This is a genomic window from Paenibacillus sp. JL3B1040 (genome assembly GCF_057063165.1).
Map to the genome: position 1 here is coordinate 5102501 of NZ_CM169317.1, position 115343 is coordinate 5217843.

Sequence of the window (115343 nt, forward strand, 5' to 3'; positions counted from 1 at the left end):
AGGCCATGCAAGAATCGTACAACCAAAAGTTGCTCCGGTTGCCGCACGACAACGTAAAGCAGAATCATCCCCGCCGTCAACATCAACCCGAGGATGAGACTTCGCCTGCCGCCAAACCGGTCAATCCAGATGCCGGCAAGCAGATTGCCTATCATATTGGTTAGTGAATACAGGCCCACCGCAAGCCCGATCTGGAAGGCATCGGCGCCAAGACTTTGGGCGAACGGGCCCATCACCGGCAATTGGACGAACAGATCGAAAAAGCAGATGATGACGATACCATTCAGAAACCCCTTTTTTCCCGACATTTGCCCAGCTCCCAACCCGTTTTTGTCTAGTCTACCTGGGCTCTGCCCGAAAATCCTTTGAAGATTATACGGCAAAACCTTGGGATCAAACCTTCCGTTTTTTCATCAAATAAGGCGAAATCGCGAATTTTTAAGGATTCGAAATTCGAAAAAAGGAGGACTCACGCCGTAGGCGTAAATCCCCCTTCTTACTCGGATCCGCATTATTCTCCCGAGGCGTCGTCCGTAGTGTTCACAACGGCATCCGTAGAGCCGGCTTCCGTTGCGGCCCCATCGGTTGAGGACCCGGTATCCGTCTGATCGTCCGAGCCCTTCTTGGCGGCTTCATCCGCTACCGCTTTGTCCAAAATGGCTTGGGCTTCATCCTGAATGGTTTGCAGCGCCTCGTCGATGGATTTCTTCTTCTCTTGAGCCAATTTCATCTCCCGTTCCATCACCGGCTGGTATTGCATATAGAAATCATTCGGGATTTTCTCGTAACTTCGATTGTCGTTGTTCATTTTCGGCTTCAGCTTGTAGAACGACTCCAGGCTTACGCCGTTATATTCCCTGGAAATCCCCATGCGAGACGGCAGCCCATTGTTCAGGGTTCTCGATTTCACCTTGGCGAACTCCTCGCTGTTGATGAATTTGATAAACTCCCAGGCCGCTTCCGCATTCGGCGAGTTCGCCCGGATCCCGAAGATGTCATTGAAGTAAATATTTCTGGACGTTTCCGGATCGCCCGGATCCACCGGTCCCGCAGCTATGCCGATTTGAAACGGTTTGTAATCTTTGATTGAATCCTGGGCTTGCTTCAGGTTGGACAACAGATAAACCCCATCGATGGTCATCGCCATCCGCCCCATCAAAAAGACCTGGCTTTTATAGTATTCTTCCATCGTCCCGCCTTGAAAGCCGTCGCCTTCGGGATTGTATACCGCTCCGGAGTCAAGAGCATCCATAGCCAGCTTGTACGCTTGCTTCCAGGAATCCGTATTGATCGTCACCTTCATCGTGTCCGGATTCAAAAACTGCAGGCCTTGGGTCGAAGCGATCGACGACGCCAGATTATCCATCGACATGCCGTACTGTCTGCCAAAACCATAAACCCGACTATCCTTATCCCCTTCCACCGGGAAACGCCGGGCGAGATCCAGAAGCTCCTTCCAGGTCATCCCGTCATGCGGAACCTCGATCCCGTATTTGGCGAACAGATCGGCATTGTAAAAAATCGCGTTTCCGTAAAATGTCGGTGACAGCCCATACAGCTTGCCGCCGCCATTCTCCTTCAGCATTTGAATCAACGCCGGATAGATGGTTTCGGTATCGTACTTGTCCCGCTCAATCAGCGTATCCAGCTCCATCAATTTCCCATCCGTCACGTACTTCTCGTATTGGGACGAATCCAGCACCACCACATCCGGCTGTTCTTGCTCGATAAATTCGTCGAAAGCCTTTTCCGGATCAAAGTCCTTATCGTCTCGATTATTGTAGATTTTGTTCGTGCTGACCACTTCTATGGCCACATTCGGGTGCTGAATGGCAAACAAATCCCCATATTCCTGATAAAAATAGCTTTCGTCCATAAACATCACTTTCAGGCTGGAACTTTCCTCGTTGTTCTGTGTCGGGCGGCTTGCGCAGCCCGCGAATAACAGACCGCAGAGCATCATCAGCAGCCCCTTGCGTAACCAACTTCCCCTCATCATAACCTCCAAATGAATATGTTTTTAGGTCCTCTCTCTATATATAACGATGAAGGGGAGGTAATAGTTTCCTGTCTGTCGATTATTTGGTGATCATGATCACTTCCTCACCCTCGCCGCCGGCGGCCGTGTCCGCTTCGTTCTCCGAACCGTTATCCTCTGTCCCGTCCTTTTTCTTGGCGGCTTCCTCTTTCACCGCTTTATCCAGGACGACCTGCCCTTCCTCTTCAATCGTCTTAAGCGTCTCATCGATCGATTTTTTCTTCTCTTGCATCAGCTTCATCTCCCGGTCGATGATCGTCCGGTATTGACTGTGGAAGGCATCCGGAATTTTATTGTAATCGATGCTATCGCCTTCCGGCTTCGGACTTAACTTATAAAACACATCCAGGCTGATGCCATCATACTCCTTGGAGACCCCCATGCGAGACATCAGGCCGCTGTTCAACGTTCTGGATTTGACCTTCGCGTATTCCTCGCCGTTTACGAATTTGATGAACTTCCAGGCCGCTTCCGCATTCGGCGAATTCGCCCGGATCGCAAAAATTTCGCTCAGTCCGAAATCCCGGGACTTGTCCGGCTCGGCCGGATCCACGGGCCCCGCCGCCACTCCGACTTGGAACGGTTTATAGTCTTTGATCGCGTTTTTGGCTTCCTTCAGATATTGCAGCGAATAGGAGCCGTCGATGATCATCGCCATCCGGCCCATCAGAAACGGCTGGCTTTGATAATAGTCCTCCATCGTTCCGCTCCGGAACTCTTCCTCCGGCGAGGGATTGTACACCGCGCCCGAGTCGAGAGCGTCCAACGCCAGCTTGTAAGCCTGTTTCCAGGAATCCGTATTCAACGTAATTTTCATCGAATTGGTATTGAGATACTGCAGCCCCTGGGTACGAGCGATCGAAGAGGCAAGATTATCCAACGTCATCCCATAGTTTGTGCCGAAGCCGTAGACCCGCGTGTCCTTGTCCCCTTCCGTCGGAAACCGGCGGGCCGTGTCGAGAATTTCCTGCCAGGTCATCCCGTCGTGCGGAACCTCGACCCCGTATTTGGCGAACAGATCGGCATTGTAAAAAATCGCGTTTCCGTAAAAAGCGGGGGCCATTCCGTACAGTTTGCCGCCGCCTTGTTCCTTAAGCAGATCGATGAGCCCGGGAAAAATCGATTCGGTGTCGTATTTGTCCCGCTCGATCAGCGGATCCAGTTCCATCAATTTGCCTTGGGTGGCGAATTCCTCATAGTTATCCGTGCCCAGCATAATCACATCCGGTTGTTCTTTCTCCACGAAATCCTCAAACGCCTTGTTGTAATCCGTTACATCCTGATTATAGATCTGATTCGTGCTGACCACTTCAATATCGATATTGGGGTGTTTCATCGCGAACAAATTACCGAGTTCCCGGAAAAAGAAACCTTCGTCATGATACATCACTTTAAAGCTCGAACGCTCTTCCGCTTCCTTCACCGGGCCGCTCGCACACCCCGCGAACAGTAGCCCGCATAATGCCACTAACATCACATTGCGTAATCGTAAACTTTTCATCCTGGCCTCCAAAATGAACAATTTTTAATAATAGTTAAAATACGACCTATGGGCTGGTAACCAACTCGCCGCCGCCTTCATCAATGATGGTGATCGTTGGCTCGTCCCCGGAAGCGGGGGCCCCTGTGCTATCCTTCTTGCCCGCTTCTTTGACCGCCTTGTCCAAAACGGCCTGGCCTTCCTGTTCAATCGTCTGCAGCGCTTCCTCAACGGATTTCTTATTCTCCTCGACCAACTTGATCTCCCGGTCGACGATCTGTTGGTACGGGTCATAAAAATCATCGGGGATCTTCTCCTCATCCTGCGCGCGGTCGCCATCCAATTTAGGCTTTAATTTGTAGAAGGCGTCCAGACTTACGCCGTCATATTCCTTATTCCCCACCATACGGGATAAAAGCCCGGTGTCGATCGTTCGCGAGTTCACCTTGGCGTATTCTTCGCCGTTCACGAACTTCAGAAATTCCCATGCGGCATCCGCATTCGGCGAATTCGCCCGAATCGCATAAATCTCGTCAAAGTAAATACTCCGGGATTTGTCGGGCTCGGCCGGATCGACCGGCCCGGCCGCGATACCGATTTGAAAGGGTTTGTAATCCTTAACCTGCCCCTTGGCGTCTTTGATGTCGGTCAGCAGATAAGAGCTGCTGAGCGTCATGGCCATCCGTCCCATTACAAACGGCTGGCTCATGTAAAAATCCTCCATCGACCCGCTGCTAAAGCCGCCGTCCTTCGGGTTGTGGACCGCGCCGGAATCCACCGCTTCCTTGGCCAATTTATAGGCTTGTTTCCAGGATTCCGTGTTCAGCGTCATTTTCATCGTTTTCGGATCAAGCGCTTTTAAGCCATGGGTATCTGCGATGAAGGAAGCCAGATCCGCCATCGACAGGCCGTAGTCGCCGCTGCCAAACCCGTAAACGCGGGTATCTTCGCCGCCGTCCGTCGGAAAGCGCCGGGCCGTGTCGATGATTTCCTGCCAGGTCATCCCGTCATGCGGGGGATCAATTCCGTATTTGGCGAACAAATCCGCATTATAAAAAAGAGCTCTTCCGTGAAAATAGGGGGATAACCCGTACAGCTTGCCGCCGCCTTGTTCCCGAAGCGTTTCGAGCAGCGTCGGGTAGATGCTCCCGGTATCGTACTTATCGCGTTCGATCAAAGCATCGAGCTCCATTAGCTTGCCTTCCGCCGCGTAATCCGCGTATTGTTCCATGGTTAACCGCAGCACGTCCGGCTGTTCCTGTTCAATCAGCGCGGCAATCGCTTCGTCGCGGCTCATGCCCGTTGTTGCGCGGTTGCGGTAAGCGCGCTGCATGTCGACGACTTCAATATCGATATTCGGATACCTCATCGCAAACAAATCCCCGTATTTCCAATAGAACGAGTTTTCGTGCGAATACATTACCTTCAGGCTGGAGCGTTGCTCCGTTTCCTGCACCGGGCGAGCGGCGCAACCCGCAAACAGGGTACACGCCAACAACGCCAGGCATCCCTTATGTAGCCATTTCCCTTTCATCTGGACCTCCAAAATCAATCAAAAATAAGAGCGCTCATTATTAAAACGGAAGGAAGCAGGAAATAGTTACTTCGCATGGAAAAAGCCGGTCCCTTCAATAGTTGAAGAGACCGGCTTGGGGAGTTACGCCCGCCGGGGCGGTTAACTTAAATTGCCCGGTACCGATTTGGAAACCCGGCCGGTTTTTACGAGCGCAGCCTGAGCCGCGGAACGAATGACTTTCATGCCTATCACCTCCTTGCCTGGGGGGGATATGGTTAAGGATGGAAAAGCCATCAAGACAAAGTTTCCGAAGCCGCCGCATCCCTCTGTTCTTGCAGCCAAATCGTGCGTAAAGTCTTCTTGATCTGGCGTTTCTCATAAGAGCAAGGGCGATTCCCCGTCCGCATCCGATACAGCGGGCAATGATTCCCTTGGCAGGCCGGCCGGAAGAAGCAAGCCTGACATTTCTCGTCCGTCTCTTCGCCGGAAGTCGTCCACAGCGCCAGCTTGTCGTAATCCAGATCCATCGTGCCGTCCTCATGAATCCGCCCCAAGCGGTTATTGTCCTGCTCCAGCGCAACCGAGCATTTGTACAGCATTCCGTCCGAACCAACGATTAAGGAATTCGGCTTTGCCGCATAACAAACCGCACCGGTCGGCAGCAAAATATCCGAAATGAAAGAGCTGACCGTGAGCCCCTCCGCGATCGCCCGCTCATTGAAAGCCCAAATGCTGCGGTCTTTCGTCCGCTCATCGCATACCGGCAGGTTCAGGTCGTTCTCGCCGCCCATGCATCCCACGGGACGGAAATACACCTTAAACCGCGGATCATCGCCGAACAAATCGCGCAAAACCGGGATAAACCGGGATACGTCCTCCAGATTGCTGTTATCGAAGTTCACGCGCAAATTGATTTCAAACGGTCGATCCACCTGTTTTAAAGACAGCAAATGGTCCACGATCGTCCGATAAGTCGCGCCGCCGCCGTTAAGCCCGCGCCGGGCGTCGTGCACAGCGCCTTCCCCGTCCAGCGTGACCATAAAACGCTCCACGCGCAGATCCAGCATCTGCTCGAATCTGTCCCGAGTCAAGTAGTACCCGTTGGTCGACATTTCCGCGCCGTATACGGCGCCGTTAGCCTCGCAGGACGCCATGAAGGAACGGGATAACCGTTCGATCACGTGCGGAACCAATAACGGTTCGCCGCCATGCCAGCTGATCGTGAGCTGTTTCAGCGTGCGGGCCCGCTCGGCCATGTAGGTCTCCAATCCCCGAAGCACCTCCTCGCGCATCGTTGCCCGAGGGAACGACTCGTAACAATAAGTACAGCGGAAATTGCAGGCTTCCGTCACCAGCAACACCAGATGCATCGCATCTTGCGCGTGCATGGATTGATGCAGAAACAGGGCACGCCGCATTTCGTCCGTATCGCCGGGGACGAGAAACCCTTGTTCAATCAGCGATTCGTACAGCGGAGGCGCGGGTTCCGGGACAGGCGCGGCCGGGGCCAGCCACTCCAGCACCTGATTCCGTTCGGCCGGCGAACAGGCGGCAATGGCCCCAGTGTAGCTGTTATACAGCATCAGGCCGCCGTCATCCGTTTCGCTTTGCGCATTAAAACGCGAAGGCTTCCACTGTAACGCGTCGTGATTCATGTTTTCTCCACCTTTATGTTGATGTTTGATCCCAAACGGACGTTTCGTCCATTGACCTATGATGAGGAATACCATCCCTTTTTTCCATGATCCGCGTCACTTTTTTTCGTATTTTTCCGTACCTTGGCTTGGTATCTCTCATGCTACCTTTGCACGATTATCCCTTTCATTCAGGGGGGAGGGACCCGGAGTGAGGCTAACTTTTGCCCATTTCTCTGCTACCTGATCAAAGGGGATAATCGTGCAAAGCGACCGGGCAGCGTGTATTGAACTTCGGTTACACCCCTATAATCTCGCCCGTCTTGCCGGAGCGGTAGATGGCTTCCGTTACCGCCACCAGACTTCGCGAATACTCGGGACCGCATTCCGGCGGCCGGCCGCTTTCGACGGAAGCGATCAGGTCCTCCAATTGCAGGATAAAAGGGTCCTTTTGCGGATTCAGCTCCACCTGCCGATAATCGCCCCCTTCGCTAACCCACAGTCCTCCGCCGCTTAGCCGCAGCATCCCGCCGGTAAATATCATTTCCGTCTCGTTTCGCGGCGCCCCCATGTACCCGGATAAACAAAGGGAGGCGGCAACGCCGCCCTTCGTCCGCAGCATCACCAGCCCGGCTCCCTCCACATCGCCCGCGGTCCCCGGACGCATCACCTCCGCCAGTACCCGCGAAACGCGTTGGCCCGTAAACCACTGCAGCTTATCCACGCTGTGGGAACCCAAATTGGCGAGAATGCCGCCCCCGGACTCCCGCCGATTGAAAAACCAGCTTGGCCGGGATTCGGTAAAATAGTGAATATGACGGGTATCCTGCAGCATGAGCAGCCTTCCCAGCCTGCCGGAGTCCACCCATTCCTTGGCGGTCCGGTTCTCGGGCAGATAATGCTGGGTATGGCCGATCATCAACACCGCCCGCCCCGCGGCGGCGGCGATCATGTCGTCGCATTCCGCAACGGATAACGCCATCGGTTTCTCCAGCAGCATATGAATATGAAGCGATGCGCATGCCATAACCGCTTCATGGTGGAGATGATGCGGCAGCGTGATGATGGCGATATCCGGTTCCTCCCGCTCCAGCATCTCCCGATAGCTCCGGTAGGCGCGGACCCGGAACTCCTCCGCACAGGATGCCGCCCGTGGCTCCTGCACATCGGCAACCGCCACGCATTTTGCCCGTTCCAGGCTTCCCAGCGCCTGCAAATGGCGGCGCGCAATGCCTCCCGCCCCCAAAACAACGACCCGATAGTCCGATTTCATGTTCCCCGACCTTCCTGTCCTTTTTCTTCAGAAAACCGAAAAGGTGTATACGATTAAAGAAAAGTGCTTATTGTTCCAAAAATAAGAATAGCATTATGATTAAAAAAGCAACGTCAGATAAAGGGGGGCCTTTACCGTATGAAGCTATTGCACCGCTTCCGTTCCGCGAGCCGCTCTCTCTTCGGCAGGCTGATGCGGAGTTTTCTGGCTGTCATTATCCTGCTGGCGGCCTTTAACTTCTTTACTTTCTTTTATCTGAAGGAAAAAATATTCAACGAGATCGTTCACTACAATGCACTGAATATGAAGCATGCCATCGAGAGCTACGAGAATAACTTCCGCCAGATCAAAACGGCACTGGTCGGACTTAACCAGAATGAGCAGTGGATGGTCAATCTGAATATCCTGCGCAATATCAAAGCCAAAAACGGCTATGACAGGATCGTGGAAGTGGAATCGGCAACCAAGCTGCTTTACACCAACCCGTTTTTGCATTTGGAGAATGTCATTTTTCACTTTCGCAATGATGCTTATGTGCTGGAAAAAGAGGGAACTCTCAGCGCGGACGACATGTTCACCAAGTACTATGTCAGCCCGGCTTACCCTTTGTCGTTTTGGAACCGCCAGTTTGATGAGGATGAATTCTTTCGCGTTTTCCCTGCCGCCGAGTTTCGGGAAAAAACGGTGCTGACCGACAAATCCAAAGGTCTCCTGCTTCCGGTGATCCTAAAGACAACCTCTTATCGCGACGTATACTTCATCGCCATGCTTGATGCCCAGAAGCTGTTTCAAGCGAGTTATTCCAACACCGGTCATCCTTTCTTTATCCTGGACGCCGACGGGGAAGCCCTTTATTCCACTTCCTCCGCTCCGTTGTTGGAAGCGCTGCCAACGCTATCGCAGCCATCATCCTATTTTGAGAAAAACGGATACTATTTCTTCTACGGAAAAGGGGCGGAAACCGGGTTCACCTACATCAGCGCCGTGCCGATCAAGAGCATTTCCTCGCAGTTGTTGAAGCTGAACCTAGTGCTGCTGACCCTTCTGCTGGTCACTATCCTGATTAGCATCAGCACCTCGGTGTTGTTTAGCCTGAAGCTGAATCATCCGGTACGCAAAATGCTGGAGCTGATGCAGCAGCGAAGACTGGAGCCGGACGGCTTGCCGCCAAGCCAAATCAGGGAGTTTGACCTGATCGGCGACGAAATGTCCCACATGCTGAAGGTGAACCGGGATATCGCCCAAGATCTCGCCAAAAAAACGCAATTGGTTCGCAATTACATCTATACCAACAAGCTGAGGAATATTCCTATGAACTTATCGGAGTTGACCGAGCTGGTCCAGACCGAGAAACCTGTCCGGTTCGTGCTGACCCGAATCACGTTCAAAAGTGAAGGATCCAGCTTTGACCGCAGCCAGGCCGCCCGTTTTATCAAAGAATGCATTGACTGCGTCTGGCTGGAATCCGGACGGGAGTCCGTGACTTTTCAGATCGAGAAGGATTTGGTGCTTTCCCTTCTGTTTATCGAGGAAAGCCAAACGGATATTAGGGCGACGCTGGAACAGCTAAAGCAGATGCTCGATGTGGACCGGGAGTTGTTTTTCCCGACCATCGCCGTCAGCGATGTTTTTCCACCCTCGGCGGATTTTACCCAGGCCTACGATTCGGTATGCGACCTGCTTAAAGAACGGAAATTGAACGATGAAGCGCAGATTATTGTATCCAAGCGTACTTCTCATGCCGCAATCAAAAGCGCTCGGCTTACGGCCCTGCAGGAAGAAGAGTTTCATACCCGCTTAATGACCGGCAGCGAAGAGGCCATGCTTGCCTGGATTTCCCGTATTCTCGCGGACCTGAACAAGAAGGGGGCTTACATCGAACAGTACCTGCTGTTTGCCGCCGAGGTCTCCGATTTGCTGGAAAAGTCTCTGGCCCGCTTTCATCCGGCTTCTCCGGGCGAAGCGCAGCGGCCTTCCTTGGATAGGTTGAACGATTTTTACAGCGTCGAACAATATGAAGAGTGGTTCCGTCAACTGCTTGGGCCCGCTCTTCGGCAGATCCGGCTTAAATCCGGGGATCAGGACCCGGTGATCCAGTTTGTCATGGAGCATCTGGAAGCAAATCTGCACGATGACATCACCCTGGATTTACTGGCCGACAAACTGAACCTTACTCCCGGATACTTATCCACCTTGTTCAAAAGCAAGACCGGACAAAATTTCAGCGACACTCTGAATAACCTGCGGGTCCAACACGCCAAACGCATGCTGCGGCAGCCGGAATACAAAATCAAGGATGTGGCGGCCCAGGTGGGCTATCAAAACGTCAACTCATTCATCCGCATGTTCAAGCGCTACTCCGGCATTACCCCCGGCGAATACAGACGGATTAACATGCAGCAGCCGGAAGAGGGCACTACGGGAAACTTGGGAGTCTTCAGATAAGCCGGACCCGCTTTCCCGTTGCGCGGCTTTGATTCGCGGCTTCAATAAAGCGGATCATCTCCGCCATTTCGGCGGGTTCCACATCGGATTCGCCGGTTGCAAAAAAATGAATGATCCGCTCCAATTGAGCGGAAAAACAGTTCCCGGCGCCGCTTCGTACCTCCAGGCTAAAGCTGTCCTTTTCATGATGGATCACTCCGCCGTAAGGACTGTTGCCTCCTCCTTTGTTGCCGCGAATCGAGCCGATACGGCCGTCTTCCCATACGGCGCCGACCATCTCGCAGCCTTCCGTCACGACGGCCTGCACATAGCGGCAGCCCGTGCCCATGGCCCGGTACAGCATCTCCGCCAGATGGATGCCATACCAGAATAGCCCGGGCTGCGTGGCCTCCAGCGCTAGCGGCCCGTAAAAGTCCGCGCCGATCACGGCCCCCGCTTCCCTTCGCCGTTCAGGGGACAGCGCGGCGGATAAGGCTCCGGCATAGCGGAGGGCGGAGGAGCTCATGACGGGGACGTTCCACCGCCGCGCCTCCTCCAGCATTTGTTCGGCATCCTTGCCGCCGAGGGCCAAGGGTTTGTCGATAAAAATCGGTTTGCCCAAAGGCAAGAGCCGCCGGAGCATCGACAATCGGCTTCGTCCATCCACCATCTCCAGCATCAAAGCGTCGCACCCGTCCGCCGCCGCTTCCGGCGTTGCGGCGATGCGCACGCCCCAATCCTCCCGGAGCCGGCGCGTAAAATCGTCCAGGCGGTCATAGCTCATCGCGAAATCCGCGACTTTTTCGCCGGGATAGGCCGCGGCGATGATCCCGCCGGGGACATGGCCGGGCTGCTGCGGATCGTGAAGCAATCGGGTAAAGGCGACCGCCCGTGAGTTGTCCGTGCCAATCATGGCGATGCGCAGGGGGTTCGGCATATCCTTCACCCTTTCGTCGTTTCCGTTGATGAGGCAGGAGGCATGGACAAGCCTATATCCCGATAAATGGTTCGTTCCAGATAATCGTGGAGGTAAAACCGGGACAGGACATAATGCTCCGCCATATCTTCGGGCTGGAACTTGTTCAGGATCGCCGTCATCTCCGGCCGAACCCGATTCAGTCCGGCGGTATTTCGGCGGTAGTTGTTTTCCAAAGAGCGCCATTCCGCCTCGTCGCCGGGAAACAGCTCCCAGCGATACACATATTTATGAATGGCCCGAGATTTGTCGGTGGCTACTTCAAAGTCGTGCATCACCGCGATCAGACGGGCGTAATCCTTGTTCAGCCTTACCTCGTCCTCCAGCCTCCAGATGATCTCGTAGTAATCCTCCGTGGTATAGTTCCCCAGCCTGCTGCGGGAGGCGGCGGCTTCGATCCCGTGAAACAGGGAGAGGAAACGGTCAATATAACCGGCTATATCGGCATCGCGGTTCCAGCACAAATCCGCATGCAGCCCCATCAGGTACCAGGTCGTTTCAAAAATGCCGTAAGGCACCCCGAGGCTGAAGGCCCCGGTCCAGTTCGTGGCGACCAGACAGTCCAGCTCGAGCTTATCCGCAGTCCGGGACCACTGCGCCAGATTATCCACCCTGTTGTGAATCACCGGGTAATTTTGCTGCTCTCTCCAATCGAAGCAGCGGACGGCCGGCGCCCCCATGACCCGGATGCCATGGCGGCGAAAGCGCTCGGTCAGCGCGGACACCTCGGCCTCGATATTGCGTCCGTTGTAAATCCAGATCATGGCGACGCCCCGCTTATCCAACCGCTGCAGCTCCTCCTCCGGGCATTTGTCCAGCATGTCGTGCCAGAAGATCGGCGTTTTGCCCCGGCTCGCGGCATAATCGATCAGCTTGTTCAGGAAGGCGATGAACGCCCGTTCCCGCGAGCCCTCATGCCGCTCGCGGCATAATTCGCACTCGCAGAGGCTGTACACCTCGTCGCAGCCCAGATGAATGTAGCGGGAGTCGGGGTGGCGATCCATCATCTCCTGCAGCAGCTCCGTAACGAGCGTGAGCGACTCCGGCCGGGAAGGGCACAGCTCGCCCGTGGATTCCGCCGTCTCCCGCAGCCCCTTGTACCGGTCATGGCGCAGGACGTACTCCAGATGCCCGAAGCTCTGCTGCAGGGGGATGATCTCGATAAAATAGTCCCTCGCGGTTCGCCGCAACGCCTCAAATTGGTCGGCGGTTAACGCGTGGCGGGGGTGGCGGAGCTCCGGATGCAGGTCAAAGGGGAATTTGTCCTCGTATTCAATCAGCACGGCGTTGATTTTCCAGCAGGCAAATTCCTTGAGGTATTCCACCAGCCGTTCCGGCCTTGAGTAAGTCTGGCGCAGGTCGAAGTTCATACACCGGCAGGCCGTATCCGGCCAATCCACAACCGTGACCGCCGGGATGGCCGGATAACGGCCGGCCCATTGCCGCAAGGTTTGCAGACCGTAAAACAGCCCGGCCGCATCCAACGCCTGGATCTCGACTCCCGCCGCTTCCACCGTCAACACATACCCCTCCGGACGGCCTTCCAGCGAAGACAGGGTGTCCGGCTTCAATACCGGCTCCCGCCGCCCGGACTTTCCCAACCATAACAGATAACCCTTAGGGGTATGGGCGCTTTCGAGCCTGCAGTCCGGAAAAGCGTTTTGGGCATGGGCTTCAAGACGGCCCTCGGGCCGTTCCAGCCTGAGCAGCAATTGAAGCCCCGCTCCCTGCCCCGGCGAAAAAGCACCTCCGTCCTGCGTACGCATGCGGAGCTCTTTGACTTGCGGTATGGTTTGCAACATTTTATCTCCTCCCGACCTCGTGTGTTTATTCGCGATTATCATCCTCTAACTGCATGCCGCCTGTTGATGACGGGAAATTCTCCCTTCCCGCTAGTTGGAAATCCTACACTTATTTATCCCGCCATATATCCCAAGTCAGAGTCTAAGTGGAAAACCTCCACTTATTTTGGAGTTTTTTTGCTCAAGCTGCCGATTTGAATAAAAAAAAGATGGATGATTTCCACTTAATTCTCCGAAAACCCGGTATATTAGCCAAAATAGATGCATTTTTTCCACTTAGTTGTATTTAGCTTAGCGTGGGTTAAGCTTCCCGGAAGCTTAACCGTGTCCGACCGATGATTTAGTCGAAGTTTAATCCGACCTATTCCCGTGCGGTCATGCAGGGTTTGCCCAGCTTGTAGGTCTGGAGCATGCGGATGCCGCCGCCGTCTCCTTCGATACGGAACGCCGCCAAATCCGCGGGCGCGCCGACGCTCAGCCCCGCCGCTGCGGGTAACCCCAGCAGCTTCGCGGGCGTTGTGGAGGCGCAATCCCAGGCCTCGGGCAAAGTCGCCAAGCCGTGCTGCAGCAGATGGGCAATCTGCTGCGCGGGAAGCTTGACGGAACCGGCCAGCAATCCGGGCGCTCCTTCCAGATGCAGCCTGCCCTCGGGGGTGAGCACGACCCGGCCCCCAATATGGAGTTCATAGCTGCCGGGAGGCATCCCGCTCAAGGACACGGCATCGCTGACCAGAAGGGTTCGTTTCCCTTTGACTTTCAGAATCACCTTCAGCACCGACGGCGGCAGATGGAAGCCGTCCGCGATCATGCAGGCGTACAGCTCCTCCTGGGCCAACTGCTCCCAGATATAGTTGGGATGACGGGGCAACGTCAGATGAGCCCCGTTCCCCAAGTGGGTGGACATCCGCGCCCCGGCGGCAACCGCAGCCCGAATCTGCTCCGGCGTGGCGGCCGTATGCCCGATGGAGACCAGGACGCCGCTCTCGGCGCAGCGGGAGATAAAAGAACAGGCGCCGGGCCATTCCGGAGACAAGGTCACGACTCTAATCCTTCCCTCCGCAGCCTCCTGCCAGCGGCAAAACCGTTCCCAATCCGGCGGGCATACATGCTGCCGGGGATGAGCCCCCCGCGGTCCATCTTCAGGGGAGATAAAAGGCCCCTCCAGATGAATGCCGGCCAGCCCCCGACTGACGGAAGGGTACCGGCGGGCGGCTTCGGCAATGGCGGCGGCCGCCGCCGTTATCGCCTCGTAGCTATTGGTGATGAGAGTCGGGCAATAGGCGGTCACGCCCGCGGAAAGCAAAAGTTCCGTTATCCGCAGCACGGTTTCGGGCTCCAACGGCAAGGTATTGAAATCCAGGCCCCCGCAGCCGTTAACCTGCAGATCCACCAATCCCGGCGCGAGCCACGGCAGCGCTTCTCTTTCCCGTTCGCTGGCCGCCAAAGGTTCGATCCCGGCAATCCTTCCTTGGATGGTCCGGACGGCAATCGCTTCTCCCGTAGCATAATGGATCCCCTTAATCTCCATAGGAGTCCCGATCCACAAATAAGGTGCAGTTTCCGTGAGTGCGGAGAATCGAGGCCGGACATTCCACGGACACGGGGCCTTCCAGCGTTTGCCTGACGGCCTTCCGCTTGCTCGTGCCCGGCACCATGCAGAACAGATGGGACGCGGCCATGAGGGCCGGGATCGTCAGGGTTAGGGCATGGGTCGGGACCTCGTCCAGACGGGAGAAGCACCCGTCATGGACCTGCTGTCTCCGGCAGGCAAGCTCCAGCTCAACCGGCTTCATCATAGCCGGATCGGCGAAATCGGCCACCGGCGGATCGTTAAAGGCGATATGTCCGTTCTCGCCGATGCCCAGGCATACGATATCGACAGGCACTTCTTGCAGAAGGCCGGAATAACGCAAGCACTCCTCCCGGGCTCCTCGACCGCCGTCGATCAGGAATACCCGCCCCGGTTTTACCTTGCTGAACAGACGCTCGCTTAAATAGGTGCCGAACTTTTGCGGTGCATCATCCGCAAGGCCGAGATACTCATCCATATGAAAAGCGGATACCCGGGACCAATCCACGCCCTGCTCTTGAATGAGTCCTTCATAAAATTCGTTCTGGGAGGGAGCGGCGGCAAAAATCATCCTTACCCGCGGCTGATCCGCCAGCAGCTCCCGCATCTTGGCGCCGACCGCCATCGCGGCCGCGGCTCCCAGGTGTTGGCGGCTGCCATAAATTCGAACTCTCAGGCGATCCGCCATCCGTACTTCTAAAGGCCGAATCATGCTTTCCATAGCTGGCTTCCTTTCTTCCGGATTTACTTTAGATTGATGCTTTCCACCCGTTTATGGGCTGTCTTATACGTATCCAACAGAGTGTCAACGCCCAATTTGTTCATTTCCTCGACGTATTTATCCCACTCGCTCAGGCTTCGGGTACCGGTGACGAATTTGGCAAAGCTTTCGTCCCGGTGTTTATTTATGGCCTGGCCGGTGATAGAGATTACTTCGTTCTCTTCTTCCGTAAAAGCCGGACGGGGCTGCATGGCCGGAGGGTCATACTTGACGGCTTCCTTATAGGCATTTTGCAGATCCGGGGAGAACAGGGACAAATGAGCGTCAAAATCAATCCAGGTATACGTACCGCTGGTTTGCAGCCCGGTTTGTTTGCGCATTTCCGTCACATCGGTGAATTCCGGTTTGAATTTTTTCGCGCCGCCCTCCGTAATGTAGGTCTCTCCTTCCACTCCCCAGCTCGTCAAGTCCCGGCCTTCTTCCGAGTAGAAAAAGTCCATGTACTTCAAGACGTCTTTGATATTTTTGGAGGTGGAGGCCAAGGTCAAGCCGCCCTCAAGATAATGGAAGTACGGATTTAGCTGCTTGCCCCCGGGCGCTCCGGCCGGCGGAGCCATAAACTGCATGTTGAACTCGGGATTCTCCTTGCGCATGGCATTATTGAAGAAATCCACCCGGCTGATATAGTCGATGGTAATAAACGCCTTGCCGGTGGAAACGACATCCTGCCATTGCTTCGTTTGCATGGACAGGAAGTCGGCCGGAATGAGTCCTTCCTTGTAGAACTTGTTCCACATCGCAACCATGGCCTTGTAATGGTCCTCGGTAGGGCCGTAGCGCCATTCTTTTTTATCGAAATCATAGTAGGGTCCTTCGCCCGTCTCGAAGTTGGCGGTCAGGTTGGTGTTCATTTCGCCGGGGATCTGACCGTAACGGATGGCAAGCGGCGTGCTGTCGGGGTATTTGGCCTTCAACTGCTTGAGTACGTCGTACAGCTCGTCATAGGTTTGGGGCGCCTGCAGTCCCTCTTTCTTAAACACGTCCTCCCGGTACATCCAGATCATCCGGTTCGTCTCGCCGAAGCCTTGGTTCGGGAACATGTACATTTTGCCGTCGGCGGAAAGAGCCGCTTCGACCTCCTCCGGGTACTTCTCCATCCATTTCTGCAGGTTGGGCATATCTTCCGTATAATCCAGAAGATTCACGAGCGCGCCCTGATCGCCGAATCTATTGGACTCCCTGCGGTTCGGCATGTACATCAGATCCGGCATATCCTTGGAGGCCACCACCAGGTTCAGCGTATCGTCCAGTTTGCCGGAGGGCGTCTGCACCTCGAGCGTCACGCCGGTTTTTTCTTTGATCCATGTCCAGACCGGCCAATCCTTGGAGTACGGGAAAGTCGCGTTGCTGTCCAGTAAAGCCGTCAGCGTCTTGCCCTCCGTCCCCGCAGGACCTGCAGAGTTCGCCGTTGCAGGATCCGTCGTCCCATCCTTGCCGCCGCACCCTGCGGCTGTGAGTCCGGCCAAAGTCAGAGTCAGGAGTAATACAACTGTTTTTTTCATGAAAACATCCTCCTTTAATCAAATTAAAGCGCATTCATACCATAAAAATTAGGGTTGGAGCGCCGAGACGTCTGCCACGCCGAACGTAACGGAACGTTATGACCTTATTTGCCTATTTCCCGACTATTTCCCGCTGTAACGGATTCCAGTGACCTTATCGGGCTCCCACGGCGGCTGTTTGGTCGTTTTTTGCCGAAATAAGGTCTCCTCGTTCCGTTATAAAGCGGAAGCTGCCCTAAAGCGTAATAATAGCGTCTCTGGTTTCCGTTAGCTTGCTAGAGCGGCTGAATTCAAGCTTCGACGTCGACTTCGCTTCCTGATCTGCATCGTGATCCGAAGATGACTTTTTGAACTACCCCTTGACCGCGCCGATCATGACCCCTTTGACGAAGTACTTCTGAATAAACGGGTACACCAGCATAATCGGTAACGACGAAACCATGATGGTCGCAAATTTCAGCGATTCCTCAACGACCTGGTTATCACCCCCTATCTGGGTCACATCCCCGGAGCTGGCGCTGCCGGCCAGGACCAGGTTGCGGAGAAGTACCTGCAGCGGAAACAACTCCGACGAGCGAAGGTACAGAAGCGGAAAGGTGAAGTTGTTCCACAGGCCCACGGCATAGAACAGGGCGATGGTAGCCAAGGACGCCTGGGACAGCGGCAAAATAATCCGCAGAAAGATGCCGATATCATTCAATCCGTCCATCCGTCCCGATTCCTCCAGTTCTTTCGGGATGCCGGAGAAGAAGGTCCGCATCAGGATCAGGTTCCAGGTGCTCACCGCCCCCGGCAGCACCATGCCCCAAAGGGTATCCACAAATCCAAGGGAACGGACGACCAGGAAGGTCGGGATCATCCCGCCGCTGAAAAACATGGTGAACACCACCAGCATGGTGAAAAAAGAGTGGAATTTCATGTCCTTCCGGGACAAGGCGTAAGCGCCGGTCGACGTGACGGCCAAGGCGATCACCGTGCCCAGAACGGTGTAGACAATCGTATTTTTATAGGCGATCCAAATTTTGGGGTCTTTGAAAACAAGCTCATACATATCCAAGTTAAACCCCTTGGGCCAGAACGACACCTCCCCTTTCATGACATACACATCCCCGCTCAAAGAGACGGCCAGCATATAAATGAACGGATACGCGGTGACCACAACCAGTAGCAGCATCAAGAATACATTGATGACCGTAAATAAGCTGAATTTCTTCCTCATGCGATACATCCCCTCCTACCACAAGCTGGTTTCGCCAACCCGGCGGCTGATAAAGTTGGCGCTGTAGATGAAGATCAGGCTGATCACGCCCATGAACAGATCGATGGCCGCGCCGTAGCTGAAATTGCCCTGATTCATGCCGACCCGGTACACATAGGTGCTGATAATGTCGGCGGTATCATAGATGGCCGGATTCTGCATGAGAAATACTTTTTCAAAACCGATCTCCAGCACTTTGCCGATATTCAGAATCAGCGTAATGACAATGGCGGGAGCGATTCCCGGAATCGTCACATGCCATAGCTTCCTTAACCGGCTGGCCCCGTCGATGCTGGCCGCTTCATGCAACATCGGATCAATGGCCGTAAGCGCTGCCAGATAAATGATGGTTTCCCAACCGATGTTCTGCCAGATCTCCGAGATGACATAGATCCCCCGGAACATGCCCGGCTCGACCATGAAATTGATGGGTTCAAAGCCCAGCCCCTGAATGATCTTGTTGATCAGCCCGCCGGACGGGGACAGGAACATGATGACCATGCTGGCCACAACCACATTGGAAATGAAGTGGGGCAGATAGCTGACGGTCTGCACGAACCGCTTGAACACTACATTCTTAAGTTCATTGAGCAATAACGCCAGCAGGATGGGAGCCGGGAAACCAAAAAACAGCTTGTAAAAGCCCAGCAAAAATGTGTTTTTCAGCAGCAGAAAAAAATCCGGGTTCTCCAAGAACATCCGGTAATACTTGAGCCCGACCCATTCGCTGTCCCAGATCCCCTTGAACAGATTGTAATCTTTGAAGGTAATCACCAACCCGAACATGGGGGCGTAGCGAAAAATCAGATAATACACCAGACAAGGCAGAAACAACAGCCACAAATACTTGTTCTTATGCCAGGTCCGCCTCCATCCGACGCTTCGCAACGTTCGGCCCCTGCCAACCGCCGGCCCCGCTTGATTTGCGCCTCGATGCGCGCCTGCTTCAATCATATGCATTACTCCTTCTTCGTTTTGGAAGCCTTGCGGAATCATCATATCCAAACGAAGGGAACGGGAAAATCTCCACTTTTGCCGACTTCTCTGCCGAATCCCGAAAAACGGAAGAAAGGTAGACGAATGCGAGAAAATGGAGATAAACTGCCGCCAAATCAAAACCCCCGAAAGCGCGCGGCCTGGACCGGTTTGCTTTCGGGGGTTGGCGAAATGCTATTTTATTGGATAGAAGCGGTCAGCCGTTCTCGTTCAACAACCGAATCAATTCGTTCTCGTCTTCGATGACCGGGATCCCCAGCTCCTGGGCTTTGGCCAGTTTGCTGCCGGCCTTCTCGCCGGCGATGACGAGGTCGGTCTTCTTCGATACGCTGCCGGTCACTTTGGCGCCGAGCGCTTCAAGCCGTTCGGTCGCCTCGTCCCGGCTCAACTGATGCAATGTGCCGGTGAGTACGACCGTTTTGCCGGAGAAGAAGGAGTCGGTCACCGGCGCGGTCGGCTTGGCCGGAGCCTTCGGCGAAACGCCGAGCTCCAGCATCTTGCGGATGCCCGCCTGGTAGAACGGATCGGCGAAGAAGGTCACGATGCTCTCGGCCACAATGCCGCCGATGTCCGGCAAGGTCGTCAGTTCTTCGGCCGTCGCGGCCATCACGGCGTCCAGGCTGCCGAAATGATCGGCCAGCACCTTGGTCGTCGATTTGCCGGTGTTCGGAATGCCCAGCGCAAACAGGAAGGAAGCGAGGTCGCGTCCTTTGCTCTGCTTGATTGCCTGCAGCAGATTGTTGGCTTTCTTCTCGCCGAAGCGCTCCAGCTTGATTAAATCCTCGAACGTTAACGTATACAAGTCGGCCGGTTCGCGAAGGTTCAATTCATCATGGAGCTGCTCGGCCGTTTTTTCGCTGAACGTCTCGATGTCCATGGCGTCCCGGGAAGCAAAATGCGTAATCCGGGCGACGATTTGCGGTTTGCATCCGAGCCGGTTGTTGCAGAACAAATGGGCGCCGCGCTGCTCCAGCGGCGTGCCGCAAGCCGGGCAAACCTCGGGGTAAACGATCTCTTCGCCGTACGGTTCGTCAGGTACCTTGCCGAGGATTTCCGGTATCACGTCGTTGGAGCGGCGGATGAAGACGCGGGTGCCCAAAGCGAACTTCAGGTTTTTGCGTTCGATGTCGCCGATGTTGTTGAGCGTGCAGTTCTGGACGGTCACACCGGCCAGTTCGACCGCTTCGACCTTGGCCAGCGGCGTGATTTTGCCGGTCCGCCCAACGTTCCAGGAAACGGATTCGAGAATCGTCGTCGTCTCCTCCGCTTCGAACTTGAAGGCGACCGCCCAGCGCGGAAACTTGTCGGTGTAACCGAGCACTTCGCGCGTGCGCATATCGGTAATTTTGATCACGGCTCCGTCGATCAGGTAATCGAAGGTGGAGCGCTTTTCCACGATATCGTGAAGGGTCTCGATCACCTGGTCAAAGCGGTCATGGTAGGTTACATAAGGATTCACCTTGAAACGGTTGTCCTTGAGAAACGCCATCATTTCCCGATGATCCTGAAATTTCAGGTTGTCCGAATATCCCACATTGTAGAAAAATGCGCTCAGCTTCCGCTCCGCCGTCGTACGCGGATTCAGGTTGCGCAGGGCGCCGGCGGCGGCGTTGCGGGCGTTCTTCAGCGGCTCGGCCGCCGTCTCGTTGTATTTGGCCAGCACCGACAAATTCATGATGCCCTCGCCTTGCACCTCGATGGTCCCGTCGCGGTAAGGAATGGTCAGCGGCACGGATTGGATCGTTTTCACCTGGGGCAAAATCCCCTCGCCCACAACGCCATTGCCGCGGGTTGAGGCCTGTACGAGCTGGCCGCCGGTGTAGGTGAGATTCAGCGTCAACCCGTCGAATTTGAGCTCAACCACATAGGTCGGGTCCGGCAGGGGCGTATTCGGGTTCTTGCCGTTATAATCCGCGATGAGTTTGAGAACCCGGTTGTTCCAGTTCAGCAGTTGCTCCTCGTTTTGCGCTTTGTCGAGGCTCCACAGCGGGGCAAGATGACGGTGCGGCTTGAATCCCTCCAGCAGCTCGCCGCCCACGCGCACCGTCGGCGAATCCGGGAGGGTGATCCCCGTCTGCGCCTCAAGCGCAGTCAATTCATCGTACAGCCGATCGTACTCCTTGTCGCTGATGAGCGGCTCATCCAAAGTGTAATAATGATAGTTGTACCGGTTCAGCTGCTCGACGAGCCGCTCCATTTGCTGCATCGCATCCATGCAGGGACAACCCTCCTTCATTAGATTAGGATTATGTATGGAACGAAGGAACCCGGCAGGGTTCGCTCCGTAGAGTAGATAACTTAAGTTTAGGGATAAGTACGGTAATGCTCAACAGAGTTCGCGAGCCGTACTACGTAGGCGGAATTGTGCTACGTAAGGCGGATTCGCACTACGTAAGACGGATTCGCACTACGTAGGCGGATTCGCACCACGTAAGGCGGATTTACACTACGTAGGGCCGATTTGCACTACGCAGGCCCGATGGCATCCGTCGCCCACGAGAATAAGGGGATTTTTTAACGCTATTGGCCGGGAATGCGGCATTTTACGGGGAATAAGGGTAAAAAACGGCGCTATTTCACACAACACCCCCCCGATTACCGCCAAACGCGCAAAATAAGATTATAAATTATCCTTATTTCCTTGAAAACCTCCGCTCCAACGAAAATAAGGATATAAATTCACCTTATTTGTTGTTGGAGCGACCCTCAGCCCAGCTACCCTCAACCTTCCCCCAATTGAAGCAAATATACCCGTACCACCCGTACGGGGGTTGGCTATTCGCCGTCGGTCACCTTCGTGATCGGGGCGAAGGCAGACAGCAGCCGCTTGACGCCCACCGGCGCCGGAAAAGCGATCTGCAGCTCCATGTCGTTGCCGGAGCCTTTGATGGCAACGACCGTGCCCACGCCCCACTTGGCGTGGGCGACCTTGTCCCCGGCGCTGAAGTCGCCGGGGGCCGTCTTGGCGGCCGCCGCGGCTCCCGGCGCGCCGCCGCCGGTCACGGTCACGCCGCTCCGCATCGGAGCAGCGGTGCCGCGCCCGGCCGGTCCGCCAGGCAAAGCCGCGGACCGCTGCCCGCCCAGGCCGCCGTCCGTGATCGGGCGGCCGAAGTTCCCGCCGCCGGCGCTGCCGAAGCCGCGGCCACTGTAGGCGCCGCCCGCGCCGGCGCCCCGGCCGTAGCGGTCGCGCGGCACGCGGCCGCCGCCGTCCTCCTTCAGTTCCTCGGGGATTTCGTCGAGGAACCGGGACGGCGGGTTCGCCGTCGTGCGGCCGAACAGCGTGCGCATCTGCGCGCACGAGAGGAACAGCTTCTCCTCGGCGCGGGTGATGCCCACGTACGCCAGGCGGCGCTCCTCCTCCAGTTCCTCGTTGTCGAGGAACGCCCGGCTGTGCGGGAACACGCCTTCCTCCATGCCGATGATGAACACGACCGGGAACTCCAGGCCCTTCGCGCTGTGCATCGTCATCAGCACGACCGCATCATCGTTTGGCTTCTCGGCATCGCCGTTGTCGTTCATGCTGTCGATGTCGGCGATGAGCGCCAGGTCGGTCAGGAAGGAGACGAGCGACTTGTCTTCATTATTGTTCTCGAATTCCAGCGTGACGGACAGGAACTCGTCGATGTTCTCCAGCCGCGAGCGGGATTCGAGCGTATTTTCGTTCTGCAGCTCCAGCCGGTATTGGGTCGTTTCCAGCAGCTTCTCGGTCAGCTCCGTAACGGACAAGTAAGGGACCATCTGATGCAGCCCGCTGATCATATCAAAAAACTCGACCAGCGCGTTGCGCGTCCGCCCGGCAAACCCCAAGTCGTCCACGACCTCTAGCACGCGGTAAATCGACGTTCCCCGCTGCGCCGCGGCATCCGCCAGTTTGGCCACCGTCGTGTCGCCGATGCCCCGCTTCGGCACGTTGATCACCCGCGTCAAGCTGATGTCGTCGTCCGGATTGGACAGCAGGCGCAAGTACGCGAGCAGGTCCTTGATCTCTTTGCGGTCATAGAACTTGATGCCGCCAACGATCTGGTACGGGATATCCGATTTGATCAGGATTTCCTCGATGACCCGCGACTGCGCGTTCGTCCGGTACAGGATGGCGTGATCGCGGTAGTTGCGCCCGCTTTTTACACTATTATGAATTTCCGTCGTCACAAAATACCCCTCGTCATGCTCCGAATCCGCGCGGTACACCTTGATCTTGTCGCCGTCGCCCTTGTCGGTCCACAGCTTCTTCGGCTTGCGCCCGGTGTTCTGCCCGATCACTTCGTTGGCCGCGTTCAGAATCGTCGACGTCGAACGGTAATTTTGCTCCAGCAGAATCGTCTTCGCTTCAGGATAATCCTTCTCGAAGTTCAGAATATTGCTGATGTCCGCCCCGCGCCAGCGGTAGATCGACTGGTCGCTGTCGCCGACGACGCAGATGCGGTGGTGCTTGTCCGCCAGCATCCGGCATAGCATGTACTGGGCACGGTTCGTGTCCTGGTATTCGTCGACGTGGATGTATTGGAATTTCTTCTGATAAAAATCGAGCACATCCGGCGCTTCCTTAAACAGCTCGATCGTCTTCATGATCAGATCGTCGAAGTCCAGGGAGTTGTTTTGGCGCAGCCGGTTCTGATACATGCTGTAAATTTTGGCTACGATCCCTTCAAAATAATCGCCGACCTTCTGCTCATATCGCTGTGGACTGATCAGTTCATTCTTCGCCGTGCTGATCGCCGCCTGAACCGCCTTCGGCTCGAACTTCTTCGTATCGAGGTTCTGATCCTTCATGCAGTTGCGAATGACCGACAGCTGGTCCGTGGAATCCAGGATGGAGAAGTTGGAGCTGAACCCGATCCGCTCGATATCCCGCCGCAAAATCCGCACGCACATCGAGTGGAACGTGGACACCCAAATGTCCCGTCCTTCCGAACCGCCCACCAGCCGGGACACCCGGTCCTGCATTTCGCGCGCGGCCTTGTTCGTAAAGGTGATCGCCAGGATCGCCCAAGGCGGCGCTTTGCGGGTCGCGATCAGGTAAGCGATGCGGTGCGTCAGCACGCGCGTCTTGCCGCTGCCTGCGCCGGCCATGATCAGAAGCGGCCCTTCGGTCGCCTCTACGGCTTGTTTTTGCTGCGGATTCAGGCGGCTGACCGCCTCGTGTATGTTCACAGGTTGCATCAAACTTGCTCCTTCCTTTTAAAAAAACATCTCATTACCGTAACGGACACCAACGCCGTTATCTGCCCATTTCCCGAGGATTTCCCGATATAACGGACTCAGGTGACGCTATTTCGCTCTAAGTGAAGTCATGGAGGCCGGATTCACGCCAATAGGGTCATCTCAGTCCGTTAGGCTGCGACAAACCCCATGTAGTTGGGAATAAGACCTCTGGAGCCCGTTAGAGACTAGAGTCAGGGGAATGCGCCATAGAGCTAAGCCGCTCCTAGGGCTTGACCGCTGCCTTCACCGCCGCCACCGTTTCCAGCGCATGCGCCAGGTTCTCGTATACCGCATTTCCTACGACCACCGTATCGCTAACGGCCGCGGCGCGGCGCGCGCTTTCGGCATCCGCGATCCCGCCGCCATAAAACAAACGCGCTTGCTCCAAGCTTCGCCGCACGTCCGAGACCAGCTCGAAGTCTCCGGCTTGGCCGCTATATTCCAGGTACACAATCGGTAGTTGCAGCAAACGGTCGGCCGCTTGGGCGTACGACCGGACCGCCGCCGCCTCCAGCGGGGCTTGCGCCGCCGTCACCTTGGCCACGGTCGCTTCCGGATTGAGCACGAGGTACCCCTCCGGCACCAGCAGCTCCCAAGGAATCAGATTGCCGTATTGCTCGATCGCCCGGGCATGCTGGCCGATAATCCAATCGGGGTGTCCGGCGTTCAGCACGATCGGAATCATATAGAGGTCAAACCCCGGCACGACGGCCTCCAATTCGGAGACTTCCTGCACGCAGGGTACCTCAAAACGGCGTATCCGGGACAACAAATCTACCGTGTTCTCATAAGTTACGCCGCTCGATCCGCCGATCATGACGGCATCCGTCCCCGACAGACACACCGCTTCCAGCGCACCATCGTCCAGACTGCGGTCCGGGTCCAGCTTAAACACATGCCGCCAGGCTGATAACATCCGCTTCAAATTCCATTCCTCCAACGGCGATTTCGGCAGAAGGACCGCGAAAAACGGGGCCTCCCGCTCCGCCCCGCTCTCTCTCGTCCATCCGATATAAGAGTCATGAAGATGACTCGTTTTCCAGTTCTGTTTCTAGTCTATGTTACCCGGGAGAGCCTGTCAATGTTCGCGTCAGATGCGAACACAAAAAAAGATACGTTTTTTTAGCGTGCAAAAAACGTACCCTCTCCGAATACCGCATCATCAGTTCCAGCACATCGATCCAATCCAGCGGCTCATAAGTGGAGAAACGCGCGGGCAGGCGCAGATCGAGGGGTTGCGGGATGAAAATGTGCATAATAAAACGGTCTTTCTGCTAAGGAAGACCGTTTTTTGCTGTCAGGGACTGTCTCCCCGTCAGTACGCATTTTTATTGATGAAGCCATTTACGACGGTTCTCAACACAATCTTGATATCCAATAAGATCGACCAGTTCTCAATATAGAAAATATCGTATTTAATGCGTTCCTCGATCGACGTATCTCCACGAAGCCCATGGGTCTGCGCCCAACCGGTGATCCCCGGCCGAACATGGTGCTTCACCATGTATTTCGGGACTTCTTCCTTAAACTGATCCACATAATAAGGCCGCTCGGGGCGGGGACCAACCACGCTCATATGCCCGGCCAGCACATTGAAAAACTGCGGCAGCTCGTCAAGGCTCGTCTTGCGGATAAAGGCCCCGAACTTGGTACGCCGGGGGTCGTTTTCCGTCGTCCACCCCGTGTCCTCGACTCCCTCGGGCAGTACCCGCATCGAACGGAACTTGTACATTTGAAACGTCCGCCGGTTTAACCCTACCCGCTCCTGCTTAAAGATCATCGGACCTTTCGAGGTTAACTTGACGCCAATGGCCACAAACAGCATCACCGGCGAAGTAAGGAGGATCGCCAGCAGGGAGAACACAATATCGAAAATTCGCTTGGCCACCCGATTCCCGGTCAAGTCCAGCGGAATATCCCTGACGTTAATCATCGGCATCCCGGCAAAATTGTCAAAATACGGACGGGCCGGCAGGTAATCAAAGAAATCCGGGATGATGAGCGTTCGTACTCCTATTTTTTCACAGATGGAAATAATCCGGGCATAACGGTGATGCGCCTCCAGGGGAAGCGCCAGAACGACCTCGTCAATCAACTTGTTCTGCAATACGCTCTCCAGTTGATCGATCCTCCCGAGGATCGGTTTATAGCGTGCCGCCTCGATCCCGTCCCAGACTTTATGATCATCCAGAAATCCAACGATCTCATAGCCAAGCTCCGGGTATTGTTTGAGATTGTTGTGAAAACGCTGGCCTAAGGACCCGGCTCCGAGAATCAGGACGAACTGTCGGTTGTATCCCTTCTTCCGAAGCTGCTTCAGACCGTTTTTCAGGAAGTACCGATAGAACAGAATCAAGAGCATGTTGAACATCATATAGATCGCCAAATAATGACGGGAGATATCCACTTGCTTGAAGAAGAACATCAGGCCGAGTAAGAGGAACAAGCTCGCAACATGAACCTGAAGGATCTTCCAGACTTCATCGGCGAAGCGTTTTTTGCGTTTAGGTGCATACAGCGAAATGAGGACCCCAACAAAAACCGCAATCGCCCCATAGACAACGCTCCAAAAAGCGTAAATCTCCATCGGCAGCGGCTGCTCGTAATCGATCAGGCCGCTTTCGAATTTCACCCACCAAGCAAGCAGGAAGGAAATTTGGATGAACACAAAATCCGTCAGAATATACAGTTGGGTTAAGAACCGTTGGTTCTTCCGGATCATGATCTCACCTCCATTTTAACTTCCGCCGACTCCGGCTTGACCGCTCCAGATGGTGTTCTCGCACCTACCGGGAGCAGTTTGTTTTTGGCTAGGGATAAGAGAAACTTCAATGAGATGCCGCTGTAAACGGCTGCGTTCGTGATCCAGGAATACTGGCGAAGATAATGTTTCCGGTGAAAGACCCACATCGCGCGGTGAAACTCATAGATGATCTTAAAGGGCTTGCGCCGGCTGCTAGCTCCCTTATAGTGAACAATGTATGTAGCCGGATGATAATGAATGCCCCAACCCGCTTGCTTGATGCGGTAGCACCAGTCGATATCTTCCCCGTACATAAAAAAAGTTTCGTCCAGACCTCCAACCTGACGGATCGTCTCCTGTCTCACCAGCATAAAGGCGCCAACCAAGCAATCGACAGGGTAAGTTTCGTTCGGATCCTTGTACCCCAGCTGATACTGGTTAAACCGCGGATTGTCCGGAAAGAGCTTCGAAAATCCGAAGGCATAGTAAAAGGACGCAGATGGAGTGGGAAATCCCCTTCTGCACGCTTTATCAAGCGAACCGTCCGGCAGGATAACTTTGCACCCCGCTGCCCCAAGTTCCGGGTGTTCATCCATATAAGAAACCATGATCTGAAACGTATCGGGCTGCACCACGGTATCCGAATTCAAGAGGAGGACGTAGCGTCCCTGAGCGATGGCCATCCCTTGATTGTTCGCTTTAGCAAACCCCGTGTTATTCGGATTCGCGATCACCACCACTTCCGGGTACTCGCTGCGAATCGCCTCCACCGAACCATCCGCCGAAGCATTGTCCACCACTATCACTTCATACGAATAGACCGTCTCGGAGTCGTATACCGACCGCAGACAGTCCAACGTCAGCTGACGCGTATTATAATTTACGATCAATATACTTAAATCCATGATTTATGCGCTCCGAATCTACAAATATAGTAGTCTATCGACATTATAGCACATCATGGCATACGGGAGGATGAGAGGGAAAAATCGGAAAGGATTTGAGTTATGCAACAGTTATGGTCTAGTTAAAATACTTCGAGTTAAGTACTTCGAGTACTACAGATAATTGTTGAATATTTTCCATTGTGTTAAGATTGCAAAGACGTAAATTTCAGACTCCGTTAATAAGTATCGAGAACATCTATCCCAATATCAGGAGGCCCGACCCTTGAGCTTACCCAAATGTCTCGTACTCCTTTCTACATATAATGGTGAAAAATATATCGAAGAACAACTCGACAGTTTAATTAAACAAGAAGGAGTACAACTTCATATTCTTATTAGAGATGACGGATCTAAAGACTCAACCATAAATATAATAAATCGTTTCACAGCAAAATTCCCAAAGAATATAGATCTGCTCAAGGCAACCAATATAGGAGCTAAAGCAAGTTTTTTCGAATTGATTAAAACAGCTGCGGCAGAATATCCCGACTATGAATTCTATGCTTTTTGTGATCAAGATGACGTTTGGTTGTCCGGGAAGTTGCTAAGGGCAGTAAGCACAATAAGTAATTTACATCAACAACTCCCCTTAATGTATTGTTCTGCAACCCAAATGGTAGACAAGAGTTTATCTAACCTAAAGATATGGCCACCACCGCCTAAAAAGAAGTTAAGCATATATAATGCCCTTGTTGAAAATGTGGCGGTTGGCTGCACCATAGTCCTTAATAAGGAAGCCTTTCAGTTGATCGCATCCTCCCCTTCAGCACAGGTGAATCAGATCATCATGCATGACTGGTGGGTTTACTTATGTGTAACTGCTTTTGGCAAGGTCATATTTGATTCTGAGCCATATATTCTGTACCGCCAGCATTCCAGCAACGTACTTGGGGGGCAGAATGACAGCTGGTTCAACAAGTGGAAAAAAAGATTTCGTCGCTACTTTCAAGGACAAAATCATTACATTATCAGCAATCAGGCTAAGGAGTTCTACAATTGCTTCCAGCACCGGCTTGATGATACTAAGCGCTTGGATCTCCACCATTTTATTCAAGTTGCTGACAGTGGCCCGCTATCAAGAATAGCCTATGCCATGAGTACCCCCTTCTACCGGCAATCAAATACCGATCATTATATCCTCAAGCTGATTATATGTATGGGAAAAGTGTAAATAGCACATTGAAAATGGGGCAATATCCACTAGCAGAGTAATCTGCAACTTGGAATGCCCCATTCTTTATTTTTTGAGATCTCTCAATAAATATTGCTGTAGAAATTCGCACAAACCTTCCCGCCACGGACGCAAATCCTTCAATCCATTTGTCCGAATGGAAATATGCTCCATAACCGAGTTTTTCGGACGGGGGGCAGGTACCGGATATTCCTCTGTTGTACATGGATAAACGATCACAGGGTAATAATTTCCGGAAATTGATTCCGCTTCAGTAAATATCGTTTTTGCAAACTCATACCATGTGCATGTTCCCGTATTAGAGGCATGATAAATACCGTATTTTTCGGTCTGAACCAGCTCGAGAAGAAATTTCGCCAGATCAGGGCAATACGTCGGAGAACCCTTTTGATCATGAACAACCTTGATCTCCGGCTTTTCCGCCCCCAGCCGGAGCATAGTTTTAACGAAGTTTTTACCATGGAGCCCATAGACCCAGGAAGTCCTTACGATAAAGAAGGTCGATGACAAGCTCTGTACGAGTAGTTCCCCTGCCCGCTTTGACTTGCCGTAAACCGTCTGGGGATTCGTATTGTCATACTCGTGATATGGCCCTTCCGACCAGCCGTCAAAAACATAATCTGTACTAATATAGCAAAATTTTGCCCCCACCCGCTCGCTTGCAATTACTATGTTGCGGGTGCCCGACGCATTCACGGTATAGGCTGTATCACTCTCTTGTTCAGCCTGGTCCACCGCCGTATATGCAGCGCAGTGAATAACCGCATCCGGCTTATGTTTCTGTAATGCTATGATACAAGCGGTTTGATCTGTAATATCAAGCACGTTCCGGTCACAAGGGACCACAGCATGCCCAGCCTCCTGAAAAATAGCTACGACATCCCTTCCCAATTGCCCGGAAGCCCCGGTTATCAATACCTTCATCCCTGCCGATCCCCAAGCCGATCACCATACTGCTTCGCATAATATTCCTTGTAAGCTCCCGATTGTATCCGGGTCCACCATTCTCGATGTTTCAGATACCAGCGAATCGTTTCCTTGATGCCGGTCTCAAAAGAATGCTGCGGCTTCCACCCCAGTTCCACCATCGTTTTCGTGGAATCGATCCCGTAGCGGCGGTCATGACCCGGTCGGTCTTTAACATGGGTTATTAGCGATTCCGGCCTGCCAAGCTCCCGCAAAATCGTCTTCACGATCTGCAGATTCGTATATTCATTATTTCCTCCGATATTATAGACCTCACCGCTGCGCCCCTGATGAATCACTAGATCAATTGCGTTGCAATGATCCTCGACGTATAGCCAGTCTCGGATATTCAACCCATCACCATATACTGGTAATAATTCATCTGCTAGAGCTTTCGAGATCATTAATGGTATTAATTTTTCTGGAAATTGAAACGGCCCATAGTTATTCGAGCAACGAGTAATATTAACTGGCAAACCATATGTTTCATGATAAGCGCGGACAATCAGATCCCCGCCGGCTTTACTTGCAGAATAAGGGCTATTCGGGGCAAGCGGTGTCTCTTCCGTGAACAATCCTGTTTCGCCAAGTGTACCGTATACCTCATCTGTAGAAACCTGCACAAACTTCTTAATATCATGCTTGCGCGCAGCATCCAGTAGTACCTGGGTCCCTAACACATTCGTCTTCACAAAGATACCCGGTTCAAGAATGCTCCGATCCACATGCGACTCTGCCGCAAAGTTGACGATAACGTCCACATGTTGGCTGATCAAATCATTCATCGTTTCCGCTTCCGTAATATCGGCCTTTACGAATGTATGATTCGGATGATGTTCCACCGATTTCAGGTTTTCCAGGTTCCCCGCATACGTCAGTGCATCAACATTGATGATTTCGTAATCGGGATGCTGATTCAGCATGTAAATAACAAAGTTACTGCCAATAAATCCAGCCCCGCCGGTGATGAGCAATTTCATGTGAACAGCCTCCTAAATTAACAAAAAGATCCTTAGTCCATCTCTGCATTCGCAAAGGTTGGATGAGTCCGATCCTTATCCGAAATCTCAGGGTTCTTCACAGGCCAGTTAATGTTTAAGGATGGATCATTCCATAAAATTCCCCGATCATGCTCCGGTGCATAATACTCATCCACCTTATACAATACCTCGGTATTGGGTTCAAGCGTACAAAAGCCGTGCGCAAAGCCCTTAGGAACCAGCAATTGGTGCTTGTTATCAGCACTCAACATAAGGCCTATCCAATGACCAAAAGTAGGTGATTCCTTACGGATATCCACTACTACATCATAGATGGCTCCAGAAAGCACACGGATCAACTTCGTTTGTGCTTTTGGTTTGAGCTGATAATGCAGCCCCCGAAGAACCCCGGTGTGAATCGACAAAGAATGATTATCCTGAACAAAATGAATATCCACGCCGTGACGCTTCATTACATTTTCGTTGTAACTCTCCATAAAAAAACCCCGGTGATCCTCATGCACCACCGGTTCCAGGAGACATACACCTTGCAGTCGCTGAGGAGTTATTTTCATGTAAGTGGCCCCTCCTGATCCTATTTCAACTCACCAAATTCTTTTCCAAAAACAAAACCCTTGGCGAGCTCATTAGCCCGGGCAAGAGAAGCATGCGTACCTGCATCCGTCCACCAGCCCCGCAAAATATCAAATGACATTTCCCCACGTTCAATATACATATTATTCACATCCGTGATCTCCAATTCCCCTCGTCCGGATGGCTTCAATTCACGGATCATGCTAAATACATTATAGTCATACATATAAATGCCCGTCACGGCAAAATTACTTTTGGGCTGGGCTGGTTTCTCCTCAATTGAAACAATACGGTTACCACTCAGTTCAGCCACACCAAAACGCTCCGGATCTGCCACTTGCTGCAGTAAAATTTTGGCGCCGTTGCCCTGCTGTTTATATTTCTCAACATAAGGGCTTATGTCGTCCGCAAATACATTATCGCCTAGAATAACAACCATTTGGTCTTCCCCAACAAACTCTTCGGCCAATCCAAGGGCTTGCGCAATGCCACCAGCTTCATCCTGGACTTTATATGTAAAACTGACTCCCAACTGCCTGCCACTTCCAAGCAGGTTTACGACATCCCCCATGTGTTCCTTACCCGTGACGACAAGAACATCCGTTAATCCCGCCTGCTTCAACTTGAACACCGCATGGAAGATCATCGGATATCTACCGACAGGCAAAAGATGCTTGTTGGTGACCTTCGTTAATGGATACAGGCGGGATCCTGTCCCCCCGGCTAAAATGATTGCTTTCATCTGCTGACTCCCTCCAAAATTCGTACAATGCGCTTGCCTCGTTCTTCCCATGTGCTGGCTTTCAGGAATTTCATCGCTTGCTCTCGATCGTGGACCGCTAAATTCCCTTCACGAACCTGAGTGATTGATGAAATCAACTCGTTCTCACTCGAATAAAGATGAATAAATGGAAGAAACTTATGCATTTCATCGTAATCAATCGCAACAATTGGCTTGCCGAACGAAATATATTCATATATTTTGACCGGATCAACCGCTCGTACCAGTTCATTCAGAACAAAGGGCATTATGAGGACATCCGCTTTCCGGGCATAGTCTGCCAGCTCATCATGCTTTACAGTGCCTGCACAGCGGATTCGCGGATGGGATGGAACCATCGTTTCTACGGGGCCCACCAAGGTCAACACACAATCAGGAAGCCGATCCAGTAGACATAATAGAATGTCAAAATCCATCCATGCCCCAATTGTGCCAATGTACATGAGATTCAACAAATTGGAAGAAGGCGTGTTCTCTTCTGCAACCGCTCCATCGTCCTTTAAAAGCGAGGTACTGATTCCGTTATTGAGTACAATCGGGTCTGACTTCATATATTCGCCGTACGATTTCACCATTTTGTTCTTCAAGTACTCAGAGGACGTAATAACCAAATCCGCTCTTTTAACCAGCCGAATCTCCAACTCGCGAAACCGATCCAGTACGTTAAATCCCGGATAAAATCCCAAAAAATCATCCATGCAATCGTAGATAACTTTCTTCTCATTTAACAACTCTAATGAAATAAAATCCAATAATAGTGGAGAAGTAATCCATATATATTCATACTGATCCAATGACTGAATGACCTTCCAGTTTAACAGCCGCTCCACCTGTCGCAAGGCTGGAAACCGCCCCGACAACGGAAGTTTCTTCAACGTGTGCAAAGCCGATTTTGAATGTACATTTCGGGAGTTCCGGTTCCCCCCGGAATGCTCGTCATAAATCTTGTCAATATAGAATAAATCTACGGAATAGTACCGAGTCAGCTCCTCATACAAAAAATGGGGGCGTTGCTTAATCCAGTCCCAGTCTACGTGCATTAGATAAGCCATTTTTGACTTGGTTGGCAAGCGATCACTCCTTGTTTTTAACTAGTTCTTCAGCATTTCGCGGGTCTTATTCAACAAACAATATCTTGCAGACATGCGTTTCAATAACTTCGTTATCCAAAGAGTTTATCATTTTATCTACTGTCTCTCGTTCATGGACTCAATTACATATTCATCCAAAAATTCAGATATCATATACCCCAATTTATCCTTTATAAAAATACATATTTTGTAATTCCCTGACTCATTTGGGGACCAATCAAAATAGTTGTTTGAGCTATACCATTTAGTTAAGATTCTTGTTTCTCCTTTATAAACATACCAAGCATAATTTAAGTCATTCCCTGAAGCCTCTGCATTAAATCTAATTTGAGTACCACAAGGCTGAGGACTTGACTTACTCATGGTAACTTTTTTTAAAACCGGGAGAACATCTTCAGCGCTCAACTTATCGTGAAGAGGTTTTCCCGATGATACTGAACCACACAACCTTAATGACGTTCTCCATTCAAAAGTTTGGTTTTCTTGTGGAATAGTTTTAATTGGTATACTAGCTTTGGTTGAAACTCCCGATATTGACAGCAAAGACCTTTCTAATAAAACATCAACTTGTCTTGCAGAATTACAACTCAATTGGTATTGGTTTCCTGAATAATAGAGATTTATCGTATTTGCTGATTTTTCCAAAACTCGCAATCCATTTATTCCATCAAAATAAATTAGAGGAACAATGTGTGTACAAGAAACAAAGTTACGCTTAGGAGTTATCTTATATTTCCATTCAATTTCATCCCCCAAAATTATTGTGGATTTTACACAGATCAAATTTTTGTCCTCATAATGGAATTGTATACCGTTTTCTAACATAACTGTTTCTGCATTTTGTGTGGAATCAGGAATAACTAAACTTCCTTCTGAATCCTTAAATAAAAATCCTTCCCATATACCGTCTAAAAATAATCGATTTTCAATTTCTGAATTTATATCTAGTTTTGATTCAGCTATAGGAACCGGATGCTCACTAAATCTATAATGGAATCCAGTCATTGCCGGCATATATCTTCCTTGATGCATACGTAACGCGAATCCTCCAAAGTTTTTATCTTTTCGAATAAATGCATAACCACTATCAAAATCAATAAAATTGGTGTTTTCAAAGAACATATCTACAAGTTGCTGATCTCTAAGATGTAAATTTTTCGATATAATTATATCCGCTATGACTAATCCAGTCATAGCTAAATTATTGTACATATTCACATGTGTATATGCCTCATATCCTGTCCTTAGCTCATGAGGCAAATGATTTGGTGTACAACTATAACTTCCATCCTCCTTTTTAAACTTTGACCAGTATTTTAATATTTTTATTAAGAATTCTTCATCTTTTATTCCCGCATAGCAACATAGTGTTGTCATAACACCAAAAGTGAATACCTGATAACTACTTCTTTCAGCCATAGCAAAAGAACCATCAGATGACACTGTGTTACTAAACCAGGATAGTCCTTGTTTGATTATTTCGGTAATCATGTTTTTTTGCTTAACGGGTATCCCGTTCACATTATCTATAGCAGAAATAACACTAATAAGAATAAACAATATGAAACTATGATATACAATCGGCATACCGTCCTCACTAATACCATTAAAGTTCACCGAATCGTTAATAAAGCCTTTTTTATTTTGTGATTTTAAAATGAGCTTTATTAAATGCTCCATGTAACTTGTATTAACTGAACGTATACCTAACTCCCGAATCAGTAATTCTGTCCCATATTGTAAAGCAACACAATTAGTATTAATTTGTTTACAATCATCCTCATATGTTGCATAAAACTCCTTGAAATCTAGCAAAAACCTTTCCTTTTCCTTTTTTGGAAGCAAAGATATTGCCATTAAACTATAATGAATTAAAAAAACTCTACAGAATGAACTAACAGTTTTTTTATTATTCAATAATACAACCGATCTTGAAATCATATCATGACATTTGGCTAGTAAATTGGGATCATTATTAAATTTATAAACACTTGCATATATTACAGCTGCATTTGCGGGGGCATAATTCTCGCTATAAATCGTTTCATATGGATCAATCATTTTATTATTTAGATCCTTAAATATCCAGGAATTTAAGACTGGGATGAAATCTAAAAGCTCATTTCTAATTTTAGATTGAAAGAAGGACGATCCTTGTAACATTTATATTCCTCCAAATACTTTCCCTAAACAGCCGAAACAGGAAAAACAAGACTTTGTCGTTTGCAAACATCAATCGAACGTCACCTGCATCGAGAATCGAATCATTGCACTCTAAAACCGAGGGAGTAAGTTCCCGTGAAATTCAAGATCGTACATCAGCAATACGGTATCGGCGTCTCACCCACGATTATCTCCAACATAACCAATAAGATCAAAGAATGGCAGAATCGTCCGCTGCAGACCATTTAGGTCGTCGTATTCCTTGATGCCATTCACTTCTAAGTGAAGCAGGATGTTGCCATCATGAACAAAGCTGTCATTGGCGTTGATCTGGATAGCAACAAGGATGTGCTAGGTAAGTGGATTGGCGAGAACGAGTTAGTTTACGAACCCAGAACGCGATTTTGTACTTCACATAAGATGTAGCCTCTCTATCCTTTTGCATTAAAGACGGATATATTCCATTATTAATCATAATCGGCCCCCTAGTTACATATTCATATAACCATTCATTACCTTGCTCTTCAAATAACTCGATAAGGTAATAATTCAATCAGCGCGTTTGAATAGACAAACCTCCAGAGCCTTCAATAGATTTATAACAGTCATCGCCGAATAAAATCCTAGAAAGTCGTCCCTGCAATTATATATTACAATCTTATCTTGAGCCAATAAATCTAAAAACAAGGGAGAAGCAACCTTATACTTGATATTCATGCAAAGATTCTCTACTAAACGTTTCATTAACCGCTTCAAGACTCTAAGTCCTTGCACCGTCCAGACAATGGAAGCTTTATGAACGTAAAGTCCTTTGTATCAGAGAACTTTTTCTCGAATTTTGATTCTCACTTGCGTGATTTTTATCAATACAAAATAAGTCTACTGAATAGTACCTTGTTAGCTCTTCATATAAAAAATGGGGGCGCTGCTTAATCCAATCCTAGTCCGCATGGCCATTTTTGACTTGGTCGGCAAGCGATCCCCCCCTTGACTTTAACTGGTTCTTCAACTTTTCGTGATTCTCATTTAACAAACGATATCATGCAGATATGCACCCGAGATAGCAGTCGTTCGTGAACGAATTATGCCGCCGTTTGCAATTGAGTTCCCCCGTGGGGGCCGATTACTTTGCTGTAGTCATATTTCTTCTGCTTTCGGCCTAGTTCAAACAAGACGAGGATTCTTTCATACGATCGTAATCATTCACTGCTTCTTCTTCAGTGGGTTATCACGAAGCTTCGTAAAATACAGGTGCAGAGCGCGGAACTCCGGGTTCTTGGCAGCCATCGTCAGTGCCGCTCGGAACAATAAGGCCCAAAAGCAATTGCGACATCTTTGCTGATGATCGTCTCCCCTTTGTGGAGCCTAGAGCTGTTTTCCTGCAAAGGCTGAGCCCTGGCATGACTAACAATTTGCTGGCTATGATCGTAGACGCTCAAGTCTTCGACTTCCACCAAGAAACCTGAAACAGTGATAAGACCGATACATGGAATGCTCACTATGTGGAAAGCGCCCGGAATCTACTCAACCACCAAGGCCGCCACATGCTCCATCAGTTGTTCGATCTGCCTACACGCATGGCGTACTGCTCCAAATACATGGCTAGCACATGCTTGGCTGCCGCAAGGCCCCGTGAGGCCGATGGACTTTTGGGCTTTCCGGTAGAGCTGTCCTACTCTCTTGGGGCCTACAACTCGTTTCAAGTCGTTCTTCTTTCAGGTTGTCACGACTGTTGCTTCGCCAACGCGACGACGTCTTGTGGCAGCGGAAAGTACCTGAGCGTATGAAACGAGTCCTTGCCTTCCCAGTCTTTAAACCCTTACGTATATTCGGGAAAGAAGCGATCCAGCCAATTGTGGATTCTTCCTTTCATGCGGTTCAAATCCCCGAACAGACGATTTCGCTGGTTCATCAGTACACGACAGGTCGCGTGAACCCTTCCAGCAAACTGAGGTAGTGTATAGCTCCATCGATGACGAGCTTGGGAAGACTTTCGCATCTTTGATATCGTTCTTGATCGGCGAGTTCTTTGCTGTTCTTAATGTGATGAGGGTTCACCAGAACGACTTTGATACCACGCTCATTAATTAAAAATATCGAATTGATCATTAAGTGAACTCATTTTAGCATACATTGCATTCATGAAACCCTGGTTATTTAAATTGTTCTCAATACTTTCTAACATTGTTGCATCAAACCACATTTCCAATTCACCAGTTGTATCTCTAAGCTTTTCGAAGTTGCTGAATAGCTTAGATTTAATTATTAGGTTGCTGTGCTTCCAGCTGTTATAGAAATCAGCATTCATTTTACTTCTATTAGACATGATCAATTCTTTATTTCTCTCATCGATTTCTTTCCAATCATCCAAGTTAGAGTTAATTTTAATTCCCTCATCTCTACCAATTAATTTAGGTAAATAACTATTTGATTCAAAGGGGACTGAATCATAATCAAACCTAACGAGAGTTGGTTTTAAAGCATGAGTCATATCCAACATTAGATTATTTTTGTTTTTTTCATCCAGCGTTAGTTGTTTAGAAGCTGTAAACAAAGATCTAGACATTAACGGAAACCACATCGGGCTATCGTGGAAATATTCAAAAGCTCTCAAACCAAAGTGGTATCTATTTCTAAAGTATAGATAGTGATTATCAAGCTTGTGTACCGGAGACTCTCCAGGTACTTTGTTAAGGCTATCTATTATCAATTCTATCAGTTTATTTTTTACCTCTTCATCTTGTTTGCCGAATCTATGAAAGGAATTTACCAATAAAAAGACCATATCTGGTAAGCTTTTAGCGTCCTTGACTTTTGCGCTGTAAATCTTATGCCAAAATGTTCTATACAATTCACCGCATCCGCCAGACATTCTAACTTGAGAAGTGTTTGTTCCTTGTGGAGACCATGCAGAAAGACCCATACGGTAATAAGTCCCCATAAAATAACTTCTCCAAATATGAAGATTTTCTTCAATGGTAAGAGGTAGTTGAGCCCTTCCAGGATCTTGATAATATTTCAAGCCGTAATAATCTTTAATTCCTGCTGCAATGTTTAAATCTGATGAACCAGGAACGTCCTTTGTATAGATTTCAAAAATGTTTTCAGCTCCTGGAATATTTAATGCAGCCGCCAATACAACTCTGCTATCAAATCCGCCCGACAAATCAATAACATATTTATTAAACTTACCTGAGTCTAGGACAGCTCTCACATTATTGATTAATTCTTGTCGCGAATGATCAATCAACTCTTTTTTACACAAGCCGTTGAAGCCGTTTGATATTTCCCTTTTTGATACGACCTTCCAACCATCTTCGTCAATAATCATTTCTTTATCAAAAGAAAGCTGGAAAGTACCTTTGATGTCCATTTCTTCAGAAATATTTTGACCCAAAAATGTTGTATTCGAGTATAGACTTGCAATTACCTTTGTTGTATCAAGCTTCCCTTTAAAACCGATCCAAGACAAAAAGAGTAAAAGGAGGTGATAGCGATTCGATATAACAAAGCAATCATCAAGGATCGCATAAAATGAAATTCCACATCCAAAAACATCCTGAGATACCACAACCCTATTTCTCTCAATGTTTATAGATGTGAAAATTCCAGTGCTATGTCTTAATTTTTCATTATTGCAATCTTGCAAATCATCTTGTCCAAAAATAAACTTCCCATTGTATTGAGCCACACCAGAAATAAAACAGTCTTCCCAAGAATCGTCAGAAGCATAAGTTGTAGCGAGTATACAATTGGTTTCACCCATTTGATAGTGCCTCGTATTTTTAATCCCTGCCTGTCCTAATTTCGACTTGGCAAGATCAAAGTCACGGTTATTTTTATCGCCATTTTTATAACTGCACAATATAAAATCATTAAATGGATAAGGTGCATTCCAGAACTTTAACATAGCTTCTCCTTTGGATGATTTTCTGGAATACATTATACTCGAAAATCACCGTATTGTCTTGCAATGCATGGATTCTCTCTACAATGGAACTATTGGCGGCAAGCGGTCGAACTGAACTACATCGACAGCATTTCTCATGAAAGCGTCAGGCAGGTATTATAAAACGAACTCAAACCTCACCTTCGTAGATGCTGGTGTATTCCTCCTGAGCAAAATGCAGCCTTTGTCACCGCCATGTAGGACGTGCTGGATGTGTACCAACTGCCCTACGAGACTGAATGCCTGTGATTTGTATGGATGAAAAACCGTATCAACTGCTCGAAAAAAACGAGTACCGTTACCGATGAAACTGGCCAACGCCCTTGTAATAAAACAGCGAGTACGTCCGTCAAGGAACCTGCAGCATTATCGTCTTCACGGAACCTTTAGCAGGCTGGTGTCATGTCGCGGTATGGCAGCAGAGGACCCGGCTGGACTGGGCTGAGCAAGTCCGCGAGTTGTTGGAGGTTCATTATCCGGATGCTCCGAAAATCAAATTGGTGATGGGCAATTTGAACACTCACTCGAATCGCTTCGCTTTACCCAGCTTTCGAGCCTGAAACGGCCACCGCCTTGCGAAACGTTTGGAGATTCATTACACTCCTAAGCATGGAAGTTGGCTGAACATCGCCGAGATTGAACTCAGTGTGATGAGGAGTCAGAATTTGGGAAGGCGAGTCCCTTCCATTTTCCAATTAGCTCAGGAACTGTCGGTATGGAAACGTGCCCGCAACCATAGCCAAAAGGCGTAGACTGGCAGTTCACGACGGACGAAGCAAGAATCAAATTAAAGCGTCTTTACCGGTTTAAGAGTTGAAGGTGTACAAGTGTTTAGTCCTCTTTGGCTCTTTTTGATAAAAACGGAAGTTGCTCTATCCTTTTAACTAATAAAGCAAAACTAGAGGAACACAAGATAATTATGCTAGGATTAATTTCAAACCTATACCTTGTTTGAATCTCTATAATAATATGAATAAAAACATAACCCAGAATAAATAACAATAAAAGAATATACGCATCATTTTGTGAATATCGAAGAACAAATTTATTTATAGAAATTAATCCAACTAGAATAATAGAAACAAACATTATTCTTTCATATTTTTGTAAATAATTCTTTAATTTGTACTTATCTAGATCCCCAACACTCCAAAATATTGAACTGTCTAAATCTCCCCACATTAAAGCAAATTTATTCTTAAATAAATGAATTAATTCTTTCTTATCTACTAATCGTTCTCTTATGATTTCTTTCTCTAATGACTCTCTTTCGTCTAATGGTAAGGACTGAACAAGTTTTGCATCGTCAGTAGAAAACTTCCCCGTTGTTTCAACATTTAATCCTGTTACAAATTTCCACAGAGGATCTCTGTTTTTTAGAGTATGGTCAGTAACACCACTAAAAATAAGAGAATAACTAAATACAAAGAAAAACAAATAGTATGACGCGATAATAACAGAAACAACTCTCGTCGTTTTAATTTTGTCCGATTTATTCTTACCTAAAAATTTGCATAAGAATAAATAGATAATAACGGCTATTAACACTATACTTCCCATAGGACGCATGATGTTCCCAATAGAGATCATTATCCCCACAATCGAAGCAAATTTAAAACCTTCTTTATATCTACTTACAATTAAATAGAAAGCTGCAGTAAAAAAAAAGGTAGATATATATTGATTAGTTAAGACTGAGGACAAAAATATGCTAGGGATATTGATTGAGTACAGGATTCCTGCAATTCTCCCAGCCGTCTCCCCAAACAGTTTAGTTGAAATAAAATATACTAGCAAACAAGTTCCTACGCTGAATAGGACATTCAGGAACTTTAAAACAAATATCCCATTTCCAAATAACTTAATTATTAATCCTTCATACATTGTGAAGCCAAGCTGGTATACCCATGTTGTGAAGTATCTCGATTGGGCAAAATCGAAAACTCCATTACTTGCTTGTAATGCACCTTCATATAGCAACTTAAAATCAGAAACTGGTTGTGTGGGAATGGTTGCTATCCAAATAAAACGAATAGAAAAAGATAGGGCAATTAGTAGCGTTATATATTCTTTTGTGGAAAAGTACCTATTTAATATAATTGATAAAACCAAAACCCCTACTATAAATACAGGTATTAAAAAAAGAACCTCCGTTAGTCCATACACTTTTTTAGTTGCCATAAATGAAGCAAGAAACATAAACAAAAACAACAAAAAAAGCAAAGACAACAATGTTTTTAATAATCCTGCCTTTACCGATAATGTTCTTAAATTTCCGATCATTAAGTTCGCCCTTTCTAAAACTAGCTGTTCTTCATTTCCTTTTTTAAACGTCTAAAATCTTTTATTGCTTGCCACCCTATCTTACTTATTTTCCCAAAATTAATAGAATTCACTCCACCTTGTCTTGGTCTAAATGTAATTGGAATAAACTTTATTTCTTCTTTTCCATTCACCAATTGCACTGAAAGCATCACATTGGATAAATTAAAATCCGTCGGAATATATTTGATGTATTTTTGTAAAACTTGATTTGAAAATAGACGAAAAGGTGTATTAGCATCAGGTATTTTCAGGCCGAAAATGAATAGAAGAACTAATTTGAGCACTTTAGTTACAAAAACCCGAGAATATCCATCTTGACGATTCTTCCGATATCCAATCACCGCTTCATATTGATCCCTAATCTTCCAAAACTGTTCAAATTCCGATGGTATTGTTTGACCATCGGAATCTGTTTGAAAAATATAGTTTGCATTTTTTCCCAAAGCGTAATTGTATCCAAATAGAACTGTTGCGCCATGTCCGCTATTCTTTTTCGTAATTGGTTCCAGTTGAGGCAATTCTTCCTTTAATTCGCAGAGTTTCTGGTAGGTGTTATCTTTTGAACCATCATCGATAATAACTAATTTGGAATCTTGACTTATATTTGAAACAATTGAATGCCACTCTCTCGCAACTGGTTCAATATTCATTTCTTCATTATATGCTGGAATTACAATATATAGATTGTCAGTCATTCACATATTCCTTTCAATGGATTTTCCCATATGTTATCAATTTGTTTAAAGCAAACTGCAAAATTGCCACTATGAAAACCGAAAAAATCTTAACAGCAAAATCATTTATAACCATGACATGTATGCCCAAAAATAGGATAAAAGTTGATATTGAAAGACCAATGTACCCAACGGCAAAAAAGCTGATTGCCCTTCTTCCTAACTTACTCGATAATTTAAAGTTAAAAAAAGTATTTAGAAAAAAACTTAAAGTAATTCCGATGTTGACACTTATAAAATTAGCTGCCAGTTCATTTAAAGAAAATAGACGAGTTAGTAAAAAATACAAGCTGCTGTCAGATAACGCTGATCCTGCACCAATTATACCATATAAAAACATTTGTCGAATGACTGTTTGCTTCTTATATGCCATCTCAAGTAAGCTTTGTTCCATTATCTTCTCCGTTCATTGAATCCCATTTTCAAAATATAAACCATTTACTTATTTATCATTGGCCAACTTTTCGAATAATGTTAATGCTTGGGCTACAACTTGATCCATATTATAATACTTATAAGTTCCAAGTCTCCCTAGAAACTCAACATTTTCTTCTTTATCAGCCAATTCTTTATATTTTTGGTATAGCACACTATTCTCGGGCCTTGGAATAGGATAATAAGGATCCCCAACCGCGGTCGGATACTCTTTAACAACCGTTGTTTTTTTATGTATTTGTCCAGTTAGGTGTTTCATTTCGCTGATTCTAGTGAAATCATAATTATTAGGGTAATTAATAGTACCGACTTCTTGCACAAATTCTTGGTCGATAGTATCGAATTCGAATTTCAGAGATCTATAGGGAAGTGCGCCAAAACATTGATCGAAGTACTTATCAACAGGTCCGGTATATATTAACTTTTTGAAGGGTACCATATTTTTAATCTCTCGGTAATCGGTTTGTAAGAGTACCGAGATATTCTGATGATCCAGCATATTCTCAAACATCCGCGTATAACCATGTTTAGGCATTGCTTGATAAGTATCATTAAAATACCTATCGTCTGAATTAGTTCTAATTGGAATTCTTGCACACACCGAAGGATCAAGGTCGTCCGGTAAAACACCCCATTGCTTTTTGGTGTACCCTTTAAAAAACTTTTCGTATAATTCTGTACCAATTTTTGATTCAATAATATCTTTAGAATTTTTTATATTATCAATCTTAACACTTCTTGAAATTAAGAATTCCTCTACTTCATCATTTGATAACGAAAGACCGAAGAGTTTATTTATAGTAGATAGATTTATTGGCATCGGTACTAGTTGTCCATCTACACTTGCTAAAACCTTATGTTCATATAGCCGCCATTCAGTAAATTGACTTAAATAATCAAAAACTTTTTTACTGTTGGTATGAAAGATATGGGGGCCATATTTATGAACCAATATCCCCTCATTGTCATAATAATCAAAGGCGTTCCCCGCTATATGGTTCCTTTGGTCAACAACTAGTATTTTTTTATTAGATTGACTTGCCAGTCTTTCCGCGATTACACTCCCTGCAAAACCAGCACCGACTATTAGATAATCAAACATGTTAGCCCCTCCTGCTTATAATCACTGATAGCGATGGAATCCACTAATTGTATAAGAACCCGGACTTGATTAACTCAATCTCCCTGAAAATTGTCTTCTCAAGTCCACTTTGTCCTCTAACTCGCTTTGCTGCCTCGTGAGATAATTTCTGAAACAACTGTGAATTGTGAAACAATTCAATTATGCTGTTTGCAAGACCCTTGTAATCCTCGCTCTCAACCAATAAGCCACAACTTTCATCAACAAATTCCGAGATAGCAGCAACCCTGGTAGTTATTGGGACTAAGCCGGACGACATCGCCTCATCCCTCGATACCCCTTGAGTATCCATTCGGCTTGGGACTAGAAAGATTCCATATTGCTTATGAAGTTCAGCTATCTCAGACTGTCTAAGAAATTTCTCTTCTACTATAACATTCTTGAACTTCCGTAAAGGCTTAACTGTATCCTTAAATAAATTACCTTTACCAATTATTCTAAATTCAAGATCTTTAAAGAAACGTTCTTTTGACAATTGTAATATCGCAGAAACTGTTAGATCATTAGCATAAGTCCTATCTGCAAACGGTCTAATAGAAAGGATCTTTTTTCTCATTTCCACAGTTTTGGGGGAGTAGGAGAACAAATCATTATTAATATAATTATGGATTATACTATACATATGTTTAGGCAGTTCAACTCCAAGATCTTCGAACACACTTTCCGCAAAATATTTAGATACGAACACAAAGTGAAAATGGTATTCTCCATCCTCTATGCCTAAATTAATTATATTCTTCCAAAATGCCAATTTCTTTTCGGAAAGTTGTTGAGCAAGCTTGATTTCCTGTTCAGAAGTATAATTATATTTTCTTCTTTCCCACGATTGAGCTTCTGCACCATGAACCCATACAATTATTTTCTTTCCTTTGGTAATATTCTTAATTCCATCCCAGATCGACTCAGACAAAAAGTGAATAAGGATAGTATCGTATCGACCATTTAAAATGGCATTGCTGACTTCCTCGTAATAACCTGTCGTAATATTGATGTTATTGAATTCAGAATACCCTTTAGGGTACTTATCCGACAGCTTGAAAACATCTACAATTGTCCCCTGGTTCTTGTATTCATTTACACGACTATGGACGAATGCATATCTGTACAAATCTTCATAATCCGGATAATTATCCGCAACAAGAAGGACATTCGACTTGCTCAAGAAACATCCGTTGTCCAAATCGATGTTCCCAACCAAAATACTTTTAATTTTGCAATGTCCTTTACCGGCAAATCTGATGCCCAACTTAATATACTTCACTTCTGACGCAAGTTTGATCTGTATTTTTCGGGAACTTGGTTTTACCATGCTATCGATTTTCTTCTCGTTTCGGTCAAGGGTTACAATAACGATGTCAACACTGAATTTAGAAATAAAATCAACGTCCAAATAAACATCCAACTTGGATTCAAATCCCAAGTCGTCAATCCGATAATGCTTATTGAGGTAGAGATATTCATGGCCGTCATTCAAATTGGATTCCGCCAGAATACCGTCGCTTTGATTTTTAAGATTTACTTTGACAGATGTACTAATAATTTCATAAATCTCTCCCGAAGAAATATTAATGGATCTGGCGGATTGGTTCCCGGGTTTAATAGCTTCTGCCTTCTGGTATACTTCGTCCAGCGGAATACCTTGGTCGGCAAGTTTTAAATCATCGACTTCAGGGCAGGAATCGCCCGAAAAATTCTCACAATAGTTATATTCATCGATGGAGAACACTTGTCCGGAAACTACACTACGATTCTCAATCTCTTGTACATACCCCAGAATATTACCAACAGAAAAGTCGGCCAGTCGAATCATCGATCTGCGCAAAGCAAAAGAGGCCGCAGATTTATAAGCTTCTCCTCCCCTCACCTTGATTGCTTGGCCACTTTCAACTTTAAAATAAACTGCCTTTGTTAAGACAGGTGTTTCTGCATACTTCGTTCCAAGCATAAAATCAGAAATATAATGATTACCATAATAATCCTTTGCTGAAAAGAAGCAGATAAAATCAAAATCCGTCTGAAGCTGCCTTGCCATTTCATCAGTCAGATTATTCGTAATCTTCACATTTTCTTGATCAGTCCTAAGCTCTTGAAGCTCAGTAAAGATAAGCAATGACGTATTCTTGTACGATTGCCGCTGATATTGACGTAGAATATGATTAAATTCTTCCAAGTTCTGCACACGAGCTGTAATTGCAACACGCGAGGAACTCGTTAATAATTCATTTTCAAAAACGGTGTTCACAATATAATTCAAACGGTTGGTATAGGTATGTTCCATAAGCACTTTTCTAAGACCCAATAATCTGAATTTGTTGTAGTACTCTTCGTCAGAAAATTTAGAAATCTGATCGCTTAACTGCTTGCCGTCATCCGTACATATAACCAAATCACCCAGCAAGTTTCTTACAGCTCTTGAGAAATTGCTGACAGTTACAGTGTTGGATGCAAGCAACTCGAATACTCTGCGAGCACACATACTTTGTGATTGCTTCACAGAGTTCATATTTATATTGAACCGATATCCCTTATAAGCTTTATCTATCTCCTCCGGCTTTAAGTTACCCACAATATACTTCTTGTAGTGGCCCGGAAATGTGTAATTCGGATCATTCTTATAGAAATTCCTGTCGTATATGTCCAGTCCTTTAGTTGGCGTAATTGCTTCAATAAATGTCTCCAGATCGCGATTTCGGTCAGGATAGCGCTTGTAATAAGCACCGGCAAAACAGAACTTGTCTTCTCTTTCATACAGTTCGATTGGATTATGTTTCTTTAATTGTGCACCAAAAGGCATTAGATAAACACGGTTATGTTTCAACAGTGTTTTGTATTTCTTGATGCAATCGATATCTGTTGTAAATACAAAATCGGCATACTTTGCAGTGGCCAGGAACGTTTCAAAATGAATCGGATCTTCCTTGTTCCAGAATATCACAGGGATATTGCTCTTTTTGCAATAGCTTAAAACATCAATCAATTCATTGCTAAGATGCGGAACTTTTGTCTTCCAAAGTTCATCAATTCCGAGCCAAGCAGACTCCAAAAAGAATAGATCAGGCTGCAGCGATTCCATTTCGTGAAGCCAATTATGTGGAGTAACCTGCAACAACTGGCACTCAGGAGCAAATGAGTTATACGTAAACTCATCCATGATGCAGGCAATTTTCATGTCCAAAAGGCGATCAAATCTCCGTTGGAATTTGACGTTTCCTGCAAACAATACGCTTTCAGAAACAGCATCCTCAGGTTCCAGGTTCATCTCTCTTAATATCTCAGTTCTTCTCATTCTGATTTCATTCAGTTTTTCGTCAATATAACCAAGGCCCATTATTAAATCTCCTCAATTAAATTTATCAAAAGTCCTTAGGAATTCTCTTTCTAAATTTCCAATAATTCAAGGTGAGCCTTCCGAGTTTTGCATTGCTAAGCAAATTGTACTTCTTGGAAACGTTAGCATATTTGGCCTCCAACTGATTGTAGTCAAATAGCGATTCTTTATATTTCTTCAAGGTCTGCTCCTCACTATCAAACCTGCTGAGCAATTCCTTATTTTTACTTTCAAGTTTTTTCTCAAGTTCACTGATCACTTTCTCGAGTTCTCTGACTTTCTCGTGATCCTTACTATTGCTATGTCTTATGCTACTCTCTTCCGATTGAGCAATTGACACTTTCAACTTTTCATTCTCTTGAATAAGTTTTCCGTTATCTTTTTGAAGAGCCATCAACTTTTCTTTGCTTTCATTAAATCGGGCATTCAATTGTTCGATCTGTTTCAGCTTGGCATTCAAATCATCTACAGTAGATCTTTCAATAGTAAAGAATGCTTCTTCAAGTCTCCGGATCAAATCCCTTGAGAACTCGAAGCTGCTGGCAGGAGTTACATTCCGTCCAACTACACCAATCCACTTCCCAAAAAACTTGATTTCATTGATCTCAAAATAAGGCTCTAGCTCTTCAAGCAAATTGAGCATGTAATAGGTTTTCTTATGATCGAAATAATCATTAATTCCAAAAGGAACCGTGATCACGATAGTCCCGTTTTCCACCAAGAAGGATTTAACCTTTTCAAGCAGAGCGGCTGAAGAAGTAAAATGCTCCATCACCTCCGTCAGGATGACCGTGTCAAACTTAATGTCGCTCTCAAAATCGAACACACTGCTGATGAAATACCTTACATTTTTCTTAACTGAATCACTTTGACTTTCCAGAGTTTCGTTAGCGTAATGAATAACGCTTTCTTCAATATCAATGCCAACAGCTGTCTTTCCTTCTCTGGCAAGGATCAGTTCCGCAATACCTTGGGAACACCCGATATCAAGCACGTTTCTACCGGTTACTTTGGAGCATGTCCAATGGATGCGATCTCTGGTCTTACGTGAAAATTGATCTCCCATTCCTCCATAGTATGCTTCAGCAACCCTATCTAGCGGTTTCAATATACCCACTCCCAGTATTATCAAAATTGTTTAACGGCTGCCCGAGCACATAATGCTCAAATCCTGCCCTGCTCCACAGAGCATGGTCCACAACATTTCTTGTATCGAATACTATATTACCGCGGACTAAAGATTTGATTTCCACTGGATTAATCGTTCTGAATTCATTGTGATCAGTTAGAATAAGGATAGCATCTGCGTTCTTGGCTGCCTCAGCAAGCGTTTCTTTACGGCCTTCGATTTCATCTTTAACATGCGGATCAAAGATTTGCAAAGTGTACTGGCCACGTAGAAGTTTAATAACCTCAACTGCTGGGCTTTCTCTCATATCGTCAATATTTCCTTTAAATGCCAAGCCTAGTACCGCAATTGTCTTGTTGCTGTGCTCGCTTGAGGTCAGCAGTTCTTTCATTTTGTTCACAACGAACTCAGGCATGCCATCATTTGTTGTTCTTGATATGTGAACCAGATTAGCCAATGACGGTGCGGATTCATAAATAAACCATGGATCTACCGCAATACAGTGACCACCTACCCCCGGACCTGGCTTGTGAATATTGACACGAGGATGGCAATTGGCCAGTTCAATCGCTTCCCATACATTAAATCCGACATATTCTGCAATTTTCGCCATTTCATTTGCAAACGCAATATTAACGTCCCGGTAAGTGTTCTCCATTAATTTGACCATTTCTGCGGTTGTGGCATCGGTTAAGTGAATGTTCCCTTTAACGAATCTACGATACAACTCTGCTGTCCGCTCTGACGATTCTTGGTTAATTCCGCCGACAATACGATCGTTTTCCACCAGTTCTTCGAGTAAACGACCAGGAAGCACCCTTTCCGGAGAATGGGAAACGAACAAATCTCTATTTATATTAAGCCCGGTTTCTTTCAATATAGGGAGTACAACATCCTCAATTGTCCGTGGAGGAACCGTTGATTCTAGGATCACCAGGTCTCCTTTTTTGAGAAAAGGGATGATCGAATGGGTCGCGTCGATTACATAATCAACGTTTGCACTTTTATCCGAATTAATCGGAGTAGGTACGGATATGATAAACGCATCTGCTTGCTCGGGAGAGATCCCAAAACTGAGATTTTGCGATTCAATCACTTCATCCAGCATTTCTTGAAGCCCTGGCTCTTCAATATGAATATGGCCGCCGGCAAGTTTTACAACAATATTAGGATTTATATCAACACCATGCACATCAACACCATGTTTTGCAAACATAACGGCTGTAGGCAGGCCAATATAGCCCAAACCAATGACACATAATTTCAAATGCCACATCTCCTTTTTCAAATCGGACAACCTCCCTGTCGGGAGGCCGTTGTGAGATTATTCTACATAATAATGCATTATACCATGAATAGAGACTAAGATTTCACCCTATTTTTGGTGACTTTGGTTCCAAGTCACGCTACCCTCATTCATTGTGTAAGCTGATTCTTTTATGTTAACATACTTGTGGTTATGTATCGGTTGCTTTAGGCAAAAGGAGATCTACTAATGCGAACTTATTTTATGAATTTCTACAAGTATAAAGACCTGATGTTTGAACTTGTCAGAAAAGATATTAAGCTTAAATACAGAAACTCGGTTCTGGGTCTTTTGTGGAGTATTTTGAACCCGCTTCTGTTTATGCTTGTTTTGACTGTCATATTTTCAGAGTTGTTCTCTTCCACAATAGAACACTTTGCAATTTATGTGCTTACAGGGCGTCTTATATATGCTTGTTTCTCCGAAACAACAAATTTCGCCATGCAGTCCGTTGTATCCAATGCTTCTTTAATAAAAAAAATATATGTTCCAAAATACTATTTCCCATTGTCTAGGATCTGTTCATCATTTGTGAATTCTTTATTAGCCATGATTTCCATTATACCTGTCATGCTGATGAGCGGCTTGCGTTTCTCCTGGGTGAATCTGACGATTGTTTTCCCTCTTCTTTATTTATTTCTTTTTAGTATTGGGATTGGTCTTATTATTTCAACAATTTACGTGTTTTTTAGAGATTTGCAGCATATCTACTCTTTGGCACTGGTCATTGTGATGTACACATCCGCCATATTTTATCCGGTGGATATTATACCTGAACGCATTATGCCGATCATCCAGTTGAACCCAATTTTCCTGATTATAAATATGTTTAGGGAAGCTCTTATTTATCAATCGGCTGCTCCACTTAGCACGCATCTGTTTTGCCTAGGTTATGCCTTGATCTTAATATGTATTGGGCTCATTATTTTTCACAAAAAACAGGACAAGTTTATTTTTTATCTGTAAGTTCGAACTGGAGTTGAAATCATGAAGGATGTAGCTGTAAAAATAGATCATATCTCTATGAAATACAAGCTAATGAGCGGGAAAGTCAACTCGTTAAAGCAGGTTTTTATTAATGCTCTGACTCGTAAAATCACATACGAAGAATTTTCCGCTCTGGAAGATGTCAGTTTCGAGATTCAAAAAGGCGAGGTTTTCGGGGTTGTCGGATTAAACGGAGCGGGAAAAAGCACCTTACTGAAAATTGTAGCAGGCATTCTGAAACCAACTTCAGGAACCGTTGAAAGATACGGCTCCATCGTTCCGCTGATTGAACTTGGCGGGGGATTTAATGCCGAGCTTACCGGAATTGAAAATATTTATTTGAACGGCATGCTACTCGGTTATTCCAAGAAATTTATTAAAGAAAAGATGGATGAAATTATCGAGTTTTCTGAACTCGGCAAGTTTATAAATACGCCTATTAAAAACTACTCATCCGGCATGAAGGCACGGCTTGGGTTCTCAATCGCTACTCTCGTAAAACCGGATATTCTGATTGTGGATGAGGTGCTTGCTGTCGGAGACCACAAATTCAAGGAGAAATCCGAAGCCAAGATGAAATCATTGATGGGCTCGGGAACTACAGTATTATTCGTATCCCATTCCATTGACCAGATGAAAAACATGTGCGATCGCGTACTCTGGCTTGAAAAGGGGAAAATGAAAGAAATAGGACCTGCAAAAGAGGTATGTGAACGGTATCAGGATAATTAGAATATAGAGGGCTGCCCCAGGTTCTGTTATTTGGTGGCAGCCTTTTTCGTAAAGTAGTCTGTACTGATTGTATGTGCTAAAATTACTAACGTACCTATTCGCAAAGGAGATAAATACGTGTCGAATCCAGTATACGGGAAAAAAGCCACAGCGTCGAGAAACGGGGAAAAGTTACCTGCGGCGCTTTGGGTGTTGATGATTGGGTTGATTTTGTTCTTGGTCTGGGCCCCGTTCCAGGCGGGTCTTTTCAACGGACTTGCTTTAACTTTCGAAGAAGCGATCTATTGGGCAGTGATTGTGGGCAGTCTGTTGATGCTGGCCTGGGTCGCCGCTTACTTTAAAAGTATCAAGCTGGAAGACCAGCGGGATTGGACGGCACTGTTCGTTCTGCTTATTCCCATAACCTACATTATCGCACTGATTTCCGCAGCTAGCCAGTACTTTGCTGCCAATATGGTGTTGATTCAGTGTCTCTATGCTTTTATGTTCATCATCGGACTATACCTGCTGCAACATCGCAAAGCGAACCAAATCCTTGAAACGACGATGATCAGCGTAGCTTATGTCATTGTCCTGTTCGGCTTGTTCAACTGGCTCGGACAAGGTCGGACGGTGTCGGCAATTGTCGGTTGGTTTACAAAAACCGTCATCAACGGACAGTACAACCAGGCGGTTTGGGTGGACGCTAACGGCCCGCGGCTGGCATCGGTATTCCAATACCCGAATACATACGCCGCTTTCCTCATGGCGTTCTTCTTCGTTGCCGTATTTGCGATAACCCGTTCGAAAAAATGGTATGGACAAGCCATCCACGCCTTTATGCTTGTGCCGATTGTGCTCTCGTTATTGCTTACTTTGTCACGAGGAGGTTTGGTGTTCCTGCCGATCGTGTTTATCGTCTTGCTGCTGTTCCTCAAGCCGGCGAAGCAGATTCTCTGGATCGTATACTGCCTGATTGCCGGAGTCGGCACATTGGTCATTGCCAAGCCCGTAACCGAGCTGGGGCAGCAATTCCATCTGGGACAGATCGGCGATCCCGCCAAAGGATGGTTCCCTGTCTTGGCCGCTTCGATCGTTCTGGCTGTTGTCGCTTGGCTGATCCAACGTTTTATCGCACCTCGTTTAGAGAATGGCACAAGCAAGTGGGCCGGTAAGAAGCTTGCCAGCTTGTGGCTGCCTCTCGTTTCCGTCGTTGCCGTAGGCATTTTGGCAGCCTTGTTCCTGGGAACGAATCTTAAGCATGTTCTGCCGGGCAATATCGGGGAACGTTTGGAGAACCTCAATCTGCAACAGCACAGCTTCCTGGAACGGATCACGTTTTACAAGGATGCCGTGAAAGTTCTCAAGGACTATCCGATCATCGGTGCAGGTGGCGGCGGTTGGGCGTCCATTTTCGAAAAATATCAAAACAACCCTTACGAAAGCCGTCAAGCCCACAGTTTTGTGATGCAGTATCTTGTTGAGGTCGGGATTTTGGGTTTCCTGGTTATGGGGGCCTTCCTGATCTTCATCTTCTATAAATATATTCGCGGCTATATCCAAGCGGATGAGCAACATCGCGAGTCTTACTTCGTTTACTTCATCATCGTCCTGTCCATTCTAATGCACAGCTTGATGGACTTTAACATGAGTTACGTCTTTTTGGGCATGTTGGTGTTCCTGGGGCTTGCGGGCATGGCTGCGGTGATGGATAACCGTCCTGTGCCGAAATTCAGCATGAAGGCGGGTACAATTCGCGGAATTTATAGCTCGGTTATCGTCGTTGCCTCTCTCGCCCTGATCTTTATATCGATCCCTTATATTCAGGCGAGCCAGGGAGCTTCTCAAGGAAAATTTTTGATCGCGACGAGCAGCGATTTCCAGGAAATCAAAGCTCCGCTGGATGAAGCGCTGAAAAAACGCAGCAATCATCCGGACGCCGTCATCTATATGAGTGTCTTGCTGCAAGCCGGATTTGAGCAAACGAAGGACGAGGCTTTTTACAATCAAGAGCTGATGCTCCTCACGAATGCCCTGAAAAAAGATGCTTTCAACAAAAATATGTACAACCAGTTGATCAAGCTTTATGAAACCAAAGGGGAGTATGACAAAGCCTACGTTGTGCAACGGGATAATGCCGACCGTTACGCTTGGGACATGGCGTGGTATGAGAAGCTGATCGTCCAGTCATTCGAATTGGGTTATCAGGCGCTTGGCCAACAGGATGTCGCGAAAAAAGAGGATTACTTCAAGTCCGGTCTGGCCGCCTATCAGCATGTGGTTGAAGGGGTTGAGCACCTGAAGACGTTGCCGGAGGGTCAGATGCAAGGGAATCCGTTTGAGATCACGCAACCGATGGTGTTAAATGCCGGTAAAATGCAATTCATGATGAATGAACCGGCTAAGGCCGCGGAGATCTTCAAGGTTGGTCTTAAAGATGATTTGACCGATGGCACGAACCGCGAGATTGCCCGTTGGTATTTGGCTGCTTTGCAGAAGACAGGAGCCAACGACCAGGCCGTGTACGACCGGTTGCTGCAAGTCGATCCCTCCCAGAAGGATTTGATTGAACAATTAGCGAACCTCACGTTTTAAGGAAAAAACGGTCTCTCCCAAAAGGAGAGACCGTTTTCTAGTTCAAGCTATCCAAGATAATCTCCGACATATATTTGATGAGTTCGTCGCGTAGCTCGGGGTTTTCGAGGGCGTAATGAATGGACGTCTTGATGAAGCCCAATTTCTCGCCGACGTCGTGGCGGGTGCCTTCGAAGCTGTAAGCGAGGATCCGTTCAGTTCCTCCCAGCCGCGAGATCGCATCCGTCAGTTGGATTTCCCCGTTGACGCCAACCCGTTGCTCTTCGAGGATGCCGAATATGGCTGGAGTCAAAATGTATCTTCCCATGATTGCCAGATTGGAAGGTGCTGTTCCGGTCTTCGGCTTTTCTATTAATTGATTTGCTAGATACACGCGGTCTTTGACCATGATAGGATCCACGATCCCATAGCGGGATACTTCGTCCCAATCCACCGGCTGAACGCCTACCACGGATGCTTTGTGCTCGTCATATACATTAATCATCTGCTTCAAGCAAGGTACATTCGATTCGACAATATCATCACCGAGCAACACGGCAAACGGCTCGTCGCCGATAAACTTGCGCGCACACCAGATGGCGTGGCCGAGGCCTTTCGGTTCCTTCTGGCGAATATAGTGAATATCTGCCATTTCTGAGGATTTGCGGACTTCCTCCAGCAGCTGAAATTTTCCTTTTTCGTTAAGGTTATATTCCAGTTCAAATGAGGCGTCGAAATGATCTTCAATCGCCCGCTTCCCTTTACCGGTTACAATGATGATGTCCTCAATGCCGGAGGCCACCGCCTCCTCCACAATATATTGGATCGTTGGCTTGTCCACGATCGGCAGCATCTCTTTGGGCATCGCCTTCGTCGCCGGCAGGAATCGCGTGCCTAGACCAGCAGCGGGTATAATTGCTTTGCGAATTTTCATGAAAGTGCGGCTCCCTCATTCCTAATTGATTTATCTGGTGACATTATACCATATCCTACGTGAACGGTTAGCAAAAAGGACCCGGGGATCGCCCCCGAGTCCTACTTAAGTGATAAGAATCAATGGATCCAAAATTTCCGCCATGTGAAGCGCTGCGGAAGTTCTTCCTCGTTTCGGATCCGATTCCCCGGTTCCGGCGTGTGCAGGAAGCGTTCGGTGCCGAACTCGATTTTGCGGTATTCTTGTTCGCCGCCGATTTCCAGCCGTCCTTGTATGCGGGTCACTTCCGACTGCATCTCGAGGAATCCTTCAAACATCACTTTCACCCTCCTAAAAGTTTGTGAGCGAAGCTCGAAAACGAGGTGGTTCTCTAATGCGTCAACCTCCATCAAACCCGCTCTACACCACGTTTGTTTACGCTTTCATTATAGCATATCAACGATTTCTTCATAACCGATAAAGATCGGTTATCGCCCCTTCCGAGGCCTAGTTCACAAACCTTCCACAAGTTGTATTTGATAGAAAAACAGGTGTCTTTGCAGGGTGTTCATTTTCAATTTTCTGGAATTTTTCAATTGACTTTACGTGGGACGTATTATATAGTTTGTTTGTGTGGGACTGAAAGTGAGGTGAGTACCTTGAGTCCACGAACAGGACGGCCAAAAGCGGAAAATCCCAAGAAATACAACATCAAAGCGCGCTTCGATGAGGATTCGTACAACGCCTTGACCGCTTATTGCGACAAGCACCAAATTACCATCACCGAAGCGATCCGGCTGGGGATCAAGAAGCTTTTGTCCGAACAAAAGTAAAAGGAAGCGGCGCAATCTCGCAAAAGAACGACGCCACTTCCCCACAAGGCAACCCCCACGAAGGAAAGTTGCATAAATATCCTACCATGTGCAATCTATCCTTTCAAGGAGGCGGCCTCTTACATGGAAAGGGAGGGTATACATGCCAAGCATTTTGGAAGAGTTGTATTTCGGTCATATTTTGCCGGACGAAACGATCGTGTCCCGCGACCCCCATTACCGTCCGGTTTGCCGGCAAATTTCCGATCTCACCGAATACTGGCACAAGAAATTGGGCGAAGAAGCCTTCAGCGAGCTGGAAAACCTGCTCGACCTGCATGCCAAAGCCAATGCCATGCATGCCGCGGCCGTGTTTTCGCACGGTTTCAAGCTGGGAGCGGCCCTCTTCGCGGAAGTTTTTATTGGAAAAGACGAGCTGGTCCGCCCAACCTCATCCCTCTAAATACGGGGTTTGAGTAAACGGTGGGATTCGGTCCAGGGGGCCCGGTTAGCCGATTCATGCGGCTGGCTGGGCTCTTTTTGAAATGCAAAAGTGCATTTGATATTCCGCTGAAACGCCTATTGGGGCGACTGAAATGCAAATGTGCAGTTGTTTTGAACTCATTTGGAAAAACAAGGGACTGCGAGCGGAAATGAACTGCAGTTTTACATTTGACAGGCATCATCGGAGCAATTTGCCGAAAACCACCTGCACTTTTGCATTTCGTGCGTTTCTATTTTTTAACTAGTCTCACAAAACAAAATAAATTCACATTTATGATGTTGTTTTATGTTGATTCCCCAACATCCAGCGATTATGATGAAAACAGACGGAAGTTGCCAAGTCTCCTTCAGAAGCAATGGTGTTTCACCATCCGGAGGCGTAAAAACAGGAAATCGGCAGCTTCAAATAAGTGAAAATTTTCACTATTGGGAGGATAAACATGAGTCAACGGATGATTTTGAATGAAACGTCGTATTTCGGTGCCGGAGCCATCGCGAACCTTGCAAATGAGATTAAAGGCCGCAAATTGGGCAAAGCATTGGTGGTCACGGACAAGGAGTTGGTGAAATACCAGGTGGTTGCCAAGGTCACGAAACTGCTGGACAGTCACGGATTGCCGTATTCCGTGTTTGATGAAACGGTAGCGAACCCTACCATCGAAGTGGTGCAAAAAGGAATTCAAGCTTATAAGGCGGAGCAAGCCGATTATATCATCGCCATCGGTGGAGGATCGCCGATCGATACGGCCAAAGCCATCGGGATCATTATCAATAACCCGGAATACGCCGACGTTCGCAGCCTGGAAGGGGCGGTCGCAACGGCCCATCGATCCGTGCCCATCATCGCCATTCCGACAACCGCCGGTACGGCAGCGGAGGTCACCATTAATTACGTCATTACCGACGCCGAAAACAAACGCAAATTCGTTTGCGTGGATCCCCATGACATTCCGGTCGTGGCGATCGTCGACTCCGACATGATGAGCTCCATGCCCAAAAGCCTGACCGCCGCAACCGGGATGGATGCTTTAACCCATGCGATTGAAGGGTATATCACCAAAGCCGCTTGGGAGCTGACCGATATGCTTCACCTCAAGGCCATCGAGGTGATCTCCCGCTCCCTTCGCGGCGCCGTCAACAACGAGCCGGCAGGACGCGAGGGCATGGCGCTGGGTCAGTACATTGCCGGGATGGGCTTTTCCAATGTCGGGCTGGGGTTGGTTCACGGAATGGCGCATCCGCTGGGAGCTTTTTACGATACGCCGCACGGGGTGGCCAACGCGATTCTGCTGCCTACGGTCATGGCCTACAATGCGGACTATACCGGCGAGAAATATCGCGACATCGCCAAAGCCATGGGCGTTCCGGGAACCGAAGCCATGAGTTTACAGGAGGCGCGCAATGCCGCCGTGGCTGCGGTTCGGCAGCTGTCGCTGGACGTCGGCATCCCGGCGCATCTGCGCGAGGTTGGCGTGAAAGAAGAGGACATCGCCGCGCTGGCGAAATCCGCCTTCGAAGACGTCTGCACGGGCGGCAACCCACGGGACACGTCGATCGCCGAAATTGAGGAGTTGTATCGGACGATTTATTAAGTCGGGTAGGTTCGAGGCCCGGGTTAGCCTGAGTGTCTAAGTAGAGTGGGGTTACTGGGGTTACTGGGGTTGCTGGGTTACTAGGGGGGGCTGCGGTTTCTGGGGTTTCTGGAGAGTTACTGGGCATATAAGGGGAGGGTTGGGGGCGAGTCCGGTGGCTTCTCGTTGATTGGGATGGAGTCATGTCTCGGGTTGGCTTGGTGCGCGTTGATCGGGATGGAGTCATGTCTATATTGGCTTGGTGCGCGTTGAGTCGGGTTAGTTCACGTTGAATCGGGTTGATTCGAGTCGGCTTGGTTGGTTCAATTTGACGGCTAACGGAACTCAGAAGCGTTATTTGTACAAAAGCAGGGACAGCGAATTTGTAACGGACCCAGGAGACCTTATTTAACCCAATATTGCCGAAGGCGCTCCTCATGAAGCCAAATAGCGCCCTCTGGTTCCGTTAGAGCGGGAAATGTCCGGGAAATGGGCAAATAACGTCGTTCAGGTCCGTTGCTAGAGTCTTTTACCTCGGGACCAACAGCCTTGGGCGTGGTAGGAGTAACTGGAGTAACAGAGTAGCAAGAGAAACCGAAATGGCTGGAACCGCAGGAGTAGTAGAGTAGTAGGAGTAACTGGATCAATTGGAGTTGCGGGTGTAACTTGGGGAAGTTGAGTAACTTGTGCAAATGCAGCAACAACGGTGAGCCGAAACTCTAACGCTTGTCAGCGGCGCTATTTGGCCCAAAACGAGGGCTTGCAGGGTGTAACGCTTGTACTTCTAAAGCCGGTTTTTGCTCCGAAATGTTGCATAAAACACAAATTTGCACACAAAAAAGGAGCCCCGCGCGGCAATGACCGTCGCAAGACTCCACTTTGTTATTATTTCACCAGTTGCCCGCGCGTGACGCCGAGCTGATTGGTGGCTTTGAGTGTCTTCCACACCTGTGTGCCGCTGATTTCTCCGCGCAGGGCCCGGTTGTAGAGGTCAATGACCTCATGCACCTGCTCCGGCGTTTCCTCGAGGAATTCGACGCGGTATTTCGATACGCCCAGTTCGAGAAAATGGCTCAGATACTCCGCACCCGACTGCTCAATGGCGTTGTACACCGTATTGCGGCAGCCCTCGTCCACCCGGACGGGATGGGACATCCCGATCCGGTCCTGCAGCGAGGCGCGGTGCTCTTCGCACGGCCGCCCGCAGTTGGTGTAATCTGTGCCTTCGCTGAGGAAGGTGCAATACACGCAGTGCTCGGTATGGAACATCGGCAGATGCTGGTGGATCACGATCTCCATGTCGGCCGTCGGGCTGACCCGGAGCAGATCGACCATCTGCTGGATGTTCAGGTCGTAGGACGGCGTGACCACGTCGCAGCCGACCTCCAGGAACAGCTCGGCCGTCTTATGGTTGGCGATGTTCAGCGAGAAATCGCCGATCAACTGCGGATGCACGGCCGATGGGTTCTCTTGCCGGTGGCGCAGGTAGTAATACAGCGCCCCGGTGTTGCGCACCAGCACCGCGTCGGGTTGGAGGCGCAGGATGTTGTTGTGATAGCCGTTTTCGCCCGGCATGTGGATGCGCGGCGTCGCCAGCGCGATCCAGGCTCCGGCCGCACGAACGGCGTCCACTGCTGCCGGGAACTGCTTGATAAACTCGAAGTCGGCGTAGATGTAGGATACGCCGGCTTCCAAGGCAGCCTGCACCTGCGGCAGGCTGCGGCACAACGCGGCGAGCTGCGCTCCGCCGCGCTTCACGGGCGCCGCGGGCCCGCGGCCCTGCGCCTGTTGCGGTTGCCCCGCAACCGCAGCGGCTGCCGCCGCCGCCAGCGGCGCCGAAGACGCCCCGCCCGTGGCAGGGGCGTCCAAACCCGCCGCCCGTGTCCGTGTCCACACGGGCGGCTTCGGCCGCTCGGCGGCGAGCAGCTCCACCGCGCGCCGGCGGATGCCGTTCAGCTCTCGCATGGGCAGGATGACGTCGCCATAGAGCTCCGCATCCAGCTTCTCGAGCTGAAACACCGTGCCGCCGAGACGCCCGAACTGCTCTTCGAGCAGGGCGGCGTCCATCGGCCGTTTTTGCGCGACCTCGAGCTCCAGCTCCGAGTCGACTTGCACCGTCGTCCCCTTCTGCACATCCGTCCAGAAGGTCGACAGCAACCCGCCGGCATGGCCCACCGCCCGCACCTGCACCGGGAAGACGCGGTACGGCTTCTCGGTCTCGTACGTCTGGCGCAGCCGCTTGTCGAGCGCCGGATCGCTCGTCTTCCAGATGCGATCCCCAACGTGCACGCGGCGCAAATCGACGTCATTCCGGCCCGGCACAATGTCGACGATCCAGCCTTCCCCGGCTTCGCCTTCCTGCTTCACGCCTTGGCGGCGCAGGTCGTAGACGCGGCCGCCTTCTTCTTTTTTCGTCGGATCCCCGGCATCAAACACGATCCCGTCCCCGCGCTTCAGCGGCGCTTCCAGCTTGCAAACGACACCGTCGCGCAGTACCTTCTCCACGCGGCCCAGGTAAACGCCCCGGCTTTTCGGGAACGTCCCCTCGACCAGCTTCTTATTGTTCGTCCCTTCCAGGAAGCCATGCGTAAAGCCGCGCGAAAAGCTCTGCTGCAGCTCGCGGATCTCTTCCTTCGACGGACGCGTATCGTCTCCATCAAAATAACGATCAATCGCCTTGCGATATTTGCTCACTACGTTGGCGACATACTCCGGGCTTTTCATCCGGCCTTCGATTTTGAATGACGTCACGCCCGCTTCAATCAGCTCCGGCATGATGTCGATCGCCGCCAAATCCTTTGGCGACAGCAGATAAGCCACATCGCCCATCGGCTTCGGCTCCCCGTCGACGATCAGATCGTAGGGCAAGCGGCATGCCTGCGCGCATTCGCCGCGGTTCGCCGAACGCCCGCCCCACATTTCCGACGTCAGACATTGGCCCGAGTAGGACACGCACAGCGCCCCATGCACGAATACCTCCATCGGCAGCTTGGCTTGCTCCCCGATCACCTTGATTTGCTTGAGGTTATTTTCCCGGCCCAGCACCACGCGTTCCATATTCCACGGCTTCACGAACTCCACCGCCTCCGGCGAAGTAATCGTCATTTGCGTCGAGCCATGAATCGGAAAGTCCGGCGACAGTTCGCGGATTAGCTTCACCAAACCGAGGTCCTGCACAATGACCGCATCCACGCCCGCATGCATGCACGCTTCAATCAGCTCCTGCGCGTCCCGCAGCTCGTCCTCGAACACCAGAATGTTGAACGTCAGGAAACCCTTGACCCCATAGCTATGCAAAAACGCCATAATCTCCGACAGCTCGTCCATCCGGAAATTGTTCGCCCGCGCCCGGGCATTAAACTTCTCCACGCCAAAAAAGATCGCGTCCGCCCCGTTCGCCACCGCCGCCCGCATGCAATCCCAATCGCCGGCCGGAGCCAGCAGCTCCACATCCTGCCGCGTTAAAGTCGTCTTGCTCATGTATGTCCTCCCAAACCGGCCGCAGCCAGCGTCTATTCTACTTGATCGAAAACAGTTCAAAATTAAAGTGATCCATCAACTTATCTATTCTAGCAGACATTGCGCGTGTACTCTAGCCCCTTATGACCCTTCGCACGGCTTCTTTACACCATTATCCCTTTCGTTCAGGATCAGGGGGGGATCGTCATGGGGGAACCTGGGGAATAAATACGGAGGCGAGGTGTCCATTTTACGGTTGCGAACTGAGCTTTTTGTTCCATTTTCCAACGACCTGAGGCAACGGGATAATCATCAAAAGAGCAGGGCACAGATGCCCAGGTCCACCCTACAATTCTCAACATGCGAAAAAAGAAGCCAACGGAAGCTGAACTCCCATTGACTTCTTCCCATTATAAACCTATCCGCTTCGCCCGCGAGGCCCGGATGATCTCTCCCGCCTGGCGAATGATCTCGTCCAACGACGCTTCGTCCGCGACATCGTATTCGTCAATGTTCAGCCGCAATACGGGACAAGCCGTGAACTCGTCAATCCATTTCGCATAACGTTCATGCATATGCTGCCAGTAGGACACGTCCGTCTGAATCTCCATTTCCCGTCCTCGCAGCCGGATCCGGTTCAGGATGGACGACAGATTCCCTTCCAGATAAATCAGCACGTCCGGATGCGGAAAATACGGCGTCATCACCATCGCCTCAAACAGGCTGGTATACGTCTCGTAATCCGTTTGGGACATCGTCCCTTGATCGGCGTGCATTTTGGCGAAAATTCCGGTATCCTCGTAAATCGAACGATCCTGGACAAAACCGCCGCCCGCTTCGACAATCGCCTTCTGTTCTTTAAACCGCTCCGCCAGAAAATAAATCTGCAGATGGAAGCTCCATCGTTCGAAATCGTGGTAGAACTTCTCCAGATACGGATTGGTGTCGACCTTCTCCAGTGAAGTGCGAAAGCCGAGGCGAGAGGCCAGCGCGGTGGTCAACGTGGATTTGCCGACACCGACGGTACCCGCTACCGTAATCAAGGCGTCCGGGGGAATGCGAATTTCATGACTCATGTTATAAGTGCTCCTTTACCTTGGCGACGATCTGCTCAAAATGCTCCGGGTGCTTAACGAAATCCAACTCATTCCCGTCAATCGTGATCAGCACCGTCTCCGGCTCCTGCGTTTGAAGCCTAGTCATCGCCGTTTCGTAATCCTCGATCAGTTGTTCCAGATAGCCGGGATCGATGTCTCGCTCATAGCCGCGCCCGCGTTGTTCGATTCGTCTCAGCAAGGTGGCTAACTCCGTCTTGATGTACACGATCATATTGGGTTTCGGAAGATCGTCGGTCAACAGATGATAGATCTGCCGGTATTTTTCCCGCTTGTCCCCTTGCAGCGTGCGCTTAGCAAAAATCCAGTTTTTATAAATATGATAATCCGATACAACCGGCAGCTCCCGGGAGAGATAATTTTGCACCGTATCCTCCAATTGCTTGTACCGGTTGCACAAAAAGAACATTTCCAACTGAAAGGCCCATTCCTCGATATTCTGATAGAACTTGTCCAGGAACGGGTTCTCGTCCACGATCTCCTTCAACAGCGGAAAATCAAACCGCTCGGCGAGCATCGCAGCCAGCGTGGTTTTTCCGGCTCCGATGGCGCCTTCCACGGCGATAAACGGGCTTGGCTTCTTCACTTGATGGTCCTCCCACATCTCACTTGCCTGAAAATTGACTAGAATATTGTAACATAGAACCCAGGCAAAAGGCTTTTCATTTTGTGTAAGGCCGCCGACGAGCGGTAATCCGCTTTTAGTGAAAAACGGATTTTATGGTTTTTGTTTACAGGAATTCCTCGGGTTATGCCGAATTATTAATTTGTTGTCTAGATGAGCAAAAGGAGGTATGTCAATGCGAGGCAGAGGAATCGTTCGAGCCCTGGATGAACTGGGGCGTATCGTATTGCCCATTGAATGGAGAAGGGTATTGGAAATCGAGGAAAAGGACCCGATGGAATTTTTCATAGACCCCGATTCCCGCTGGATCATGATTCGCAAATATCAGTCGCAGGCCTGCATGTTCTGCCAGACCTTGGATAACCTGGTCTATTTTCATGAGAAGTTTATTTGTCCTTCTTGCATCCAGAGCCTTCGTCTACAAGCTTCCCTGGAGCCCGGCACACCCCCTTCTCCGCCGGAAACCAAGGAGGTTGCGGCAACCGCATCCGCAAAGAACATGATGTCGGATCGTCCCCCCAAAGGCACCGCCGCAAAGAAACGAGGCCGAACCCGCAGCAAAGCCTACGAACGGCTGCTGGAAGCCATGCGCACGCACCCAAACGGCACCCAAATCGAATGGGCCCAAACGATTGGCGTTTCCCAGAGCCGGGTGAGTCAACTCCTCCAGGAAATCAGACAATCCGATCCCGCTATGAAAACGAGGAGAAAAGAGGGCCCAACCTAAGAAGCTCCCCCCTTTATGCAAGGAAGGAGCCATTCGTACGATTAATGCGTCACCAACGGACGAAAGTCATCGCGGCTCGACAGATCGGCATGATAGAACGCCACGTCCCCGTCTTTCAGCGCGTAACGGCGCCCGTAAGGGTCAACCACGCTCCTGGCGAACCCTTCCATTCCGGTCCATTGGTTCATCAGCGGCGCGCGAATATATTGGAGATACGGGTTCCCGGTCTGCCCGCTTCGCACGGTTTCGATGTTGAAGTTAACAACGATATACCCCTGCTTCAAAAAGATCGCCGACCGATCCGTCAGCCCCCCATGCGTCCGTCCATACTCGGCCACGTTCGTGCCTGCCGGAACGGCAAACAATTCGGCCGGCAGGCTGTACTCGCCGTACCATCGTTGCACCGCGGCATTCACTCTCGCCGGGTCGACGCCGGAGGGGATTCCCGTTTTCGGGCCAATCAACGTGCGCACGCCTTCCGGCAAACGCAGCAGGCTGAAGCTGCCGACGGCTGTTTTTTGCAGCGACTGCTTCTGGATGTACCACTGCACGAACTGGCTGCGCCCGATCCCGGCCACCTGGTTAAATGTATAGTCGTGATCGTATTGATACAATGCCGTATCCGTCAGTTCCTCGATCGGCACGTTCCTTAACCGTTCGTTCAAAATCACGTAGCGCTGCACTTGATCCGAGGCCGAGCCGATTCGAACATAGCTCCGATTCCCGGTATGGTAATACAAATCGACAGGCTGCCGTTTTCCGTCTTTGGCGTTGATGAAATCAAACGACGGGGTGATCACGATTTGATCCAGGGGGCCAAACATATTCCCTTTTGTTTTCAGGTCGAATTTGAAATGATACCCTGTTTTGATCACCGCGTTTTTGTACAGCGGATGGCTTCCCGGACGAACCGGCAGCGTGTACAGCGGTGGGTTGCCTCTTGGCGCCCCGTCAATTCCGTTGAGTCCCACCCAATAAGCCGCCCCTGACGGTGTCCGGCTTCCCGGGGCTGCCCGAAACACGCCTTCCCAGTTGTAATCGGCGATATCCGTCACCCGAAAATCGTATACCCGCCCGATCACGTCAACCGGCACGGTACCGTAGGCGATATGATGAATGAGATTCAGGTTGGCGTTGGTCTGCGCCGTCGCTCCGGAAGGCGCATTATGCGCGATGTTGCGGAACTCCACGGTATAAAACCCTTCATCCACCCAAACGGGCAGGTAGAAGGCAAATTGCTCCCGGGACTTGTCCACTTCGATCCAGGTGTTTTTCGGATAAAACGCCGCCTTCGTCCCCTCGTACACATCAAACGGGAAGCGAACCTGCTTGCTGCCGATATACTTCACATAATCCCGGTTCCCATACCCCAAGTAATTCGTGTGCTGACCGCTATTCGGCATCATGACCAGGAAAGGCCGATCCAAAATGACCGCCGACCGCCCCGCCGCCGGAGTGGTTTTCTGATTATGGGCCCGATCGTCGGAGACGCCGGGATACATCACCACGGGCGTATGTACGGTAACGCTGTTGATGCCGGAGATAGGGAAGCTTTTGTCGGAGCCGCCGTTGATATTGCCGCTCATAAGCCCATAGTAAATCGTCCCTGTACTTGGCTGATCCGCTCGATTCGTCTTGCTTGTAGGAATCACATGACCCGGACTATACAGTACATTTTCATTGATTTGAGGCGCGACGGGAATCTGACTTGGCCGCGGTCCAGACCGGCTCGTTTCAGCTCCGTTCATGAGAGTGGTTCCGTTAAAATTCAAGGTGTCATTTTTCACTTTGACTTCTTCGACGGCGCTTTCCGCAAAAGATTTCAAGTTCTCCCCACTCACATCCGGTCTTTCTTTCCCTCCGGATTTGCTACCTGGCGGGGCTTCTACCGGATTTTCCGGAGATGGCGGCGTATACCCACTTGACTTGGATGTCGAATAAGAAGGCGGGGTATATCCCGATGGCTGTATCCGAATTCCATTGCCCTCAAAAGCGTAATTTTGCAACGCCGCTTCGTTGATCTTGTATACTTCCAGGTTATCAATCACCCAAAATGAATATTGCCGCTCGATGGTGTACGATTTCGTCACCGTTTCCGTATCCGTTTGCGGATCGGGTTCTTCACGAGGCGTTCCGTCAGGACCGGTGACTGTCTTTCTCGGGTCCCACGTTAACGTATACTCCCGATGGACCGTAATATCAAACGTACATTTTCCGCTCATCTCCACGAACTTATTTTGGGTTAAGTAGCTTTTTGCAAGAACATTCCCGTATAAGCTCTCTGATGTCGGTATACCATCCAGCACATTAAATCGTTCGGATCCACGGCGATCTGCCCTAATAACCGCGCTGACCGCAGGATCGTTAAGTGGAACATCGATGACGTTCCCGCTGGGGGCGGGTTGTGTGCATTGGCCTCCCCCACCAGGAGGTGGCTCATCCTTTTCATAGTAGAAATAGATATAGTAGGTCGAGAATTTGCCGTCGTAGGTGAATCCTGGCGGATTTCCTTTGTCCTTTGGTCCACCAACGGGTTCTACATCTTCATTTGTTTGATAACCTTGATATGTATAATTAGTTGGTGCTGACATTGGTTTAAAGGAATACGATTGACCCTTGATGAGCTGTTTTGTTTCATTACGGAAACCATCAATCCCGTCTAGCGATTGACCCGTCGTTGTAAAGAACTTAATAACCGCTTGCCCTTTCTCAGGTTCTAACTCGATGGTAAGCATGGAAGGAAAGTAGTAACGGTAGCCAATAACTCCTGGATCTAGGCCCCCGCCGCCTGTATGGGTTATGTCTTCACCTGCATTGCCTGGCTGAGACGTTGTTAATGTTCCTGTGACTTGGACCTTAAAGGAAATCGTACTGGTTCCAATCCCGGTCAATGATCCGGATCGGACAGAATTAAAATTATTACTCATGAATCGTTCCATTTGAGCCCAGTTCATCGAATTGTACCGCGATGTATTCCATATATTTAAACCATTATCCCAATCACTGGGACTTTTGAACCTAGCTACTTGCACACTTTTTATTTTTCGGTCTGGAAAGCTGAAAGAATAGGGGAACGTAATATTTACTGATCCGCCCGGGCTACCATCGCCTGTCCAAGTTACCCCATCCGATCTCCGCCAAATATCCGAACTAAATAGGGCAACGAAATAATATTTGTTAGGATCGTTTCTGTCTTGAGTCGTTGGTAATGTGCCAGCCGCTTCTACATTTGGAGGAACTACAAAGCTGCTAAATACTATTAATAAGGCCAATACGTTCAATAAAATTCTCTTTATCATAGGGTTCTATCCCCCACCTATTTAAACGGATTCTCAATGACCGTTAAAGCATTGGAGGATATATCTACCACAATATATTCAACCTGTGCTAGTTTGAATTTTTCAAAATTCGGGTCTATATCTACATCATGGCCGCTTTTGACCGCATAGGTCACGGTCTGCGTTTTATCCGGATTAGTTACTGTAAGACTTCTTATGGGGTTTCTTGATCTTGCACTAAATTTAGAACCAATAAAAAGTAAGTTAGAACCACCGTTAGTTGAAACATGCATTTTCAATCCCTCAATGCTCCCCTGCTTGACTGGCCATATGTCATAAATCACCCGATCCCCAATCTTTAAGGGAAGCTGATCCGCTTTAATCACGTTAACAGTGGCATACTTTGTTCCCTCGACACTTGTTAGAATCCACGTATGATCACCAATCAACTTGGTAAACTCACTAACAGGTACACTTTTTACTCCTGCTTCTTCCGGAGTCGGTATCTCCTTCTTGCCGATCCAGACCCAATTAGAAGGGCCATCCCATTCAACGCTCTCCCCAAGGTTCTCACTAACAAAGCGCAGCGGTATATAAGTCCGGCCTTTTACAGCCTTAGCTTGGGTATCCATCTTTACCTGTTTACCGTCAACCACAGCGATGTTGCTCCCAAGGGTAAGAACAATCGTCTTTCCCTCCTTTTTGTACGTTACGGTTTTGCCGGTGTACCCTACTTCGGCACCAAGGGCTTCGCCAACACCACGAAGCGGTACTTGAACACGGCCATTTTCCGATACCGGATCGCCGCCATCGAACTTTACCTTACGTCCATCGACCAAGACGGCTAGTTTAGGCCTGCCCACAATCTCAGTAGATCCAGCCGCTTTCGCATCCAAAACTTGAAATCCCCCAAGAACAATCGCTCCACAAATCAACACCGCCAACATTTTTTTCATGGTTACTCACTCCTCATTAATTTGGCTTCCAACCGCTTGCGAACCATCATTAAAATTCGAACAAACCCGCCACTAACCATTAACCACGCTTCCGGCTGAATCAAGAACACTCCCAACGTACCGCTATTCCTACGCTTGTGTGCATAAAATAAATTGGATATAATAAGGATAAAGAAGGGAAGGGACGAGGCACATTCGCCCCTCCCGGAAAAGGATGTTGCCCTAACGTTTGCGGCGGTGGGAGCCATCCTTTTTTCTTTTGCCCGCAAAAATCAATTCGGACAAGAGCCTGCGGACTTCGGACCATTCTTGTAGGACCTTCTTCAAAGCCCCCAATAACGCTCCGGCGAACACCAATCCCGCTATCGTTGCATTCAACATATCCATTTTCCGATCACCTCCCTTGAAGGGAAAGTGTCCCTTCTGCATCCTTACCAACAGGCAATGCATCCAGGAAAATGATGTATCTTCACTTATTCGCTCCCTTTTTTCATAAGCCTCCTTTGTTCTTGCTTTTTTGATAAATTCATCCATTTTACGCAAAGAAAAAAGCACACCTCGTCATCCGAATGATGTCAAGGTGTGCTTCACCTGCCACATATTATAATCCATATCCCGTAAATTGAAAAGACACCCCATCCCTCCGCAAGGAATAAAGTGCCTTGGCTTATTTCATAGGATGAAATATGTACCCCCGCCTTGGTTTAGCTAAACCACGTTTTGATCATAATCGCATCCGATGCCAAAAAGACCAGTAGGCTGATGATCCCAAAAGCGATAGCGAACAGGTTTTTCTTCGGACGCTCCGTCACCAGACGGATGACGCCGATCAAAATGACGATCGTGAACAAAATCATAAAAATATCAAACCCGTTAAATGTCGTTGCTTTTGCTGTTTCTTCCGCTGCTCGGAGCAACATCGCGAAACCTCCTCTTGAAATCCACGAAATCACAACTCTTCTTCTATGTTATCTTCCCTCCCGTTCGGATGCAAGAGGAAAGACAAGATTTTGTCAAACTTTTCGCTAAATCCACATATTTAACTCCGGATTTATTCTCTATTTTATGCCGATGGTCATTGACAAATACATTATCACCACTTCTTTGGTTCTTCATAAGGAAGTTTGATGCCCGAAAGTCCCTTTCTTTATTTACGCTAATTCTCATCTATGGTACCATGAAAATTAATCTTATTCATAGTTTAATTGTCGGAATTAAACGAGTGGGATCAAAGGGAGGTTATCGCATGGCTTATGAACCGATATGGACCGCGGATTCGGAGAAATTAAACAAATTTGAATTCGTTAAATTGGAAAAAGACGGGCTGGACGTTATCCGCACAATCATTGAGGAGTATGCGGTTAAAGGCTACGACTCCATTCCTGCGGACGATATGGACCGTTTCAAATGGGCCGGCGTCTATCAGCAAAAACCGAAGGATGGTCACTTCATGATGCGCGTTCGCATCAATACCGGAATCATGACCACGGAGCAAGCGCGTGCCCTGGCCGGGATTGCCCGCTTGTACGGCCGCGATCTAGTGGACGTGACGACGCGTCAGGCCATTCAATTCCACTGGCTGCGGGTGGAGCATTTGCCGGATATTTTCAAGCGGCTGGAGGACGTCGGTTTGTATTCGTTCGAGGCCTGCGGAGACTGCCCGCGCACCATTGTCGGGAACCCGCTCGCCGGGATCGATAAAGACGAATTGCTCGATACGACGGAGATCGTGGAGGAGGTTAACCGCTTTTTCCTGATGAACCGGGACTTCTCCAACCTGCCGCGAAAATATAAAATGTCGATCTCCGCGAATATCTATAATAACGCCCAAGCGGAAATCAACGATCTGGCCTTTACGCCAGCGGTCAAGGTGATCGATGGGAAAGAGGTCGTCGGTTTCCATGCCATGGTTGGCGGCGGTTTATCCGCGAAGCCGCATTTGGCCAAACCGCTGGACATTTTCGTCAGACCGGAGGAAGTGCTGAAGGTTGCGATTGGGGTCACTACGATATTCCGCGATTACGGGTACCGGGAAAAACGCCACCACGCCCGCCTGAAATTTCTGGTCGCCGATTGGGGACCGGAGAAATTCAAAGAGAAGCTGGTCGAACTCATTGGCGAGTTGGAGTCCCGCGGGGAAGACAAGACCGTCGGCTGGCAAGCGGCCTATTTCGACGGGGTGCATCCGCAGAAACAGGAAGGGCTTCATTATATCGGACTCAACGTACCGGTTGGCCGGTTAAACGCCGAGGAGTTGGAGCAGTTGGCCGACGTGGCCGACCAATACGGTGAAGGTAAAATCCGCACCACCATGTCGCAAAATATTTTGCTCAGCGGCATTCCGGACGACAAGGTGGAGGAAGCGCTCAACGCGCCGGTACTGCAGCGGTTAACGCCGTTTCCGAAGCATTTTATGAGCCGGACCGTATCCTGCACGGGCAATGAATTTTGCAACCTGGCCATCGTGGAAACGAAGCGGCGCGCGGCAGAAGTGGCGGAGTATCTGGACCGGCATGTGGAACTGGACGAGAAGGTCCGCATCCACTTTATCGGCTGCCCGAACGCCTGCGGACAGAAGCACATCGCCGATATCGGATTGCAGGGTTCCTTGGTCAAGACGCCGGAAGGTATGGTTGATGCGTTCGATATTGCGGTAGGTGGTACCCTGGGCGGCGGAGCGAACGGACCCCAGGCCCAGTTTAACCAAGCGCTCAAAGGGCGCGTCAAAGGCGACCAAGTCGCCCACGTCCTTGCGCAACTGCTGCTGTTCTACAAAACGAAGCGGAATCCCTCCGAGTCCTTTCACGACTTCGTCCTGCGCGTCGGTATTCCGGCGTTCCAGGAGCAATTGAGCCAAATTTTGGAGGCGGGCATCGCCTCGTAAATCCCATTTTAGTTCAAGCAGGATTTGTGATAGCATCAGAACTAGAAGGATACATTAAAAAGAGCGGAGATGCGCGAACATCACCACTCGGCAACAGCCGCTTTTAAGGGCGGTAGGCTGAAGGAATTATGCAAGCGGAAATAGGTCGGTTACCTTCCAGTGGTGCGGCCTATTTCTTTTTGTTTTGGTTTAATGCTGAGACGATCGTAACGATCAGCCCGATCAACGCAATATGAAGCGTACCAAAGCTAATCATTAACGCCAGAGCATCCTTAGCCTCATATACCACATATAGAATTAGGTTAATATCAAAGCAGCCCCCTTACGGAGAGCCCTGCAAAACGAATACAGTTTCTGTAAAAAGCAACCCAGTACCCCTTCGGTGCTGGGTTTGCTGTATACTGGAAGAAAAAGAGAAGCGAGTTGAGCCGTTTTGCTGCAGCCAGCCAGACAACTAACCGCATCATTCCATGCGGAGCTATATCAGCTTGTGCCGGAAGACCATCTGCTTCGCAAGATCGATGCTGCGGTGGATTTCGGATTTGTATACGAACTAGTGGAGGATTCCTACTGCAAGTATTACGGCAGACCGGCAAACGAGCCGGAACTGTTGTTTCGCCTGCTGTTCTTACAGATCCTGTACAACCTCTCGGATGAGCGAATGATTCAGGAAGCTGAGGTGAATCTGGCTTACAAGTGGTTTCTCGGGATCAATCCGGAGGATCCGCTGCCAGACGCCTCCCAGCTGTCGCGGTTTCGTAATCACCGGCTAGGAGCAAGTCAGGTCGAAGACGTACTGAAGCATGTAGTCAGTCAATGCATTGAGCAAGGCTTAGTCAAAAGCAAAACCATTATCCTGGATGCCACGCATACACGGGCCGGCAGCCCAAAACAAAAGCCGTTCGACGTGCTGCGTGACGCGGCCAAGCGTCTGTTTCGCGTCGTAGTCAAACGCCACCCCAAGTTGGAGAAGAAACTACCTAAGCTGCCCTCCGTTAAAAGCGAAGATACGGAAGCGGAGAAAACCATGCTGACCTACTTGGCGCAACTGGGAGAGACCGTGGAGGAACTGCTTCCGGACCATGAAGGAGCGGTGAGTGAGAAACTGGGCATCGCCAAACAAATCATCGAGGATGAGCGACTCCTCTCACAAAAGGGGATTCTCTCCGCCATCGACCCGGATGCACGTTTCGGCTGGAAGAGTAGTAGCAAATCGTTCTTTGGCTACAAAGAACATATCGCCATGACGGAGGAAGAGATCATTACCGCGCTGGAGGTAACACCGGGAAGCACTGACGACGGCAAGCAATTACCGGCATTGCTCGAACAAACCACAGCAAACGGTGTAACCGTAAACGAAATCATTGCGGATACCGCCTATTCGGGCAAGGATAATCTGGCGAGAATGAAAAAGGAAACCATATCGCCTGTCGTGCCCTTAAACCCAATTGTCCACGAAGGGGGCGAGCGTCAAGAAGGATTCGAGTATAACAAGGATGCCGATTTCGTCGTTTGTCCGGCCGGTGAGCGAAACAAACGGAAGGCGATTCAAGGCAGCAAGACCAGCGGAGAGAGCCGATCACTCGTCTTTTACTTTGACGTCGAGAAATGCAAAACCTGTCCGCTGCGCGAAGGATGCTACAAGCCGGGCGCCAAGAGTAAGACTTACTCGATTCGGATCATCGCCGAACATTATAAGGAACAGATCGAGTTCGAGTTCAGTGATACGTTCAAGGAACGAATCAAGCGCAGACCGATCATTGAACACAAGAACGCGGAAATGAAGAGATTCCACGGTATGGATACAGCCAGGTACCGGGGTCTCTTCCGCATGCGAATACAAGCCTACCTCACCGCGTTTGTTGTAAACGTAAAACGGATGGTGAAGTTAAAAGAGCAAAAGCAGCCCATCCTCGGGTGAGGATGAAGCTGCTTTTTCCGTTTTATCGAATTTATTTTCCAGTTCCGAGCCCCCAATAACCTAGAAACGAGGCTTTTGCAGGGCTCTCCTTACGGAGGCTGCTTTGATTTATGTCTATACGACTTCCCGATCTTCCACTTCCACTTCGTTAAGCTGCGCAGTGCGTTCCGTATCCCGCTTGAGGATCGGAGCCAGGTAACGGCCGGTATAGGAGTTCTCCACCTTCACGATGGCCTCCGGCGTGCCGGTAGCAATCACCGTTCCTCCCCCGCTGCCGCCTTCCGGGCCCAAGTCGATCAGGTAATCCGCCGTCTTGATCACGTCCAGGTTGTGTTCAATGACGAGCACCGTTTCCCCGGAATCAACCAGGCGATGGAGCACCTTAAGCAGCCGATCGATGTCGTCAACATGCAGGCCGGTCGTCGGTTCGTCCAGGATGTAAATCGTTTTGCCCGTGCTGCGCCGATACAATTCCGAAGCCAACTTCACGCGTTGGGCTTCCCCGCCGGACAGCGTCGTAGCCGGTTGTCCCAGCGTCACGTAACCCAAACCAACGTCCAGCAGCGTTTGCAGCTTGCGATGAATTTTCGGAATGTTCTGGAAAAACTCCGTGGCATCCTCGATCGTCATCTCCAGCACATCGGCAATACTCTTGTTTTTATACTTCACTTCCAACGTCTCCCGGTTGTACCGCTTGCCTTTGCAAACTTCGCAAGGAACATAAACGTCCGGCAGGAAGTGCATTTCGATTTTGATGATCCCGTCGCCTTTGCAGGCTTCGCAGCGGCCGCCTTTGATGTTGAAGCTGAAGCGGCCTTTCTTGTAGCCGCGCACCTTCGCCTCGGTCGTTTGCGAGAACAGGTCGCGAATGTCGTCAAAAACGCCGGTGTACGTCGCCGGATTGGATCGCGGGGTGCGGCCGATCGGAGACTGGTCGATATCGACGACTTTATCCACATGCTCAAGCCCCTTGATCTCCTTGTATTGCCCCGGACGCACTCTCGCCCGATTCAGGTCGCGGGCCAGGGTCTTATACAGGATTTCATTGACGAGAGTCGATTTCCCCGAGCCGGATACCCCAGTCACGGCCGTAAACACGCCGATCGGGAATTTCACGTTGATGTTCTTCAGATTGTTCTCCTTGGCGCCTTTAACCTCTAACCAGCGGCCGTCCGGCTTGCGCCGCGTCAACGGCACCGGAATAAACTTCTTGCCGCTTAAATATTGGCCGGTCAGCGAACGCGAATCGTTCATCACTTCCTGCGGCGTCCCTTGTGAGATCACCTGGCCGCCGTGAATCCCTGCCCCGGGCCCGATATCGATGATATGATCCGCGGCCAGCATCGTATCTTCGTCGTGCTCGACGACGATCAACGTATTGCCGAGATCGCGCATATGAGTCAGCGTCGAGATCAGTTTATCGTTGTCCCGTTGATGCAGCCCGATGCTCGGCTCGTCAAGGATATACAGGACGCCCATCAGGCTGGAGCCGATTTGCGTAGCCAGTCGGATCCGCTGCGCCTCACCGCCGGACAAAGTGCCGGCCGCCCGGCTAAGCGTCAGATATTCCAAACCGACGTTCACCAGAAACCCCAGCCGACTGTTGATTTCCTTCAAGATCAGGTTGGCGATGGATTTTTCCTTGTCCGTAAGCTCCAGATTATTAAAAAATTCTCTTGCATCGCCGATCGACAATGACGTTACATCCGCGATGTTCCGATTGTTGATCGTCACCGCCAGGACTTCCTTCTTCAACCGATGTCCATGACAGGTGCCGCAAGGTTTGGAGCCCATAAACTCCTCGATGAACTCGCGAATGCCCTCCGAGGCCGTATCCCGGTAACGCCGCTCCAGGTTGGGGATGACCCCCTCGAACGTTACGTAGGCATCTCTACTCATGCCAAAGTCGTTCTCATAGCGGAACCGAACCTTCGTTTCTCCGGTCCCGTACAGCAGCTTGTCCATCTGATCGGCGGTCAGCTCGGAAACCGGTACATTTTGCGGAATATGGAAATGCTCGCAAACCGATCTCAAGAATTGCGGATAGTAGTTGGAGGTACCGCCCGCCCAGGCTTCAAAAGCGCCCTCTTCAATGGATTTGGACCGGTCCGAGATGAGCAGATCTTTGTCGATAATCATCTTCACGCCAAGTCCGTCGCATTCCGGACACGCCCCGAACGGGCTGTTGAACGAAAACATCCGCGGCGACAGCTCCTCGATACTGAACCCGCAAATCGGGCAGGCATAGTTGGAGCTAAAGCGAAGCTCCTCTTGGCCGATTATATCGACGAGGATTTGCCCGCCGGACATTTTGAGCGCCGTTTCGATGGAGTCGGCTAGCCGGCTGCGTGCATCCTCTTTGACCACGATCCGGTCAACGATGACCTCGATGGTGTGCTTTTTGGTCTTCTCGAGTTCAATGTCCTCCGACAGATCGCGTTGTTCTCCATCCACCCGAACCCGGACGAAGCCTTGCTTGGCGATTTCGCTGAGCAAGCTTTTGTGCTCGCCTTTTTTGCCGGAAATGACGGGGGCCAAAATCTGCAATCTCGTCCGTTCCGGATACTGCATAATGCGGTCAACCATCTGCTCCACGGTCTGGGACGTAATTTCGATCCCATGCTCCGGGCAGTGCGGATGCCCGATCCGGGCAAACAAGAGGCGAAGATAGTCATAGATTTCCGTGACCGTCCCCACCGTTGAACGCGGGTTGCGGCTTGTCGTCTTCTGGTCGATGGAAATGGCCGGGGACAAGCCTTCGATCGAATCCACGTCCGGCTTATCCATCTGCCCGAGAAATTGCCGGGCATAAGCGGACAACGACTCGACGTACCGCCGCTGCCCCTCGGCATAAATCGTATCGAAGGCGAGCGAAGACTTGCCGGAGCCGCTCAGCCCCGTAAGCACGACGAACTTGTCGCGCGGTATGGTGATATCTATGTTTTTCAGATTATGCGCTCTGGCGCCTTTGATGACGATGCTCTCTCTACCCAACAACTTCATCTCCCTTATTTAGATGATGTTTAAAAATCGGCTTCCCATCACGATGCTATTCACAGGATCACATCCGGCGTCGAATCTTGAATTCAGTCGGTCGCTCCGTTGCTCACGTAGGTCTGCCTACGCTCCGCTACTCACTCTCTCCTTCATCCAACCTTCTCGGTGCTGAGTCGGATGTCAAAAGCCTAACGGACCGTAGAGACCTTATTCGTCCATTTCCCGGATATTTCCCGGGCTAACGGACACCAGCGGCCTTATTTGATAGGAACAGCTGCTTTTTCGGTCGCATTCGAGTAAACAACGTCTCCTCGGTCCGTTAAAAGGAGAAACTGTACTCTCATGAGCAAATAAGGTCGCTCAGTTCCGTTACAACAGCCTGAACCCGGCCATTTCGGCGAGAGATCGGTGAGAGACCGGCGTGAGGCAGCGGTCTCCGGCGAGAAACGGCGAGAGGCGGCGTGCTCCAGCATGCGGCGGTGCGAGCCGGCCTGAGCCTGCACCGCACGGTGTCCGCCATAGCGGGCCCATGCCGGCCCAAAAGCCGGCCCAGCGAACCCGCGGCGGCCCAGCCTAGAGGTCGGCCAACGACGCTGATCACGGCGGCCGAACCGCAGCCAGCGAGCTCCGTGCCCCAACGCCGCGATCCCGCCGTCCCCAACCTTATCAACCGGCCCAGCGAGCTTGGAGCGAGCAGGACAGCGCCGCTCCGTCACTCCGCGCGCAGCTCCAGGATCGCGTCGCGCAGTTCGGCGGCGCGCTCGAACTGCAGGTTCTTGGCCGCTTCCTTCATCTCGGCCTCGAGGCGGCCGATCATCGCTTCGCGATCGCGTTTGGACATCTTGCCCTTGGCATCGGCCAGGTAGTCGTTTTTGCTTTCCGCCACCTTGGTGGCCTCGATCACATCGCGAACTCTCTTGCGGATCGTCTGCGGCGTGATGCCGTGCTTCTCGTTGTAGGCGATCTGAATGCTGCGCCGCCGCTCGGTTTCCTTGATCGCCCGATCCATCGACTCGGTGATCGAATCGCCGTACATCAGGACTCGGCCGTCCGCATTCCGCGCGGCCCGCCCGATCGTCTGGATCAGCGAGCGCTCCGAGCGGAGGAACCCTTCCTTGTCGGCGTCCAAAATCGCCACAAGCGAAACCTCCGGCAAGTCGAGACCCTCCCGCAGCAGATTGATTCCGATCAGCACGTGGAACGTCCCCAGCCGCAGATCGCGCAAAATCGTCATCCGTTCCAACGTTTTGATGTCGGAGTGAAGATACCTGACCTTGATCCCCACTTCCTTGAGGTAATCGGTCAAATCCTCCGCCATCTTCTTGGTCAGCGTTGTCACCAGCACGCGTTCGTCCTTGGCGATGCGGTCGCGGATTTCCCCGATCAGATCGTCGATCTGCCCCTTCGTCGGGCGCACCTCGATGACCGGGTCCAGCAGACCCGTCGGACGGATAATCTGCTGCACCATCGTGTCGCAGTGCTCGATCTCGTAAGGCCCCGGCGTTGCGGATACATAGATGAGCTGCGTCGCCTTCTCTTCAAACTCCTCGAACCGCAGCGGGCGGTTATCCAGCGCCGAAGGCAGGCGGAAGCCGTGATCCACCAGCACGTTCTTGCGCGCCTGGTCCCCGTTGTACATCGCCCGAATCTGCGGCAGCGTAACGTGGGACTCGTCGATGACAATCAGCATATCGTCCGGAAAATAGTCCAGCAACGTATACGGCGTCGCCCCCCGCTCACGGAAGGTCAGCGGTCCCGAGTAGTTCTCGATCCCGGAGCAGAAGCCGACCTCCTTCATCATTTCGATGTCGTACCGCGTCCGCTGCTCCAGCCTCTGGGCTTCCAGCAGCTTCCCCTGCGCGCGGAATTCGGCCAGCCGTTCTTCCAACTCGCGTTCGATGTTCTTGATGGCGATCTTCATCGTTTCTTCCTGGGTCACGAAGTGAGACGCCGGGAAGATCGCCACATGCTCGCGTTCGCCGATCAATTCGCCGGTCAGCACGTCGATTTCCGTGATCCGTTCGATCTCGTCGCCGAAAAACTCCACCCGAATCGCCTGCTCGCCCCGGGATGCCGGGAAGATTTCCAGCACATCGCCGCGCACCCGAAACGTGCCGCGCACGAAATTCAAATCGTTCCGTTGATATTGGATATCCACCAGCCGGCTCAAAATCTGATTGCGCGGCTTCTCCATTCCCACCCGCAGCGACAGCACCAAATTGCGGTACTCCATCGGCGAACCGAGGCCGTAGATGCACGACACGCTGGCCACGATAATGACGTCCCGCCGTTCGAACAGCGCGCTTGTCGCCGAGTGCCGCAGTTTATCGATTTCTTCGTTAATGCTGGAGTCTTTCTCGATATAAGTGTCTGAGGAAGGAATGTAGGCTTCCGGCTGGTAATAGTCGTAGTAACTGACGAAGTAGTCGACCGAGTTGTTGGGGAAAAATTCGCGAAACTCGCTGGCCAGCTGCGCCGCCAACGTCTTGTTATGCGCGATGACCAGGGTGGGCCGTCCGAGCTTCGCGATCGTATGCGCGATCGTAAACGTCTTCCCCGTCCCTGTCGCTCCGAGCAGGGTCTGGTGTTTTTTCCCGGCAAGCACGCCCTCCACCAGTTCTCGCACCGCCTCCGGCTGATCCCCTTGCGGCGTATATTCGGAGATCAGCTCAAATTTATTGTCGCTAACCACGATTTCACTCATTGTCCAACATCACCCTATCGTCTAAAATGGAATACTAGAGGCGTCTTTCGGTATTCGTTCTATCTGCACATGAGAGGATTGCCTCCGCATGTTCGGTTCCCGATATAAACTAGGATCGTCATGATTCCGATGAATAAATCAAGCCTAACCCGTGAGCTCCTTCCTAAATTTATCAAAATAGGAATAGGTGTTCCCATGTATTATACCTTTTTCATCTTATAGATGCAAACAGTAAGTCGAGAATAGGAGTTGTACACAATCCATGGATATTGCAACGTTGATAGGCATCATTGTTGGACTGGCCGCCCTGGTGGGCGGATTTATGCTGGAAGGCGGTCAGTTGACCGGTTTGCTGCAGGTCACTGCCGCTCTCATCGTATTTGGCGGCACCTTCGCCGCCGTGTTGGTCAGTTTCCCCGTCGCCAAGCTGCGCACGGTGCCCAAAGCGCTGGCGCTGGCGTTCATGAGCAAAACCCCGGCACAGGGCGACACGATCGAAGATATCGCCTCGATGTCGTCGATTTCCCGCCGCGAAGGCGTATTGGCTTTGGAGAAAAAAGCCGCCGAACATCAGGATCCTTTTTTGCGCGAAGGCATTCAGTTGGTGGTGGATGGGACGGACCGCGAGATGGTACGGCAGATCATGGAGCTCGAGATCGATGCGGTTGCGAAAAAATATGACGGCTACGCCAAAATCTTCGAATCGGCCGGCGGGTACGCTCCGACGATGGGGATTATCGGTACGGTGATGGGGCTGATCCACGTGCTCGGCAGCTTGTCCGAGCCGACGGCGTTGGGGCCTTCGATCGCGCTGGCATTTACGGCGACGTTGTACGGGGTGGCGAGCGCCAACCTGATTTTCCTTCCGATTGCCTCCAAAATCAAAGCGCGCTGCGACGACGAGATCGACCGGATGGAGATGATGCTGGAAGGCATCCTGTCGATCCAGAACGGCGACCATCCTTTGCTCGTGCGGCGCAAGCTGGAGTCTTTTACCGCCGAGACCACGCGGCTCCTGCCGGAATTCGAACCGGAAAAGCCCACTACGTTCGGAAGCGGCTCCCGCATGCGCAGCTCCGAGGAGAATGAGCTATGAGATTGTCCAGCAAATCGGGCAAAGCCGCCGAACCGGACCGTTTGCCGAGGGAACCGCGCCGGCGCGGCCGCCGAGCGGAGCGTAACGATACGAAGGACCGCTGGATGATCACCTATGCGGATTTGATTACGCTGCTGTTGATTTTTTTCGTGATGATGTATGCCATGAGCCGGTTGGACGTGGAAAAATATGAAGTGGTGACCGCCTCCCTGCAGCACACGTTCAAAGGCGGGGATTCCATCCTGGACCTGGGCAGCGGGATCACGGGAACGGAGGACCGGTACAGCCACAGGAATCCGCCAGCTTCGGCCGATAGCGGCAGCAAGCAAGGCGAGGGACAAGCCACGGCGAGGCAAGCGGACAGCACCGACCAAGGGCCGTTGACGGAGCGGGAGCTCGCTTTTCGCAAGCAGGAGGAAGAGCTCGCCAACTTGATGCAGGTGATTGAGAGTTATATCAAGGACAATTCGCTTGAGGGTCAGATCCGCGTGGCCGACTTGCCGAAAGGCATCTCGATCACGTTAAGCGACCGGTTCCTGTTCGATACCGGGAAAGCCGAATTGAAAAGCGGATCCGCCAAGACGCTAACCCAGTTGGCCAGCTTGTTCCGTCAGCTCGACACGGTGATCAGCATCGAGGGCCATACCGATAATCTGCCGATCGTGTACGCGTCGGAATTCAAGGACAACTGGGAGCTGTCGGGGGCGAGGGCGCTGTCGGTGCTAAGGTTCTTCATCGACAAGGAGAATCTCGATCCGCTACACTTCCAATACGCCGGTTACGCCGACACCCGCCCGGCTGCCGACAACGACACTTCCGAAGGCCGCCAGAAGAACCGCCGGGTGGAAATCACGGTGCTGCGGCAGTTGCAGCAATAGGGGCGGAGGGCGCTTGACGGAACAGGAACATTGCCTGCGTTCAGCCATGTTCCGTCAACTCTGAACGCTAGTAGGGATGGCCCGGTTCACGGTCTAGTCCAAGATTTGGGGGTTTGGGGTTTGCGTCCCTGAACCTTGAGACCCTGGTCCATACGCCTCCCTGCACTCTAAAGGACCTCAGAGACGCTATTCGCTATTTCCCGGCCTATTTCCCCAGCTAACGGACGGGAGAAACCTTATTGGCTGGCATATCGGCGTTAACACAAAAAATTACACCATATAACGTCCCTGGAGTCCGTTAGAATTCAAGACCAGTTACTGTGAATGAAATAAGGGCACTACGGTCCGTTACAATCAACGGCTCAGCGGGTACCTCCTAATCAAAACCTCCTACGAAAACTATTGCCAGAGTACGTTAGACGCGATAAACTATGTTCAACTAGGCTGTGAAGCACACGCCGTCTTGATCCTCGTTCTACCCTTAGTTGGTGGAATGGGATCGGGGCGGCGTTTTTATTTTCACAAATGGAGGGAAGGTTGAGTTGGAATGAAGTTTAATCAAGCTTTTGATGCGTGGATGGCCCGTCAAATGGAGGAGGAGAAGAACCCCAGACGGTTGGAGCTCCTCAAAAAGGGATTGGGACATGGTACCATGGAATTTTTGCGATTCGTCTGGTTCCCTGCCGTTGGACAATTTGATTACTTATCCCCGGAATGGGAGGTGCGGGATTTCAACAACGGTTATCGGTACTTGGACCTCGCTTATCTCCCGGGGGCAGGCTCGGCGAAAGGGGCCATTGAAATTCAAGGATACGGCCCCCACGCGAGGGATTTGGACGTCCGGCGCTTTAAGGATTTATGCTGGCGCCACAGCTTGCTGGCACTGGACGGTTGGACGCTACTCCCGGTCGCTTATTTGTCTGTCGTGGAGGAGCCGAAACAATGCCAACAGCTGATCTTGTCATTTATCGGCAGGTTCATGACTACAACGGTACAACCAGACTTGGATTGGCTGGAGGCGGAAACGGTACGTTTTGCGAGGCGGCTGCTACGGCCCTTTAGTCCACTTGAGCTGTCGGAGCATTTGCGGATTACGGACCGTCATGCCAGACGTATCTTGCATGGGTTGGCGCAAAAACAGGAACTATCCGTTGCCAGCGGAAAAAAACGTTACCGGACTTATCGCCTTGCGCGTTAAGGGCCACCCGTACTCCCAACTCAGGATTTTTAGCAACGGACCCCAGTGACCTTATTTGCTATTTCCCACAGTATTTCCTGCCCTAACGGACTGAGGAGCACTTATTTCAGGTAAAATAGAGGGGTCACTCTCCATTCCGGTCAAATAAGAGCATCTGAGTCCGTCACCCCCCCAGGGCTGCTTATCTCATGCAAATAGCGGCATCCGGGTCCGTTAGCCAAGCACCCCCCGCCGGGGAGAGGCAATGGCCTCCCCGGCGGGGGGTGCTGCGCCGCGCGGCAGCCCTGCGGCCCGCGGGCCTGGCACGGGCCTGGCGCCGCGGCACCGCGCGCGCGGCCTACGCCTCGGCGGCCGGGCCCGGCCCGTCGGCCGCCGCCGGCGCGCCGCCGTCCGCCCGCGCTTCGCGCTGCGGCGCGGCCGTGGCGCCCCGAGCGCCGCGCACCGCGCGGGCGCTCGCGCGCGGGCGCAGCAGCTGCAGCAGCGACAGCGGCTGCAGCCGGACCGCCGCCGGCGCCAGCTCATCCGGCGCGAGGATCGCGCCGAGTTGGTGGTGGTCGCCGGCGTAGATGGCGCGCTGGAGGAATTTGCTCTCGCCCGCGAGATTCAGCACCTCCAGCTTGCAAAAAGCCGGGTTGATCCGCAGCGCCGCATGCAGATCTTCCTTGGTCGGCACCGGCACGCCGTTGACCTTGACGATCGACTCGCCGGCCCGAATGCCCAGCTCTTCCGCCGGGCTGCCCGGCAGCACCGCCAGCACCTTCAGTCCCCCCTGCGGGTGGACGAACAACGGGCTGCGCTGCTGCTCCTCGTAACGGCTCAGCCAGATCAGCGCTTCGTGCAGCACGAACGCCGCGAGTGCGGCCACCGGCAGCAGCGGGCTCCACCAGGCCGTAAGCAGGGCCAGCACGGTGACGACCGCGCCGTAACCCAGCAGCCGCGCCGATGAGATGCGCGCTTTGTCTTTCGGCAGCAGCCCCATCGTCATCTCCGAGAACCCGAGCACGATCGGCAGCGCCATCAGGCTAAAGCCGCCCTGCCACGCATCCCCGCCGAACAACGGCGTCCACGGCAGCAACCCGCCGGCCGTCTGCGCCGGAACGAGCAGGAACAGCGGCACCGGCCACAAGCTCTGCATCTGGTACCCGCCGATCAGCTTGCCCCGTTTGCCTTCATAAAACAACGGGCCGGCAAACGAAGCGCCCTGCCAGCGAACCAACAGGCCCTCCGCCAGATGCAGCAGCCCCACCAGGCAGAGCAGCGCCGGAATATCCAATTCCCGGACGATCCGCACGACGTCGCTCACCAAGCCGCTGCCCGCAAACCCGGGGAACAAGTTCAGCGCAAACTGGATTAGGCCGAGCAATCCCACGGCGTAAGCCAAACATAAATAGCGGATGCGGAGCAACATCAGCACGAACGTAACCGCCCAAAGACAGAGGATCCCCTCCATCGTCAAATTCATTCCCAGGAAAGCGAAAACGACGGAAGCCGCCAGCCCCGTCAGCAAACCGCTAAGGGCGGTTCGCCAGGTCTGCAAGCCCCAGCTGTGCAGGCGAACATGAAACAGACGGCGCTCCAGCACCACCTGCCTGCGATAAATCAGCAGGACGACGATGATCGAAATATAGTAAAACGGCTGCAGCAACAGCTGCGCCCCCGCTTCCGCCAGACTCCACAATCCTTCCAGAATGAGATCCAAGGGGTGCTCACGCTCCTTTTTCCGTATAAGCTAAACATTTCCATTCAGAAAAACGCGGAGGTTCAACTGATAATCTACCGCCAAATCAGAAAAAAAGAGGGCCGGATTTCAGCCCTCTAAGGGATTCGACATTTACGAGGCGATTTCCTTCCGCACGATCTCCAGCGCACGATTAAGCTGTGCGTCGTTCTTCGGATCGCGGATCTGCTTGACCAGGCTGCTTTCCAGCGCCACGGCAGTTTTCTCATCCAGCACGCCGCTTGCCGTAAGCTTCTGGTCGGCCTGGAACTTTTTCAGCGCCTTCTCAGTGTTCTTATCGAAGTAACCGTCCTTCCGGCCCGGGTCGTATCCGAGTCCGTTCAGCATCGTTTGGGCGCTTTTGATATCCTCGCCGAGCATATCGTATTTGTACGTTTTTTCCTTATTGATTGGGGCCACCGTAAAATAATCCGGCTGGGACACCGCAATGTCCGGCTGGATCCCCTTCTTGTGAACCCATTCGCCGTTTGGCGTCAGCCATTTGGCGATGGTGATTTTCAGCAGGCTGCCGTCGCCCATCTCCTGGCTGTAGCTCGATTGCACCGTGCCTTTGCCGTAGGTGGCTTCGCCAACCAGCTTCGCCCCCGCGGATTCCTGCAGGGCTCCGGCCAGGATCTCCGAGGCGCTCGCGCTGCCCTTGTTGGTGACAACGGCGATCGGATAGGACTTGCTGCTGCCTTTGGAAACCGACTGCTGCCGGCGTTTGTACTTGTCTTCGATCTGGACGATCGCTTTGCCCTTCGGCACGAACATCTCCGCCATCGTCTCGACGATGTCAAGCACCCCGCCCGGATTACTCCGCACGTCGATCACCAGGCCCTTCATGCCTTGTTTCTCCAAAGCGTCCAGCTCTTTTTTGAAACGATCCGCCGTATTGAGCGAAAACTCGGTCACCTCGATGACCCCGATCTTTCCTTCCTTCATCTCCGCGTACACGGTTTCCAGCGCGATGTCGTTGCGGACGATCTCAAATTCCAGCGGGCTGGCGATACCGGCCCGTTTGACCTTCACTTTGGCCTTCGTCCCCTTCGGCCCGCGGATTTTGGACACCGCCTCGTTCAGGCTCAAGCCCTCGAACGATTCGCCGTTCACCGACAGCAGGATATCCTTCGGCTGAATGCCGGCTTTTTCCGCAGGAGAGCCCTTGATTGGAGAAACGACGACCACATTGCCGTTCTCCATGGACACTTCCGCTCCGATTCCCGTAAACGATCCCTCGATCTGCTCCGAAAATTGCTGCGCCGTATCGGGCGCCATATAGGAGGAAAACGGATCCTCCAGCGCTTTCATCATCCCGTCGATGGCTCCGTCAACCAGTTTGTTCGCATCGACGTCCTCGACGTAATTTTTCTCGACCAGTTTCAGGGCCGTTTCGATTTTTCGAATACCATCCTTCGAGCTTGGGTTGGCGGTATCGGCAAAAATTCCGCTGCGCAGCGGTCCCGTACCGGCAAAGCTCCATTCCCCCGTCAGCGTTAACGTCAACAAGCTGCTGACCAGCATCGCTGCGACAACGAGCAGGGTTACCGTACGACCTTTAAACATCCTATCACCGCCTCCAAAAGATGGACGCGCCCGGGAACGTGCCCGGCCCGTCCGAATTTGAACGTCCCATAGTATATGTCCCGCCTATGAGAAATATTTACAATATAAGGTGGTTTTAAAATCGGCTTATGATCACGATGCACTTTCATGTTGCCTAATCGACATCGAATCTTGAATTCAGCCGAGCCTTCCGCTGCTCACGTAGCCTACGACTACGCTCCGCTGCTCAGTCTCTAGCTTCATCCAACCTTCTCGGTGTTAATAACCCTATTTTAAAACTTTCATCTTACCTGGTGGTTTTAAAATCGGCTTATGATCACGATGCACTTTCATGTTGCCTAGTCGACGTCGAATCTTGAATTCAGCCGAGCCCACCTAAAACTGAAATCAAACGGGGAAAACGGACCCGGCCCAAAGGGCGGTATCCGTTTTCGCTCGAACACTATAGCTATTTTATTACAAATAAGGCATCGGGTCTACCGGGTTCCCGTTAATTCGAACTTCAAAGTGGCAGTGCGGACCGGTTGAGTTGCCGGTGCTGCCGACTTCGGCGATTTTTTCGCCCTTTTTGACCTGCTGGCCTTTTTCCACCTTGATCCCGCCATTGCGGATATGCCCGTAAAGCGTCCATACGTTGTCGCCATGGTCGATGATCACCGTATTTCCGTAACCGCTCCACCATTCCGCGATGATCACGACGCCGTCTTCCGCCGCATGGATGTCCGTGCCTTGAGGGGCCGCGAAATCCACGCCGGTATGCTTCTTCTTCACACCGGTAATCGGATGGATCCGCATACCGTAACCGGAGGAGAGCCGTGCCCCTTCCACCGGCAAACCGAACGAACCGCCGTTGCCTTTGAATCCGCCCGAACCGTTGGAACTCTTTTTATATTTGTATACTTGAGCGGCCTTCAGCTTGTTCTTCTCCTGCTCCAGCGCCGCCCGTTTCGTCGCCAGTTCGATCAGGAGCGCTTCCTGCTCTTCGCTGATATCTTCGGATTGTTCAATGTCAGCGTTGTATTTCGCGATCAGCTGCTGCTTTTCGACCTCTTTGGCTTCCAAATCGCTTTTGCGCGCTTCCGCATCGGCGTACAGCTGCTTCACTTTTGCATAATCCTGCTCCAGCTGTTGCTTCTGCTGCACGATCAGCTCTTTATCCCGTTTGTGCTCGTCGAGCAGGATATGATCCTGATTCGCAATCGCCTGTAAAGAATCGGCCCGCTCCAGAAAATCGGTGAAGCTGGTGGAGGACAGCAGCACGTCCAGATAGGAAACGGCGCCATCCGTATACATCAACCGGACACGGGTATCGAGCAGATCCGAACGCTCCTCGATCCGGGCCTGGGTCTCGTCCAGTTTTTCCGCAGTTGTACGCAAGTCTTGCTCGGTCTGGTCGATTTCCATCGAGATCTGGGTCAGCTCGTTGCTGACAACGTCGATCTGCCCCAGCAATTGTTTGAGGTAATTCGTGTTTTTATTAACGTAATGCTGTGCTTCCTGTTTCTGGTTTGCGGCCTTCTCCTGCTGTTTTTTGGCTTGCTTGGCCTGTTCCTGAAGCTGCTTCAGCTCTTTGTCGATCTGGCTGATGGTTTTCGTCTTGGCGAAGCCTTCGGTAGGTTGGAAGATTAAAGCGGCTAATGCGACAACGGTGATCGTGGTTACCCATTTCTTCAACTTCGTTTCCCCATCCTTTTTCAATATTCTCCATCTTAACGGAACTGAGCGCCGCTATTTGGGCAAATTCAAGGTTCGGTTGCAGCTAACGGAACCAGCAGCCCTTATTTAGCCAGTTGCTATCGTCTTCTCGGCTTTCAAGGGCCAATAAGGGCACTCCGTTCCGTCAGAAAATAAAATGGCGGTAATTTAGCCAAATAAGAGCGTTCAGTTCCGTTATCGTCCGACCGCCCGATTGGTACGACCAACGGCCCTCCCGCCTCCGCTACACCTTCAAAAACTTCCGGATCGACATCGTACTTCCCCAGATCCCGATCAGAAGCCCCAGGCCAACGAGCAGTCCGCCCAGTTCCAAGCCGATCTCGCTTAGCGGAACCAGTTGAATGGCCAGCGTAACGTCGGCTTTGACCGAGGATACCAGCTCGTTGTAGCTGAAGAACAACACGCCTACGGTGATCAAAGAGCCGATCAGACCGATCAATGCCCCCTCCACGAAAAACGGCCACCGAATAAAGGTATTCGTCGCGCCGACCAGTTTCATGATGCCGATTTCGCGGCGGCGAGCCAAAATCGTCACCCGAATCGTGTTGGAAATGAGGAACATCGCCATCAGACCCAGGCCAACCACGAAAGCGAACCCGATATTGCGGATCGCCCGGGTGATTTTGAACAATTTTTCCACCGTGCCTTGTCCGTAATTGACTTTATAGATCGGTTTTTCCTCGTATTTATCGTTCAGCGCGGTAATTTTGCTGGCCACGTAAGGCACGGTCGTCGGCTCGATCACCTGAACCTCAAACGTGTCGGGAATCGGGTTTGTTGTCTCGTCGTAACCCTCCAGCAAGTCCTTGCCTTCCTCGCCGAGTTTCTCGCGGAAATCCTTCAGGCCTTCGGCCTTAGGGATCAGCGTGACTTTGCTGACTTCTTCCATCGAGCCAATGTCGTTATAAATCTGGTCGCGTACGGCTTCGGTCACATCCGAGTTCAAATAAGCCTTAATCTGCACCTGGCTGTCCGCCTCATCGGCAAACGAATTGACGTTTAGCACAAGCAGGGTAAACACGCCTAAAATCAGCAGCGAGACGATGATCGAGGTCACGGACGCGACCGTCATCCAGCCGTTGCGAAACACGCTCTTCGCGCCTTCCCGCAAATGCCGTAAGAGGGTGCTAAAAGTCATAACCGTAATCCCCTCTCAGCTGGTCTCGCACAATGTTGCCGTGTTCGATGGCGATGACGCGTTTGCGCATCGTGTTCACAATCTCTTTGTTGTGGGTAGCCATAACGATGGTGGTGCCGCGGAAATTGATTTCATCCAGCAGTTGCATGATGCCCCAGGAGGTCTCGGGATCGAGGTTTCCCGTAGGCTCGTCCGCAATGATGACGGACGGATTGTTGACGATCGCCCGGGCGATCGCCACCCGTTGCTGCTCTCCGCCGGATAGTTGGGAAGGATCGCGGCCCGCTTTATTTTTCAGCCCGACGAGGTCGAGCACTTCCATCACGCGTTTCTTGATGACCTTCTTGGGGGCTTCGATCACCTCTAAAGCAAAGGCCACGTTCTCATAGGCCGACAGTTTCGGAAGCAGGCGAAAATCCTGGAAAATCACCCCGATATTTCGGCGCACATAAGGAATTTTGCGAGGTTTGAGCTTGCCGATGTTAAATCCGTTTACGGAAATCTGCCCTTTCGTGGGCACTTCCTCCCGGTAAATTAGTTTCATGAAAGTCGATTTCCCTGCGCCGGAGGGACCAACCAAATACACGAATTCATTACGGTCAATTTTGACCGAAACGCCTTTAAGGGCGTGGGTTCCATTCGGATATGTCTTCCAGACATCCTGCATTTCTATCACTTAATCACGTCCTAAATCTATGATTCCGGTTCTATAGATGACCCTTTTTTACATTCGACACGTTCCTGTCAAATCCTTTAAAACCCGAGTAAATTCCTTTTCATCCGATTTTTATTGTAACAAAGATGTTACCACTTGAGTACCCGAAAGTTTCCGCCAATTCGATCATACATATGGTTGTACAACGTTCTTTTCTTTGTAAATCAAAGGTCTTAACTTAAAGGAGTCAGCTATGAAAAAGAAACATTTGGCAGTGATCCTCCTCTGCGTCGGGCTCTTGGGCACCGCGTTTTGGGGTGCGTTAACGTTATATGTCGCGCAGGACGGCTTACCCTCGGGCACCCTCGTGGCCGGACTGGAGCTGGGCCGGCGCAATCGCAGCGAAGCCCTGCAACTGCTTGAGCAGGAATTGGCCGCATTACACCGCAAGCAAGTGGTGTTTACGGTGAACGGCAGCGTGAAAACCCTGACTTGGGCGGAAGCCGGGGTTACGTTTGATGCGGAGCATTTTCGGGAGGAAGTCAGGCGGCTGGAGGAGGGATCATTGTGGGACCGCGTTCGGGCACGCAGGAATTTTGACAGGCAGTGGACGCTTACCCTCACCTTCGATCCGCGGAAATTGCAGGCGGTGTTTCCCCCCGAATGGGAAAAAGCTCAGTTTGGCTCCCCGGTCAATGCCGTGCGAACAATTACGGCCGACGATCAGATTCGCTATCTGCCGGGCACTGCGGTCCAGCGGATCGATTGGGATCGATTGTTGGAGACGGTGCCGAAGCGGCTTGGGGAGGAAGTGCGCCGACTGGAGAAGAATTCATGGCATGAACCGGCGCCGACACCGGCGGTGTTATCATTGTCGAAGCAGCTTCCGGCGTTGCGATTTGCCGTGCCGCTGAAGACCGTACAGCCCAAGGTCACCGTGGAATTGCTTCAAAAAGAAGGCATCCGCCGCAAAATCGTGCAGTTCTCCACCAGCCTGCAGACCAGCGGGGCCGGGCGGGTGCATAACGTGGATTCGGCCGCCCGCAGCATCGACGGGACCGTGCTGGCCCCGGGCGAGATTTTCGATTACGGCAAGGCGGTCGAATATGCGGAGAGGACGTTTGGCTTCCAAGAGGCGCCGGTCATTTTCGGAGGCAGGCTGGTGCCGGGCGTCGGCGGCGGTATATGCCAGGTGTCGAGCACGCTCTACAATGCGGCGGTTCGCGCCGGGCTGTCGATCGTGGAGCGGCGCAACCACTCCCTGCCGGTCAGTTACCTGCCCAAGGGCCAGGACGCCACATTCGCCAAAGGCTACATTAACTTTCGCTTCAAGAACACCTCCGGCCGGCATCTGCTGATCCGCGCCGTGGTGGAACATCGCCAGCTCACCGTCAAGCTGTTCGGAGATATGCCGGAGAACGCGAGCTACACGCTCGAATCGCGCACGACGGAGATCCTCCCTCCGCCGAACAAATATGTGGCGAACGGCTCGCTCCCGGCCGGGAGCCGCCAGGTGCTCGTGCGCGGGAAGGAGGGGTATGTCGTCGAGACGTATCGCATCAAGAAGGTGGACGGCCGCATGGTCGAACGCACGCTGATCTCCAAGGACACGTATCCGGCGCAGCCGACGGTCATCGCAACGCGGAACGGCACGGGTGGCGCGGCCGGTGGCGAGGGGAGCGGAGGCCGCAGCGGGGGGAACGGCGGCAAAGGCGGGGCTGGCAGTAAAGGCGATGGCGGCAACGCTGGGAACGGTGGGAGCAGCGGGAGCGGCGCCGGTACAGGTGGCGGAGGCCGGGACGGCAGAGGCGGTGGCCCCGGGACAGGGCCGGGCGTAGGGCCGGATGCGGGGCCGGGCGTAGGGCCGGATGCGAGGCCGGACACGGGCGGCTCGAACGGCTCCGGCGGCAATTCGGGCAGCTCCGGCGGCAACAATCGCGATAGCAATCGCAGCGGAACCCCCGAGAACGCGCCATCGGAGCGCCTGCCTAATCAAATTTTGGAGGACGGCGTTGCAGGCCCGAATTTTCGGTGAGTAGTGGGGGCCGACGGCCCCCACACCACCTCTAGGCGAACAAGTGAAAAATAACGTTAAAACTTCACCCTATTTTGTCGTTCTTGCGAAATTTGCACTAAATAGCGTTAATAAATAACGCTATTCCACCGATTTTCAGCAAAATCGGGGGCTAGATAAGGAAATAGCGACATTTTATCACTTTATTTCCCCGGAAATTGTCTTTCCAACTCAAATAGAGACAAAAAATCACTCTATTATCCTAACTAGATTATCCCAACTAGCCGACGATCTTCCTCCCACGTTCATCCAAAAGATACGTTCGAACACGTTCCGACCCGCTCGCTGGTTGAATCCACTGTTTGCCGGCCAGGTGATGGAGCCATTTTCTTGCGGTCTGATTCTTTATTCCCAAACTGCGAGAAACGTCGGATGGGGTGATCGGTCCTTCCGCGCGTAAAAACAAGCGTAGAATTTCCCTTTCGACGAAATGTATCGCATCGATGGTATCCCCCTCCCCCAACCATCTCCCCATAAACTGCTGCAACGTTTGTTGGCAGTAGCGCGGATTGTCGCTGACATCATCGTAGGTGAAGCGCAGTACCTTCCAGCCGTCTAAGATCAAGTCGTTTTGCCGCCGGCACTGGTCCGAGAAACGGTCGCGACTGATATTGCGCAGATGCGGCCCATATCCGTCGATTTCGATCGCTAATCGTAATCCGAAGCGAAGGTAAGCAAAGTCGAGATAGCGGAAGCCGTCTTTAAAATCAGTCACCTCATACTCGGGATGAAGATGCCGAAAATGCCCGAAGGCGGGCCACCACACTTTTTCGACAAATGCCTTCTCCGCGTGCCCGTGACCCTCCCTCAATCTTCGTTCCCTCTCCCCTTGCCGACGATTCAAATGATCGCCTAGCCACTGCGCGTACGTCTCTTGAAATCCCATCCAATGAACTACCTCCTCCAATAGAAAAATAAAACGCCTTTCGTCGACGGACTGGACATTACATCATCCGACAACAAAAGGCGTGTGCTTCACGACTTGTTTATTTGGTTGGCGCGGGATTAGCTTATTCCTCATTGTACCATAAGCCTGCAAAATTCTGCCACTTTCTCTCCAGGGATTCGTCCGGAACCTTCGACAAACATCCATGCAACATCTATGCGACATCTATGCGACATCTATGCCCATCCAAGCGACTTCCATGTCTCATCGATAAACCGTCAATATCTCCTCCATGCTCCATCCTTTATGCACCATTCGGATTTGCCGCGCGGTGTATACTTAAAGTATACTGGATTCCGTCTGACGTATTGCAACGCCAAGTAATAATTCATTACATAAAACAAATTACCGATTCTCCAAACTATGGCAACAAGAAGCGGTTGATCCACCGGTTGCCGGAATCGATACATGATAAGGAGGCTTCCTTTAATATGAATAAAACCATCGCTCCCGCCTTGAACCGGACTCGCAGCGCCTCCGTTTGGCTCATGGTCAGCGCCGTGCTTCTGACTGCAGCCACCTTGCGCTCGCCCATCACCGGGGTGGGCGCCATCATCGGCGAAATCGAAACGTCCACCGGCTTGTCGCACACGATGTCGGGGATGCTGACAACGCTGCCGCTAATCGCCTTTGCGGTATTCGCGCTGGCGGCGCCGGGCTTGTCCGCTAAGCTCGGGATCGAACGAACGTTGTTCTTCAGCATGATCCTGATGACCGGCGGTATCCTCGTCCGCTCGCTGCCGTCCATCGCCGCGCTGTTTGCCGGCACCGCGCTGATCGGGATCGCCATTGCTGTCTGCAACGTGCTGCTCCCCGGGCTGATCAAACGCGACTTCCCGGAGCAAGTCGGGCTGATGACCAGCCTGTTTACCACCTGTCTTACCTTCTGGGCGGCGATCTCCTCCGGGATCAGCGTTCCGCTGGCCGAAGGGCCGCTCGGATGGCGCGGCGCCTTGACCATTTGGGCGGTATTGACGGCCGTCGCCGCCCTCGTCTGGCTGCCGCTGCTGCGGCGCGCCGAGAAGCCCGGCGACCCCAAAGCCCGCATGGGCCACAAGGCCGCAGGCCGATCCGGCACCCTCGCGGCGGCTGGATCTACCGCCTCCGCCGACCGTCAACACGCACATAGCGTAGCCTCCGGTTCAAGCCGTCGCATTTGGGGCTCCCGAGTCGCTTGGTGGGTGACGATGTTTATGGGCTTCCAATCGATCCTGTTTTACGTCAGTATTTCATGGCTGCCGGACATCCTGCGGGAACGCGGGATGAGCGCGGAGCAAGCCGGCTGGATGCTGTCGCTGATGCAACTGGTCAGTATGGCCGGCTCATTCCTGATGCCGCTGCTCGCCGCGCGGCTCGACAGCCAGAAATGGCTGGCCGCCGCTGCCGCCTCGTTATGCGTCATCGGCTTTGGCGGAATAGGGGCAGGATCGATCTCGCTGGCCCTGCCCTTCATCCTCTTGCTCGGGATCGGCTCCGGCTCAACCTTCGGCCTGGCGATCGTCTTCTTCTCGCTGCGCTCGCGGACGACAGAGCAGGCCAGTTCCCTGTCGGGTATGGCGCAATCGATCGGTTACGTGTTGGCCGCCTTCGGGCCTACGTTGTTCGGCTATCTCCACGACCTTAGCGGCAGTTGGGACACCCCGCTTGCCGTCATTACCGGGGTGTCGGTATTAACCGCGCTGTTCGGCTACGCCGCCGGCCGTAAAGGGGAGGTCGACGCACGGTAAGCGTGAGATAGATGCGAGGTAAGTGCACGGTAGACGCGGGACAGGCGCGAGGTAGGCGCTTGGCAGGCACACGATAGGTGCGGGGTAGCAGCACCGTAGGTACACGGCAGGTGCACGGTAGGTGCACGGCAGGTGCACGGTAGGTGCACGGTAGGTGCACGGTAGGTACGAGGTAGGTACGAGGTAGGTGCACGGTAGGTACGAGGTAGGCGCACGATTGGCGGCATGGGAGGTACGGGATAAGTGCGAGCGCCCCGATGGTATACAAGCTTGGGGACATGAGGCATCAGTCTGTACAACGCGCCGCCATGCCTACTAACGCGCCCCCAACGGGCTGCAGTGCCCAACAACGCACCGCCAACGCCCACACTAACGCGCCACAAGGCACCGTAAAGCGCCTCCACAGTGCCTTCCAAGACCCATATTCGCCGCCATGCCTCAATACAAAAAGCCGTCCCACGGTGGGGTCCTATCACAGGAACTCTTCCCCCCAGGGACGGCTTTTCTTCAGCTTGTCGGCTGTTCGCCCAACTGCGGCTGTGGCTGCAGCGCCGGCTTATGCTTGAAGATCGGCACGAGGATCATCGCGCCCAGCAGCATGATGATGCCGGATACAGCGTAGATGCCGACGAGCGGAAAGATCGTCTTCAGCACGCCGGACAACGACATCATGATGACCATCATGCCCATGAACATCGGGCTGAGCACGCCGTTGACGCGGCCAACGTAGGACTGTTCCGTCCATTGCAGGATCATCGTGTTGATCCCGATCTGGATGCAAGGGAACGTCAGCCCGTTCAGAAACTGCAGCACCAGGGTCAGCGGAACGCTGGTCGACAGCCCCATACCCACGATACAAACGGCGCTGATCGCCATCCCGAAGGCCAGCAGCATTTGGGGCGGAACCTTTTTGGCCATCCCCATAATGGCACCGCCGCCGATCAGCATCGCTACGCCGTTGACCGCCAGCAAAAATTGCAGGAACTCCTTGGGCTGACCCAAGCGTTCGGTAACGACGAACAATCCAAGCGTCTGGATGATCCCGACGGAGAAGCCGGCGATCGCAAACGTCACGCCCAGTACCTTCAGCACCGGGCTGCGCCATACGTACCGGAAGCCGTCGGCCAGTTCCTTGCGGATGCTGGCGGTTGGCTCGCGTTTTGCCTCCTGTTCCTCATCCGCCGGAAGCCGGAACAGCACCACGGCCGAGATCAGGAAAGCCACGCCCATGACGCCGACCGATACGTAGATTCCAAACTGGTGATAAGAGAAAATCCCCAGGGACGGCCCGATCACCATGAATATGGCCACCAGCGACTGGAACAACGCCATCCCCTGCTGCACCTTCTCCGGATGAACATGCTGCTTGAACAGCTTCATGACCGATGGCTGCGAGAATTGCGACAAAATCGCCGAGATAAAAGTCGCAAAATAGACCGTTTCCCACGAACCGTATAGCAAAGTCAGCAGTACGGCGAAGACCGAGACGGCGGACAGGAAGTCACACCAGATCATCGTCCGCTTCGGCTTCCACCGGTCGGCGAACGCCCCGCCGATGAAGGAGAACACGAAGATCGGCGCGAATTCCACGACGGAGATCAGCGAGATCGCCAGCGGATCGTTGTTGGTCTGATCTGTCACGAACATCAGAATCGCAAAGTTGCGGACCCAGATTCCGATCTGCAAGAACAGGTTGGAGATCAGGATCGTTTGGTAAAACCGATTCCGGAACAAACTTCCGGAAGCGGGCAAAGCCTGTGAACCGTTACTCATTGTGTAAGCACCTCATTATCTCATAACTAGAACTTTTCATACGCCAAAATCGTGATGGTCAGGTGAACTATAGATTATCCATATTTCATAGAGCTCTGTCAAATGTTTTTTGTAATCCGGCTTATCCAACGCCCAGTCCAGATGTTCGTTGAGAAAATCGCCGAGCAGCGGGTTGCTGCTCTTTATCTTAATCGACTTCCCCGCCGCCTCCATCCGTCTCGGGGCGGATTTATGCGCCCGGCTCGGGATGGAACTCGGGCCATAAAACAAGCCCCCTTGGCCCATAGTTAAGGCGCAAGAGGGCTACGACCCGCTTCCTTCTCTCTTAACACGAACTTATAGCTTAAACCGATCGATCTGGTGATGCATGTCCGCCGCCATTCGCGCCAGCCCTTCCGACGCCGAGGAGATCTCCTCCATGGACGCCAGTTGCTCTTCGGTCGCGGCCGTCACGCCCTGGAAGCTCTCCATGCTGTTGGCCGAGGTCGCCGCAATCTGTTCGACCGAACGGGCAATCTCATCGGCGCTGGCCGACATTTGCTCGGTAATGGCGGATACCTCGTGGATTTGTTCCGAGATCCGCTGCGTGGAGCGTTCGATCGCCTGGAAGGCGGTTTGCGCTTCTTCGGTTACGGACATCCCCCGCTCTACGTTGGCGTTTACTTTTTCATTCATCATATGGTAGGCCTTTCCGGTCATCTCAGTCATCTGCCCAATGTGCTGTTGAATCATTTCCGCCGTGGCCCGCGACTGCTCGGCCAGCTTCCGCACTTCCCCGGCCACGACCGAGAAGCCGCGGCCCTCCTCGCCGGCCCGTGCCGCTTCAATCGCCGCGTTCAAAGCCAGCAGATTGGTCTGATTGGCGATGTCCGAAATCGCGCTGCTCATGCCGGCAACCTGTTCGCTAAGCTCATTCATCTGCTGCATCAGCTCCGCCGATTCCAGCGTCGACCGGCGGATTTCCTCCATCTGCACTCCGACAAGGTTCACCTTCTCGCTTCCTTCCCGGACATCCCCCACCGTCTGCACGGACGATTCGACGATCGTACCGGACGCTTCGGCGATTTTTCGGATCCCCATGGACATTTCGTCCATCGTTTTGGCGCTTTCCGCCGAAGCGGAAGCTTGTTTCTCCGCATTATCGGACGCATCCTGAACGAGCTCGGCAACGTATTCGACGGCCTTGGCGTTCTGCTCCGTACCCGCGGTCAGCTCCTCGCTGGAAGCAGCCAATTGGCTTGCGGTTTCCGACATCTCCTGCACCATATGCCGCAGGGACGCCAGCATCTCGTTGTAGTTCACGGTCAACTGGCCGATTTCGTCCCTGCGGTTCGTGGCCACATCCTCGTTCAAGTACCCTTCGCTGACCCGTTTGGCCGAACGGTTCAATTGCTCGATCGGACGAGTGATGCTGCGGATCACGATAAACAGCAACACGCCGGCAACGATCAGGGTCACGGCTAAGACGATTAGGGCCGTCCAGAAAATCGGCATGGAAGCGTCGCGGAATTCCTGAAGGTTCAGCACGCCGACGATTTTAAAGCCCGTCAGCTCGTTCGTCGTAAAGTAAGCGCTCTGCTCAACCCCCGTCTCCGGGTTCTTGTACTGCTGGAATCCCGATACCTGCTCCTGTATCTGCTGAAGAAAATCGCCTTCCGCCGGCTCTCCGGCTCCGATGGTCGGGTGGGCGACGAATTTGTTGGTCCGGTCAATCAGATAGACGTAGCCGGTTGTGCCCAGGCGCACCTCCTGAACGATTTCATTCAGTTGGGCCATATCCAGGGAGATCGTGATCGCCCCTTTCCCGTCCTTTAGCGCACGGCTAATGAATAAGTTATAGTGGCCGGTTGTGCTCGAGATGAACGGATCGATAATCACCGTTTGGTCCGGCTGCTCGAGCGCTGCTTTGTACCAATCCCTGCCTCGCGGATCGTAATCCTGCTGGCCCGGATCAGGAGCTTTCATCCAAGCCCCGTTCTCATTGCCGATGGTCAAAATCTCCAACTCGGGGTGCTTCTCCATAAATAGCTCGATCAGATTCCTTACTTCCGGCGATTGGGCATCCACCTGCGTCGAATCGATCTGCATCGCCAACTGTTCGACGTTGCGAACCTCCGCCTCCACGATGTTGTTCAAGGTTTCGTTTAGCAAATTAATGCTCGACTCCGTGCTTTCATCCATTTTGACGTGCAGTTGTACGCCGGCGCTTCGAAAGCTGGAGTAGCCGATAAGCAAACTCGGAATGATCAGCATGACGGCAAAGATCAAAAACATCCGGTTGCGCAGCGTGCGAATCTCCAGCAGACTTCTTAGGCGGGCAAAAAAAGTTTTCATGATTCTCTCCCCTTTGGTGTGCATTACGAGTATTGTTGCTTAACCTGTCCGCAATTCAGCCACGCAGCGGACTGCCGTTCTTACATGCGCATTCTCGAAAATGCCCCTTTTCTAAAAATATCAATGACCGATATAACTATATTTCGACATTTTACGACCTCTTTTTAATGATTTTCTGAAAATATTATGAAATTGTAACTTTTATCGGATAAAAAAACAGCCGTTCGTCGAATGACGAAGGCCGTTTCCTCCGGGCAGCGATGCCCCAGCCGGGGCCTGCCGATTATTTGCTTTTTTCCGCGTACTCCCGTGTCCACTCGCGGCCGGCTTCCAGCCGGCTTTCCGCGCGTTCGATCGCCGCCGTCACCTGCAAGGTCGCCGTCCCGCCGTATACGTTACGGGCGTTCACGACGCTCTCCGGCTGCAGCACTCCATAAATGCTGTCGTCAAACAATGGCGAAAACTGCTTGAACTCCTCCAGCGTCAGATCCAGTAGATATTTGCCGTTCTGGATGCAATACAGCACGGTTTTGCCGATGACCTCGTGCGCCTGGCGGAACGGCAGGCCTTTGTTCGCCAGAAAGTCGGCGATATCGGTCGCGTTGGAGAAGTCCCGGTTGACCGCCTCGCGCATCCGCTCCTTGTTCACCTTCATCGTGGCGATCATCGGCGCGAACAGCTGTAACGCCCCTTGCAGCGTGGCGACCGTATCGAACATGCCTTCCTTGTCTTCCTGCATATCCTTGTTGTATGCCAGCGGCAACGACTTCAGTACGGTCAAGAGGCCCATCAGATTGCCGTACACTCGGCCCGTTTTGCCGCGAACCAGCTCCGGCACGTCAGGATTTTTCTTCTGCGGCATAATGCTGCTGCCGGTGCAGAACGCATCGTCCAGCTCGATGAAGCGGAATTCCGTGCTGCTCCACAGCACCAGTTCCTCGCTGAGGCGCGAGAGATGCATCATCAGGATGGAGGCGTCCGCCAGAAACTCGACGATAAAGTCACGGTCGCTCACCGCATCCAGACTGTTCTCGTATACGCCGTCAAAATGCAACTGTTCGGCCACGAAATGGCGATCGATCGGAAACGTCGTTCCGGCCAGCGCTCCTGCGCCCAGCGGCAGTACATTGATCCGCTTGTAGCTGTCCTTAAGACGCTCGATGTCGCGCTGGAACATGGACACGTACGCCAGCAGATGATGGGCGAACAGGATCGGCTGCGCCCGCTGCAGATGAGTGTACCCCGGCACAATCGTATCCAGATTGGATTTGGCTTGTCCCAGCAGCGCCTCCTGCAGCTCCTGCAGCAGGCCGACGAATTCCACCACCCGCTTGCGCAGGTAGAGATGCATATCCGTGGCCACCTGATCGTTGCGGCTGCGCCCGGTGTGCAGCTTCCCCCCCACCGAGCCGACCTCGTCGATCAGTTGCTTCTCGATGTTCATATGGATGTCTTCGTCCGACACGGAATACTCCAGCTCGCCGCGGCGGATTTTCAGCAGGACCTGATGCAAGCCTTCCTTAATCCTCTCAACGTCCTCTTCCGGGAGAATGCCGCATTTGCCCAGCATGGCGACATGCGCCAAGCTTCCCTGCACATCCTCCTCCGCCAGCGCTTTGTCAAACCCGATCGAAGCGGTATATTCCTCGACTAAACGGTTGGTCTGCTTCGTAAAGCGTCCACCCCACAGCTTGCTCACCTAACCCACTCCTTAACTCGAAACTTGCTTGTTATGCGTCAACTCGAACAAGTCACATTACTTGCCGCTGTTCTGCGCCACACCCGTGCCAACCTTCAACCGCAACGCGTTCAGATGGATGAAGCCCGTCGCATCGCCTTGGTCGTACGCTTGCGTCGGATCGGCCTCCATCGTGGCGATGTCCGGGTTGTACAGGCTGACCGGACTTTTCACGCCGGCGGCGATGATGTTGCCTTTGTACAGCTTCACGCGCACCGTGCCCGTCACGTTCTTCTGGCTCTCCGTCACCAGCGCCTGCAGCGCCAGGCGCTCCGGCGCGAACCAGAAGCCGTTGTACACCAGCGTACTGTAGCGGGTGATCAGGCTGTCGCGCAGGTTCATGACCTCGCGGTCCATCGTCAGCGACTCCATTTTGCGATGGGCCGTGAACAGGATCGTCCCGCCCGGCGTCTCGTATACCCCGCGGCTCTTCATGCCGACGAAGCGGTTCTCCACCATGTCGACGCGGCCGATGCCGTGTTTGCCGCCCAACTCGTTGAGCTTCTCCATCACCGCGAGCGGGTTCAACCGTTCGCCGTTCAGCGCCACGCAATTGCCCTGCTCGAACTCCAGCTCCAGGTACTCCGGCTGATCCGGCGCATCCTCCGGCGACGCGCTGAGCAGGAACATGTCTTTGTTCTCGGGCGCGGATGCGTCGAACCACGGATCCTCCAGTACGCCGCTTTCATAGCTGATATGCAGCAGGTTGCGGTCCATCGAATACGGCTTGGCCGCCGAGGCCGTGACCGGAATGCCGTTGGCTTCCGCATAGGCGATCATCTCCGCCCGTCCCGGGAAGCGGTCGCGGAATTCGCTGAGCCGCCAAGGGGCGATCACGCGGATCTCCGGCGCCAAAGCGGCCGCCGCCAGCTCGAAGCGCACCTGGTCGTTGCCTTTGCCGGTCGCGCCGTGGGCGATGGCCGTGGCGCCTTCCGCGCGGGCGATCTCGACCATCCGCTTCGCGATCAGCGGGCGGGCGATACTGGTTCCCAGCAGATATTGCCCCTCATATAAAGCGCCCGCCTGGAACATCGGGTAAATAAAGTCCTTGGCGAATTCGTCGCGCAGGTCGTCAATGTAGACTTTGGAAGCCCCGGTCGCGAGCGCCTTCGCTTCGAGCCCGTCCAGCTCCTCCTTTTGGCCGATGTCGGCCGTAAACGCGATGATTTCCGCATCGTACGTTTCTTTTAACCATTTCAGGATCACGGACGTATCCAAGCCGCCGGAGTACGCCAGTACGATTTTTTCCTTTGCCATGATTCCTAGTCCTCCCCGAAAAAATTATCCCATCAACGCGGCCATCAGCGCTTTCTGCGCATGCAGCCGGTTCTCCGCCTGATCAAAAATAATCGAATGCTCCCCGTCGATCACGCCTTCGCTCACTTCCTCGCCCCGGTGGGCCGGCAGGCAGTGCATAAAGACATAATCCGGCTTCGCGTGCCGCGCCAGCTGCTCGTCGACCTGGTAATCGCGGAAGGCCGCCTCGCGCGCCTTCTGTTCTTCCTCGAAGCCCATGCTCGCCCACACATCGGTGTAAATGGCGTCCGCGTCTTGAACCGCCGCCTTCGGATCGCGAACCACCTCGATGACCGCGCCCGTCGCCTTGGCGATCTCCCGCGCATCCGCCACGATTTGCGGGTCCGGCTCGTATCCTTCCGGGCTGGCGACCGACACGTGGACGCCCAGCTTCGCCCCGCCGATCATCAGCGAGTGCGCCATGTTGTTGCCGTCGCCGACGTAAGCCAGCTTAAGTCCCTGCAGCGTGCCTTTATGCTCGTAAAGCGTCTGGTAATCGGCCAGCACCTGGCACGGATGGGCCAAGTCGCTTAGTCCGTTGATCACCGGCACGGTCGCGTAACGGGCCAGATCGACCACTTTATCGTGTCCGAAGGTCCGGATCATGATGCCGTCCAGGTAGCGCGACATGACCCCCGCCGTATCGGCGATCGTCTCGCCGCGTCCGAGCTGGATGTCGTTTTTGCTGAGAAAAAGAGCATGGCCCCCCAGTTGGTACGTGCCCACTTCAAAGGACACCCGCGTCCGCGTCGACGATTTTTCGAAGATCAACCCGACGGTTTTCCCCTTCAGCGGCTGGTACACCTCGCCATTCTTTTGCTTGCGCTTCAGCTCGACGGCCAAATCGATCAAATAGTGGATCTCTTCGGTCGTATAATCGGTCAGTTCAATTAAATCGCGGCCGCTTAAGTTCATGCCGCTGCGTTTCGATGGTTCCAGCAAAGTCATGGGTTCAGTTCCCCTCCTTGGAAATATAGGCGGCAACGACCTCGGCCAAAATCGCCACGGCCTGATCGATTTCCTCCTTCGACACCTTGAGGTTCGGCAGCAGGCGGATCACGTCAGGACCGGCGGTGACGAACAGCAGGCCGTGCCGCTGGCCAAGCAGAACAATGTCGCCAACCGGACCGGCGCATTCGATCCCGATCAACAAGCCTTTGCCGCGCACCTCTTTGACGAACGGCACTTCCTTGAACGTCTCCTTCACGAGGCCGACCAAGTAATCGCCCATTTCCGCCGCGTGCTCCGGAATGCGCTCCTCCTGCATCGTCTCCAGCGTCGCGATGATTGCCGACGTGACGATCGGGTTGCCGCCAAATGTCGAAGCGTGGCTACCCGGAGGAAACGCCTCGCGCAAATATTCCTTGGCCAGCATCGCCCCGGCCGGCAGGCCGCTGGCAATCCCTTTGGCCGACGTGAAAATATCCGGTTCGATGCCGTAATGCTGATGGGCAAACCATTTGCCCGTACGTCCCATGCCGGTCTGCACCTCGTCGATAATCAGCAGCAGCCCCTGCGCCTTGCACAGCTCGGCCAGCTCCTGCACGAACGCCGGATCGACCGGATACACGCCGCCTTCGGCCTGCACCATCTCCAGCATGATTCCCGCCGTCTGCGGGCCGATCGCCGCTTTCAGCGCCGGGATGTCATGCAGGGGCACGGTTTTGAAGCCTTCCGGGAGCGGCAGATAGCCGTCCTTAACCTTAGGCTGGCCGGTCGCGGTCAGCGTAGCCAGCGTCCGGCCATGGAACGACTGCTCGAACGTAATCATCTCGTAGCGGTTGGTCCCTTTGATCTTCTGATGGTAGCGCCGCGCCAGCTTGATTGCCGCTTCGTTCGCTTCGGCGCCGCTGTTGCAGAAGAAAACGACGTCCGCGCAGCTGATCTCCGTCAGCTTCCGCGCTGCCGTCTCCTGCTGCGGGATGTGGAACAGGTTGCTCACATGCCACAGCTCATCCAGTTGGGCCTTTACCTTGGCGGCCACCTTCTCCGGGGCGTGCCCCAGGTTAGCGACCGCGAGGCCGCTCATGAAATCGAGGTAGCGGTTGCCCTTGTCGTCCCATAGCCAGCTGCCCTTCCCTTTGACCAGGCGAATCGGGTACCGGGCATAGCTGGGGAACAACGCGCTGGGGCTGCTCCCTTCCGCTGCGTCCGCGGCTGCAGCGGCGCCGCCGGCTCCGGTTGCCGGAACCGTAGTTGCTTCTTTCAGATCGCTTTGCGCCATCGTTTTTTCCACTCCCATCTTCTTCATAACTAATATAACCTTGTACCAACCGATTCGCTACGCCATCCGCACAATTCGGGTGCCGATGCGTTCGCCGGCCAGCAGCTTGCCAAGCACGCCAGGCACGCTGCCGCCCACGATGACGGCTTCCTTCACGCTGCCGCTAATGCAGGCCACTGCAGCACGCACCTTCGGGATCATGCCGCCGTAGATTTCTCCGGTCGAGATCATGTCTTCGATTTGCTGTACGGTGATGGAATCCAGCACCTTCTTTTCGGTCCCGGTCATTTTCAAAATGCCCGGCACGTCGGTCACAACGATCATCCGCGACACGCCGAGAGCGGAGGCGACGGCGCCTGCAGCCGTGTCGGCGTTTATGTTATAACGCTGCTGGCCGTCAGCACCGATGCCAACGGGAGCGATCACCGGAATGTAACCGAGGTCCAGCACCCCGCCGATCAGTTCGGCGTTGACGTCCGTCACGTCGCCGACGAGTCCGACCTCTTTGCGGTTCGCGACCGGCTTCGCCCGCAGCAGGCTTCCGTCCACGCCGGACAGGCCCAACGCCTTCCCGCCGTTTTGGGCGATGCGGCGCACGATCGTCTTGTTGATGCTGCCCGCCAGCACCATTTCCACGACGTCCAGCACTTCCTCCGTCGTATAACGCAGCCCGCCGACGAACTTGCTTTCAATCCCCAGCTTGCCGAGGTTATCGGAAATGGCCGGGCCGCCGCCGTGCACGATGACCGGCTGTACCCCGTCCTTCTGCAACTGCACCAGGTCGGCAAAAAAAGAATCCGGCAGCTCCGCGAGCGTGCTGCCGCCACATTTCATCACAAACATTGCCATTGCTTGGTTGTCTCCTTTCCGGAGTTATCTTATCTGGTTAATGATTTATCTTATGAATTCATTAGGTTCGATAAGCCGCGTTAATGCGGACGTAGTCATAGGTCAGATCGCAGCCCCAGGCCGTCGCTTCGCCGTTGCCGTTATGCAGGTCGACGGAGATGGCCACTGTATCGCCCTTCAAATAGGCGAGCGCCTCCTCCTCGTCGAAAGGAATCGGACGCGAGCCCGTCAGCACGGCGATGTCGCCCAGCTTGATATCGACCGTCTCCGGGTTGACCGGCTCGCCGGCGCGGCCGACCGCGGCGATGATGCGGCCCCAGTTGGCGTCGGCGCCAAACACCGCCGATTTGACCAGGCTCGAGCCGACGACCGTCTTGGCGATCGCGCGGGCGGAGTCGTCGGTCACGGCGCCGCGGACCGCCACTTCCACGAGGCGCGTGGCGCCTTCGCCGTCGCGGGCGATCGCCTTGGCCAGCGTCTCGCACACGTGGCGGAAGGCTGCGGCGAACGTATCCCAATCGGCATGAGCGGACGACAGCTCCCGGTTGCCGGCCAACCCGCTGGCCAGCGCCAGCAGCATGTCGTTCGTGCTCGTATCGCCGTCGACGGTGATCATGTTAAACGTCGCGTCGGTCGTTTGCCCGAGCAGGCTTTGCAGCGCCTGCGGCTCAATGGCGGCGTCGGTCGTGACGAACGCCAGCATGGTGGCCATGTTCGGATGAATCATGCCCGAACCTTTGGCGGCCCCGGCGATCGTCACCTCGCGGCCGTCGACGTCGAGCTTCACGCACACCTCTTTCTTCACGAGGTCCGTGGTCAGGATCGCTTGACAGAACTGCTCGGCCCCCACGCCGTTCGCCGCCAACGCCGCCGGCAATCCGGCGATGCCGGCGTGGACGCGGTCCATCGGCAGCAGCTCGCCGATGACGCCGGTGGAAGCTACGGCGACTTCGTGTTCGCCGAGCCCGAACGCTTCCGCCGCCGCGGCGCGCATCGCGTACGCGTCGGCTTCGCCCTGCGCGCCGGTGCACGCGTTGGCGTTGCCGCTGTTCACGACGACGGCCCGCAGCCGCCGCCCGCTTGACGCGACGCTCTCGCGCGTCACTTTGAGCGGCGCGGCCTGGAATACGTTCGTCGTGTAAACCGCCGCGGCTACCGCCGGCACCTCGCAGAGGATCGCGCCGAGATCGTTGCGCGTCGTCTTCTTCAGACCGCAATGCAAGCCGCCGGCCCGAAACCCTTTTGGCGAAGTGATACTCCCCTCCGGCGCTGCTCGAAATAAACTAACCACTCCCATGACGTACTCCTTTCACAAGCCGATAAAGTAGATATTACCTATGGATAAACCGGCGTCAGCTTCAAGCCGGTCGTCTCTTCCCAGCCCATCATCAGATTCAGGTTCTGAATCGCTTGCCCGGCCGCGCCTTTGACCAAGTTGTCAATGACGGACACGATCGTCAGCCGGCCCGTCCGCGCATCCGCCGCAAAACCGATGTCGCAGTAGTTGGAGCCAAACACCTCTTTGGTTGCCGGCCATTTGCCGGTATCCCGGATACGAACGAACGGACGCCCCTCGTAATATTGGCGGTACAGTTGGACCAGATCTTCCTCCGTATACGCCCCCTTAAGCTGGGCGTACATCGTGCACATAATCCCCCGCGTCATCGGGGCAAGGTGCGTCGTGAACGTCACCGTCACCGGTTCGCCGGCGATTTGCCCCAAGGTTTGCTCGATCTCGGGGATATGCTGATGTTTGTTGACTTTATATACTTTCATATTTTCATTGATTTCCGCGTAATGGTTCGTCAGGCTCATGCCACGGCCCGCGCCGGACACGCCCGACTTGGCGTCGATGATGATGCTGGCCGGATCGATCCAACCCGCGCTTAGCGCCGGGATCAGGCCGAGCAGGGTAGCGGTCGGATAGCAGCCCGGGTTGGAGACCAGCTCCTTGCCCTGCACCTCGTCGCCGTAAATTTCGGCCAGACCGTACACGGCCCGCTCCAGCCATCCGGCTGCCGGAGCTTCATGTTTATACCAAGCCTCGTATTCGTTGCCGTCCTTGAGCCGAAAATCGCCGGACAAGTCGATCACCTTGAGCCCGGCTTCAAGCAACTGCGGTACCAGCTTGGCGCTGACCCCGGACGGCGTGGCCGTAAACACGACATCGGCCTTCGCCGCAAGCTCCTCCGGATTCAAGCCGTCCAGCGGCTGAAAGATGATCTCCGACAAATGCGGAAACCCGTCCGTCAAGGGCTCCCCGGCGCTGGAGACGGAAATGACCGAAACGATCTCGGCCTGCGGATGTCCCCATAAAAAACGAATCAGCTCCACGCCCCCATACCCCGTGGAACCGACGATCGCGACTTTTACTTTTTCCCCGTTCACTCTGCTAACCTCGCTTCCTCTCCCATGTATAAGCCGATGAAACGGCGTTATGCATAAATCCGTAGTAAATATGTATTATTATACAGCCGAACTTATATAAATACAACAGCTCTCGCAAAAAATTTCCCCTTGCATGTCAGGCTTCCCCAAGCCGGCTTTTATTGCATGACCCGAATCAAGTATATTAAGAAGGGGTTTGGTTATATACCGTAAACGAAGGAGGAGATGCAGGATGACGACCGGTAAAACGATCGCATTCGTATACGCTCATCCCGATGATGAGACGTTTGGCTGTGCTTATCTGATCCGGCAGATCGCCGATGAAGGGGGCCGCGCCGTCCTGTTGACGGCCACTCGGGGAGACGCGGGCAAAACCGGGCATTTGGGAAAGATGACGCGCGAGCAGTTGGCTGCCCGAAGAGATAAGGAACTGGAGAAGGCCGCCGGGATCCTGGGCATCTCCGTCGTGGAGCAGTTGGGACTGCCGGATGGCAAGCTGAAGGCGGAGGAGCCGGGGATGATGCAGGAGAAAATTGCCGATTTCTTGCGGCGCCATCAGGCGGAAGTGGTGGTCACGTTCCCGGAGGACGGTCTCTCCGGACATCCGGATCATATCGTGATCCACCATGCCGTGAACGAGGTCGTACTTGGCGGGCAGGCGCCTGCCGTGCAGAAGTTGTATTACAACCAATTCGGATCGTATGCTTCCGATCATTCCAGCGTGCTGCGCGTGGAAGCCGGCAACCGCTGGGAAGCCAAACGCCGGGCGCTGGCCGCCCATGAATCGCAAATCGGGAGCGTAGAGCGGGTGTTCGGCGTTTTGGGACCGGAGGTACCGCCCGGCCACCGGTTCGAGTCGTTCGAGTTGATTTGGGAGCGGGGCGAGCGGTTTCCTGGGAAATCCGAGCAATCCATCTACGACGGCTTGCTATAACAAAAAACGTCCGAAATTCCTCGGACGTTTTTTTCGTTTGGGGTTAAGTGAGGAGGGCTCGGGGCTTACTGTGCGGGTGCTATTGCACGATTATCCCGTTCGCTCAGATCGTAAAGAGTAACCGACAAGCTTACATGTTATATGTTCCCGTCCGGGTCCCCTGAACAAAAGGGATAATGGCGCAAAGCAGCCCCACAAACACTACAACACCTCAACTATTCGCCCTGCACTTTTTTAAACCCTTCCCCCAGCACCTCATGGGCATTCGTGATGATCACAAAAGCGTTTGAGTCGATCGTCTGCACCAGTGTCTTAAGCCGCGTTACTTCGCTTTGCCCGACCACGACCATCAGCACGGTCCGCGCATCGCCGGTATAGCCGCCGCGGCCGTCCAGCTTGGTCAGCCCCCGGTCCAGGTGGGTAAGCACCGCCTGCGAAATCTCCTCCGTCCGCTCGGCAATAATATAAGCAACCTTCGTATAATTGAAGCCAAGCTCGATGACATCGATGATCTTGCCGGTGATGTACAAGCCGATCAAGGCGTACAGCGCTTTTTCCAGAGACAGCAAAGCCCCCGCCATTGCGATGACGATCCCGTCCATCATCACGACGCAGACGGAGAGGCTGAGGCCGCTGTATTTCTGGATGATTTGCGCCAAGGTGGATAACCCGCCGGTTGACCCCCGGCCCCGGAACACGATACCGAGCCCAAGCCCCACGCCGATACCTCCATATAAAGAAGCCAGCAACGGATCCGTCGTTGGCACGGGAATCTCTCGCGTCAGAAAGACGAAAAACGGCAGCACCACCGTGCCCAGCAAAGAACGGATGGAATAATCGCGCCCGAGCAGCAAATAGCCTGCGACAAACAAAGGGATGTTCAGCGCCCACTGAGTATAAGCCGGTTCAATTCCAATCAGGTACTGAACAATGATTGAAATCCCCGACACTCCGCCCGAAGCGATATTGCTGGGCACCAGAAACAGGTTAAACGCCAAAGCGGTAATCAGCGAACCGGCGATAATCATCACCGTATCCAGGGTGTGGCGAACCGGGCCGGTGACCGGGATATAATCATGGAATCTGCGTTTGCGGACTTTCGGCGGCATTCCTGCCCCTCCTTATTTGCTTATCAATAGGTACCCAAAAGAAAACCCACCCGTACCAAGTGTGGCTAAGGTGGGTGATATGAACAACGGCTCGGTCGGGCAGGATGCCCTAATAGCACCCGCCGTTCAGCTCTCCGTCCTAATCTGGCTGCGCAGATACCCGTCGATAAAAGCGTCCAGATCCCCGTCCATCACCGCGCCGACGTTGCCCGTCTCCACGGAAGTCCGGTGATCCTTGACCATGCTGTACGGGTGGAACACGTACGAGCGGATCTGGCTGCCCCAGGCGATGTCCGACTGCTCGCCGCGGATTTCGTCCAACTCGCGCTGCTGCTCCTCGATTTTGCGTTCGTACAGCTTGGAGCGGAGCATCGTCATCGCCCGTTCGCGGTTCTTGATCTGCGAGCGTTCGTTCTGGCAGGTGACGACGATCCCGGTCGGAATATGGGTGATCCGCACCGCCGAGTCGGTCGTGTTGATATGCTGACCGCCGGCGCCGCTGGCGCGGTACGTATCGATTTTCAAATCCTCGGTGCGGATGTCGACCTCCACATCATCGCTGATTTCCGGCACGACGTCGCAGGAGACGAAGGACGTATGCCGGCGTCCGGAAGCGTCGAACGGCGAAATGCGTACCAGCCGGTGCACGCCCTTCTCCGCCTTCAGGTAGCCGTAGGCGTTGTAGCCCTTGATCAACAGCGTAACGCTCTTGATCCCGGCTTCGTCGCCCGGCAGGTAGTCCAGCGTCTCGACCTTGAAGCCGCGCTTCTCCGCCCAGCGGGTGTACATCCGCAGCAGCATTTGGCCCCAGTCCTGGGACTCGGTGCCGCCGGCGCCGGGATGCAGCTCGAGAATCGCGTTCATTTTGTCGTATGGCTGGTTGAGCAGCAGCTGGAGTTCAAACTCCTCCAGCTTCTTCACGAGCGCCGCGACAGAGCCCGCGATCTCGCCGGCCAGCGACTCGTCGCCTTCCTCTTCGGCGAGCTCGGCCATCATTTCCAGCTCGTCATATTCGTTCTGCAGTGCCGCATACTGGTCGACGGAAGATTTCACCGCGTTCATCTCGGCGATGATCCCCTGGGCTTTCTCGTTATCGTCCCAGAAATCCGGCGCCGCCATTTTCTCCTCAAAGTTGGCGATCATCTCTTGCTTCAGATCTAAGTCAAAGAGACCCCCTAAGGTTGGTTAATTTCTTCGCGATTTCGCGCATGTCCTGTTTCACGTTCGCATCGATCATACGTTGAATCACCTTTCTTTCTTCAAATTCGCTGCCACACGGGCAAAAACGGGCGACCCGGGGATTCCCAGGCCACCCGTTGTTCTTCATTGTCAGTCAGACTTATGCGTTCTGACCGTGGCAGTGTTTATACTTCTTCCCGCTGCCGCACGGGCACAGGTCGTTGCGTCCGACGGTATCACCGCGTTTGACCGGGCGTTTCTCGGCCGGCTCGCCGCTGGTGGAGATTTTGCTCTCCTCCACAACCGCCTGACGCTCCTGATTCGTTTCGATTTGCGCCTTCATAATATAGGTAGCCACTTCTTCTTGAATGCTGGCGACCATGTTATTAAACATTTCGTAGCCTTCAAATTGATACTCGCGCAGCGGATCGGTACCGCCGTAAGCCCGGAGATGAATCCCTTGACGCAATTGATCCATCGCGTCGATATGGTCCATCCACTTGCTGTCCACGGCGCGAAGCGCGATGACTTTCTCGAACTCGCGCACCATTTCCGGACCGATCGCCTCTTCGCGCGTGTTGTATTTGGTCAGGACGAGCTCAAAAATAGACTCGACCATCTCGTTCGGTTCTTTGCCCCACAGATCGTCTTTGGATACGGCGCCTTCGTCCAGCAGCTTGCTGTTGACGTAATCGGCAACCTCCTGCAGCTCCCAGTTCTCCGGCAGCTCGTCAGCGGTATGGGCTTCAACGACCCGTTCGATGACCGGCTTGATCATATCGAGAACGATCTGCTTGATGTTCTCCGATTCCAGCAGCTCGCGGCGTTGTTTATAGATGATTTCGCGTTGTTGGTTCATCACGTCGTCATATTGCAGGACGACTTTGCGCACGTCGAAGTTGTTGCCTTCGACGCGTTTCTGTGCGGATTCGACGGCACGAGTGATCATTTTGCTCTCGATCGGCTGGTCCTCTTCGAAGCCAAGGCGGTCCATCATGTTCAGCACGTTATCCGCGCCGAACCGCTTCATCAATTCGTCACCCAGCGACAGGTAGAACTGCGTGGATCCCGGGTCGCCCTGACGGCCGGCACGGCCGCGCAGCTGGTTATCGATCCGGCGCGATTCGTGGCGCTCGGTACCTATGATATGCAGGCCGCCCAAATCGGGTACGCCCTCGCCGAGCAAAATGTCGGTACCGCGGCCCGCCATATTGGTGGCAATCGTTACCGAGCCCGGTTCCCCGGCGCGGGAGATGATTTCCGCTTCCTCCGCATGATATTTCGCGTTCAGCACCTTATGCGGCACGCCTTTGCGCTTCAGCATTTCCGATACGCGCTCGGAGTTCTCAATCGATACTGTACCGACGAGCACCGGTTGTTTTTTCTTGTGACGCTCAACGATTTCTTCTACGACCGCCTTGAACTTGCCGTCGACGCTCTTATACACGACGTCCGGCATGTCGAGGCGCTGGTTCGGCCGGTTGGTCGGGACCTGCAGCACTTCGAGACCGTAGATTTTCTTGAATTCCTCTTCCTCGGTTTTCGCCGTACCGGTCATCCCGGCCAGCTTGCGGTACATCCGGAAGTAGTTCTGGAACGTAATCGTCGCCAGCGTCATGCTTTCGTTCTGAACCTCGATGCCTTCTTTGGCTTCGATCGCCTGATGCAGACCGTCGCTGTACCGGCGGCCTTGCATGATCCGGCCCGTAAATTCGTCAACAATCAGCACTTCGTCTTCGGTTACGACGTAGTCGACGTCGCGGCGCATGATGACATTCGCTTTCAGCGCCTGCACCACATGGTGGTTCAGCGTAACGTGTTTATGATCGTACAAATTATCAATGCCGAAGACGCGTTCCGCTTTGGCGACCCCTTTTTCGGTCAGCGAAACGGCCTTGACTTTAATGTCTATGGTAAAGTCCTCTTCCGGCGTCAACGTCTTCACGAACCGGTCCGCTGCATAATACAGCTCCGTCGATTTCTGAGCTTGGCCGGAAATGATGAGCGGCGTCCGCGCTTCATCGATCAAAATGGAGTCCACTTCGTCAATGATACAAAAATACAGCGGCCGCTGTACCATCTGTTCTTTGTAAAGCACCATATTGTCGCGCAGGTAGTCGAACCCGAATTCGTTGTTCGTCCCGTACGTGATGTCGCAAGCGTAAGCTTCCTGTTTCTGCTCATGCTCCATGCCGTTCAGGTTCACCCCTACGGTCATGCCAAGGAAGTTGTAAATCTGCCCCATCTGCTGGCTATCGCGTTGTGCCAAGTAGTCGTTGACGGTAACGACGTGCACGCCTTTCCCCAGGAGCGCATTCAAATAAACCGGCAGGGTTCCGACCAGCGTCTTCCCTTCACCGGTTTTCATCTCCGCGATTCGGCCTTCGTGAAGCGCCATACCGCCGACCAACTGTACGTCGAAGTGACGCATGCCCAGCGTGCGCTTGGAAGCTTCCCGTACCGTGGCAAAAGCTTCCGGCAGCAGCTCATCCAGCGTTTCGCCTTTCTCGATCCGTTCCCGGAACTCGGCGGTTTTCGCCTGCAACTGCTCGTCCGATAGCGCCTCAAATTGCGGCTCCAATGAATTAATATAATCTACCGTCTTCATGAGACGTTTGACATCACGTTCGTTCGTGTCGCCAAAAATCTTCTTTACTAATCCCAGCATGATTTACCCCTTTCACGCATAAACAGATGATTTGCCTAAATTGTAACAGTTTGTAAGGCATGCCGCAACACGCTCCGTCATGTCTGCACTGCGGTAAAGCGCCTTTGTATACGAATAAAGAGCCCTATCCGCGGGCGGATAAGGCTCGTTTCCTTTGCGTTCGGATCACAGGAATTACCACCTGGTTCAACCCATCGTCATAATTATACGATCCGCCGGGGTATTAGTCCTGCTCGATCAAACCGTATTTGCCGTCATTGCGCTTGTAAACGACGTTGACTTCCTTGGTATCGATGTTCGAGAAAACGAAGAAGTTGTGTCCTACCATATTCATTTGCAAAATCGCTTCCTCGACGTCCATCGGCTTCAAGGTGAAGCGCTTCGTGCGGACCACTTCCAGCTCGTCGTCGCTTTCATCCAGCGCCACGGAGCCTGCGGTTGCCCCCTCGACAAAGAGGCTGTTCTTCACGCCTTTCTGACGCAGCTTACGGTTGATTTTCGTTTTGTGCTTGCGAATTTGACGCTCGAGCTTGTCCACAACCGCATCAATGGATGCGTACATGTCGTCGCTGCGGTCCTCCGCGCGAAGCACAACGCCGATCAGAGGAATCGTTACCTCGACCGCGTGCAAACCTCGTACCACACTTAATGTGACAGTACCGTCTGAGGTGGGGGGTGCATCAAAGTACTTGTCAAGCCGGCTGAGTTTCTTGTCTACGTAGTCACGCAAGGCCTCAGTCACTTCAATCTGCTGTCCTCGAATACTAAAATTCATAGGGCACTCCTCCTTTGCTTTGCACCTTCATTATACCATGGCGTAAAGGCAAAGTAAAAAATGTTAAAGGGCCGTAAAACGGCCCGGCATCGGCATCCTAACGCGGGTTAGGCGGCCATTCCCCATCCTATAGGGTACGGCGCCGCCTTCCGGCTCCCCGCCAGCGATTCAACAACATCGCGAACGCCGCGCCGCATACCGCCCCGATCGTATCCAGCACCACGTCCTGCACCAGCGCCGTCCGTCCCGGGGTCAAGCTCTGATGCCACTCGTCCGTGCAGGCATAAAGGAACGCGATCAGGACCGCGTAGACATAGCGCCGTCCGCCGTTGGTCCGCGCATTCCCGCCTAGCGCGAACACGAGTAGAGCCGCCAACAGAGCATAACTGCCGAAATGCGCCGCTTTGCGGATGAAGAACTCGATAAAGCTCGCCCCGCCCACGCTCTCCACGCTGATTTCATGCCCGCCGTAGCTGAACCGGATCCCGCCGAACCAGTCGGCGATCCATTGGTCCGAGGTGTTTTTTTCGATATCCGGCACCAGGGACTGCTCCTCATACGACTGGGATGAGAACGCAAAAAGGATCGCCATCAAAGCGATCGCCGGCAGCCAGCGGAGCCAAGGCCGAAGGTTGTGCATGGGGGTCACCTCGTTTGCTTATTTGTTTGTGAAACGAATACATAAGAAAACCCCGGGTTCCCCCGGGGAGTTGCTAGCGAATCTTTAATTGTTAACCATCGTACCGTTCATATGTAGGTCGGCTCTGCCGGGATGATTACAGTTTGATTACGTTAGCGGCTTGTGGACCACGAGCGCCTTCAACGATTTCGAACTCGACGGATTGGCCTTCTTCCAGCGTTTTGAAGCCTTCGGATTGGATCGCGGAGAAGTGTACGAATACGTCGCCGCCTTCTTCAGTTTCGATGAAACCGTAGCCTTTTTCTGCGTTGAACCATTTTACTTTACCTTGCATGCACTAACATTCCCTTCATTATCAAATAAGAGTGTGATCCTTGTAACCAAGCCCCACATGTCTGACTATACCACCCGAACTTATCCAGTGTCAATTGCCAAAGAAAAGGTTTTACTGTAAATAAAATGTAAAGTTTTGTCGAAGTGGTGATCTTTATTATCACTCCTGATCTTTATTACCCACAATATAAGTCTGATGAAACATAAAAATTTGTCAAAACCTTTTTACACAAAAAAACACACTGCCATCGCGTCTGCAGGACGCCAACAAGTGTGCTCGTATATATTTTTGGTATAAAGCCCTTTATTTCCGCCGATCCATTAAAATACTGTTCGGCGAATATGAAACTTCATACGCGTTACGCTGGGCCTTAGCCTGTTTACGCTGCTGCAGCCAATCCGAAGCTTCTTGTCTGTAATATTCCATACGTTGAATAATTTGCGCATCATATCGAGTGATCGCTCGTAACTTATCCTTTTGAAGGGAATTCATTGAATCTTGTTTAGCCGAATCGAGAATTTGATCAAGAACTTGCTGACGCTTCTCAACATAATCCGACAGTTCTTCCGCAGATGCCTGATCCAGGCGCAATAGCAAAGCTTCTGTCAGTATCCGTAGCTCCTCTAACTGCTTATCCATGGTTACCATCAGATCCGGCCACTTTAGCCGCCTGAACCCATGCTTCACGAAGATCAAGCAAATAACCTAAAGCCTCTTCGGCAGGAGCTGCCTCCTTTTTGATATTGGCTTGGAGCAACTGACGATTGATATATTCGTAAAGTGAAGCCAAATTTTGCGAAATGGCATAGCCGTAGTCCAACGTGACCATCAATTCGCTTATGATAGCTTGCGCTTTGTTTAACATAGTATTGGTTTTATCGAAGTCCCGCTCCTGTATCCCCTCGATCCCTCCGCGTATAAACCGGATTGCCCCATCATAAAGCATGATTAATAATTGGCCAGGGGTAGAGGTGGTTACAGAGGATTGACGGTACTTTTCATAGGGAGACGTAATCATCTTTCTTCACTCCTAATCGGGGAATCACTGGGACAGCAAATTAGTAATGCTCATCGACTGTGAATTCAACTGATTTATGGCATTCTCCATAGCCGTGAACTGGGAGTAATACCTGGTCTCCATCGATGTCAACTTCCTTTGCAAGTCGTAAATTCGCTGATTGACATCTTTTAATTCCTTCCCCATTACGCTTTCGGTGTTATAGGCGGAAGTCAGACTAGTAGAGTATTTGTCTGTACCGGCACGTTCGGAAATGGCTTCCAAGGAACCCGCCAATTTATCATGTAGCTTATTAAATAATCCGCCAGTTCCGTCTGATCCGACAAACATCTCCAAGACTTGATCCGGGTTGTCCTCGATCGCTTTACGCAGTTTAGCC

General features: G+C 51.8%; 88 protein-coding genes and 1 pseudogene (2 of these 89 running past the window's edge). 19 read left to right on the forward strand and 70 right to left on the reverse strand.

Annotated elements, in window-relative coordinates:
• The 6 genes from ACZF99_RS23490 to ACZF99_RS23515 form a co-directional block, all read right to left on the reverse strand.
• A protein-coding gene (locus ACZF99_RS23490) for an MFS transporter (protein ID WP_483607307.1) crosses the window boundary here: on the reverse strand, window positions 1–308 show its beginning. It extends 877 nt beyond the left edge of the window; only the first 308 of its 1185 coding nucleotides appear in the window; it begins with the start codon at window positions 306–308; the stop codon falls past the left edge of the window.
• A 203-nt stretch (window positions 309–511) separates the two neighbouring features.
• Window positions 512–1996 (reverse strand): ABC transporter substrate-binding protein, encoded by a 1485-nt coding sequence (locus ACZF99_RS23495; RefSeq protein WP_483607308.1) that lies wholly within the window; start codon window positions 1994–1996, stop codon window positions 512–514.
• 82 nt (window positions 1997–2078) lie between these two features.
• On the reverse strand, window positions 2079–3539 hold the full coding sequence (locus ACZF99_RS23500; RefSeq protein WP_483607309.1) for an ABC transporter substrate-binding protein: 1461 nt from the start codon (window positions 3537–3539) through the stop codon (window positions 2079–2081).
• Between the two features lie 46 nt (window positions 3540–3585).
• The gene (locus tag ACZF99_RS23505; protein WP_483607310.1) at window positions 3586–5052 is read right to left on the reverse strand and encodes an ABC transporter substrate-binding protein; all 1467 of its coding nucleotides are present in this window, start codon (window positions 5050–5052) and stop codon (window positions 3586–3588) included.
• Between the two features lie 275 nt (window positions 5053–5327).
• Window positions 5328–6689: a radical SAM protein gene (locus tag ACZF99_RS23510; protein ID WP_483607311.1), complete on the reverse strand. Its 1362-nt coding sequence runs from the start codon at window positions 6687–6689 to the stop codon at window positions 5328–5330.
• Between the two features lie 277 nt (window positions 6690–6966).
• Entirely contained in the window at window positions 6967–7941 is a 975-nt protein-coding gene (locus ACZF99_RS23515) for a Gfo/Idh/MocA family protein (protein WP_483607312.1), read from the reverse strand.
• A 138-nt stretch (window positions 7942–8079) separates the two neighbouring features.
• On the opposite strand from ACZF99_RS23515, the gene ACZF99_RS23520 reads away from it, so the two are divergent.
• Window positions 8080–10386 carry a helix-turn-helix domain-containing protein gene (locus ACZF99_RS23520; RefSeq protein WP_483607313.1) on the forward strand — a complete coding sequence of 769 codons (2307 nt, stop codon included), beginning with the start codon at window positions 8080–8082 and terminating at the stop codon, window positions 10384–10386.
• Here ACZF99_RS23520 and ACZF99_RS23525 read toward each other — a convergent pair.
• The 12 genes from ACZF99_RS23525 to ACZF99_RS23580 form a co-directional block, all read right to left on the reverse strand.
• Window positions 10379–11302, reverse strand: a complete 924-nt coding sequence (locus tag ACZF99_RS23525) for a Gfo/Idh/MocA family oxidoreductase (RefSeq protein ID WP_483607314.1) — start codon at window positions 11300–11302, stop codon at window positions 10379–10381. The two genes, ACZF99_RS23520 and ACZF99_RS23525, sit on opposite strands and share 8 nt — an antisense overlap.
• A 5-nt stretch (window positions 11303–11307) precedes the next feature.
• The gene (locus tag ACZF99_RS23530) at window positions 11308–13143 is read right to left on the reverse strand and encodes a glycoside hydrolase family 20 zincin-like fold domain-containing protein (protein ID WP_483607315.1); all 1836 of its coding nucleotides are present in this window, start codon (window positions 13141–13143) and stop codon (window positions 11308–11310) included.
• 361 nt (window positions 13144–13504) lie between these two features.
• Window positions 13505–14671, reverse strand: a complete 1167-nt coding sequence (locus tag ACZF99_RS23535) for an N-acetylglucosamine-6-phosphate deacetylase (RefSeq protein WP_483607316.1) — start codon at window positions 14669–14671, stop codon at window positions 13505–13507.
• The gene (locus ACZF99_RS23540; RefSeq protein WP_483607317.1) at window positions 14661–15434 is read right to left on the reverse strand and encodes a glucosamine-6-phosphate deaminase; all 774 of its coding nucleotides are present in this window, start codon (window positions 15432–15434) and stop codon (window positions 14661–14663) included. The genes ACZF99_RS23535 and ACZF99_RS23540 overlap by 11 nt, the downstream gene beginning before the upstream one ends.
• A 23-nt stretch (window positions 15435–15457) precedes the next feature.
• Window positions 15458–16996, reverse strand: a complete 1539-nt coding sequence (locus ACZF99_RS23545) for an extracellular solute-binding protein (RefSeq protein WP_483607318.1) — start codon at window positions 16994–16996, stop codon at window positions 15458–15460.
• Window positions 16997–17348: 352 nt separating this feature from the next.
• Entirely contained in the window at window positions 17349–18215 is an 867-nt protein-coding gene (locus ACZF99_RS23550; protein ID WP_483607319.1) for a carbohydrate ABC transporter permease, read from the reverse strand.
• 15 nt (window positions 18216–18230) lie between these two features.
• Window positions 18231–19208, reverse strand: coding sequence for an ABC transporter permease (locus tag ACZF99_RS23555; RefSeq protein ID WP_483607320.1), 978 nt, complete (start codon window positions 19206–19208; stop codon window positions 18231–18233).
• Between the two features lie 238 nt (window positions 19209–19446).
• A complete protein-coding gene (gene ligA, locus ACZF99_RS23560) occupies window positions 19447–21465 on the reverse strand; it encodes an NAD-dependent DNA ligase LigA (protein ID WP_483607321.1) in 2019 nt (672 codons plus the stop codon).
• A 560-nt stretch (window positions 21466–22025) separates the two neighbouring features.
• Entirely contained in the window at window positions 22026–24410 is a 2385-nt protein-coding gene (gene pcrA, locus ACZF99_RS23565; protein ID WP_483607322.1) for a DNA helicase PcrA, read from the reverse strand.
• Between the two features lie 265 nt (window positions 24411–24675).
• Window positions 24676–25368, reverse strand: coding sequence for a heptaprenylglyceryl phosphate synthase (gene pcrB, locus ACZF99_RS23570; RefSeq protein WP_483612926.1), 693 nt, complete (start codon window positions 25366–25368; stop codon window positions 24676–24678).
• 399 nt (window positions 25369–25767) lie between these two features.
• On the reverse strand, window positions 25768–27174 hold the full coding sequence (locus ACZF99_RS23575; RefSeq protein ID WP_483607323.1) for an undecaprenyl-phosphate glucose phosphotransferase: 1407 nt from the start codon (window positions 27172–27174) through the stop codon (window positions 25768–25770).
• The gene (locus tag ACZF99_RS23580; protein ID WP_483607324.1) at window positions 27171–28100 is read right to left on the reverse strand and encodes a glycosyltransferase family 2 protein; all 930 of its coding nucleotides are present in this window, start codon (window positions 28098–28100) and stop codon (window positions 27171–27173) included. The genes ACZF99_RS23575 and ACZF99_RS23580 overlap by 4 nt, the downstream gene beginning before the upstream one ends.
• Before the next feature lie 265 nt (window positions 28101–28365).
• On the opposite strand from ACZF99_RS23580, the gene ACZF99_RS23585 reads away from it, so the two are divergent.
• Entirely contained in the window at window positions 28366–29313 is a 948-nt protein-coding gene (locus ACZF99_RS23585) for a glycosyltransferase family 2 protein (protein ID WP_483607325.1), read from the forward strand.
• Window positions 29314–29379: 66 nt separating this feature from the next.
• Here ACZF99_RS23585 and rfbD read toward each other — a convergent pair whose 3' ends face one another.
• The 6 genes from rfbD to ACZF99_RS23615 all read right to left on the reverse strand — a co-directional run bounded on the left by rfbD (window position 29380) and on the right by ACZF99_RS23615 (window position 35909).
• Entirely contained in the window at window positions 29380–30258 is an 879-nt protein-coding gene (gene rfbD / locus ACZF99_RS23590) for a dTDP-4-dehydrorhamnose reductase (RefSeq protein WP_483607326.1), read from the reverse strand.
• Entirely contained in the window at window positions 30255–31280 is a 1026-nt protein-coding gene (gene rfbB, locus ACZF99_RS23595; RefSeq protein ID WP_483607327.1) for a dTDP-glucose 4,6-dehydratase, read from the reverse strand. Before rfbB ends, rfbD begins: the two co-directional genes overlap by 4 nt.
• A 32-nt stretch (window positions 31281–31312) precedes the next feature.
• On the reverse strand, window positions 31313–31855 hold the full coding sequence (gene rfbC, locus ACZF99_RS23600) for a dTDP-4-dehydrorhamnose 3,5-epimerase (protein WP_483607328.1): 543 nt from the start codon (window positions 31853–31855) through the stop codon (window positions 31313–31315).
• A 20-nt stretch (window positions 31856–31875) separates the two neighbouring features.
• Window positions 31876–32616: a sugar phosphate nucleotidyltransferase gene (locus ACZF99_RS23605; protein ID WP_483607329.1), complete on the reverse strand. Its 741-nt coding sequence runs from the start codon at window positions 32614–32616 to the stop codon at window positions 31876–31878.
• Window positions 32613–33725, reverse strand: a complete 1113-nt coding sequence (locus ACZF99_RS23610) for a glycosyltransferase (protein ID WP_483607330.1) — start codon at window positions 33723–33725, stop codon at window positions 32613–32615. Before ACZF99_RS23610 ends, ACZF99_RS23605 begins: the two co-directional genes overlap by 4 nt.
• A 117-nt stretch (window positions 33726–33842) precedes the next feature.
• The gene (locus tag ACZF99_RS23615) at window positions 33843–35909 is read right to left on the reverse strand and encodes a hypothetical protein (protein ID WP_483607331.1); all 2067 of its coding nucleotides are present in this window, start codon (window positions 35907–35909) and stop codon (window positions 33843–33845) included.
• A 55-nt stretch (window positions 35910–35964) separates the two neighbouring features.
• Here ACZF99_RS23615 and ACZF99_RS23620 point away from each other — a divergent pair.
• Window positions 35965–36287: pseudogene (locus ACZF99_RS23620) on the forward strand (transposase); the annotation flags it as partial.
• A 911-nt stretch (window positions 36288–37198) separates the two neighbouring features.
• Here the strand turns inward: ACZF99_RS23620 and ACZF99_RS23625 are convergent.
• Both ACZF99_RS23625 and ACZF99_RS23630 read right to left on the reverse strand, forming a co-directional pair.
• Window positions 37199–37408: a transposase gene (locus tag ACZF99_RS23625; protein WP_483607332.1), complete on the reverse strand. Its 210-nt coding sequence runs from the start codon at window positions 37406–37408 to the stop codon at window positions 37199–37201.
• A gap of 584 nt (window positions 37409–37992) precedes the next feature.
• Entirely contained in the window at window positions 37993–39819 is a 1827-nt protein-coding gene (locus ACZF99_RS23630) for a hypothetical protein (RefSeq protein ID WP_483607333.1), read from the reverse strand.
• Window positions 39820–40442: 623 nt separating this feature from the next.
• Here ACZF99_RS23630 and ACZF99_RS23635 point away from each other — a divergent pair.
• Window positions 40443–40610: a hypothetical protein gene (locus ACZF99_RS23635; protein ID WP_483607334.1), complete on the forward strand. Its 168-nt coding sequence runs from the start codon at window positions 40443–40445 to the stop codon at window positions 40608–40610.
• Window positions 40611–40689: 79 nt separating this feature from the next.
• On the opposite strand, the gene ACZF99_RS23640 is transcribed toward ACZF99_RS23635, so the two are convergent.
• Genes ACZF99_RS23640 through ACZF99_RS23670 form a run of 7 tightly spaced genes read right to left on the reverse strand, consistent with a single transcriptional unit; the run spans window position 40690 to window position 50226 of the window.
• On the reverse strand, window positions 40690–42141 hold the full coding sequence (locus ACZF99_RS23640; RefSeq protein ID WP_483607335.1) for an ArnT family glycosyltransferase: 1452 nt from the start codon (window positions 42139–42141) through the stop codon (window positions 40690–40692).
• Window positions 42142–42161: 20 nt separating this feature from the next.
• Complete coding sequence (locus ACZF99_RS23645; protein ID WP_483607336.1) at window positions 42162–42878, reverse strand: glycosyltransferase family 2 protein; 717 nt, start codon at window positions 42876–42878, stop codon at window positions 42162–42164.
• A 13-nt stretch (window positions 42879–42891) separates the two neighbouring features.
• Window positions 42892–43311 (reverse strand): GtrA family protein, encoded by a 420-nt coding sequence (locus ACZF99_RS23650; protein ID WP_483607337.1) that lies wholly within the window; start codon window positions 43309–43311, stop codon window positions 42892–42894.
• A 48-nt stretch (window positions 43312–43359) separates the two neighbouring features.
• Entirely contained in the window at window positions 43360–44454 is a 1095-nt protein-coding gene (gene glf, locus ACZF99_RS23655; RefSeq protein WP_483607338.1) for a UDP-galactopyranose mutase, read from the reverse strand.
• A gap of 43 nt (window positions 44455–44497) precedes the next feature.
• Complete coding sequence (locus tag ACZF99_RS23660; RefSeq protein ID WP_483607339.1) at window positions 44498–47821, reverse strand: glycosyltransferase; 3324 nt, start codon at window positions 47819–47821, stop codon at window positions 44498–44500.
• Between the two features lie 25 nt (window positions 47822–47846).
• Window positions 47847–48929, reverse strand: a complete 1083-nt coding sequence (locus tag ACZF99_RS23665; RefSeq protein ID WP_483607340.1) for a class I SAM-dependent methyltransferase — start codon at window positions 48927–48929, stop codon at window positions 47847–47849.
• Complete coding sequence (locus ACZF99_RS23670) at window positions 48913–50226, reverse strand: nucleotide sugar dehydrogenase (RefSeq protein WP_483612928.1); 1314 nt, start codon at window positions 50224–50226, stop codon at window positions 48913–48915. The genes ACZF99_RS23665 and ACZF99_RS23670 overlap by 17 nt, the downstream gene beginning before the upstream one ends.
• 219 nt (window positions 50227–50445) lie before the next feature.
• Here ACZF99_RS23670 and ACZF99_RS23675 point away from each other — a divergent pair, with 219 nt between their 5' ends.
• The 3 genes from ACZF99_RS23675 (at window position 50446) to ACZF99_RS23685 (ending at window position 54549) form a co-directional block, all read left to right on the forward strand.
• Window positions 50446–51222 carry an ABC transporter permease gene (locus tag ACZF99_RS23675; protein WP_483607341.1) on the forward strand — a complete coding sequence of 259 codons (777 nt, stop codon included), beginning with the start codon at window positions 50446–50448 and terminating at the stop codon, window positions 51220–51222.
• Window positions 51223–51243: 21 nt separating this feature from the next.
• On the forward strand, window positions 51244–51975 hold the full coding sequence (locus tag ACZF99_RS23680) for an ABC transporter ATP-binding protein (RefSeq protein ID WP_483607342.1): 732 nt from the start codon (window positions 51244–51246) through the stop codon (window positions 51973–51975).
• A gap of 117 nt (window positions 51976–52092) precedes the next feature.
• Window positions 52093–54549 (forward strand): O-antigen ligase family protein, encoded by a 2457-nt coding sequence (locus ACZF99_RS23685; protein ID WP_483607343.1) that lies wholly within the window; start codon window positions 52093–52095, stop codon window positions 54547–54549.
• Window positions 54550–54586: 37 nt separating this feature from the next.
• Here the strand turns inward: ACZF99_RS23685 and galU are convergent, their stop codons facing one another.
• Both galU and ACZF99_RS23695 read right to left on the reverse strand, forming a co-directional pair.
• On the reverse strand, window positions 54587–55462 hold the full coding sequence (gene galU / locus ACZF99_RS23690) for a UTP--glucose-1-phosphate uridylyltransferase GalU (protein WP_483607344.1): 876 nt from the start codon (window positions 55460–55462) through the stop codon (window positions 54587–54589).
• 119 nt (window positions 55463–55581) lie between these two features.
• A complete protein-coding gene (locus tag ACZF99_RS23695) occupies window positions 55582–55779 on the reverse strand; it encodes a hypothetical protein (RefSeq protein ID WP_483607345.1) in 198 nt (65 codons plus the stop codon).
• A gap of 321 nt (window positions 55780–56100) precedes the next feature.
• On the opposite strand from ACZF99_RS23695, the gene ACZF99_RS23700 reads away from it, so the two are divergent.
• From ACZF99_RS23700 to fucO, 3 genes are all read left to right on the forward strand, one after another.
• Window positions 56101–56274: a CopG family transcriptional regulator gene (locus ACZF99_RS23700; RefSeq protein ID WP_483607346.1), complete on the forward strand. Its 174-nt coding sequence runs from the start codon at window positions 56101–56103 to the stop codon at window positions 56272–56274.
• 142 nt (window positions 56275–56416) lie between these two features.
• Entirely contained in the window at window positions 56417–56716 is a 300-nt protein-coding gene (locus ACZF99_RS23705; RefSeq protein ID WP_483607347.1) for a DUF6809 family protein, read from the forward strand.
• 481 nt (window positions 56717–57197) lie between these two features.
• Window positions 57198–58349, forward strand: a complete 1152-nt coding sequence (fucO, locus tag ACZF99_RS23710) for a lactaldehyde reductase (RefSeq protein ID WP_483607348.1) — start codon at window positions 57198–57200, stop codon at window positions 58347–58349.
• Window positions 58350–59213: 864 nt separating this feature from the next.
• On the opposite strand, the gene ACZF99_RS23715 is transcribed toward fucO, so the two are convergent.
• From ACZF99_RS23715 to ACZF99_RS23725, 3 genes are all read right to left on the reverse strand, one after another.
• Complete coding sequence (locus ACZF99_RS23715; RefSeq protein WP_483607349.1) at window positions 59214–61808, reverse strand: U32 family peptidase; 2595 nt, start codon at window positions 61806–61808, stop codon at window positions 59214–59216.
• Window positions 61809–62197: 389 nt separating this feature from the next.
• Window positions 62198–62863, reverse strand: a complete 666-nt coding sequence (locus tag ACZF99_RS23720; RefSeq protein WP_483607350.1) for a deoxynucleoside kinase — start codon at window positions 62861–62863, stop codon at window positions 62198–62200.
• Window position 62864: 1 nt separating this feature from the next.
• The gene (locus ACZF99_RS23725; protein WP_483607351.1) at window positions 62865–63488 is read right to left on the reverse strand and encodes a deoxynucleoside kinase; all 624 of its coding nucleotides are present in this window, start codon (window positions 63486–63488) and stop codon (window positions 62865–62867) included.
• Window positions 63489–63702: 214 nt separating this feature from the next.
• Between ACZF99_RS23725 and ACZF99_RS23730 the strand changes: the two genes are divergently transcribed.
• Window positions 63703–64254, forward strand: a complete 552-nt coding sequence (locus ACZF99_RS23730; protein WP_483607352.1) for an AbrB/MazE/SpoVT family DNA-binding domain-containing protein — start codon at window positions 63703–63705, stop codon at window positions 64252–64254.
• A 41-nt stretch (window positions 64255–64295) separates the two neighbouring features.
• On the opposite strand, the gene ACZF99_RS23735 is transcribed toward ACZF99_RS23730, so the two are convergent.
• From ACZF99_RS23735 to ACZF99_RS23750, 4 genes are all read right to left on the reverse strand, one after another.
• A complete protein-coding gene (locus ACZF99_RS23735; RefSeq protein ID WP_483607353.1) occupies window positions 64296–67553 on the reverse strand; it encodes a DUF5704 domain-containing protein in 3258 nt (1085 codons plus the stop codon).
• 17 nt (window positions 67554–67570) lie between these two features.
• Entirely contained in the window at window positions 67571–68488 is a 918-nt protein-coding gene (locus tag ACZF99_RS23740) for a stalk domain-containing protein (RefSeq protein ID WP_483607354.1), read from the reverse strand.
• A 222-nt stretch (window positions 68489–68710) separates the two neighbouring features.
• Complete coding sequence (locus ACZF99_RS23745; protein ID WP_483607355.1) at window positions 68711–69031, reverse strand: hypothetical protein; 321 nt, start codon at window positions 69029–69031, stop codon at window positions 68711–68713.
• Between the two features lie 161 nt (window positions 69032–69192).
• Complete coding sequence (locus ACZF99_RS23750; RefSeq protein ID WP_483607356.1) at window positions 69193–69408, reverse strand: hypothetical protein; 216 nt, start codon at window positions 69406–69408, stop codon at window positions 69193–69195.
• 326 nt (window positions 69409–69734) lie between these two features.
• Here ACZF99_RS23750 and ACZF99_RS23755 point away from each other — a divergent pair, with 326 nt between their 5' ends.
• On the forward strand, window positions 69735–71372 hold the full coding sequence (locus ACZF99_RS23755; RefSeq protein WP_483607357.1) for a nitrite/sulfite reductase: 1638 nt from the start codon (window positions 69735–69737) through the stop codon (window positions 71370–71372).
• 169 nt (window positions 71373–71541) lie between these two features.
• On the opposite strand, the gene ACZF99_RS23760 is transcribed toward ACZF99_RS23755, so the two are convergent.
• The gene (locus ACZF99_RS23760; protein WP_483612930.1) at window positions 71542–71628 is read right to left on the reverse strand and encodes a putative holin-like toxin; all 87 of its coding nucleotides are present in this window, start codon (window positions 71626–71628) and stop codon (window positions 71542–71544) included.
• A gap of 177 nt (window positions 71629–71805) precedes the next feature.
• Here ACZF99_RS23760 and ACZF99_RS23765 point away from each other — a divergent pair, with 177 nt between their 5' ends.
• Window positions 71806–73293, forward strand: a complete 1488-nt coding sequence (locus ACZF99_RS23765; protein WP_483606049.1) for an IS1182 family transposase — start codon at window positions 71806–71808, stop codon at window positions 73291–73293.
• Window positions 73294–73407: 114 nt separating this feature from the next.
• On the opposite strand, the gene uvrA is transcribed toward ACZF99_RS23765, so the two are convergent.
• Window positions 73408–76287: an excinuclease ABC subunit UvrA gene (uvrA, locus tag ACZF99_RS23770; protein WP_483607358.1), complete on the reverse strand. Its 2880-nt coding sequence runs from the start codon at window positions 76285–76287 to the stop codon at window positions 73408–73410.
• 715 nt (window positions 76288–77002) lie between these two features.
• Window positions 77003–78994 (reverse strand): excinuclease ABC subunit UvrB, encoded by a 1992-nt coding sequence (gene uvrB / locus ACZF99_RS23775; RefSeq protein ID WP_483607359.1) that lies wholly within the window; start codon window positions 78992–78994, stop codon window positions 77003–77005.
• Window positions 78995–79256: 262 nt separating this feature from the next.
• On the opposite strand from uvrB, the gene ACZF99_RS23780 reads away from it, so the two are divergent.
• The 3 genes from ACZF99_RS23780 (at window position 79257) to ACZF99_RS23790 (ending at window position 82166) form a co-directional block, all read left to right on the forward strand.
• Window positions 79257–80090 carry a flagellar motor protein gene (locus ACZF99_RS23780; protein WP_483607360.1) on the forward strand — a complete coding sequence of 278 codons (834 nt, stop codon included), beginning with the start codon at window positions 79257–79259 and terminating at the stop codon, window positions 80088–80090.
• Window positions 80087–80968 (forward strand): flagellar motor protein MotB, encoded by an 882-nt coding sequence (locus ACZF99_RS23785; protein ID WP_483607361.1) that lies wholly within the window; start codon window positions 80087–80089, stop codon window positions 80966–80968. The genes ACZF99_RS23780 and ACZF99_RS23785 overlap by 4 nt, the downstream gene beginning before the upstream one ends.
• 547 nt (window positions 80969–81515) lie before the next feature.
• Window positions 81516–82166, forward strand: a complete 651-nt coding sequence (locus tag ACZF99_RS23790) for a transcriptional regulator (protein ID WP_483607362.1) — start codon at window positions 81516–81518, stop codon at window positions 82164–82166.
• A gap of 337 nt (window positions 82167–82503) precedes the next feature.
• Here the strand turns inward: ACZF99_RS23790 and ACZF99_RS23795 are convergent, their stop codons facing one another.
• From ACZF99_RS23795 to ftsE, 5 genes are all read right to left on the reverse strand, one after another.
• On the reverse strand, window positions 82504–83865 hold the full coding sequence (locus ACZF99_RS23795) for a PDZ domain-containing protein (protein WP_483607363.1): 1362 nt from the start codon (window positions 83863–83865) through the stop codon (window positions 82504–82506).
• Window positions 83866–83997: 132 nt separating this feature from the next.
• Complete coding sequence (locus tag ACZF99_RS23800) at window positions 83998–85449, reverse strand: S41 family peptidase (RefSeq protein ID WP_483607364.1); 1452 nt, start codon at window positions 85447–85449, stop codon at window positions 83998–84000.
• A 456-nt stretch (window positions 85450–85905) separates the two neighbouring features.
• The gene (locus tag ACZF99_RS23805; RefSeq protein WP_483607365.1) at window positions 85906–87123 is read right to left on the reverse strand and encodes a murein hydrolase activator EnvC family protein; all 1218 of its coding nucleotides are present in this window, start codon (window positions 87121–87123) and stop codon (window positions 85906–85908) included.
• 265 nt (window positions 87124–87388) lie between these two features.
• A complete protein-coding gene (gene ftsX / locus ACZF99_RS23810; protein WP_483607366.1) occupies window positions 87389–88303 on the reverse strand; it encodes a permease-like cell division protein FtsX in 915 nt (304 codons plus the stop codon).
• Window positions 88293–88979, reverse strand: coding sequence for a cell division ATP-binding protein FtsE (gene ftsE / locus ACZF99_RS23815; protein ID WP_483607367.1), 687 nt, complete (start codon window positions 88977–88979; stop codon window positions 88293–88295). The genes ftsX and ftsE overlap by 11 nt, the downstream gene beginning before the upstream one ends.
• A gap of 232 nt (window positions 88980–89211) precedes the next feature.
• Between ftsE and ACZF99_RS23820 the strand changes: the two genes are divergently transcribed.
• Window positions 89212–90993, forward strand: coding sequence for a VanW family protein (locus ACZF99_RS23820; protein ID WP_483607368.1), 1782 nt, complete (start codon window positions 89212–89214; stop codon window positions 90991–90993).
• A gap of 259 nt (window positions 90994–91252) precedes the next feature.
• On the opposite strand, the gene ACZF99_RS23825 is transcribed toward ACZF99_RS23820, so the two are convergent.
• The gene (locus ACZF99_RS23825; RefSeq protein ID WP_483607369.1) at window positions 91253–91918 is read right to left on the reverse strand and encodes a DNA-binding response regulator; all 666 of its coding nucleotides are present in this window, start codon (window positions 91916–91918) and stop codon (window positions 91253–91255) included.
• A 491-nt stretch (window positions 91919–92409) separates the two neighbouring features.
• Between ACZF99_RS23825 and ACZF99_RS23830 the strand changes: the two genes are divergently transcribed.
• Window positions 92410–93705, forward strand: a complete 1296-nt coding sequence (locus tag ACZF99_RS23830; RefSeq protein WP_483607370.1) for a CynX/NimT family MFS transporter — start codon at window positions 92410–92412, stop codon at window positions 93703–93705.
• 507 nt (window positions 93706–94212) lie between these two features.
• Here ACZF99_RS23830 and ACZF99_RS23835 read toward each other — a convergent pair.
• The 10 genes from ACZF99_RS23835 to argC all read right to left on the reverse strand — a co-directional run bounded on the left by ACZF99_RS23835 (window position 94213) and on the right by argC (window position 106307).
• Complete coding sequence (locus ACZF99_RS23835) at window positions 94213–95478, reverse strand: MFS transporter (protein WP_483607371.1); 1266 nt, start codon at window positions 95476–95478, stop codon at window positions 94213–94215.
• A 36-nt stretch (window positions 95479–95514) separates the two neighbouring features.
• Window positions 95515–95763 (reverse strand): hypothetical protein, encoded by a 249-nt coding sequence (locus ACZF99_RS23840; RefSeq protein WP_483607372.1) that lies wholly within the window; start codon window positions 95761–95763, stop codon window positions 95515–95517.
• 51 nt (window positions 95764–95814) lie between these two features.
• Complete coding sequence (locus ACZF99_RS23845; protein ID WP_483607373.1) at window positions 95815–97812, reverse strand: methyl-accepting chemotaxis protein; 1998 nt, start codon at window positions 97810–97812, stop codon at window positions 95815–95817.
• A 283-nt stretch (window positions 97813–98095) separates the two neighbouring features.
• Window positions 98096–99511 carry an argininosuccinate lyase gene (gene argH, locus ACZF99_RS23850; RefSeq protein ID WP_483607374.1) on the reverse strand — a complete coding sequence of 472 codons (1416 nt, stop codon included), beginning with the start codon at window positions 99509–99511 and terminating at the stop codon, window positions 98096–98098.
• A gap of 57 nt (window positions 99512–99568) precedes the next feature.
• A complete protein-coding gene (locus ACZF99_RS23855; RefSeq protein WP_483607375.1) occupies window positions 99569–100807 on the reverse strand; it encodes an argininosuccinate synthase in 1239 nt (412 codons plus the stop codon).
• Between the two features lie 24 nt (window positions 100808–100831).
• Entirely contained in the window at window positions 100832–101794 is a 963-nt protein-coding gene (gene argF, locus ACZF99_RS23860; RefSeq protein ID WP_483607376.1) for an ornithine carbamoyltransferase, read from the reverse strand.
• 4 nt (window positions 101795–101798) lie between these two features.
• A complete protein-coding gene (locus ACZF99_RS23865) occupies window positions 101799–103070 on the reverse strand; it encodes an aspartate aminotransferase family protein (protein WP_483612932.1) in 1272 nt (423 codons plus the stop codon).
• A 57-nt stretch (window positions 103071–103127) separates the two neighbouring features.
• Window positions 103128–103913, reverse strand: a complete 786-nt coding sequence (gene argB / locus ACZF99_RS23870; protein WP_483612934.1) for an acetylglutamate kinase — start codon at window positions 103911–103913, stop codon at window positions 103128–103130.
• Between the two features lie 67 nt (window positions 103914–103980).
• Window positions 103981–105216 (reverse strand): bifunctional glutamate N-acetyltransferase/amino-acid acetyltransferase ArgJ, encoded by a 1236-nt coding sequence (argJ, locus tag ACZF99_RS23875; protein ID WP_483607377.1) that lies wholly within the window; start codon window positions 105214–105216, stop codon window positions 103981–103983.
• Between the two features lie 38 nt (window positions 105217–105254).
• Window positions 105255–106307 (reverse strand): N-acetyl-gamma-glutamyl-phosphate reductase, encoded by a 1053-nt coding sequence (gene argC / locus ACZF99_RS23880; RefSeq protein WP_483607378.1) that lies wholly within the window; start codon window positions 106305–106307, stop codon window positions 105255–105257.
• A gap of 232 nt (window positions 106308–106539) precedes the next feature.
• Here argC and ACZF99_RS23885 point away from each other — a divergent pair, with 232 nt between their 5' ends.
• A complete protein-coding gene (locus tag ACZF99_RS23885) occupies window positions 106540–107241 on the forward strand; it encodes a PIG-L deacetylase family protein (RefSeq protein WP_483607379.1) in 702 nt (233 codons plus the stop codon).
• Window positions 107242–107456: 215 nt separating this feature from the next.
• Here the strand turns inward: ACZF99_RS23885 and ACZF99_RS23890 are convergent, their stop codons facing one another.
• The 9 genes from ACZF99_RS23890 to fliD form a co-directional block, all read right to left on the reverse strand.
• On the reverse strand, window positions 107457–108350 hold the full coding sequence (locus ACZF99_RS23890; protein WP_483607380.1) for a YitT family protein: 894 nt from the start codon (window positions 108348–108350) through the stop codon (window positions 107457–107459).
• Between the two features lie 126 nt (window positions 108351–108476).
• A protein-coding gene (gene prfB, locus ACZF99_RS23895; protein ID WP_483607381.1) for a peptide chain release factor 2 occupies window positions 108477–109587 on the reverse strand; the annotation gives its coding sequence in 2 pieces (ribosomal slippage) (window positions 108477–109514 and window positions 109516–109587; 1110 coding nt in all).
• 102 nt (window positions 109588–109689) lie between these two features.
• On the reverse strand, window positions 109690–112197 hold the full coding sequence (secA, locus tag ACZF99_RS23900; protein ID WP_483607382.1) for a preprotein translocase subunit SecA: 2508 nt from the start codon (window positions 112195–112197) through the stop codon (window positions 109690–109692).
• A gap of 223 nt (window positions 112198–112420) precedes the next feature.
• Complete coding sequence (hpf, locus tag ACZF99_RS23905; protein WP_483607383.1) at window positions 112421–112972, reverse strand: ribosome hibernation-promoting factor, HPF/YfiA family; 552 nt, start codon at window positions 112970–112972, stop codon at window positions 112421–112423.
• Window positions 112973–113099: 127 nt separating this feature from the next.
• Entirely contained in the window at window positions 113100–113612 is a 513-nt protein-coding gene (locus ACZF99_RS23910; protein WP_483607384.1) for a VanZ family protein, read from the reverse strand.
• Window positions 113613–113748: 136 nt separating this feature from the next.
• Complete coding sequence (locus ACZF99_RS23915) at window positions 113749–113946, reverse strand: cold-shock protein (protein WP_007132290.1); 198 nt, start codon at window positions 113944–113946, stop codon at window positions 113749–113751.
• Window positions 113947–114249: 303 nt separating this feature from the next.
• On the reverse strand, window positions 114250–114585 hold the full coding sequence (fliT, locus tag ACZF99_RS23920; protein ID WP_483607385.1) for a flagellar protein FliT: 336 nt from the start codon (window positions 114583–114585) through the stop codon (window positions 114250–114252).
• Complete coding sequence (gene fliS / locus ACZF99_RS23925) at window positions 114578–114964, reverse strand: flagellar export chaperone FliS (protein WP_483607386.1); 387 nt, start codon at window positions 114962–114964, stop codon at window positions 114578–114580. Before fliS ends, fliT begins: the two co-directional genes overlap by 8 nt.
• 24 nt (window positions 114965–114988) lie before the next feature.
• On the reverse strand, window positions 114989–115343 hold the final stretch of the coding sequence (gene fliD, locus ACZF99_RS23930; protein ID WP_483607387.1) for a flagellar filament capping protein FliD. It continues 1121 nt past the right edge of the window; 355 of the gene's 1476 nt are visible here — the last part of the coding sequence; its start codon lies beyond the right edge, outside the window — the gene reads right to left on this strand; the stop codon is at window positions 114989–114991.

What these genes read in the sequence shown, in the direction of transcription:
- argJ (WP_483607377.1), bottom strand. Translation starts at nt 105,216, where the DNA reads ATGGGAGTGGTTAGTTTATTTCGAGCAGCGCCGGAGGGGAGTATCACT.
- ACZF99_RS23550 (WP_483607319.1), bottom strand. Translation starts at nt 18,215, where the DNA reads ATGAGGAAGAAATTCAGCTTATTTACGGTCATCAATGTATTCTTGATG.
- ACZF99_RS23555 (WP_483607320.1), bottom strand. Translation starts at nt 19,208, where the DNA reads ATGATTGAAGCAGGCGCGCATCGAGGCGCAAATCAAGCGGGGCCGGCG.
- ACZF99_RS23740 (WP_483607354.1), bottom strand. Translation starts at nt 68,488, where the DNA reads ATGAAAAAAATGTTGGCGGTGTTGATTTGTGGAGCGATTGTTCTTGGG.
- ACZF99_RS23845 (WP_483607373.1), bottom strand. Translation starts at nt 97,812, where the DNA reads ATGAAAACTTTTTTTGCCCGCCTAAGAAGTCTGCTGGAGATTCGCACG.
- ACZF99_RS23535 (WP_483607316.1), bottom strand. Translation starts at nt 14,671, where the DNA reads ATGGAGATTAAGGGGATCCATTATGCTACGGGAGAAGCGATTGCCGTC.
- ACZF99_RS23785 (WP_483607361.1), top strand. Translation starts at nt 80,087, where the DNA reads ATGAGATTGTCCAGCAAATCGGGCAAAGCCGCCGAACCGGACCGTTTG.
- ACZF99_RS23670 (WP_483612928.1), bottom strand. Translation starts at nt 50,226, where the DNA reads ATGTGGCATTTGAAATTATGTGTCATTGGTTTGGGCTATATTGGCCTG.
- ACZF99_RS23520 (WP_483607313.1), top strand. Translation starts at nt 8,080, where the DNA reads ATGAAGCTATTGCACCGCTTCCGTTCCGCGAGCCGCTCTCTCTTCGGC.
- rfbC (WP_483607328.1), bottom strand. Translation starts at nt 31,855, where the DNA reads ATGAAAATAACTCCTCAGCGACTGCAAGGTGTATGTCTCCTGGAACCG.
- ACZF99_RS23500 (WP_483607309.1), bottom strand. Translation starts at nt 3,539, where the DNA reads ATGAAAAGTTTACGATTACGCAATGTGATGTTAGTGGCATTATGCGGG.
- ACZF99_RS23885 (WP_483607379.1), top strand. Translation starts at nt 106,540, where the DNA reads ATGACGACCGGTAAAACGATCGCATTCGTATACGCTCATCCCGATGAT.
- glf (WP_483607338.1), bottom strand. Translation starts at nt 44,454, where the DNA reads ATGTTTGATTATCTAATAGTCGGTGCTGGTTTTGCAGGGAGTGTAATC.
- ACZF99_RS23505 (WP_483607310.1), bottom strand. Translation starts at nt 5,052, where the DNA reads ATGAAAGGGAAATGGCTACATAAGGGATGCCTGGCGTTGTTGGCGTGT.
- ACZF99_RS23630 (WP_483607333.1), bottom strand. Translation starts at nt 39,819, where the DNA reads ATGTTAAAGTTCTGGAATGCACCTTATCCATTTAATGATTTTATATTG.
- ACZF99_RS23830 (WP_483607370.1), top strand. Translation starts at nt 92,410, where the DNA reads ATGAATAAAACCATCGCTCCCGCCTTGAACCGGACTCGCAGCGCCTCC.
- ftsX (WP_483607366.1), bottom strand. Translation starts at nt 88,303, where the DNA reads ATGACTTTTAGCACCCTCTTACGGCATTTGCGGGAAGGCGCGAAGAGC.
- ACZF99_RS23750 (WP_483607356.1), bottom strand. Translation starts at nt 69,408, where the DNA reads ATGTTGCTCCGAGCAGCGGAAGAAACAGCAAAAGCAACGACATTTAAC.
- ACZF99_RS23580 (WP_483607324.1), bottom strand. Translation starts at nt 28,100, where the DNA reads ATGGATTTAAGTATATTGATCGTAAATTATAATACGCGTCAGCTGACG.
- ACZF99_RS23780 (WP_483607360.1), top strand. Translation starts at nt 79,257, where the DNA reads ATGGATATTGCAACGTTGATAGGCATCATTGTTGGACTGGCCGCCCTG.
- ACZF99_RS23790 (WP_483607362.1), top strand. Translation starts at nt 81,516, where the DNA reads ATGAAGTTTAATCAAGCTTTTGATGCGTGGATGGCCCGTCAAATGGAG.
- fliS (WP_483607386.1), bottom strand. Translation starts at nt 114,964, where the DNA reads ATGATTACGTCTCCCTATGAAAAGTACCGTCAATCCTCTGTAACCACC.
- ACZF99_RS23515 (WP_483607312.1), bottom strand. Translation starts at nt 7,941, where the DNA reads ATGAAATCGGACTATCGGGTCGTTGTTTTGGGGGCGGGAGGCATTGCG.
- fucO (WP_483607348.1), top strand. Translation starts at nt 57,198, where the DNA reads ATGAGTCAACGGATGATTTTGAATGAAACGTCGTATTTCGGTGCCGGA.
- ACZF99_RS23715 (WP_483607349.1), bottom strand. Translation starts at nt 61,808, where the DNA reads ATGAGCAAGACGACTTTAACGCGGCAGGATGTGGAGCTGCTGGCTCCG.
- fliT (WP_483607385.1), bottom strand. Translation starts at nt 114,585, where the DNA reads ATGGATAAGCAGTTAGAGGAGCTACGGATACTGACAGAAGCTTTGCTA.
- ACZF99_RS23545 (WP_483607318.1), bottom strand. Translation starts at nt 16,996, where the DNA reads ATGAAAAAAACAGTTGTATTACTCCTGACTCTGACTTTGGCCGGACTC.
- ACZF99_RS23530 (WP_483607315.1), bottom strand. Translation starts at nt 13,143, where the DNA reads ATGTTGCAAACCATACCGCAAGTCAAAGAGCTCCGCATGCGTACGCAG.
- ACZF99_RS23640 (WP_483607335.1), bottom strand. Translation starts at nt 42,141, where the DNA reads ATGATCGGAAATTTAAGAACATTATCGGTAAAGGCAGGATTATTAAAA.
- ACZF99_RS23800 (WP_483607364.1), bottom strand. Translation starts at nt 85,449, where the DNA reads ATGTTTAAAGGTCGTACGGTAACCCTGCTCGTTGTCGCAGCGATGCTG.
- ACZF99_RS23820 (WP_483607368.1), top strand. Translation starts at nt 89,212, where the DNA reads ATGAAAAAGAAACATTTGGCAGTGATCCTCCTCTGCGTCGGGCTCTTG.
- ACZF99_RS23705 (WP_483607347.1), top strand. Translation starts at nt 56,417, where the DNA reads ATGCCAAGCATTTTGGAAGAGTTGTATTTCGGTCATATTTTGCCGGAC.
- ACZF99_RS23645 (WP_483607336.1), bottom strand. Translation starts at nt 42,878, where the DNA reads ATGACTGACAATCTATATATTGTAATTCCAGCATATAATGAAGAAATG.
- argB (WP_483612934.1), bottom strand. Translation starts at nt 103,913, where the DNA reads ATGTTTGTGATGAAATGTGGCGGCAGCACGCTCGCGGAGCTGCCGGAT.
- ACZF99_RS23605 (WP_483607329.1), bottom strand. Translation starts at nt 32,616, where the DNA reads ATGAAAGCAATCATTTTAGCCGGGGGGACAGGATCCCGCCTGTATCCA.
- hpf (WP_483607383.1), bottom strand. Translation starts at nt 112,972, where the DNA reads ATGAATTTTAGTATTCGAGGACAGCAGATTGAAGTGACTGAGGCCTTG.
- ACZF99_RS23615 (WP_483607331.1), bottom strand. Translation starts at nt 35,909, where the DNA reads ATGTTACAAGGATCGTCCTTCTTTCAATCTAAAATTAGAAATGAGCTT.
- ACZF99_RS23890 (WP_483607380.1), bottom strand. Translation starts at nt 108,350, where the DNA reads ATGCCGCCGAAAGTCCGCAAACGCAGATTCCATGATTATATCCCGGTC.
- ACZF99_RS23695 (WP_483607345.1), bottom strand. Translation starts at nt 55,779, where the DNA reads ATGTTTGAAGGATTCCTCGAGATGCAGTCGGAAGTGACCCGCATACAA.
- ACZF99_RS23760 (WP_483612930.1), bottom strand. Translation starts at nt 71,628, where the DNA reads ATGATTAGCTTTGGTACGCTTCATATTGCGTTGATCGGGCTGATCGTT.
- ACZF99_RS23735 (WP_483607353.1), bottom strand. Translation starts at nt 67,553, where the DNA reads ATGATAAAGAGAATTTTATTGAACGTATTGGCCTTATTAATAGTATTT.
- ACZF99_RS23835 (WP_483607371.1), bottom strand. Translation starts at nt 95,478, where the DNA reads ATGAGTAACGGTTCACAGGCTTTGCCCGCTTCCGGAAGTTTGTTCCGG.
- ACZF99_RS23575 (WP_483607323.1), bottom strand. Translation starts at nt 27,174, where the DNA reads ATGATCCGGAAGAACCAACGGTTCTTAACCCAACTGTATATTCTGACG.
- ACZF99_RS23755 (WP_483607357.1), top strand. Translation starts at nt 69,735, where the DNA reads ATGGCTTATGAACCGATATGGACCGCGGATTCGGAGAAATTAAACAAA.
- ACZF99_RS23910 (WP_483607384.1), bottom strand. Translation starts at nt 113,612, where the DNA reads ATGCACAACCTTCGGCCTTGGCTCCGCTGGCTGCCGGCGATCGCTTTG.
- uvrB (WP_483607359.1), bottom strand. Translation starts at nt 78,994, where the DNA reads ATGAGTGAAATCGTGGTTAGCGACAATAAATTTGAGCTGATCTCCGAA.
- ACZF99_RS23840 (WP_483607372.1), bottom strand. Translation starts at nt 95,763, where the DNA reads ATGGGCCAAGGGGGCTTGTTTTATGGCCCGAGTTCCATCCCGAGCCGG.
- ACZF99_RS23675 (WP_483607341.1), top strand. Translation starts at nt 50,446, where the DNA reads ATGCGAACTTATTTTATGAATTTCTACAAGTATAAAGACCTGATGTTT.
- ACZF99_RS23510 (WP_483607311.1), bottom strand. Translation starts at nt 6,689, where the DNA reads ATGAATCACGACGCGTTACAGTGGAAGCCTTCGCGTTTTAATGCGCAA.
- ACZF99_RS23525 (WP_483607314.1), bottom strand. Translation starts at nt 11,302, where the DNA reads ATGCCGAACCCCCTGCGCATCGCCATGATTGGCACGGACAACTCACGG.
- argF (WP_483607376.1), bottom strand. Translation starts at nt 101,794, where the DNA reads ATGACTTTGCTGGAACCATCGAAACGCAGCGGCATGAACTTAAGCGGC.
- ACZF99_RS23825 (WP_483607369.1), bottom strand. Translation starts at nt 91,918, where the DNA reads ATGGGATTTCAAGAGACGTACGCGCAGTGGCTAGGCGATCATTTGAAT.
- pcrB (WP_483612926.1), bottom strand. Translation starts at nt 25,368, where the DNA reads ATGTTATCAGCCTGGCGGCATGTGTTTAAGCTGGACCCGGACCGCAGT.
- secA (WP_483607382.1), bottom strand. Translation starts at nt 112,197, where the DNA reads ATGCTGGGATTAGTAAAGAAGATTTTTGGCGACACGAACGAACGTGAT.
- ligA (WP_483607321.1), bottom strand. Translation starts at nt 21,465, where the DNA reads ATGGATGCGATGCAGCAAATGGAGCGGCTCGTCGAGCAGCTGAACCGG.
- ACZF99_RS23915 (WP_007132290.1), bottom strand. Translation starts at nt 113,946, where the DNA reads ATGCAAGGTAAAGTAAAATGGTTCAACGCAGAAAAAGGCTACGGTTTC.
- ACZF99_RS23720 (WP_483607350.1), bottom strand. Translation starts at nt 62,863, where the DNA reads ATGAGTCATGAAATTCGCATTCCCCCGGACGCCTTGATTACGGTAGCG.
- ACZF99_RS23730 (WP_483607352.1), top strand. Translation starts at nt 63,703, where the DNA reads ATGCGAGGCAGAGGAATCGTTCGAGCCCTGGATGAACTGGGGCGTATC.
- ACZF99_RS23540 (WP_483607317.1), bottom strand. Translation starts at nt 15,434, where the DNA reads ATGGAAAGCATGATTCGGCCTTTAGAAGTACGGATGGCGGATCGCCTG.
- pcrA (WP_483607322.1), bottom strand. Translation starts at nt 24,410, where the DNA reads ATGCAACCTGTGAACATACACGAGGCGGTCAGCCGCCTGAATCCGCAG.
- ACZF99_RS23495 (WP_483607308.1), bottom strand. Translation starts at nt 1,996, where the DNA reads ATGAGGGGAAGTTGGTTACGCAAGGGGCTGCTGATGATGCTCTGCGGT.
- ACZF99_RS23865 (WP_483612932.1), bottom strand. Translation starts at nt 103,070, where the DNA reads ATGGCGCAAAGCGATCTGAAAGAAGCAACTACGGTTCCGGCAACCGGA.
- ACZF99_RS23650 (WP_483607337.1), bottom strand. Translation starts at nt 43,311, where the DNA reads ATGGAACAAAGCTTACTTGAGATGGCATATAAGAAGCAAACAGTCATT.
- rfbB (WP_483607327.1), bottom strand. Translation starts at nt 31,280, where the DNA reads ATGAAATTGCTCATCACCGGCGGGGCTGGATTTATTGGCAGTAACTTT.
- ACZF99_RS23855 (WP_483607375.1), bottom strand. Translation starts at nt 100,807, where the DNA reads ATGGCAAAGGAAAAAATCGTACTGGCGTACTCCGGCGGCTTGGATACG.
- galU (WP_483607344.1), bottom strand. Translation starts at nt 55,462, where the DNA reads ATGAAAATTCGCAAAGCAATTATACCCGCTGCTGGTCTAGGCACGCGA.
- ACZF99_RS23660 (WP_483607339.1), bottom strand. Translation starts at nt 47,821, where the DNA reads ATGGGCCTTGGTTATATTGACGAAAAACTGAATGAAATCAGAATGAGA.
- ACZF99_RS23680 (WP_483607342.1), top strand. Translation starts at nt 51,244, where the DNA reads ATGAAGGATGTAGCTGTAAAAATAGATCATATCTCTATGAAATACAAG.
- rfbD (WP_483607326.1), bottom strand. Translation starts at nt 30,258, where the DNA reads ATGAAGGTATTGATAACCGGGGCTTCCGGGCAATTGGGAAGGGATGTC.